The following is a 115,343-nucleotide window of genomic DNA, read 5'->3' as shown; positions in this document are numbered from 1 at the left end:
CAAGAAGTTCCCGACCTACGACACCGGCTACCAGGCGCCGGTCGCGAAGGTCGGCCGGCTGGAGTCCCGCCGGTACCCGTCGCCGCTGTCGACCAACCCGGCGGGGGTCCACGACATCGTCGTCTACCTGCCGCACGGCTACGACCCCAACCGGGCCACGCCGTACCCGACGCTCTACCTGAGCCACGGCAGCGGCGACCACTCGACCGCCTGGACGATGCAGGGGGTCGCCCACCTCATCCTGGAGAACGCGATCAAGGACCGCGCGGCCCAGCCCATGGTGATCGTGTCCACCGACTTCAACGGCCTTCCCGGTGGCAACGAGGGCTACGTCAACGAGCTGCGCAACAACATCTTCCCGTTCGTCGAGCAGAACTACCACGTCTCGACCCGGGCGCAGGACCGCGCGTTCGCCGGCTTCTCCGCCGGCGGCAGCCGGGCGTACACCATCATGTACAACCACACCGACCTGTTCGGCTACCACGCGGCCTGGAGCGCGGGCGGCCCGGCGGCCACCCAGCCGCAGATCGACAGCATGAAGGCGGTGGCCGGCGGCATCATGATCGGTACCGGGCTCCAGGATCGGCTGGGCAACATCGCCGAGAACTCGCAGCGCAACGCCGCCGCCCTGCGGGCCGCCGGCGTCGAGCTGGACGAGTACAACGTGCCGGGCGTGCACACCTGGCACGTCTGGCGCCCGCTGCTGGACCACTACCTGCGCACCCTGACCTTCCGTGCCACCACCACCGATCTCGACGTCACCACGTCGCCGGCCGGCGGCTCGCACCACCTGAAGGTCACCGCCACCGCGACGGTTGGCGCGGTCAGCACCAGCACGTCGACCCCCTCCGGCACTGTCGACTTCTACGCCGGCGACACGCACCTCGGGTCGGCCCCGGTGCGCCACGGCGTCGCCCGGCTCACGAAGACCGTCCACGGTGAGCTGAACGCGCCGGTGGTCGCCCGCTACCAGGGCGACAAGCTCTTCAACGACTCCCAGAGCGACCCGGTCGACGCCCGGTAACCCCGGGCTCGACGCCGTACTCCCTGTGGTGGGGAAGCCCCGGCCGCGCACCCCTGGTGAAGCCAGGATGTGCGCGGCCGGGGCGCGTCCGGGGCCGGCGGTCGGTCAGCCGATCAGCGGGTCTCCTCGGCGGCGCGCAGTCGCAGCATGGTCCACGACGCGGGCGGCAGCGTGAGCTGGACGCTGGCGTCGCCGCCGCGCGCCGAGCCGTTCGGGCGCGGCGCGGCGTGGTCCGGACCGTCGAGCGTGTTCTTGGCGTGCAGGTCGGTGCCGCCGACGGTGACGCACTCGATGATGTCGCTCACCTGGGCGCCGGCGACGTCGATGGTCACCTCGGCCGGGGTGTCCAGGACCCGGTTGACGAGGAAGACGGTCATCTCCCCGCTGCTGTCGTCCCAGGTGGAGACCGCGTCGACCGCGTCGATCTCACCGTAGCGATCAGTGGTCGTCGTGCTGCCGTCACGCAGCACGTCCAGCACCGCGCCCTGGGCGTGCCGGGCGGTACGGGCGAAGGGGTGGAAGATGGTCTGGCGCCAGGCCGAGCCTCCCGGCTCGGTCATGATCGGTGCGATGACGTTGACCAACTGGGCCTGGCAGGCGGCGGTCACCCGGTCGCTGTGCCGGAGCAGGCTGATGAGCAGGCCACCGACGACGACCGCGTCGGCCACGCTGTAGTGGTCCTCCAGCAGCGGCGGGGCGACCGGCCAGTCCTCGCCGCTGGGCGGGGTGGACGGGGCGGCGGACTGGTACCAGACGTTCCACTCGTCGAACGCGATCATGATCTTCTTGGTCGACCGACGGATCGCTCCGACCGAGTCGGCGATGGCGGTGACCGCGTCGATGTACCTGTCCATGTCCTCCGCCGAGGCGAGGAAGCTGGCCAGGTCGTCGTCGACCGGCTGGTAGTAGGCGTGCAGCGAGATCAGGTCGACGTCGTCGTACGCCTCGGTCAGCACGTCGCGCTCCCAGCTGCCGAAGGTCGGCATTCCGAGGTGTGACGAGCCGCAGGCGACGAGTTCGAGATCGGGGTCGAAGCGGCGCATGGCCTTCGCGGTCTGTGCCGCGAGACGCCCGTACTCGGTCGCGCTGCGCTGACCCACCTGCCACGGGCCGTCCATCTCGTTGCCCAGGCACCACAGCTTGATCCCGTACGGGTCGACCGCGCCGTTGTCGCGGCGCTGATCGGCGAGGTGACTTCCACCGCGGTGGTTGGCGTACTCGAGCAGGTCGACGGCCTCGGCGGTCCCGCGGGTGCCGAGGTTGACCGCCATGATCGGGTCCACGCCGGCCTTGCCGACCCAGCGCATGAACTCGTCGAGCCCGAACGCGTTGGTCTCCAGGCTGTGCCAGGCGAGGTCGAGCCGCGCCGGTCGTTTGTCGACCGGGCCGACGCCGTCCTCCCAGCGGTACGAGGAGACGAAGTTGCCGCCCGGGTAGCGCACCGTGGTGACGCCCAACTCGCGCACCAGCGCGAGGACGTCGCCCCGGAAGCCGTCGGCGTCGGCCGTCGGGTGCTCCGGCTCGTAGATTCCGGTGTAGACGCAGCGGCCCAGGTGCTCGACGAACGAGCCGAAGAGCCGGCGCGGCACCGGTGCGACGCGTCGGCGGGGGTCCATGGTCAGGCGGGCCTTGAGGTGGGTGTTCAGGGCTGGCTCCTTCGTGCGAGGTCCGACGCGGATGGCGACCCGAGTGCCGGGACCGAGGGGTGGTGGAGGCAGTGTGAGCTCTGGACAACGTGATCGACTTCGATTACGTTGTCGATCTATGTAAACGTTACCGATTACGTTTACGTAAGGGAACACGGCACCTGGATCAATGTCTGGCTGGTCGGCGGGCGTCGTGCCGGACGAGGCCGGAGAACCAGCTTGTCGCGGTGATTGGGGTGACCGGGTGACCACTGTTGAGCCGACGATCAGGGCGACCTACACCGATGCGACCGCGCCCGTCGACGACCGGGTGTCGGACCTGCTGGCCCGGATGACCCGCGATGAGAAGCTCGCGCAACTGGGCAGCACGTGGGCGTTCGCCCTGCTGGAGGGCGGACGGTTCGCGCCGGAGCGGGCCCGTCCGATCCTGCGGCACGGCCTGGGACAGGTGACCCGGATCGCGGGGGCGACCAGCCTGAAGGCGGCGCAGGTGGCGCAGGCCGCCAACGCGATCCAGCGCTTCCTGGTGACCGAGACCCGGCTGGGCATCCCGGCGATCGTGCACGAGGAGGTCTGCTCGGGGGTGATGGCCCGACAGGCGACCATCTTCCCGCAGGCGATCGGTGTCGCCAGCACCTGGGCGCCGGAACTCAACCGGCAGTTGGCGGACGCCGTGCGCGCGCAGATGCGGGCCATGGGAAGCCACCAGGGGCTCTCGCCGGTACTGGACGTGGTGCGCGACCCGCGGTGGGGCCGCACCGAGGAGACCTACGGCGAGGATCCCTACCTCGTCTCCCGAATGGGAGTGGCGTTCGTCCGGGGCCTCCAGGGCACCGACCTGACCGACGGAGTCCTCGCCACCGCCAAACACTTCGTCGGCTACGGGGCGTCCGAGGGTGGGCTGAACTGGGCGCCGGCCCACCTGCCGCCCCGCCTGCTGCGCGAGGTCTACCTGTATCCGTTCGAGGCGGCGGTCCGCGAGGGCGGCCTCCAGTCGGTGATGGCCGGCTACCACGAGCTCGACGGTATCCCGTGCCACGCCAATCAGGAACTCCTCGCCGACGTCCTGCGGGGGCAGTGGGGCTTCACGGGGAGCGTGGTGTCCGACTACTTCGCCGTCAACGACCTCCACTCGTACCACCACTTCGCGCCGGACCAGCAGCAGGCCGCGACGGTGGGCCTCGGCGCGGGCGTGGACGTGGAGCTTCCGGCGACGGACGCCTACGCGGACGCCCTCGCCCGCGCCCTGGACGCGGGCGAGGTCAGCGAGGCCCGGCTCGACGAAGCGGTCGCACGGGTCCTTCGGCACAAGGTCGAACTCGGGCTCTTCGAGAACCCGTACGTCGACGAGGACGCGGCCGCGACGACGGCGAACGCAGAGCGGCACCGGACGGTGGCGCTGGAAATCGCCCGCCGCAGCCTCGTCCTGCTCAAGAACGACGACGTCCTGCCGCTGCTCGCGGGATCCGGCACTGTCGCTCTCATCGGTCCGAACGCCGACGACGCCCGGCACCTGCTCGGTGACTACTCGTTCGCGGCCCACATCGAGTCGTTGCGGGAGGCGCGCAAGCGGCGCGGCCTGCTCGGCGAGATGATGACGATCCCGGACGATCTGGAGATCGACGAGAGCACCGACGGTGTGCCCACGGTGCGTGGCGAACTCGCGGCACGACTGGGCGACCGGCTGCGCTTCGCACCGGGCTGCGACGTGCTCGATCCGTCGACGGAGGGGTTCGCCGAGGCGGTCGCGGTCGCTGCGGCGGCCGACGTCGCGGTGCTGGTGCTGGGGGACCGCTCGGGGCTGACGCCCGGGGCCACCACGGGCGAGTCGCGGGACCGGTCCAGTCTGGACCTGCCGGGCGTACAGGAAGACCTGGTCCGTGCCGTCGTCGCCACCGGCACACCCGTCGTGGCGGTGCTCGTCGCCGGACGACCCGTCGGCAGCGACTTTCTGCACGAGACGTGCGCCGCGGTGCTGATGGCCTGGTTGCCGGGGGAGACCGGGGCGCAGGCGATCGCCGAGGTGCTCCTCGGCGAGATCAACCCGAGCGGAAAGCTGCCTATCTCGTACCCCCGTGGCGTGGGCCAGATCCCCGTCTTCTACGGCCACAAGGTGTCCGGCGGGCGATCACACTGGCACGGCGACTACGTGGATTCGCCGGTCACCCCGCGGTACGTCTTCGGCCACGGTCTCGGGTACACCTCGTTCGTGATCGACAACGCCGCGTTGGGCAGCGCCGAGGTCCGCGCCGGGGACAGCGTCGGTGTCGACGTCACCGTCACCAACACCGGGGACCGGGCGGGGGAGCAGGTCGTGCAGCTCTATGTCCGCGACCCGCAGGCCACGATCACCCGCCCGGTGCTGGAGCTGAAGGCCTTCGCCCGCGTCGCGGCGGCCCCCGGCCAGCGGGTGGCGGTGCGGTTCGAGCTCCCCACCGGCCAGCTCGGTTTCTACGACCGGAGCATGACCTACGCGGTGGAGCCCGGGCAGATCGAGGTGTACGTCGGTTTCTCGGCTACCGACCGCACCCACGCCGGCACTTTTGTCATCGGCGCGGACGAGGACCGACCGATGTCGAAGGTCTTTACGGGGACGGTCGAAGTTCGGCAGCTGTGATCGTTCACCCGGAACGGAAAATGGTTCTGCGCCACGCGCAAAGTGACGGTCGACCGCGCCCTTGCGCACATCCGGTTAGGACCCTCTTCCCGGCAGTCCAGTAAGGAGAAGAGGTCTTGTGTTCGTTATCGATCTCGGTTACGTTGGCAACATCCTGGAAACGTAACCGATAACGATTGCAGTCCAGAGAGAGCGGCATGATTGAAGTCAATGCGCCGGTAACAATGAGTGATGTCGCCCGAGCCGCTGGTGTTTCCACCGCCACCGTCTCGCGCGTCGTCAACGGGCATTACGGCGTCAGTGCTCGCACGCTCGCTCAGGTGCGCTCCGCGATCGAACAACTCGGCTACGAGTCGAGCCTGGTGGCCACGAGCCTGCGGCGCAGCCGCACCAACGTGCTGGGCCTCGTGGCGCACAGTTTCCAGTCGTATACCGCCGAGGTGCTCAAGGGCGTGATGAAGGCGCTGAGCCGCTCGGGCTTCGACCTGATCATCTACGCCAACAGCGACCTTTACGGGTCATATTCGGAAGGCTGGGAGCAGCGGCACCTGACCCGACTGTCGGGCACCCTGACCGACGGGTGCATCGTCGTCACGCCCTGGGGTGACATCCGGAGCCGGACGCCGGTCGTGGCCATCGACCCGGTGCGGGGCTCGACGGCGCCCTCGGTGATGGCCGACAACCTCGCGGGCGCCACCACCGCGGTCGAGCACCTGCTCGGGCTGGGCCATCGGCGCATCGGCTTCATCGCCGGTCGCGACAGCCTGGCCTCGGCCTGGTCCCGGGAGGAGGGATACCGGGCCGCGCTGGCCAACGCCGGCGTCCCGGTCGACCCGACGCTGATCGGTCGCGGGGACTTCAACCCCGAGTCGGCAACGCCCCTGGCGCGTCTCCTGCTGCAACGACCGGACCCGCCGTCGGCGATCTTCGCGGCGAGCGACGGGATGGCCCTCAAGGTTCTGGAGGTCGCCCGGCAGTTGGGGTTCTCCGTGCCGGGCGACCTGTCCGTCGTCGGGTTCGACAACATTCCCGAGTCGGCGTCGACCGAGCCGGGTCTGACCACCGTGGACCAGTCGATGTATCAGCTCGGGTACGAAGCCGCGCGGATGCTGAAGTCACTGGTGACCGGCGAGTGGGACGAGCCGACCCAGATAGTGCTCCCGACCAGCCTCGTCGTGCGCAGCTCGACCGCACCACCGAAGAGCGCGGCACGACCATGACATCCGTCCATGGGCGCACACGCCTGACCGTTTCCGAGGAAGCGATCAGGCCAGGTGCGCCCGTGGCAGCAGCAGCCTGAAGGAGGTGCACGCAGGACACACGGCCAGATCCACCGTTGAGTTGGCCGGTCAGTCGGGTCGCATCCGCTGCCGGCACAGGAAAGGAGTGGAGTGTGACTACCGGACAGTATCACGGGCGCTTACGCCGTCTGGGCGTACGCCGGCGACTCTCGGCGGCGTTCACCGCCGGCGTCATCGCCACGGCGGCGGTGCTCCTCGCGCCGCAACCCGCAGCGGCGGAGACGCCGTGGCTGAACGTCTCCCCGGACCGCTACGCCTCGTTCGCCGTCCCGGCGGCGTACGTCCAGGAGCAGCTCGGCACCGTCTCGCAGGTCGTTGTCGAGGGCAACTTCGGACCGTCCGCCAGCTGGGCGGAGTTCGGTCTGACCCGCCGGGGGGACGTGTGGTCGGGCGTTCTCGGCGCGTTGGAGCCGGGGCTGTACACCTACCAGCTCACCGCCGACGACACCTTGACCATCAAGGACCCGACGAACAGCACCAGTGTCGCGTCGAACCCGCTCCTGAGCACGTTCCTCGTCGCGGGTGACTCGGCACGGTGGCTGGTCGACGTGCCGTCGGGCACCGGCGGCACGGTCGAGACGCTGACCTACCGGGCCAGGAACGCGCAGCGCTCGGCGTTGGTCTGGACGCCACCGGGTTACTCGGCCAAGGGTCCGAAGGGGTACCCGACGCTCCTCCTGCAGTCAGGCGCCGGTGACGCCGCCACCGACTGGCTCGATCTCGGTCGCGCCAAGCAGATCCTCGACAACCTCTCGGCCGCGGGCGCGATGAGCCCGATGGTGGTGGTGATCACCAACGCCGACGCCGCCGACGACAGGGAGTTGAAGGACCTCCGGAAGGCGGTCACCGACAACTACCGGGTCCTTCGCGACCCGGCGCACCAGGCGATCGCGGGTGTGGCCGACGGCGGTGCGCAGGCGCTGCGGGCCGCGCTCACCAGGGCGGGTCAGTTCGGTTACGTCGGCTGGTTCTCGGGCACGTCGGCACCGGAGATCGACCGGAAGGACGCCAAGGCGATCAACCGCGGCGTCAAGCTGCTGCGCCTGTACACGGGTAACGTCACCGACCCCGCGCACAACACCACCTACCGACTGACGAAGGCGCTGGACCGCGCCGATGTCCGGTTCGAGTTCGACGGGGTCAACCCGGACGGTGGCGCGACCTGGACCACCTGGCAGGAGAACCTCGTCGACTTCCTGCCGCGGTTGTTCCGGCCCGTGCAGGATCACGGGCCGAGCCCCGGTCACCAGCCGCTGAAGCGGGAGTTCACCCCGCCGCCGGCCGGCACCACCCCGACGCCCTTCGTCACCGAGGACGGGTTCGTCACGTTCGAGACGACCACCGACTTCGCGGACGCTCAGCACGTCACGGTCTGGGCGAACGTCGCGCCGGGCGGCAGTTGGCTGCGACTGCCGCTGACCCGCGACGGTGACCGGTGGCGGGCGACAGTGGGTCCGCTCAAGCCGTGGTTCTACTACTACCGGTTGATTGTGGACCGGGTCGCGGTCAAGGACACCTCCAACCCGACGAAGGTGACCACCGAACCGATGTGGAGCACCTTCTTCATCCCCGGCCCGGGCGCCCGACTGCTGTCGGACGTGCCCGCCGGGCAGGGCGGGAAGGTCGAGAGCATGACCTATACCAGCACGGTGGCCGGCCAGGACCGCACCGCGCTGGTGTGGACCCCACCGGGGTACGACCCGGGCCGGGCGCAGCCGTACCCCGTCCTCTACCTGCAGCACGGTGGCGGCCAGAACTACACGGACTGGGTCGAGATGGGCCGCGCCAAGCAGATCCTCGACCACCAGTTCCTCGACGGCGACCTCACGCCGATGGTGGTGGTGATGGGCAACGGCAACTCCTCGAACTTCAACCGGGAGTTGCGGGAGAACATCGTTCCGACCGCCCGTGCCCGCTACCACGTCTCCAGCGATCCGTCGCAGCAGGCCCTCGCCGGCCTGTCGATGGGCGGCGGGCAGGCGTTCGGGGTGCTGCGGGCCTACCCGGGTGAGTTCGCCTACGTCGCGGCGTTCTCGGCCGGCTTCGGTAGCGGCACCGGCGTCGACGTGGAGGCGATCAACAACGGCACCACGATGCTGCGCCTGTACGTCGGTGACCAGACCGACTTCGTGTACCCGAGCTTCATGGCATCGCTGACCACGTTGAACGACCTCGGTATCCGCTACGAGTTCGACGGGGTCACCCCCGGGCCGCACGGTTGGGACGTGTGGCAGAAGAACCTCATCGACCTGGCGCCCCGTCTGTTCAAGCGCTAGGAGCCGTCGTCGGCGACGCCACCGGGAGCAGGGTTTCCTGCCCCGGTGGCGCCCGCCAGCGTACGGATGCTGTGTACCGCCATCCCGAAGGGAAGAGTCTCAATGAAGAGAAGACGAATACTCGCCACGGTAGCCATGCTCGTGGCGGGCAGCGGCCTCGTCGCCTGCTCCTCCGATGAGGGTGGCAGCGACGCGAGCAACTGCACGAACACCATCACCAAGAAGGACCTGCCGGTCGTGACGATGTGGGGCTGGTACCCCAACACCCAGCTCGTCGTCGACAACTTCAACAAGCAGAACAACGAGGTGCAGGTCTGCTGGACCAACGTCGGGCAGGGCGGTGACGAGTACGACAAGTTCCAGACGGCCATCTCGGCGGGCACCGGCGCACCCGACGTGATCATGGTCGAGGCGGACCGGATCCCGACCTTCCAGATCCAGGGCGCGCTCGTCGACATCAAGCAGTACGGCTACGACGCGGTCAAGGCTAACTACAGCGAGGGCGCCTGGAAGGACGTGTCGGTCGGCGACGCGGTCTACGGCGTCCCGGTCGACGGTGGCCCGATGGGCATGATCTACCGCAAGGACATCTTCGACAAGTACAAGATCACGCCGCCGAAGACCTGGGCCGAGTACGAGCAGGCCGCGCAGAAGGTGAAGGACGCCGGCGGCCCGCTCTTCGGCGACTTCGGCGCGAACGTCCCGGCGGTGCTGATGGCGCTCCAGATCCAGAAGGGCGCCACACCCTTCAGCTTCGATCCGGCGCAGCCGACGTCGATCGGCGTCAAGCTCAACGACCAGGCGTCCAAGGACGTGCTGGACTACTGGGGTGGCCTGGCCAGGAAGGGCCTGGTCGGCACGGAGAACCAGTTCACCCCGGAGTACATCTCCGGCGTGATCAACGGCAACTACGCGACGTACATCTCGGCGGCGTGGGCACCCGGCTACCTCACCGGCGCGGGTGTCGGCAAGGGCCAGGACACCGGCAAGTTCGCGGTGGCGCCGCTGCCGCAGTGGGACCCGGCGAACCCGGTGCAGGTGAACTGGGGCGGGTCGGCGTTCTCGGTGACCAAGCAGTCGAAGAAGCCGGAGTTGGCGGCGAAGGTCGCCTACGGGCTCTACGCCGACAAGGAGTCGCTCACCGACGGCTGGACCAACCAGGTCATCTTCCCGCTGAACCTCACGGCCCTCAAGGACCCGGCGTTCATCGACCTGAAGGTGGCGTTCTTCGACGGCCAGCAGGCGAACAAGGAGGTCTACGTCCCCGCCGCCGACGCCTACAAGGGCGTCCAGTACGCCCCCTTCGGCCAGTACTACCTCGACGCCATGGAGAAGCAGGTCAGCGAGGTCATCAAGGGGTCCGTCACCGGAGCGCAGGCTGCCGACCGGCTCCAGGAGGACGTGGCGAAGTACGCCAAGGAACAAGGCTTCACCGTTCAGTGACCGGCTGGGTGGGCCGCGTCGGCACTGGGCGGCCGGCCCACCCTCCCCCCTCAGCGTCCACGTCCCGGAGACCAAGATGACATCCCTGACCGAGAAGCGCGCAGCGCGTACACAGCCTGAGACGCGCAAGATCCGTGGCAAGGTACACCTTCGCGAGCACCTGATGGGATGGCTCTTCGTCGGGCCGTTCGGGGTCGTGTTCCTGGCGTTCCTCATCGCCCCGCTGCTGTACGCGCTGTACCTCAGTCTCTTTCAGAAGAAGCTGATCGGCGGCACCAGCTTCGTCCTCTTCGACAACTACGTGAAGGCGTTCACCGACCCGAGCTTCCTGTCCGGGGCGTGGTTCGTCATCCGCTTCTCGCTCGTCTCGATCCCGGTGCAGATCATCATCGCGCTCGCGATGGCGCTCATCCTGGACTCGGTGACCACCCTGTTCGCCCGCTTCTCCCGCCTCATGATCTTCCTGCCGTACGCGATCCCGACGGTCATCGGCGCGGTGATGTGGGGGTTCCTCTACAGCAAGGGCTTCGGCCCACTCACCGACATCTTCGGGCTCTTCGGCGCCACCGCACCTGACTTCCTGAGCAGCGACCTGATCTTCTACGGGTTGCTCAACGTGGTGACCTGGCAGTGGGCCGGCTACTACATGATCATCCTGTACGCGGCGTTGCAGGGCGTCGACCCGACGCTCTACGAGGCGGCCCGGATGGACGGCGCCGGGCGGTGGCAGATCGCCACGCGGATCAAGATCCCGCTGATCGCGCCAGCGCTGATCCTGATCCTGGTCTTCTCGCTCATCGGCACCCTGCAGTTCTTCAACGAGCCGCAGATCCTGCGGTACCTCGCCGCGGGCGCGATCGGCTCGGACTTCACCCCCAACATGTACGCCTACCAGCAGGCGTTCTCGCTCGCCAACTTCAACTACGGGTCCGCGATCTCCTTCGCTCTCGGCGGGATCGTGTTCATCTGCGTGTACGCCTTCCTGTTCTTCACCCGCAAGCGGAGGAGCTTCCTCTGATGACCGACCACACCAGCGTCCGCGCAGGCGCCCGCCGACCGCAGCGCTACCTCCCTCTGCAGATCCTCCTCGGCTTCCTGGTGATCTACTTCCTCGTACCGTTCTGGTGGGTCATCGTCAACAGTTCCAAGGACGCGCCCGGCCTGTTCGGCGGCGGTAACACCCTCTGGTTCACCGACCAGATCGACTACCTCGGGAACCTCCGGCAACTCTTCACCTACGACGGTGGCATCTACCTGCGGTGGATTCTCAATTCCACGCTGTACGCCATCGCCGGCGGCATCGGCGCCACGGTCCTGGCGGTCATGGCCGGTTACGGGTTCGCCAAGTACCGCTTCGCCGCCCGACGTTTCAGCTTCGCCGTGGTGCTCGGCGCGCTGATGGTGCCCGCCACCGCGCTGGTCATCCCGACCTTCATCATGTTCTCCCGGCTCGGCCTGACGAACACGGTGTGGGCGGTGATCCTCCCGTCGCTGCTCAACCCGTTCGGCGTCTACCTGATGCACGTGTACGCGCGCGACGCGGTGCCCGACGAACTCCTGGACGCGGCGCGGGTCGACGGCGCGGGAGAAATGCGGACGTTCCTCCAGATCGCTGTTCCGCTGATGCGTCCCGCGGTGGTCACGGTGCTGCTCCTGTCGGCTGTGGCGTCCTGGAACAACTACTTCCTGCCCCTGGCCATGCTCTCCGACAACCGGCTCTTCCCGGTCACCGTCGGTCTCGGTCTCTGGCAGGGAATCGCGTCCGCGAACAACGCGGGGACCACCTCGCTGTGGAGCCTCATCATCCTGGGCTCCCTGGTGTCCGTGATCCCGCTGATCATCGCGTTCTTCAGCCTCCAACGACACTGGCGCGGCGGGCTCTCCGTCGGAGGTCTCCGGTAGCCGCCGGCGCCACCGGCCAATCCACCACCCACGTACTGATCGCCGCAGAGGACGCGGCCGGACGGATGACAGAGAGGTGTGCTGATGTCGACGACGAATCGACCGCTGCGCAGCGCGCAGTGGTTCGGTGCGGAAGGCCGCAACGGGTTCATCCATCGGTCCTGGATGCGCAACCAGGGGTTCGCGGACGACGTCTTCGACGGTCGTCCGGTGATCGGCATCGCCACCACCTGGTCGGAGCTGACACCCTGCAACGCCCACCTGCGCGACCTGGCCGAATCGGTGAAGCGGGGTGTGTGGGAGAGCGGGGGTCTGCCGCTGGAGTTTCCGGCGATGAGCCTGGGCGAGCCCCTGATGCGACCCACGACCATGCTCTACCGCAACCTGCTGGCGATGGAGTTGGAGGAGTCGGTCCGCGCCAACCCGCTCGACGGGGTGGTCCTCCTCTCCGGCTGCGACAAGACCACCCCCGGCCTGCTGATGGGGGCGGCGAGCGTCGACCTGCCCACCCTGATGATGACCGGCGGCCCGATGCTCAACGGCAAGTTCCGCGGCCAGGACATCGGCTCCGGCACGGTCGTCTGGCGTTTCACCGAGGAGATGCGGGCCGGTCGGATGACCGCGGCTGACTGCTCCGAGGCGGAGGTCGGCATGTCCCGCAGCCGGGGTCACTGCATGACCATGGGCACCGCCTCCACGATGGCCTGTGTGACCGAGGCGCTTGGTGTGCAGCTGCCGGGGGCGGCCGCCGTGCCGGCGGTCGACTCCCGGCGGTATGCGCTCGCCCACGCCGCCGGACGCCGGATCGTCGCCATGGTCGAACAGGACCAACGGTTGTCCTCGGTGCTCACCAGGCAGGCGTTCGAGAACGCCGTCCGGGTCAACGCCGCGATCGGTGGCTCCACCAACGCGGTCGTGCACCTGCTGGCGATCGCCGGCCGTCTCGGCGTTCCCCTGTCCCTGGAGGACTTCGACACCCTCACCGCCGATGTGCCGATGCTCGTCAACCTGATGCCGTCCGGCACGTACCTGATGGAGGACTTCGCCTACGCGGGCGGCCTTCCGGCGGTGATGAAGGAGCTCGCCCCGCTGCTGCACATGGACCACGTCACCGTCAGCGGCAGGAGCGTGGCGGAGAACGTCGACGGCGCCCAGTGCTGGAACCGGGACGTCATCGGCACGATGGAAGAGCCGTTCCAGCCCGCCGGCTCGGGCACCGTGGTGCTGCGCGGGTCCCTCGCACCGTCCGGAGCGGTGCTCAAGGTCTCCGCCGCCTCCACCCATCTGCTCACCCACACCGGCCCGGCGCTCGTCTTCGACCGGATCGAGGACTACGTCGTCGCCGCCGACGACCCGGACCTCGCCGTCACCCCCGACACGGTGATCGTCGTCCGCAACGCCGGGCCACGGGGCTACCCCGGCTTCCCGGAGGTGGGCAACGTCCCCATGCCACGACGGCTGCTCGCCGACGGCATCACGGACATGGTGCGGATCTCCGACGCCCGGATGAGCGGCACCGGTTACGGCACCTGCGTCCTGCACGTGGCGCCGGAGGCGTCCGTGGGCGGCCCGCTCGCCCTGGTGCGCACCGGCGACCTGATCTCCGTCGATGTCGCGACGCGCCGCCTGGACCTCCTGGTCGACGATGCGGAACTCGCGGTACGCCGCGCCGCCTGGCAGCCGCCGAAGCCGGTGGCCGACCGGGGTTGGGTACGGCTGTACAGCGAACACGTCCTACAGGCCGACAGCGGCGCGGATCTGGACTTTCTGGTGGGTGGCAGCGGCAGCGCGGTGCCGCGTCACTCACACTGACGGCCACGAACGGACAAGGTCCACGAGGAACTGATCCCATGGAAGAACGGACGGCCCGCCAGTGCGAGTCCACGCAAAGGTCGCCGTGACGGCGGCCGACCGGCCAGCGGTGATGGCCGACGTCGCTCGCCTGGCGGGCGTGTCACACCAGACGGTGTCCCGGGTCATCAACGGGGCACCCAGCATCAGGCGCGAGACCCGGGAGCGGGTCCTCGAAGCCATTCGACGGCTCGACTACCGTCCCAACACCGCCGCCCGCGCGTTGGTCCGCGGTCGGTCCGGAATGATCGGCATCATCGGCACGGCCAGGACGCTGTTCGGTCCGACGAGCATCCACCGCAGCGTCGAGGACGCGGCCCGTGCCGCCGGCTATTTCGCCACCTCGGTGAGCCTGTCGGAGGTGACGGTACGGGCGCTCAGCGACGCCACCGAACACCTCATGCGCGTCGGCGTGGAGGGCGTCGTGATGATCGCCGGCAACGACGAGGCGCTCGAGGTGGTGCGGATGACCCGCTCGAGTGTCCCCTTCGTCGTGGTGGAGGGCGACCTGTCCCGGGCCAGCGTGACCGTCGGCGTCGACCAGGTGCTCGGCGCCCGGATGGCCACCGAACACCTGCTCGACCTCGGACATCGGGAGATCGTGCACGTGAGCGGCCCGCCCAACTGGGCGGAGGCCCGTGCTCGCCTCGACGGGTGGCGTCAGGCGATGAGTGCGGCGGGCCTGCGCCCGCCGGAGCCGGTCGAGGGCGACTGGAGAGCGCACAGCGGGTACGTCGCCGGGTTGCGGATCGGCGCGATGCGCCGGACCACGGCGGTGTTCGCCGCCAACGACCAGATGGCCATCGGTGTGCTGCGCGCACTGCACGAGCGCGGGCGGCGGGTGCCGCAGGACGTCTCCGTCGTCGGATTCGACGACGTCCCCGAGGCGCCCTACCTCATTCCGCCATTGACGACGATCCAGCAGGATTTCGGCGCGGTCGGCCGACGGGCCATCACGGCCGTCACCCAGGCCATCGACGACACGGTGCCGCAGCGCCTGCCGCTGGTCGTCCCCACGCTCGTGGTGCGGCAGAGCACGGCGCCGCCGACCCGGACCGACAGGTGAGCGGGGCCGGGCTGCGCGACCGGGCGGGAGCCCCGCGTGTGGCCGGGGCTCCCGCGCCGGTCGCTCAGGTGCTCAGAGGGTGAAGACGAGGGTGGAGATGCTGCGTGCGCCGACGTTGATGGTGGCCTGAGCGCCGTTGACGCTGGTCGGTTGGCTGGCGGCGTTGGCGTTCTGCGAGGTGAGGTAGTGCTCGGCCCGGCTGACGGTGCGCGGGGCCTGGATCACGGCGTTGTTGACCGCGCTGTTCGAGCGGTTGAGGATCACCAGGGTGATCTTTCCGTCTCCCTGATAGGCCGTCACCTCCAGCGGGGAGGCCTTGGAGCTCTTCGTCAGGGCGACCCGCTGGTAGCCGGGGCGGACGTACTTGGCGTACTGGGAGAAGGCGTATCCGCGCTTGAGCGGAGCGCCCGCGACGGTGCCGTACGCCGACTCGCCGTCGCCGATGAAGGAGTAGTAGCGCTTGCCGTACCACCAGATGTAGGCGCTCCAGTTGGCCTCCATCGACTTGTGCACGGTGCGCATGATGTCGTCGAGGGTTTCGTTCCAGACCGCCGTGTTTGCGGGGTTGCCCCAGATGTTGGAGCCGCCGCCGTCGGCGGCGTGCAGGTTCCACTCGGTCATCCACACCGGCTTGTTGTGCTGCTCCGCCAGGGAGTACGGCCGTAGCCGGCCCGACTCCTCGGTGCCGTAGAGGTGCCCACCGATGTATCCGATGTTGTTGCGGGCGGTCGAGTCGTTGAGGGTCGGATCGGTGAAGTTGTAGTTGAGGTTCACCGCCTCGGCGACCATCAGCTTGGTGTTCTGCACCCGGGCGCCCTGGTCGCGGACGAAGGTGCGTAGCTCGGTGCCGCTCCAGTCCATCGAGTCGTAGTCGGGGTGCCAGTCGGGCTCGTTCTGCACCGAGGTGACGTCGATGGTCACGCCCTGACCCCGCATGTACTGGACGTAGCTGTTCAGATGGTTGGCGTAGTCGTCGTAGTAGTCGGTCCTCAGCTTGCCGCCGTTGACCCGGCTGTTGTTGGTCTTCCACGCCGCCGGCGCGGTCCACGGAGAAGCGAGGATCTTGACGTTCGACCCGTACGACTTCGCCGTCTTCAACGAGTTCACATGTGTCGCCCACTCGCTGGAGACCGGCGACAGGCCGGTCCGCACGATGGACAACCCCAACTGGTTGGCGCCCATCCCGACCAGCGTCTGCGTGTCCGTCGTCGACCAGGCGCTACCCCAGATCGACTGCGCGGCTCCGAAACCGTCGACTGTCTGGTACGTCGTCGCGCTGTTGACCGTGACGTCCGCCGGCCCGTTCGGTGGCGGGGTGGTCGTGGGAGGGGTGGTCGGCGTCGTGCCGCCGGTGCAGTCCACACCGTTGAGCGCGAAGGTGAGCGGATCGGGGTTGCTGCCGGCCCACGAGCCGTTGAACCCGAACGAGACCGTCCCGTTGGTCGGGATGCTCCCGTTGTAGCTGACGTTCCTGGCGGTGACGGCGGTGCCGCTCTGGGTCAGCGTGGTGTTCCAGGCCTGCGTGACGGTCTGTCCGGCGTTGTAGTTCCAGGTCAGCGTCCAACTCGTCACCGCGTCACCGTGATTGGTGATGCTGACGTTGGCGCCGAAGCCGCCCTGCCACTGCGACGACACGCTGTAGTCCACCGAACAGCCGATGGCCGCGGCTCCCGCCGGTACCGACATGGCGACCCCCGCCGATGCCAGCAGGACGGCGCTGGCCGACACCAGGGCGGCGGTGGTCACTCTTGGTCTTCTCACGAGTCTCCTCCAGGAATGGTGGTGGTATCCACGCCTCGGGAGGGCTCTGTGCGGGCGAGATTCAGGAAGAGTTGGGCGGCGAAGGGTTGGGAGCGCTCCCAGGTGCTGGTCTCCAGAAAGCTAATTCGTCCAACGATTCCTGTCAATGTGATGGGTCCGGGTCCCACAGGTGCTGTCACCGGTCACAGGTGCCGCACTGTCCGCGAGTGCGCAGGTGGTAATCGGTGGACGCGACGACCAGCCCCAGCCCCATGACGAGGTACGCCGACATCGCCACCCACAGGAACGCGTCGGAGAACTCGCTGTCCGATCCCGACATCACCTGGACCATCCCCATGCCGAAGTAGGCCACGATGCCCGCCCCGAGCCCGAAGCCGGGCACCAGCAGCACCAGGCGGGGAATCGTGCGGCCGGCGAGCAGCGGCACCCACCCGGGCCAGACCTCACCCCAGTGGTGCGCCAACGCCAACGGCAACAGCACACCGGCCAGCACCAGGCCGATCTCCAACCCGAACACGGAGGCGTCCTGGTCGACGCCGTCGAAACCCACCGCGAACTGGGCCGCGAAGCGGGTCACCAGACCACCCACCGCGGCGTACGCGGCCCAGCGCGCCCACCGCGCGGGCGTCGAGCGTCGCGTACCCGGTCGGACCGTGCGACAGCAATCTGGGCAGTCCCCCCGGGTCCGCCGCTGATAGCGCGCGGTGGCCAGACCGAGCAGGACCGCTCCGGCGACACAACCGAGCCGGCTGGCGAATGCCGTCGGGTCGAAGTACGGGCCGACGGTGAACAGCAGGAAACCCACCAACTCCGGCAGCAGGATCGCCGCCGCCGCGACGAGCGCTCCAGCGACCGCCCAGGCGAGCCCGGCGAGGAGCGGCCGCCAGGTTGTCACCCGGTCCAGGGCGACCGCCAGCGCGCCCGCGGCCGCACACAACGCCACCGACCACCAACCGGTGAAGCCGAGCAGGTCCAGCCCGAGCCGCCCGAACTCGGGAGCCTCGCCCACCGTCCACGCCAGACGCACGCCCCCGTATGCCACGGCCCAGCCGAGCACTGCGTACGTCAGGCCGTGGACGGTCCGCCCGACGATCGATGCCGATGTCGTCATACGTCCGATCCTGCCGGCGTTCCCCAGGGGACGGGCCCCGCTGGCAGGGGACCTCACTCCCTCGCGGGAGGGAGGGCCGGGGTGCCGCCGACCGCCGTCCGTGCCCGGATGATCAGCTGGTCTGGTCGGCCGGCGGGAGGACGCTCTGCACCGCCGCGCAGGGGTCCGTGGCGGGGGCGGCGGCGTGGATCGCCTCGGCGGCACGGGCGGCGAGGTCGCGAAAGACCCCGCGCTGCTCCTCGGGCAGCCCGCCCAGCACGTGGTCCTCGATGTGGGCGACCCGCAGCTCGGCCTCGGCGAGCGTCCGACGGCCGCGTTCGGTGGCCACGATCCGCCGGGCGCGTCGGTCCTGGGGGTCGCGTCGACGCTCGATGAGCCCGGCGTTCTCCAGGTCGTCGATGACGTACGTCAGGACGCTGCGGTCGATGGCCAGGCGGGCGGCGAGGGCGCCCTGCGTGGGCACCTCCTCGTGCACGACGACGGCGAGGATGTGGTAGCCCCGACTGCCGTGCGGCAGGTCCCGCAGCAGCTCCTCGACGTGCTCCTGCCAGCGACGCAGCACCATGCCCAGCGACCACCCGAAGTTCGAGCCGCGCTTGCGGTCGGCCGGCAGCTCGCAGGGATCGGTCACGGGCATGTCCCGATGCTAGTGGTCGGCGTGGTGATCATCGACCAGCATCGCGGCAGCCCAGGAATGATGGGCTGGACAGATATGTTGTCAAACAAACGATAGGGCTAGAACATGATGGGCTGATCAAACGATTGCGTGGATGGTGAAGCAATGTCGGACTACGGACATGAACTCCGGTTTGGGTCGTTCCTGACGCCGAGCGTGCACGACCCGGACCAGGTGGTGGCGCTGGCCGAGCTGACCGAGGCGGCCGGGCTGGACCTGGTCACCTTCCAGGACCACCCGTACAACGCGGAGTTCCTCGACACCTGGACCCTGCTGAGCTGGGTGGCGGCCCGCACGCAACGGCTCCGGATCTCGGGAAACGTCCTCAGCCTGCCGCTGCGCCCGCCGGCCGTGTTGGCCAGGGCGGCGGCGAGCCTGGACCGGCTGTCGCACGGCCGTTTCGAACTGGGCCTCGGTGCCGGCGCGTTCTGGGACGGGATCGAGGGCATGGGCGCCCGTCGGCTGACCGCTGGCCAGGGAGTCGCGGCCCTGCGGGAGGCGATCGATGTCCTGCGCGGCGTCTGGGACGACACCGCGGAGGGGCCGCTGCGGAGCGACGGGGAGTACTACCCCGTACCCGGCATGCAGCGCGGCCCGAAGCCGGCACATGACATCGACATCTGGCTCGGCGCGTACCAACCGAAAATGCTGGCCCTGACCGGCCAGAAGGCCAACGGGTGGCTCCCGACGCTGGAGTACCTGCGATCCCCGGACCGGGTGACCGCCAACCGGCTCATCGACGAGGCGGCCATCGCCGCCGGCCGCGAGCCGCGCGAGATCCGGCGGCTGCTCAACCTGTTCACCGTCGACCTCTCGACGCGCAACCGCGGTTTCCTCCAGGGCCCGGCCGAGCAGTGGGTCGACCAACTCCTACCGCTGGTCCTGGAGGAGGGGTTCAGCACCTTCCTGATCGGCCGCGACGACCCACGCCTCATCCAGGCCCTCGGGCAGGAGATCGCCCCCGCGCTGCGCGAGGCGGTCGCCAAGGAGCGCGCCGGTGGTGCGGTCGACGCCGGACCGGTCCGCAGCACCGTCGCGCTGGCCCAGCGGCACCCGGGCCTCGACTACGACGCGCTGCCGGCGTCGCTGACCACCAGATCCGTCGAGCCCGGTGATCCGGAGTACGAGCGCGTACGCCACAGCTACAGCTGGCACGGGTCGCCGGCCCTGGTGATCCGCCCGCGCAACGCCGCCGAGGTGGTCGACGCCGTGTCGTACGCCCGGACGCAGAACGTCCCGCTGTCGGTGCGCAGCGGCGGGCACGGCATCAGCGGCCGGTCGACGAACGACGGGGGAGTCGTCATCGACATGTCGAGGATGAACAGGGTGAAGGTGCTCGACCGGGCGACCCGTCGGGTTCGACTGGAGCCGGGTGCCCGGTGGGGCGAGGTGGCTCAGGCGCTCGCCCCGTACGGCCTGGCGATGAGCTCCGGTGACTACGGTGACGTGGGCGTCGGTGGTCTCGCCACCACGGCCGGCGTCGGATACCTGGCGCGCAAGCACGGCCTGACCATCGACCACGTCGTCGCCGCCGAGATCGTCACCGTGGATGGTCGTCTGCTCCGCGTCGACGACGCACACCACCCCGACCTGTTCTGGGCCGTCCGAGGCGCCGGCGGGAACTTCGGTGTCGTCACCGCGCTCGAGTTGCAGGCGTACGAGGTCGACAACGTCGTCTACGCCCAGCTGGTCGCGGACGCGACCGACACCGCCGCGCTGCTGCGCCGTTGGGGCCAGCTCGTCGAGGACGCGCCCCGGGAGCTGACGAGTTTCCTGTCCCTCTTTCCGGGCCGGCGCGGCAATCCGCCGGCTGCCCAGGTCACGCTCGTCTACGCCGGTGACGACGTCGAGGCGGCGCAGACCGCGTTGAGCCCGTTCCTGGAGATCGGGCCGATCCTCGACCAGCAGGCGCAACTCGTGCCGTACCCGGCGATCGTCGCGCCGCCCGGCGACCAGCACCGGGGGCAGGGGCTGCACGACACCCGCAGCGGTCTGCTGCACCACGTCACTCCGCAGGCGGCCGACCTCATGGAAAACATGATCCATTCCGGTGACGTGATGATCATGCAGCTCCGGTCCGTCGGCGGGGCGGTCAACGACGTCGCCCGCGACGCGACCGCCTACCCGCACCGGGAGCAGAACTTCTCGGTGCTCGCCGCCACGGTCCCGGACCGCCGGCCCCACCTCGACAAGCTCTGGGCCGAGCTGTACGCGCATCTGGACGGCTTGTATCTGAGCTTCGAGAGCGACACCGATCCGGCGCGACTGCTGGACGCCTGGCCCGAACCCACCCTCGGCCGGCTGCGCGCCATCAAGGCCACCTACGACCCGGACAACGTCTTCAACCGGAACTTCCCGATCCCGCCGGCCGGGCCGGTCGCCTAGCGGGTGCCGGACAGGTACTCGCGGCGACGCTGCGGTTCGAACTTCTCGATCGCGTACCGCAGCATGACCCGTGGCATGACCCGGTAGCGGCGGGCGAGGAACTCCTCCTCCGCCGCTCGGTCCCGGTTGCCCACCTCGCGCAGCATCCAGCCCACCGCCTTGCGGACCAGGTCGTGTGGGTCGTGCAGGAGCCGGTCGCTGAGTCGGAAGGTCCACTCGAAGTCACCGGCCTTGATGAAGGCGAAGGTCGCCATGACGGCGATGCGCCGGTCCCACACGAGGCTCGACCCGGCCAACCGGTCCAGGACGCTGCGGTCCCTGTCGATCAGCCACGGGCCGACGATGTACGGCGCGGACGAGTCCACCAGGTCCCAGTTGTTGATGCGGCCGGTGTTGGCCAGGACGGTGCCGAAGATCTGACCCCGTTCCCGCTCGTCGCCCGTGCCGAACTTCCGGACCAGGATGAGCAGTGCGGTCAACCGCTCCTCGTGCGCGCCGTCGATGAGCAGCCCCGTCGTCTCGGCCAGCGACAGGTCACGCCAGAACCGAGCGGCCACCCTGCGTTGGTCGGGCACGGAGACACCGAGGGCCCGGTCGCCCTCGCCATAGCCGCCGGGGACCATCTGGAGAAACCGGCTCGACGCCTCGGCGCGACGTGGGTCGGCGAGGCGGGCGAGTTCCTGACGCACATCGACGCTGGTGACCACGGCCGTCCACGCTACCGGCCCTAACGCTGAACTGGGCGATCCCGGCCCGCCCAGCCCGCTGCGGGGTGTAAACCACGTCCACCGTCCAGGACGGGGCGGTGGAGTGCTTAGCTGAACGGATGATCACACCCGTTCCCCTCGGTACGTGGCCGACGCCGCTGGAGGCCGCGCCCCGGCTCGCCGCCCGGCTGGGGTTGGCCGAGCTCTGGTTCAAACGCGACGACCTCTGCGGCCTGGGCGGGGGCGGCAACAAGATCCGCAAGCTGCGGTACACCTGCGCCCAGGCGATCGCCGTCGGCGCCACCACGGTCATCACCTCGGGGGCGCCGCAGAGCAACCATGCCCGGCTCACCGCGGCCGCCGCCGCGCGGCTCGGCCTCTCCTGCGTGCTGGTGCTCGCCGGTGCGCCCCCGGCGGGTAGGCGCGGCAACCTGCTGCTGGACGAGATCGCCGGTGCGGAGATCGTGTGGAGCGGCGACCGTCCACCCGCCGAGGTGGTGGCGGTGGAGGCGGAGCGGCGGTCGGCGTACCTCATCCCGTTCGGCGGCACGTCACCGGCGTCGATCCAGGGCTATGTGGATTGCGGTCGGGAGCTGCGGGCCCAACTGCCGACCATCGACGGGGTCGAGGTCGTGGCGGCGCTCGGCTCCGGCGGGACGATGGCCGGCCTGGTACGGGAGTTGGGCGCGCAGCGGGTGATCGGCGTGAACGTCGGCGCTCTGCCGGATCCTCGGGCGACCGTCGCCGAGCTGCTCGGCGGCGAGGTGACGCCGGAGGCGCTGCGCATCGACGACACCCAGGTGGGTGCCGGGTACGGCACGCTCACCGACGCCGCCCGGGCGGCGTTGGAGGTGACCGCGCGTACGGAGGGGGTTTTCCTGGACCCCACGTACACCGGTCGGGCGATGGCGGCGCTGCTGGCAGGCAGTTTCCCGCACGGCGACCGGGTCGTCTTTCTGCACAGCGGTGGGTTGCCGGGCCTCTTCGGCCACCCCGAGCTGTAGGAGTGTCGGCGGTGGCCCGGACACCGAGGGCTGACCTGGCATGTGTCAGCGCCAACCGGGTACGCCGCGGTGGCCCTGGGGGCCGGCGGAACGCCCAGGCTGACCGCTCTCACAGCCGAGGAGCACCGACATGCCTATCGCGGGGCGGGCCCGACTCTCACCGACGGTCTCCCTGGTGCTGTTGGCGTCGATCCTCGTGTCGTTCCTGGCGGCCTCGGCGGCCCCGACCCCGCTCTACGGTGTCTACCAGGAACGCTGGCACTTCTCGCCGGTCACGACCACGGTGATCTTCGCCGTCTACGCGCTCGCGGTGCTGGCGTCGCTGCTCACGTTCGGCAAGTTGTCCGACCACGTCGGTCGGCGGCCGGTGCTGGCCGTCGCGATCGCGGTGCAGATACTGGCGCTGGTCGTCTTCATCTTCGCCAACGGCGTTGCGTCCCTGCTGGTCGCCCGCCTCGTGCAGGGGTTGGCGGCCGGCGCCGCCACCGGCGCGGTGGGTGCCGCCATGCTCGACATCGACCGTGCCCGGGGCACGCTGGCCAACTCCCTCGCCCCCGGTATCGGCACCGGAAGCGGTGCCCTGCTCTCGGCCCTGCTCATCCAGTACCTGCCCGCCCCGACGCGGCTGGTGTACGTCGTGCTGCTCGTGATCCTGCTGATCCAGCTCGTCGGCGTCGCGCTGATGCCGGAGACGGTCACACCGATGGCCGGCGCCCGAGGCAGCCTGCGGCCGGACATCGCGCTGCCCCGCGAGGTGCGTCGGCCGGTCCTGGTCGTCGTCCCGGTGCTCTTCGCGGTCTGGGCACTGGCCGGGTTCTTCGGTGCGCTCGGCCCGGCGCTCGTCCGCAGTCTGATGAACACGTCGATCGTGATCGGCGGACTGGTCCTCTTCGTCTTCGCCGTCTTCGGCTCGATCGCCGTCGTGGTACAGCGCAACACCGCCGCGCGGACCGTCATCCTGACCGGGATCATCGCGCTCATCCTGGGCATGATCATCACGTTGGTGTCGGTCATGGCGGAGTCCGTCCCGGGCATCTTCGTCGGCCTCGCCTTCGGGGGCGTCGGTTTCGGCAGCGGCTTTCAGGGCAGCCTCAAGACGGTCATGCCACTGGTCGAGGCGCACCAACGCTCCAGCGTGCTGTCCGTGCTCTACGTCGTGTGCTACATCGGCTTCGGTCTGCCGACGGTGATCGCCGGCTTCCTCGTGGTCTACGCCGGCGGCCTGCCGCAGACCGCCGACGAGTACTCCGTCGCCGTCATCCTCCTCGCCCTGGTCGCCCTGTTGGGGCTGCGCAGGGCCACCAGGATGACCTCGGGCTGATGCCGGAAAGCCGGCGTCGAACACTGACGCAGGCAGTAGCGTGATGATCGGGAAGGGGGCGGCGATGAGTCCGAAGGCTGACCAGGGCGACGCGAGTGCGACGTCGCGCATCGAGGGCCTCGACGTCAAGCTTGAGGTGATCGTCATCCCGGTGTCGGATACCGACCGGGCGAAGGCGTTCTACCAGCGGCTCGGGTGGCGGCTCGACCAGACCCCGCCCGGCATCGTCCAGCTGACGCCACACGGCTCGGGGTGCTCCGTACAGTTCGGTCCCGGGCTCACCTCGGCGGCCCCCGGCTCGGCCACCGCGTACCTGATCGTGTCCGACGTCGAGGCGGCCCACGACACCCTCGTCGACGCCGGTGTCGAGGTCGGCGACGTCTTCCACGTCAGCCCGGACGGCCCGGTCGCCGGCCCTGATCCGCAGCGGCGCAGCTACTTCTCCCGCGCCACGCTGCGCGACCCGGACGGCAACACCTGGTTGGTGCAGGAGATCACGACCAGGCTTCCCGGGCGCATCGAAGGCGGCCTCACATCGTTCGGTTCCGCGACCGACCTGGCGAGCGCGCTGCGGCGCGCCGCCGCCGCGCACGGCGAGCACGAGAAACGCACCGGCGAGCGGGACGACAACTGGCCCGACTGGTACGCGGCGTACATGGTGAGCGAGCAGTCGGGGGCCACGCCGCCCGAGTGATCCTCGCGCGGCATCGTGCGCTGACCGCTGCGGTCAGCGCAGTCCGCGGATGAGGTTGTCGACCAGGGTGCGGGCGAAGTCCTCGGTGAGCGGCAGGTCGGCGATGAGCAGCCGGTGGTAGCAGGCGCCCCAGAGTTGGTCGACAACGGATTCCGGGTCGATGTCGGCGCGTAGCTGTCCCCGGGCCATGGCCCTGGTGATGGTGTCGACGGCGAGGGCGCGCCGGGGTGCGGAGTAGCGCTCGCGGTACGCGGCGGCCAATTCCGGGTCGGTCTGTGCCTGTCCGATGAGTTGGCTGATGACCCGTCCGGCGGTGGTGTCCCGCACGAGGTGGACGAAGGCGACGAGCTGGTTGGTCAGGTCGGCGACGATGTCGCCGGTGTCGGCGAAGGCCAGGGTGGGCGCGACGACGGTGAAGTAGCCGTCCAGGGCGAGCGCACCTTTGGAGGGCCACCATTTGTAGATCGTCATCCGGCTGGCACCGGCGTGTGCCGCCACCTTCTCGATGGTGAAGCCAGCCATGCCCTCGGCCAGCAGGAGTTCGCCGGCGGCCGTGAGGATCTCCGCACGGACCTGATCGGTGGGGCGTCGGCCACGACCGCGGCGCGTTGGCGGCTGGTCCGGCGTGAGCTCGACCACTGGGCCTCCCGGTTATATGGACACGCTGTCTACTGAATGGTTATATGGACACAGCGTACACAGCGGTGCCCCGACACCACGACGCACCGCGACGACCGAAGGAGACGAGGACATGACGGGTCTACGACGGCGACGGTTGGGTGTCTCCGGTCCGGAGGTGTCGATCATCGGGCTCGGCGCGATGGGCATGTCCGACCTGTACGGGCCGGCCGACGAGGCGGAGAGCAGAGCGACGCTGCACGCGGCGATCGACGCCGGGGTGAACCTGATCGACACCGCGGACTTCTACGGGTCGGGCCACAACGAGCTGCTGATCGGCCAGGTGCTGCGGGAGCGTCGCCGGGACGAGGTGGTGCTCAGCGTGAAGTTCGGTGCACGCCGCACACCCGACGGCGGCTTCCAGGCCGCACCGTACGACGTGTCGGCGGCGGCGGTGAAGGATCGACTGGCCTACTCGCTGCGACGGCTGGGCACCGACCACATCGACATCTACCGGCCGTCGCGGCTGAACCCGCAGGTGCCGATCGAGGAGACCGTGGGCGCGCTGCTCGACATGCAGCAGGCCGGCTACATCCGGCACATCGGGCTGTCCGAGGTGAGCGCGGACAGCATCCGCCGGGCGGCGGCGGTGGCGCCGATCAGCGACGTCCAGATCGAATACTCGCTGCTCTCCCGCGGCCCGGAGGCCACCATCCTGCCGGCGCTACGGGAGCTGGGCATCGGGTTGACCGCCTACGGGGTGCTGTCCCGAGGACTGCTGAGCGGCCACTGGTCGGCCGACCGCGAGCTGACCGGCACGGACTTCCGGGCGAACAGCCCACGGTTCCAGGGCGAGCACCTGGCCGCCAACCTGCGCCTGGTGGACGCGCTCGGCCGGGTCGCCCAGCGGCTCGGGGCGACCACGAGCCAGGTGGCGACCGCCTGGGTCGCGGCGCAGGGCGAACAGATCGTGCCGTTGGTCGGGGCGCGGCGACGGGACCGGCTGACCGAGTCGCTCGCCGCTGTCGACCTGATGCTCGACCAGGACGCGTTGGACGAGATCGAGCGTGCCGTGCCGGCCGGTGCCGCCTCCGGCCAGCGGTACGCGACCGCGATGATGGCCGCCCTCGACAGCGAGAAGTGACCCCGACCGGTACGGCTATCGCCTGGTCCGCTCCCAGGCCCGTACCAGCTGCATCCGATTGTTGATGCCCAGCTTGTGGTAGATGGATCGCAGCTGGCTGTCCACGGTGTGGAAGGAGACGAAGAGGCTCCTGGCCGCCTCCCTCTTCGTGGCGCCGGCGGCGAGCATCTCGGCCACCCGCTCCTCGGCGGGGGTGAGCGCGTCGATGCCAATGCGGGGCGGCTCGTCCATCGACGGTCGGTGGCGCGGGGTGGCAGTGAGGGCAGCGCAGCGCCGGTCGGCGATCGCCTGGTCGCCAGGGGCGCCGATCCGGGCGTAGAGAGCAGCCGCCTCGTACGCGGCATCGCGTGCCTCCGCGGATCGCACCCGGGCGCAGTTCGCGAGGTCGAGCAACGCGTCGGCCAGCGCCGGCCGCGCGGCGGTCGTCCGCAGTTGGTCGACCGCCGACCGGAGCGCGTCCGGGTCGCCATCGCGCAACCCTCGGCTCTGGTCGGCCAACGCGTGCCACAACGGCACCGGCGTACGGGTGGACACCAGCTCGACCAGTTCGGTCACCCGCCGGGCGGCCTGGGTGTCGCCAGCGGCCACCGCCGCGCGTACCAGTCGGGGACCGAAGTGCGGCACGGGCAGGAGGGGCCGGACCGACCGGTGCACGTCGGCGACGACCCGGGTGAGCAGGCCCGCAGGCGCGCTGAGGGTGGGGTCGCGGACCGCCACACAGAACGCAAACGTCCACATCGTACGGTCCGGCCAGCGCTCCTCGGCCAGGCAGGCGCGGAGGATGGCGCGCGCGTCGTCGTGTTCGCCACGGCGGTAGCGGACCTCGCCGATCACCGCGACCAGGAGGGCACGAACCTCCCTGCTGAGCTCTGCCGCGCCGGAGCTGAGCGTCGTGACGGCCAACGCAGCCGCCTCGGGCAGCTCTCCCACGGCCACCATGCGTAGGCAGTCCAGCGCGGTCAGCCCGGTCAGCGAAACGGCCCTGTCCGGCACGTGGGGGGTCGCGGCCCGCGCGTCCTGGTGCCCGCCCAGGCCGAGCTGCACCAGGATCCGTTCGGCCCGGATGGACGGGGCGTCGGCTCGCGCCGCCCAGGAATCCGGGTCCAGGACCGCCAGCACGGCCTGGGCGCCCGGCAGGTCGCCGTGCGCGAGCGAGCGGGCGGCCCGGCCGAGGGCGAGGTGGCGAGCGGACGTCTGATCACCCGACGCGGCGTGCGCGGTACCCGCGTCACGCAGCAGGGCATCGGTGTCCGGGTGGCCGGTGCGGGCCGCGATCGTGGCGATCAGAGCGAGCAGGGTGCTGCGGGTGGGGGCGTCCAGTCGGAGGTTCAGCGCCTCCCGTAGACCGGCGAGGGCGATGGTCGGCTGCTCCAGTGCCACGCTCTGCGCCAGGCGACCGAGCAGGTGCGTGCGGTGGCGTTCGCCGCCGCGACCGTTGGCGATCTCCGCGGCCAGGGCGTGGAGCGCCTCCATCCCGCGCCCGGCGAGTCGGAGCTGATCCGCGGTGGCGAACAGCCGGTGCCGTCGTTGCTCGGCGTCGATGTCGTCTGCCGGGGGCATTCCGGCGTGGAAGGATGATTCGGACAATGGCGTTCTCCCCGGTGGTTACCAGGCGCGTCGAAATGCCGTCCTGAGACCGAGCCTAGCCATGGCGGCAGGTGTGGGCGACCAGATCGACGAACCGGCGGGAGTGCGCAGATTCGCGCCCGCCGTCCGGGTTTTCGGTTCCGGTAATGGCGCGATCACGTGATGCGACGGTCGGTCTGCCGCGTCGATCATCGAATCATGGCCCAGCTCACTGAACTTCCCGGTCGGTACCGGCTCCGGGGCGTACTGCTGATGGTGATCCTCTTCGCCAGCACCGGGGCGGGTGGTGACGCTCCGGCGTGGACCCGCCTGGTGCTGATGGCGACCGCGGTGGCGATCCCGGTCGCGGTCGCGGTCCAGTACGGCTGGCCCGGAGTGCGTGCCCTGCTGGGGATCTCGCCCCGGCTACGGCTGCGGGACGGATCCGTTCCCGCACCCCATCCGATCCGACCCGAGTGAGGAGACAGCGTCCATGCCGAACAGCGATCCCGAGCCGCGGCGCGGCGACCAGGGCGGCGCGCCCTTCGCGGGCCGTAACGTCGAGCTTGAACGGCAGAACCCGGACCTCCTGGTTCCGCCGACCACCGACAGCAGGCTGGTACCCAACCTCAAGTTCTCCTTCTCGCAGGCGCACACCCGGGTGGAGAAGGGCGGCTGGACCCGCGAGGTCACCAGCCGCGACCTCCCGATCGCCAGTCAGTTGTCCGGCGTCCAGTTCGGTCTCGAACCGGGCGCGTACCGGGAGATCCACTGGCACCAGCAGTCGGAGTGGGCGTACATGCTCAGCGGCAGTTGCCGGATCAGCGCCGTCGACCACGAGGGACGCAACTTCATCGAGGACGTGAAGGCGGGCGATCTGTGGTTCTTTCCGCAGGGCGTGCCGCACAACATCCAGGCGTTGGAGGACGGCGCGCAGTTCCTGCTGGTCTTCGACGACGGCGCGTTCTCGGAGAACAACACGTTCCTGCTCAGCGACTTCTTCGCGCACACCCCGAGGCATGTCCTGGCAAAGAACTTCGGCTGGACCCTGGAACAGATGGAGAACCTGCCCGAACGGGAGAAGTACATCTTCCAGGGCGACGTCCCACCGCCGCTGCACCAGGACCGGGTGGTCAGCCCGACCGGCGACATCCCCCGAAGCTTCAAGCACCGGATGCTCGCGCAGACCCCGCAGCGCTTCCGGGGCGGAACGGTCCGGATCACCGACTCGACCAACTTTGCGGCCTCGGTGACCACCTCCGCAGCCTTGGTGGAGGTCGAGCCGGGCGGGATGCGCGAACTGCACTGGCATCCCACCACCGACGAGTGGCAGTACTACATCTCCGGCACCGGGCGGATGGGAGTCTTCGCGGCGCAGGCCGCCGCCCGGACGTTCGACTTCCAGGCCGGCGACGTGGGTTACGTCCCCTTCGCGTACGGCCACTACATCGAGAACACCGGCGACGTGCCGTTGGTGTTCCTGGAGATGTTCCGCCATCCCCGGTTCGAGGACATCTCGGTGATGCAGTGGATGGCCAACACGCCCCACGAGATCATCGCCGACACGATCAACGTGCCGAAGTCGATCGTCGACAGCCTGCCGAACACCAAGCAGGTCGTGCTCTGAGCGAGGGCGGGTTCTTCCGGTGCGCGTCCGGCCGTCCGTCACGGGACGGACGGCCGGACCGATGGCTCAGTTCCGCCCGGGTGCGGGAGAGGTGGGAGTCGCGGCAGGCCGTGGGCGTCGAGCCACCGCCCCCACCACGACGTCGATGACGAGAAAGCCGAGCAGGGTGAGCCCGAACAGCGGCAGCGCCCAGCCGATCACCACGGTCACCGGTACGCCGATCAACAGCGCCCAGACCGGCAGGCCGCGTACGCCGCCGGGGGCTGGCGGGGTGCCGGCGATCGCCCGGCGGTCGGCGCGGGTGGGTCGGCGTTGCCACCACATCCGGTAGCCCCAGAGGATGACGCAGAGCAGGCCGAGGGCGAGCGCGGCGAGCAGGATTTGGTTGACCAGGCCGAAGAGAATCCCCATGTGGGCCTGGATGCCGAGGCCGCTCAGTTGAGCCAGTAGGGGCCAGTCGGCGAAGTCGCTGCGGGCGGTGACCGTGCCGGAGGCCGGGTCGACAGCGATGCGGTCCTTCTTGACCGGCCAGGTGTTGTCGACCTGCGTGACGGTCCAGGCGGAGCCTGGACCCGGCGCGGGGGTGATCTCGACCGGACCGGAGAGGCCCGCGCCGCGAGCCACCGCCAGGACCCGGTCGAAGGCCGCCATCTCGACGACCCCGCCGGCCCCAGCGGCACCGTGCTCGTGACCCCCGCCGGTCTCGGCTGGGGTGGTGGGGTCGACGGTGAGGCTGGTGGAGATCTCCGGAGTGCGGGCACTCAGCGCGTCCAAACCGGTGGCGAAGTTCGCACCGGCATAGCGGGACCAGGTCAGACCGGTTACCGACAGGAAGAGGAGCCCGACGGTGAGCCAGATACCGGTGGTGGCGTGCCACCCCCTGGTACGGCGCACACCCTTACCTGTGGACAGGTCCGGCACGAGCAGATGCCGGGCGGCGGATCGGGCGGCGCCGCGTCGCCGCCACCAGAGGACGACCCCGCCAAGCGCCATCACCCACAGCCAGCTCGCGGCGAGTTCGGAGTAGTGCTCGCCCACCGTGCCCAGGTGCAGGTGACGGTGCAGGTCGTCCAGCCAGGTGGTGATCGGAGTGGACCCGAACCAGGTGGTGAGCTGCCCCTGGGACTCGCCGGTGTACGGATTGATGTAGACGGTGTGCTGGTTCTCGCCAAGCTCGGGCAGGGAGAACACCACCTTGGTGGTCTGGTCGCCGTCGCCGGGCTGCACGGTGGTGATGCTGCCGTCGGGGTGTGCGTTGCGCGCGGCCCCGATCTGCTCGGCCAGCGGCAGCTGACGCTCACCCACCTGGGCGACGGTCAGCTGGTCGCCGTAGAGGACGGCGTCGAGCTGTGGGGTGGTGGTGTAGGCCAGGCCGGTCAGCGCGGCGACCACCAGGAACGGGGCGACGAGAATGCCGGCGTAGAAGTGCAGCCGTAGCAACAACGCACCGAACGGTGACGTGCGCCGGCCCGGTCGGGTCGGCATCGCGGTGGTCGTGGCGCGCTCCGGCGTCGGCGTGCCGGACAACTCGGTGAGAGACATGGTGATCCGATCGGAAGAGTCGGGAAGCGCGAAGGTGCTTCCCGTACTGGTCTGGTCGCCCGGTGAGGTGTCGCTTCGGCCCTGACTGGTAGTCGGGGGAGAGACGCCTGCGGTTCCCAGGGTTGGGGGAGTGGGAACCGGGCGTCACGACCGGTCGGGTCGGGCCGCCCGTCGCCAGCGCAGCCCAGCCGTCGCCAGGACGAGGAGGGCCAGCGCGGCACCGGCGATGAGTACGCCGACGCTCGGACCACGGTCAGCCTGCACTGCGGGCGCTGACGCGCCGACGGCGGCAACCGGCGCGGCGCTGGACGTGGGATCGGCCACCGTGAACGGATACGACCCCTGAACCGGGTGCCCGTCGACGGAGACGACCCGGTACGCGACCGTGTAGGTCCCGTTCGGTAGCGCCTCGGTCACCTGCACCGTGCTCGTCGCGCCGGTGACCACCGGTTCGCCGGTTGGAAGCTTCCGCTTGGCGGCGTCGGTGAGCACGATCGTGCTGAAGGTCGGGTCGAGCCGCTGCCTGAATTCGAGCGTGACCTCGGTCGGTGCGCTCGGCAGGGTCGCGCCCTGGGCGGGCGTGGCGGTCCGGAGCGAGTTGTGCGCCCAGGCCGGGTTGGCCGGAACGAGCACCGCCACGAGGACGGCGAGCACCGCCGCGCCGAGCCGCACGGCGATGGGGAGCGACGGCGGCACGGTCATCCGAGCACCTGCTCGCCGATCCAACCGCCAGGTGGACAGCCGGGCGGGATGGCGAAGACAGCGGACCCGATCGGTGTGGTCCACTCGTTGAGCAGGTCGCGGTCGGCCAGCCGGCGCTGGATGGGCAGGAACTGTCGGGCGATGTCGGCCTGGTACGAGGTGAAGATCAGGCCGCTGTCGGCGCTGCCGTCGGCTGTCGGCACGCCGTCGTAGTTGTAGGGCCGGCGCAGGATCTTCAGCCGGTCGTCGGTGACGTGGGCGCGGGTCAGATGCGAGAAGTCGGGGATGACGGTGAGGCCGTCGGCGTCGGTGGCGGCGAAGTCGGGTTCGTCGTGTTCGGTGGTGCCGGTGAGCGGGGCGCCGGTGTCGAGCCGGCGCCCGACGGCGAGCTCGCGATCAGCGCGGCCGAGCAGGTCCCAGGTCTCCATGTTCATGCTGATGCGCCGGACCACCAGCGTGGTGCTGTCGCGCAGCCACGCTGGGCCGTCCGGCACCCAGAGCGCGGTGTCCATGGGCGAGCCGGGTCGGGGGTTGGCGGTGCCGTCGAGCTGACCGAACAGGTTGCGTTGGGTGTGGCCGCCCGGCTCGACGCCGGGGCTGCGCCGGAAGCCCTGTTGGACCCACCGAACGGTGGCGAACGGTCGGCTGTCCTTGATCAGCACGCGCTGGGCGTGGGCGACGGTGATCGCGTCGTCGGCGCAGATCTGCAGCAGCAGGTCACCGCCGGACCAGGCCGGTTGAAGCCGGTCGATGCGGAACGCCGGCAGGTCGGTCACCGATGCCGGCCGGCGGTCGTCGACGCCGGCCGCCCGGTAGAGGCCGGGCCCGAAGCCGAAGGTGACGGTCAACCGTGCGGGCAGCAGCCCGAGCTCGGCCTCGGTGTCGGCCAGGGCCGGCTGCCCCTGGGTGAGCCGGGCGGCGTCGTCGGTGAGCAGCCGCAGCATCCGCCCCAGCGCGGCCCGGTCGACGCCGGCCCGCAGGGTCAGCGCCACGAAGGACGCGTGCGCCTGCGGCTCGGTGGCCACGCCGGCCTGCCGTACGCCGTGGAACGGCTCGACCAGGTTGCCGACGCTCGCCACCGGCGTGGTGCCGGCAGCCGGCTGCGGTTGGCCGCTGCCGGTGCGGGTCGTGGCGATGGCGGCACCGCCGGCGAGGGCTCCGCCGGCGGCCAGGGCCCCGCCGGTGAGCAGGCCCCGCCTGCTCACCGGCCGGACAGGTGGTGTCCGCGTCACGATGCCGGGCTCATGCTCGTCTCCGGCGTGGCGCTCATGTCGGGCATGGGCTGGCCGTGCCCGGGGGCGTAGCTCTCCTGTGCGCCGGTGAACGGCTTGGCCACGGCCCGGAACTGCTGGGTCCTGCCGTCGGCGAAGGTCAAGGTGAAGGTCAACTCGTCGCCGGCCTGGACGGGCTTGGTGAGGTTCATCAGCATGAGGTGGTCGCCACCGGGCGCCAAGGCGTGCGTGCTCCTGGCCTTGATCACGATGCCACCCTGCTTGGCCTGCATGACCATCGTGCCGTCCTTCATGGTCATCTCGTGCAGCTCCATCGGCGACAGCGAGGTCGTGGCACCGGTCACCGTGACATCGCTGTCGCCGTCGTTGACCAGGGTCCCGAAAGCCGCCGTCATCCCCTTGTCGGCGGCCTTCACCCACGGGTCACGAATGCTGAGCACCCCAGCGTCCGGGTTGGCCGAGGCCGACGCGGACGGGCCCGCCTGCGCGGTCGACGGAGAGTCGGACGAGCCGCAACCGGCTGCGCCCACCGTCAGGATCGCGGCGGCGAGGATCGCGGCCGAGCTGCGGCGTGAAACGTTTGGGCTGGTGGTGCGCATTGTTCTTCCTCCGATGGTTGCTGCTGGGAGGTTGGTCGGACCCGCCACGGGGAAAGTTCCGGGCGGTCATGAGGCGGAACCCTGCACGGACGCGGGGCAGCCCACCAGGGAAGCCGCCCGGTCGGCGATTCGGTCGGATAGCGTCACAGTGACACCACGATCACGGAGAGTGCGGACGGTTATGCGTGCTGCGGTGCTGCGGGAGTTCGACGCTCCGCTGACGATCGAGGAGATCGACGACCCCGCCCCGGGGCCCGGCCAGGTGCTGGTGCGGGTCGTCGCCAGCGGGGTCAACCCACTCGACACGAAGATCCAGGCCGGAAAGGCCGCGCACGCACGTGTCCAACTGCCCGCGGTGCTCGGCCTGGACCTTGCCGGGGTCGTCGCGGCGGTCGGCGCTGAGGTGACCGGCTTCCAGCCGGGAGACGAGGTGTACGGGCTGTGCGGCGGCGTCGGCGACCTACCGGGCTCGCTGGCCGAGTACGCCGCCGTGGACGCCCGGTTGCTGGCCCACAAGCCGGGAAGCCTCTCGATGCGGGAGGCCGCCGCCCTGCCGCTGGCGGCGGTCACCTCCTGGGAAGGGCTGGTCGACCGGGCCGGGGTCCACGCCGGGCAGAAGGTGCTGGTGCACGGCGGTGCCGGCGGTGTCGGTCACGTGGGCGTGCAGCTTGCCCGGGCGCGCGGCGCCGAGGTGTACGCCACGGGCGGGCCGGCGAGCCTGCGGGTGATCGAGAGCCTGGGCGCCGTGCCGATCGACTACACCGCGAGCACGGTCGAGGAGTACGTCGAGAGGTACACCGGCGGTGCGGGGTTCGACATCGTCATGGACACCGTCGGCGGCGCGACGCTCGACGCGTCGTTCGCGGCGGTACGCACCTACCACGGGCACGTCGTCAGCGCGCTGGGCTGGGGCTCCCACTCGCTCGCCCCACTGTCGTTCCGGGGCGCGACCTACTCCGGCGTGTTCACCCTGCTGCCGATGCTCACCGGGCGCGGCCGCGAACACCACGGTGTCATCCTGCGCGAGATCGCGACGATGGCCGACGCCGGTGCGCTGCGCCCCCGACTGGACGCGCGCCGGTTCACGCTCGACACGGTCATGGACGCCCACCGCCTGGTCGCCGACGGTGCCGCCGAGGGCAAGGTCGTCGTGGACGTCGCCGACTGAGCAGCGGATTCCTCATGTCAGGGTCGTGAGGGACCGCCCCGCAGACCGGCTATGCTCGCCGACGGCGCTGGTTCGCCCGGTCATGAGCTGGCCGGGCGTCGTAAGAGGGAACCCGGTGGGAATCCGGGGCTGCCCCGCAGCGGTGAGTGGGAACGACCGCCGTCATCAGCACTGGGCCAGTGGCCTGGGAAGCGACGGCCAGTAGGGGACCGGCGCAGCCGGTCGGGCCCGCGAGTCCGAAGACCTGCCCGCGCTGCGTACACGACCGTGTGCGCTGCCGTCGGCCTCGCGGGTGGGCTGAGCGGGTGACCTGCCGCGCGTCGTGCGCCGGTGTGTCCTCGTCAGCGTGTGCCCGTGATCCGGCGGTGTGGTTTCCCGAGGGACGGACTACCGCTGTGCACGACACGACCACGACCGCCGGCCGAGCGCCATCGGCGTCGCACCTGACCCTGTCGCAGATCATGGACCAGCACCACACCAACCTGATGGGTACGGTCCACGGCGGCCGGATCCTCAACCTCATCGACTCGGTGGCCGGGGTGGTCGCCGCCCGGCACTCCGACGGGCCGGCGGTGACCGCCGCGATCGACGAGACGGCGTTCCTGCGTGCGGTGCGGGTCGGCGACGTCGTGCACGTCGACGCCCGGATCACCTGGGCCGGTCGTAGCTCCATGGAGGTGGCCGTCAAGGTGACCGCCGACCGGTGGGACCGGGCGGTGCCGCCCACCGACGTGGCCACCGCGCACCTGGTCATGGTCGCCATCGACGACGACGGCCAGCCGCGCCCGGTGCCACCGCTGCTACCCGAGACCGACGGGGACCGGCGGCGGTACCGCGAGGCGGAGATCCGCCGGGAGCACCGGTTGGCGCTGCGGCGGGCGCTGCTCGAGGGCGCCGAGGAGGGCTGAAACGTGCTTGGACGAGGGCGTCGAACGCGCGTTGTCGCACGCCACGGTGGGGCGGCGGCGTGCCGCCACCCCACCGTGCGCTCAGGTGAGCGTGCTGCGGATCTCGGCGGCGCCGCTGACGAGGCGGGTCAGGGCCTGCTCGACCTCCGGGTAGCCGCGGGTCTTGAGGCCGCAGTCGGGGTTGACCCAGAGTCGGTCGGCGGGCACCGCCGCGACGGCGCGGCGTAGCGCGTCGGTGATCTCCGTCTGTTCCGGCACGCGGGGGGAGTGGATGTCGTACACGCCAGGGCCGACACCCCGTTCGTAGCCGGTGGTGCGCAGATCGTCGAGAATCTCCATCTTCGACCGGGACGCTTCGATGCTGGTGACGTCGGCGTCGAGGGCGTCGATCGCGGGCAGGACCTCGCCGAACTCGGAGTAGCACAGATGGGTGTGGATCTGGGTGGAGTCGGCGACCCCGCTGGTGGCGAGCCGGAACGCGCCGACCGCCCAGTCCAGGTAGGCGCGTTGCTCGGCCCGACGCAGCGGCAGAGTCTCCCGTAGGGCGGGTTCGTCGACCTGGATGATGCGGATGCCGGCGGCTTCCAGGTCGCGGGCCTCGTCGCGCAGTGCGAGGGCGACCTGGTTGGCGGTGTCGGCGAGGGGTTGGTCGGTGCGGACGAACGACCAGGCCAGGATCGTCACCGGCCCGGTGAGCATGCCCTTCACCGGTCGGTTCGTCAGTGACTGCGCATAGGTGGACCAGGCGACGGTCATCGGCCCGGTCCGGGTGACGTCGCCGTAGATGATGGGTGGGCGGACGCACCGGGAGCCGTACGACTGCACCCAGCCGTTGGCTGTGGCGGCGAATCCGTCGAGCTGTTCGCCGAAGTACTGCACCATGTCGTTGCGTTCCGGCTCGCCGTGCACCAGCACGTCCAGCCCGAGTCGTTCCTGCACGGCGATGACGTGGGCGACCTCGGCGCGCATCCGCTCGGCGTAGCCGGTGTCGTCGAGCCGACCGGCCCGGTGCGCCGCGCGAGCCTGCCGCAGCTCCGGGGTCTGCGGGAAGGATCCGATGGTGGTGGTGGGCAGCGGTGGGAGGTTCAGTCGGGCCTGCTGGGTGGCGGCCCGTTGGGCGTACGGGCCCCGTCGTACGTGTTCGGGCCGCAGCGCGTCCAGCCGGGCTCGGACTGCGTCGTTGCGCCAGGCTGCCGGGGTCGCGGGCGGGGCAGGGGGCAGGACGCCGACACCGTCGCGCAGGGCGCGACCCAGGGCGACGACCTCGTCGACCTTCTGCCGGGCGAACGCGAGCCGCACACGCAGGTCCTCATCGAGTTCGGGTTCGGCGGCGAGGTCCACCGGCACGTGCAGCAGGGAACACGAGGTCGACACCGTGACGTGGTCGGCCAGGCCGGTCAGCGCGGCGCCGGCTGCGGCGGCGGCGCGCAGGTCGGTGCGCCAGATGTTGCGTCCGTCGACCAGCCCGGCGACGATCGTCCTGCCGTGCAGCGGGCCGGCGGCGGCGAGCCGGTTCAGGTTACCCGGCCCGGCGACGAGGTCGATGCCGACTGCCTCGACCGGCGTGCCCAGCAGTGCCGGCAACGCGTCGCCGAGGTCACCGAAGTACGTCGCGACGAACAACCGTGGCCGGTGCTTCAGGAGGCCGAGCCGACGGTACGCGGCGCGCAGCGCGGCGATCTCGTCCGAGGTGCGGTCGGCGGCGTACGCGGGTTCGTCGAGCTGAACCCATTCGACGCCGTCATCGGCCAGGGCACCGAGGATGTCCTCGTAGACAGCGATGAGGTCGTCGAGCCGGTCGAAGGGCCGGAACCCTTCCGGCGCGTCCTCGGTGGCCTTGGACAGCAGGAGGTAGGTCGCCGGACCGACCAGCACCGGCCTGGTGGTGACGCCGAGCGCCTTCGCCTCGCCGTACTCCCGCACCGCCTTGTCCGGGCGTGCGGTGAACGCTGTGCCTGGGCTGATCTCCGGCACCAGGTAGTGGTAGTTGGTGTCGAACCACTTCGTCAGCTCCAGTGCCGGCTCGCGCTCCGTGCCGCGTGCCATGGCGAAGTAGGTGTCCAGGTCTCCGAGACCGAGGCGGCGGAAGCGGTCCGGGACCGCGTCGACCAGGACGGTGGTGTCGAGCACCTGGTCGTAGAACGAGAACGTGTTCGACGGAACCGCGTCCAGGCCGGCGTCACGCAGTGTGCGCCACACCTCGGCACGGAGGCTGGCCGCGGTGTCCTGGAGGGTGGTCGCGTCGATCCGGCCCGCCCAGTAGGACTCGACGGCGTGCTTGAGTTCGCGGTGCGGACCGATGCGGGGATAGCCGAGCACGGTGCTCAGACCGAACGGTGTGGTCACGGAACAGGTGTCCTTCCCTCGAGGTCGACCACCGACCACAGGGGAAGGAAACGGCAGGGCGCCGGCCGACGACCGGGCCTCGCCCAGGCCCTCCCGAGAGGCCGGTGGCGGCGTACGCGGACGCGTACGCGGTGCGGGCAGGTCTTCGGACTCGCGGGCGTGACCGGCGTGAACCGATCTCCTACTGGCCGTCGCTTCCCAGACGCTCACGCGTCCAGTGCGTTTGACGGTGGTCGTTCCCACTCACCGCTGCGGGGCAGTCCCGGTTTCCCACCGGGTTCCCTCTTACGACGCCGCGCCTTGACGGTGCGGCGAACCAGCACTGCCGACCATCGTAGATCCTTCTGGTCGATCCCCGCTTGCGGCAACCGACCGGCATCAGTCAGCGGGGGTTGGCAGGTCCTCTGACGACATCCCGAGCCTTGTTGCAAAATGATGGCAACAGCCATACTGAGGCAGTATTGAGAGGACATACCCCATGGCCGTGTACAATCTGCCCGACCGCGGTGACCGCCCCGACGGTGAGTTGGCGGCCGCGATCGACGAGCACTTCGGCTCCTTCGACGGCTTCGCCGGGCAACTGTCGGCGGCGACCAAGGGTGTGCAGGGTTCCGGCTGGGGTGTCCTGGCCTGGGAGCCGCTGAGCCAGCGGCTGATCGTGGAGCAGGTCTACGACCACCACGGCAACGTCGGGCAGGGCTCCACTCCGATCCTGGTGTTCGACGCCTGGGAGCACGCCTACTACCTGCAGTACCGCAACGTCCGCCCGGACTACGTGGACCGGCTGTGGAATCTGGTCAACTGGTCCGACGTCATCTCGCGTTTCGACGCCGCCCGCGCCGCTACCCCGAAGATCTGATTCCGGCGTGAGCGGATACACCCCCGAAGCGGCCGAGATTGTCCAACGCGCGGCCGGGGTCATCGCGGCCAAACACCGTGGTGACCTCGTCGGCGCTGAAGCGCTGATGTCGGCGTTCAGCTCTGAGCAGGCCCGTACTCTCGGCTTCTACCTTCTGGCCGATCTCGCACTCGGCCTGGTCAAGGCGCAGAGCGGCCAGTCGATGGATGACCTGGTCCGGGAGCTGTCCCTGCTCCTGGCCGAGACCGCGCAGTCCCCGCCAGCATGACTGTCCGCCGGGTTCCGCCTCGAGCGGAACCCGGCGGACACATCAGCGACGCCCGCCGTCGGCTCGCCCGGTTGGAGGGACGTGGCGGCACCGGTGTGTCAGCGGGCACGTCAGGTCAGTGTGGCTGCCGTATTGCCCAGGTCGACGATTCGGTCGCTCCAGCGATCCAGCAGGGACTGGTCGTGGCTGATGACCAGGACCCCGGCCTGCTGGGTCCGTTGGTAGTCGCGGATGACGGCGGCGACGTGCGCCTGAGTGGAGGCGTCCAGCATCGCGGTGGCCTCGTCGCAGAGCAGGTAGTCGGGACGGTGAGCCAGGGCCCGGGCGAGGCAGGCGCGTTGTAGTTGCCCGTCGGAGACGGCGTGTGGCCGTCGGCTGCGCAGGTCGGCGGTGAGGCTGACGAGGTCGGCGAGTTCGGCCACCCGTTCGCGGACCGTCGGTTCGGGCGTCCGGGTGGCGCGTAGCGGTTCGGCGATCAGGTCGGCGAGGCTCAGTCGGGGGTCGGCGGCGGCACGTGGGCTCTGGAAGAGAGCGGCGACGCGGGTCCGCAGGGCGACCGGTACGGCGTACCGGGTGCCGTCGACCGGGGTGCCGTCGATGCTGACCCGACCCTGATCGGGGCGCTGCAGCAGGGCCAGGACCCGAACCAGCGTCGACTTTCCGCAGCCGGAGGGCCCGCGCAGTCCGACCGTCTCTCCGCGGCCGATCCGCACTGTGACTCCGTCGAGGACGACCTGGTGGCCGTACCCGACGGTCACTTCGTCGGCGAGCAGGTGCTGCGGGCTGGTCACGGGGTGGCTCCCGTGGGGATCGGGTGGTGGCAGGCCACCGTGCCGCCGCCGGCGACCGGTGTCGGCTCAGGTCGGTCGGCGCAGGTGTCGGTGCGGCGCGGGCAGCGGGGCGCGAACGCGCACCCCGGAGGCAGCGCGGTGAGCATCGGCGGGTCGCCCGGCACCGCCCGGAAGGCCCGGTCCGGCAGGGCGTCGAGCAGCGCCGAGGCGTACGGGTGGGCCGGTGCGGCGAAGAGCTGGTCGGTGTCGCGGTGTTCCACGATGCGGCTGGCGTACATCACGGCGACGGTCTCGGCGACCCGTTGCGCGGCAGCCAGGTCGTGCGTGATGAGCACGACCGCCGAGCCGTTGTCGCAGCGACGTCTCAGCAGGTCGAGGGTGTGGTCGACGAGGGGTCGGTCCAGGCCGGTGGTCGGCTCGTCGGCGATGAGCAGTGACGGGTCGGGTGCCAGCGCGAGCGCGGTGACCAGACGTTGTGCCATGCCACCGGAGAGTTCGTGGGGGTAGCGGTCCAGATCCGCCGGGTCGAGCCCGACATCGACCGCGAGTTGCTCGGTGTCCGCGCGGTCGCGGCCGTGCGCCCGCAGCGTCTCGCTGAGCAGTCGGCGTCCGGTGCGCACCGGGTTCAGGGCGGTGGCCGGGCTCTGCGGCACCAGCCCGACCCGGCGCCCACGCACCCTGCGGGCCAGGTGGCGTTGACCGCAGGTGATCAGGTCGACCGGTTCGCTGTCCGGCTCGTGCAGGACGGCGTGGCCGGTGGTCGTGGCGTTGGCCGGCAGCAGGCCGAGCAGGGCGTGGGCCAGGACGGACTTGCCGCAGCCGGACTCGCCGACGATGGCCAACAGTTCGCCGGCCCGGACGGTGAGGCTGAGGTCGCCGACGGCACGCACTGTGGTGTCGCGGAGTCGGAACTCGACGCCGAGGCCGTCCACGGTGAGCAGCGGCTGACCCGCGGCGGCGCGGGGCGACGCCGGGGCGGGAACGGACTCGGTGGTGGTCACAGGTGCAGCTCCGCTCGGACCCGGGGATCGAGGCGGTCGCGCCAGCGGGCGGCGAGGACCGCGATGGCGAGGGTGACGACGACGATGACCGCGCCCGGTGCCAGGCTGGCCCACCAGGCGCCGGTCAGCAGCGACCCCTGACCGTCATTGATCATGTTGCCCAGTGAGGCGAGGTGCGGCGGTAGGCCCAGGCCGAGGAACGACAGGGCGGTCTCGTGCCACACCGCGTGCGGAATCATCAGGGTGGTGGCCAACGCCAGCCGGGGCAGGACGTGCGGCAGCAGGTGCCGGGTGAGGACCCGGAGTCGGCCGGCCCCACCGCTGATCGCGGCATCGATGAACGGTCGGGTCCGCAGGCTCAACAACTCGGATCGGACGATGCGGGCGGTGGAGAGCCAGTGGGTGAGCCCGACGGAGGCGATCACGGCACCGAGGCTGGGCCGCAGCATGGCGACGATGAAGACGCCCAGCAGCAGGTGCGGCATCGCGGCGATGGTGTCCACGATCCGCATCAGGATCCGGTCGACCCGGCCGCCGAGCGTGCCGGCGATTCCGCCGACCACGCCCCCGAGAACCGTGGCCACGAGCGCGGCGACCGCGCCGACGAGCAACGAGACCCGCAGCCCGTAGACGGCCCGGTGCGCCACGTCCCGGCCCAGGTCGTCGGTGCCGGCGAGGTGGGCCCAGGACGGTGCCAACCGGGTCTGGTCCAGCGCGACCGCGCTCTGGTCGAGCGGCCAGAGGAGCGGAGCGAGCAGCGAACCGGCGACGGCCACCAGCAGGATCAGACCGGCGATGACGACGCCGGTCTGGCCAGGTCGCAGCCGCAGCCGGGATCGGGCCACGTGGAGCAGCGGCGGTCGGGCAGCGAGGTCAGCCATCGAGTCGTACCCTCGGGTCGGCGGCGGCATAGGCGAGGTCGGTCACGAGGTTCGCGGCCAGCACCACCGCGGTGGTGACCAGCGTGATCGCCGCCAGCAGCGGGAAGTCGCTGCCCAGCGCGGCGGCGACCGTGACGGCGCCCAGGCCCGGCAGCGAGAAGACCGTCTCGACCAGCACCGCCCCGCCGACCAGCTCAGGCAGGTGGGTGCCGATCAGGGTGAGGAACGGCAGCAGCGCGGTCCGCAGCGCGTGCCCGAACAGCACCGTCCGCCCGGGCAACCCGCGGGCCCGCGCCGCGACCACGTGGTCGTCGCGCATGCTCTCCGCGACCGCGTCCCTGACGAACAGCACGAACCACGGTGCCTGGGACACGGCCAGCACGCCGACCGGCAGGATCAGGTGGTGCGCCACGTCGGCCCAGGAGGTGCTGGTCGCGGTGACGTCGGTGAGCCCGCCCGCCGGGAACCAGCCCAGGGCCAGCGCGAACACGGCGATCGCGGCCAGGCCCAGCCAGAAGACCGGCATCGACTCGACCGCGTAGGCGGCCGTCCGCAACGCGCGATCGAAGAACCCACCCCTGCGGTACGCGGCCAGCGCGCCCAGCAGCAGGCTCGCGACCAGGACCAGGGCGAGGGTGACCCCGATCAGCAGCAACGTCCAGCCGGCCCGGGCGGCGAGCACCGAGGCGACCGGTTCGTGCCGGCTCGTCGACCAGCCCAGGTCGCCCTGGAGCAGGTTGCCGATCCAGCGCAGGTACTGCACCGGCAGGGGGTCGTCGACACCCCAGTTGGCGCGAATCTGCGCCAGGTTCTCCTCGGTGGCGGTGAAGGCGGCCGCGCCCGCGTACTGCTTGGCCGGGTCGACAGGTGAGGCGGCACCCAGGGCGAACATCCCGACGCTTGTCGCGGCGAGCACCGGCACGGCGACCAGGAGTCGACGTCGGACCACTGCCCCGGCCCCGGCCAGTCGGCCGGAGCGGGTCACGAGCGCGTCCAGGTGTCGATGTTCCACCAGATGCTGTTCGCCACCCCGTGCTCGTGCGCCTCGACCCGGGGGGTCGCGCCCTGGACGGAGGACTTCAGCACGTAGGTGTGCCGTAGGTAGGTGAGGAACAGCCACGGCACGTCGGCGGCCAACTGCTTCTGGAATTGCGCGTACGCGACCTTGCGAAGGGCCGGGTCGATCTGGTCGCGGCCCTGCTGGAGGGCCCGGTCCGTCACCTCGGAGCGGTACGAGCCAGGGTTGAAGTAGCCCTGCCCCGCGAACTGGGAGCTGAACAGCTTGTACGAGACGAAGTCCGGGTCGTACGGCGTGCCGTAGCCCATCAGCAGGGCGTCGGACTTCATCCGCGGATCGATGGCGTCCCAGGTGAGGCCGGCCGGGGTGACCTCGATGCCGATCTTCTTCGCGTCGGCGGTGACGGCCAGGGCCAGGTCCTTGCGCAGGGTGTCGGTCGCCGGGTACATCAGCGTGAACCGGGCCGGCCGGCCGTCCTTGGCCCGCACCCCACCCGAACCGGGCCTCCATCCGGCCGCGTCGAGCAGCGCGCCCGCCGCCGTCGCGTCGGCGGTCGGCGTGCCGACGGTCGAAGGGTCGGCGAACTCGGAGGTCGGGGGGACCGGTCCGAACGCCGGCTCGCCGGCGCCACCGAGGATTCCGGACACCATCGCGGCCCGGTCGACGGCGAGGTTGAGCGCCCGGCGGACCGCCGGGTCGGCGAGGACCGGGTTGCCCATCGGCAGCATAACGCCCCGGTAGTCGGCGGTCGGCACCCGCTGCACCCGGTACGTGGTGTCCGCGTCGAACCCGGAGGCGAGCTTCGGCGGCAGCTCGGCGGCGTCGAACTCGCCGGCCCGCATCCGCTGGGCGCGGACGTTGTCGTCGGCCACGAACGCCACCACGACCCGGTTGTTCGCCGGCCGGCCACCGAAGTAGCGTTCGTTCGCGGTGAGCACCAGCCGGTCACCTGGCGTCCAGGACTCGACCTTGTACGGCCCGGTCCCGATCGGCTTCCGGTTGAACCCGGTGGTGTTGATGTCCTGTCCGCTGAGCAGCTTCGACGGCACGATGCCGAGGGTGAGTCGCTGCAGGAACGGCGCGTACGGGTAGCGCAGCCGGAACACGACGGTTGCCGCGTCGGGTGCGGTCACCGACTCCACCATGTCCAGGTCGGAGCGGAGAGTGGAGTCCACCTTCGGGTCCAGCACCGCCTGGTAGGTGAAGGCGACGTCCGCCGCGCTCAGCGTGGTGCCGTCGTGGAACTGCACCCCGTCACGCAGTTTGGCGGTCACGGTGCGCCCGTCCGGCGACACCGTCGGCAGGGCCGTGGCCAGCCCGGGGACGAGGCGGTTGTCACCGTCGCGGGCAACGAGCCCGTCGAAGATCAGCGCGGCGCCGTCGACGCCGAAGTTGAGCACCGGGTTCAGTGCGTCGGGCTCGTCGGAGGTGGCCACGACAAGTGTCGCGCCGCCGGCTGGGCTGTCCGGAGTGGTCGGGGCCGAGCAGGCGGCGAGGACGAGCATCCCGGCCGCTGCTGTCGACGCCACGAGCCGTCGGAAGGTCGGACGGATCCGGGTCACGGAACGCTCCTGTGGTGTGGTGAACGGGGCGTGGGCGTGCAGGTGCAGCCGCAACAGTTGATGATCACGGTGGCACAGTTGCAACTTATTGGCAATTGCGAGTTGTCTGCATCATGAACGGGAGTGTGGTCGTCGGAACCCACGGCCGAGCGCGTGTCCGCCGCCCGCGCACCTGCACCCACCAATGAGTTGATCAACGAACTGTTCATGTTGTTGTTTTGCGCCCTACACCGGCCCGGACCTGCGCGTTTGCCGACAGTCGCCAGGGTTGCCGCGAATCGTGCAATCGCAATCCTGGAGCCCTCTTGTCCCAGCATCGACGTCGGCGACGACGACACGCGGCGACGCTGATCCCGCTGGGGGCCCTCGCCGTCGCCGCAGCCGTCCTCGCCCTACCGTCCCCGGCGGCGGCGCACCCGTTCGGTGATCCGCAGACCGTGTCCATCACGCCCGACGAGCAGCGGCCCGACGTCGTGCGGGTGCGGTGGCGGGTCGGCGGCCCCGACGACCTGACACTGCTCGGCGTCTCGCTCGGCCTGCTGCCGGCCGACCGCATCCTGCTCGACGGTGCGGTCGACTACCGGACGACCGACCCCGCCGTGATCGCGTCCTCCGAGCAGTTCCCCGCGTACCTGCTCAAGCAGATCACCGTGACCGACGGGGCGCGGCCCTGCCTCGGCGCTGTCGCACCGCTCAAGGCCCTGGCGAGGACCGGCGCGACTGTCGACTACACCTGCCCGGGGTCGGTCGACACGGTCACGGTCGCGGTGCGGATGCTCACCGACCTCAACCCCGCCTACCGGGCGATGGCGACCGGCCCCGGCGGGCAACGCGCGGTGTACGGCTCCGGCGAGGACTCCCACGACTGGACCCTCACCGGTGGTACGCCGGCCGTCGGTACCACGACCCGCGGCCGTAGTGCCGCCGTCCAACTCGCCGCCGTCGCCGCTGGTGCGCTGCTGGTCACGATCGGGGCGCTGCTCGTCCTGCGGCGGCTGCGACGACGGCGGGCGGTGACATGACCGCGACCGCAGTCCTCTCCGCGTCCCTGTCGGACCAGATGCAGGACCTCATCAACTCGCCGGGCGTACCCCCACTCGCGTTCGTGCTCGCCTTCGCCGCCGGTGCGGGCCACGCGGTGGCCCCCGGGCACGGCAAGAGCCTGGCCGCCGCCTACCTCGCCGGCTCGCGCGGCCGGATCCGGGACGCCGCCTGGCTGGGTGGATCGGTGGCCGTCATGCACACGCTGTCGGTCCTGGTGATCGGCGTGGCGTGGACGTTCCTGTCCCTCTCCGAGGTGATCCGGATGCAGGAACTCACGAGTTGGCTGCAACTCGGTGCCGGTCTGATCGTCCTGGCCACCGGTCTGTGGATGGTGCGCCGGCACCTGCACGCCGCCGGCCACGGCCACGGCCACAGCCACAGCCACGGTCACGGCCACAGTCATGACCACACCCACAGTCATGGGCACGGCAAACGCCCCGGACTGTTCCTGCTCGGCATCTCCGGCGGGCTGACCCCGTCCCCGGCCGCGTTCCTGGTACTGGCGACCGGGTTGTTCATCGGTCGCGCCGGCTTCGCCCTGCTGCTGGTCCTGACGTTCGGCCTGGGCATGGCCGTGGTGCTCTTCGGCGTCGGGGTCCTCGCGGTCGCCGGTAGCTCACTGGTCACCCGGGGCGCACAGTCCCGCCCCATTCTCGGTCTGGCCACCCGGGTGGCGCCCGTCCTTGCCGCCAGCGGCATCACGCTGTTCGGCGCGGGTCTCGTCACCGTCGCCGCGATCCACCTCGTCACCCTCGCCTGAGCAACCGGCGAGAGCGTGGTCAGCGGCGGCTCGGCCGCCACTGACCACGCCACTGCCCGACGGTCAGACGCCGTAGCGAAGGTAGATGGTGTCGCCGACGGTCACTGTCGTGCCGCGGGTCGCGGTGGTCAGGGTGCTGCCGTCGCGGGACACCTTCCAGGTGGAGGAGCCGCTATTGGCTAGGCCATTGATCGAGGTGATGGTGCCGGTGCCGCTGGTCGGGTTGAGGGCGGTGACGCAGCCGCTGGGGGCGGACGCGCCGACGGCGGCGTCCAGCACGGCGCCGAGGGTGGTGGTGGCGGCGGTCGGCGTCAGCGTGACCGCGCACGGCGTGATGCTGCCGCTGCCGTTGTCGATGATCACGGCGAGCCGGGAGGCGGTGCCGGCGGTGAACCCACTCGCCGCGACCCAGGTGGGCGCGCCGGCGGTGACCGGGGTCGGGGGAGCGGCGGTGTAGCCCGCGCCGGCCAGGGCCCGCACCGCGTCGATCGAGGCGTACGTCGATGGGGTGGTGTTGGTGGTGAGGTACTTGAACCCACCGCCGCTCAGCTGCTGCGCGCGGAGGAAGTCGATCGGCGTCTTTCCGGCCGTGGTGGTGAAGTCGGTGCCCTGGCTCGGGATGCCGCAGGCGTTCAGCCCGGAGACGGCCCACGCGTTCGAGTCGGTGTTCACACCGAACATCGAGGTGAACGCGCCCGACGCGTTGACGAGCTTGCCCTTGAGGAAGTTCTTCGCCTGGACGACGTCGGTGTCGGTGTTGGGCACTCCGGCGGCACAAAGGGCGGCCATGGCTGCGCCGGTCATGTCGATGTCGCTGGCGGCGGCGAGTTGGGTGGGGTTGCCCTCGGCCTGGCTGAAGGTCCAGCCGCCATCGTTGTGCTGGTTGTTGCGGATCCGGGTAACCGACAGGTTGAGCAGCGCCTGCGGCACGCGGGCGGCACCGGTCTGGGTCTTCGCGCCGGCCAGGGCCAGGGTGGCGAAGATGGTGCCGTTAAAGTTCGCCGGCGGTCCGTAGTAGCCGGCCGATCCGGTCTGCCAGTACGCGATGGTGTCGGCGATCAGGTTACGGGCGGAGGAGACCCGGGCAGGGTCGATGCCGGCGGCGTAGGCGTTCAGAACGCCACGCTCGTAGTCGGTGACGACGGGCGCGGTGCTCGGCCAGGACGCGGCGGAGAGTTGGTTGCGGTAGACGGTGCGGGCGTTCTTGGTCGTGTCGCCGGAGGGGTAGACGTCCACCGCCGCGACGCCGGCGGGGGCGAACGCGCTGAACGCCCACTCGTTCGACAGTCCGCCGCTGGCGTAGCTGCCGTCGGCGGCCTGCAGGGTACGCAGGTAGGCGACGCCGTTGGTCTTGGCGGTGGCGATCTGCGCGGCGGTCGAGGTTGCGGCGGCCGGTGCGGCGCCGCCCGCGACCGCCACGACCGTGGCGATCAGCGCGGCGGCGGGAACGGCCGCGAGGCGTCTGCGGCGACGACCGGAGGAAAGACGCGAGGACATCAGGGCTCCTTGGGGGTACGGGGCACGGCTGCCTCGACCCGGAGCCCGGCGCGCGCCGGCGGGAGCGGGGCGGGCCGGCCGCAGGACGCGTGGGACGGATACCGCAGGTGCTGCGTCACCACGTGGGTAGTCGGGCTCGGGACGGGCGGACCGTCCTCACCGTTGCGCGTCAGCCCCGGATTCCCACCGGGTTCCCCCACGCGATGACGCGGTCACCGTATGGGAGGAGAGCCCTACCGCGCGCTGTTAGGTACATGACACGGTCTTGCGTTGACGCGGTGGTCGCGGTTGTGGTCCGATGGCCGCGATCCAGCAGTCAGGGGAAGCCGGTCAAAGTCCGGCGCTGGCCCGCAGCCGTAGGTCCCGTTACCGGGACGAGTCGGATTACCTGGCTGGATAGTGCACCGCAGCGCCGTCGAGGTACACGGCGCGGAGCCAGGTTTCCGGGGGTTGTCCTCGGGGTCCGCGTCCGCGCCTGCGCCGCTAGCCCCCGAGAGAGTCGCCATGTCCCCACTGGTCAGTCGAACGTCGCGTGTGCCCACGGGATGGATGGCGGCCGTCGCCGCTGCGGTGATGCTGGGCGCGTTGACGCTCGTGGTGCCGACTCGTGCGGCGATCGCCGACCCGCTGGAGTCCTGCACCCCGACCCACGGCGCGATCGTCGCGGTCGACTTCGGCGCGTGGGGTGGGCCGCTGTTGCGCGGCTGCGACGCCACCCCGACCACCGGCCTGGACCTGCTGCACGAGGCGGGCTTCACCACCACGGGTACCGCCCACGACGGCCCCGGGTTCATCTGCCGGATCGGGTCGCCCGCCTTCGACACCGGTGCCGAGCACCCGACGCCGGCCGACGAGGCGTGCCAGTTGACCCCGCCGGCGTCGGCCTACTGGTCCTACTGGATCGCCCCGGCCGGGCAGGACCACTGGACCTACAGTCCACTCGGCGCGATGGCCCAGCGGCCCGGCCCGGGTGAGGTCGAGGCGTGGGTCTTCGGCGGCACCGACATCGGCGGCACCACCGGGGCGCCGAGCTTCACCCCCGCGTCGGTACGCGCGAGCGGCCCGACGCCGACCGCCACCCCGACGCCGACGGCGACCCCGACCTCGACGCCCGTGCCGACGCGACCGACGGAAGCGCAGGTCAAGGCGGTGGCGAGCTACCTGGTGGGGCAGCTCGTCGACGGCGACCACGTGGACAACGGTTTCGTCGACTACTACCGGACCATCGCTGTCGCCACCGCCCTGGCCGGGACCGGTGGGCAGGACCAGACCATCACCAAGATCGTCGATCACCTGCGGGCGCACGTCGATGCCGTCATCTTCCCGAACGGTGCCACCGCCGCACCCCACATCGCCAACGTCGCCAACCTCGCGCTCCTGCTGACCATCACCGGCGGCGATCCGCGCGCGTTCGGTGACCGGGATCTGATCGCCACGCTCATCGACCGCGTGTGTACCGCGATCGACGTCGACGCCGGCTGCGCCACCGCCGGCGACTTCGCCGGATCGAGTGATCCCCTGACCCACGCGACCGCTCTGCTCGCGCTCAAGCGGGCCGGCGTCACCCCGCCGGCCGCGACCGTCACCCGACTGACCGAGCAGCAGTGCGCGACCGGTGCCTTCGCCGGTGTGTGGCGCAGCCCCACCGACGCCTGTGACCCGGACCTCGCGGCCACGACGCTGGCGGTCCTGGCGATGCACACGCTCGGCGGGCACGACGCGGCGTTGAGTTCGGCCAAGGCGTTCCTGGCCGCGGCGCAGGAGCCGGACGGTGGGTACCAGCCATGGACCGGAGCGGGCTTCAGCGAGACCTATCCCACCGGGCACGCCGCGCAGGCGCTCGCCGTACTCGGTCTCGCCGACCGGGCCGCCGCCGCCACCGGCCTGCTGGTCAGCCGGATCGTCACCGGCGGTGGGCTCAGCCCCGACCCGAGCAACCCGGACGCGGACCTGGCCGCCACCGCCGCTGCGGCGCTCGCCCTGGCCGGTAAGAATCTCGCCACCCTGGGTGCGCCGCCGCCGGTCGGGCCGCGACCCGATCTGGTCAAGGGGGTGGCCTACCTCGTCGCGCCGGGCAACCTGATCGACGGCAGGTACTACGAGTCGTTCCCGGGCTTCCCCGACTTCGGGTTGAGTATCGATGGTGCCTACGCCCTGGCCGCCACCGGCGGGGACGACACCAAGCTGCGGGCGATCGTCGAGTTCCTGCGTGGCGGCGGCGCGGTTGGCGACAACGGCTTCACCGTCGACATGTGGTTGGGCGTCGGCACCGACTACGCCGTCGGCGGCGCGATCGGGAAGATGGCGTTGCTGGCCCAGGTCACCGGCTACGACCCACGGTCGTTCGGTGGACACGACCTGATCGCCGCGTTGGGTGACGTGACCTGCACCAGGGGCGACGCGCCGACCGGCTGCGCCGGGGCCGGCAACTATCGGTACGCCACGTCGGTGTTCGGGCAGTCGCTCGGCATCATGGCGCAGCTGCGCGCCGGCCAGGGCGAGGCCGCCACCAGGCCGGTCGAGTTCCTCAAGGGACTCCAGCGCACCGACGGATCGTTCCCCAGCCTCATCCCGGCGGCAGACGCCGACAAGGACGTCGACAGCACCGCGATGGCCGCGATGGCCCTCGCGCCGTTGACCGACGACCCGGCCGCGGTCAGCGCCGTCGACAAGGCGCTGACCTGGATCGCCTCGACCCAGAAGGCGCACGGCGGGTTCCCCGGCGCAGCCGGCGACTCCACCAACTCCACGGCGCTCGCGATCCAGGGCCTCACCCTGCGCGGCACCACGTACGCGGCTCAGCTCGACAAGGCCCTGTCCTTCCTCGCTGGCAAGCAGAATGACGATGGCGGGTTCAGGGTCGCGGTCGAGGGCGAGCCGGAATCGAACGTGCGCGCGTCCACGCAGGTCGTCGGCGGTGCCACCGGCATCTCGTTCGCCACCCTGACCCGCGACGTGCACGAACTGCCCGGCACGGACCCGACCGGCTCACCGACGCCAACGCCGACCGCGACACCCACCGCGACTGCGACACCGACCGCGAGTCAGTCGCCGCTCCCGTCGACGAGCCTGACCCCGCCATCGCCGAGCAACGTGGGGCAGCCGTCGGGCAACCTGCCCCGCACCGGCGCGTCCATCGCGACAGTCATCCTGCTGGCGCTGGTGCTTGTCGTCGCCGGCGTCCTGCTGCGGATCTCCGCCCGTCGGCGCTCGGTGGCCGGCGATGGCGGTGCCTCGTGACGGCCCGCAGGTGGCTCCCGTCGGTGGTGGCCCTGTCGATCGTCGCGGTGGTGGCGGGGACACCCGCGCCCGCGTTGGCCGACCCGCTGCCGATCGGCCAGTGCACCACGTCGTCCGGGGTGATCCTCGCGGTCGACTTCAGCAAGTGGGGCGGACCACTCCTGCGGTCCTGCGGCACCACCCCGACCACCGGTTACCAACTGCTCAACCAGGGTGGCTGGCGCACCACCGGGACGCAGCACGATGGGCCCGCGTTCATCTGCCGGATCGGCTACGCGGGTCACCAGGGCGGTACGCAGTACCCCACCCCGGCCACCGAGAGATGTGGTCTCACCCCGCCGGCCAGCGCGTACTGGTCGTACTGGCACGCCGACCCGGGGCAGAACACCTGGGTCTACAGCCAACTCGGCGCGATGAGCTACAAGCCCAAGCCCGGCAGCGTCGACCTGTGGATCTTCGGGGCGACCGACATCGGCGGCACCGAGGGGCGGCCCCGGTTCAGTCCGGACAGCGTCCGAGCCCGCAACGGCAAACCGACAGGCACCGCCACCACGGCTCCGCCCCCCGCCGCGCCCACCCCGGCTCAGCCGGGCAGCGGAAATCCACCGGGCGCTGGCAACCTTCCGGGGGCTGGCAACCCGCCGCCCGTCGATCCCGGCGTCGGCAACCCTCCGCCCGGCCTCCCGCCGGCGGGAGCACCGACGCTGGGCCCGATCAGTGGTACGCCGACGCCCTCGGTCGGCGAGACCACGCCGGCAGCGGGAGGGCCGCCCCTGCCGCCGAGCGCCACCGCCGACGGACCACGCGTGCTCGACGCCGAACCGACCGCGACGGCAGCTCGTCAGGACACCGGTTCGGCGCGGCCGGCACTGATCACGGTCGGACTGCTGGCCCTGCTCGCGCTCGCTGGCGGTGTCGTCGGCTGGCGCCGCCGCCGCGCCTGACCCGATGCGCCCTATCGGTAGCGGCCTCGTGCACCGGCTCGCGGTAGCCCGGCTGCCGCGCCCCCTGCACCCGGTGGCCTGGTGGCTGTGGGCGCTCGCGCTCGCCACCGCCGCGAGCCGCACCAGCAATCCGCTCCTCCTGCTGCTCATCTTCGCGGTGCTCGGGTTCGTCGTCAGCGCCCGTCGCACGGACGCGCCCTGGGCACGGGCGTTCCGCTACTACCTCTACCTCGCCCTGATCATCATCGTGATCCGGGTGGTGTTCCGGACGGTTTTCGCCTCTGGCATCACCCCCGACGACCACATCCTCTTCCGGCTCCCGCACCTGCCCACCCCCGACTGGTACGCCGGCATCCAGATCGGCGGACCGGTCTCCCTGGAGGCGACCCTGTCCGCCGCTGTCGACGGGCTCCGGCTGGCCTGCCTGCTGTGCTGCATCGGCGCGGCCAACAGCCTCGCCAACCCCAAGAGGGCCCTGCGGGTCCTCCCGGGCGCGCTGTACGAGTTGGGTGTCGCCGTCACCGTCTCGCTGAGCGTCGCACCGCAACTCGTGGAGAGCGTCCAACGAGTCGCCCGGGCCCGCCGACTGCGCGCCGGGCGAGCCAGGGGCCTCGGTGCCGTGCGAGCCATTGTGATGCCGGTCCTGCACGACGCGCTGGACCGGTCGCTGCGGTTGGCCGCCGCCATGGATTCCCGCGGCTACGGCCGGGTCGGCACCGCTACACCAGGCTCGCGAAGGCTCACCGGTGTCCTCATGCTCACCGGCATGGCCGGCCTCTGCGTCGGCGTGTACGGCCTGCTCGACCCGCGGGTGCCGCGCCCGGTCGGGCTCGGTGCCCTCGGCGGTGGTGTGCTGCTCTGCGTCGCCGGACTGGCGCTCGGCGGGCGTCGGGTCTCCCGCAGCCGCTACCGACCCGACCCGTGGCAGTGGCCGGAATGGACCGTCGCCGGCTGCGGCGTCATCACTGCGATCGTGCTCGGTGCCGGTACCGGCTACGACCCCGCCGCGCTCAACCCGAGCCTCTATCCGCTGCACTGGCCCGACCTGCCCGCACTACCGGCCGCGGCGATCCTTGTCGCCTCCCTCGCGGCGATCGCCGCACCGACACCGTCGCGCCCGCATCGACCGCAGCAGCCCGCCGCCGTGCGGCGCCGGGCCGCCGATACCGCAGGAGCACCGTCATGATCCGCTTCGAGCGCGTCAGTATCACGTACGACGGCGCGCCCCGCGCCACTCTCCGCGACGTCGACATCCACGTCGACGAGGGGGAGCTGTGCCTGGTCGTCGGGCACACCGGCACGGGGAAGTCGACCCTGCTCGGCGCGATCAACGGCCTCGTCCCGCACTTCAGTGGCGGCACCCTGCAGGGCAGCGTGCGCGTCGCTGGTCGGGACACCGCCGACCACCCGCCCCGCGAGTTCGCCGATCTGGTCGGCGTGGTCGGGCAGGACCCGGTCGCCGGGTTCGTCACCGACACCGTCGAGGAGGAGTTGGCGTACGGGATGGAGCAGCTCGCGCTCGATCCGGCGGTGATGCGGACCCGGGTGGAGGAGACCCTGGACCTGCTCGGCCTCGTCGACCTGCGCCACCGGGGCCTGCACGAACTGTCCGGCGGCCAGCAGCAACGCGTGGCGATCGGCGCGGCGCTTACCGCTCACCCACGGGTGCTCGTCCTCGACGAGCCCACCTCGGCGCTCGACCCGACCGGCGCCGACGACGTCCTCGCCACCATCACCCGACTGGTCCACGACCTCGGCGTCACCGTCGTGCTGGCCGAGCACCGCCTGGAACGCGTCCTGCCGTACGCCGACCGGCTCATCCACGTCGCCCGCGACGGCACCGTCCGGCACGGCGACCCGGCCGGTCTCATCGCTGATGCCACGGTCGCGCCGCCCGTTGTCGACCTCGGACGTCTGGCCGAGTGGTCGCCGCTGCCACTGTCGGTACGCGACGCCCGCCGGCACGCGACGGCACTGCGGGACCGGTTGCCGGCCACTCCGCCGCAACCACACCGCCAATCCCACGCCGGCGCGCGGAAAGCGCTCACCGCAACCGGCGTGGTCGTCCGCCACGGACCGGTCGTCGCTGTGCGTGGGGTCGACCTCAGCCTGATACGCGGTGAGATCACCGCGTTGATGGGGCGTAACGGATCCGGCAAGTCGTCGCTGCTCTGGGCTCTGCAGGGCTCGGGTCACCGAGGCGGCGGCAGCATCGCCGTACCCGATCCGTCGGCTCGGGACGTCGACCCGGGGCGGGTCGGTGCGAGCGAGGCTCGCCGACTCGTCGGCCTCGTTCCGCAGACCGCCACCGACCTGTTGTACCTGGACACCGTCGACGCCGAACTCGACCAGGCCGACCGTGACGGTGCCGAGCCGGGTACGGCGCGGCGCCTCCTCGACGGCATCGCCGCAGGCATCGACGGCGGCAGCCACCCCCGGGATCTGTCCGCCGGGCAGCAGTTGGCCCTGGTTCTGGCGATCCAGCTCGCCGTGACGCCGGGTGTGCTGCTGCTCGACGAGCCCACCCGTGGGCTCGACTACCAGGCCAAGGCCGCGCTGACCCGTAGTCTCGACGGCCTCGCCGGGCAGGGCCGTGCCGTCGTCGTGGCCACCCACGACGTCGAGTTCGCCACCGCCGCCGCCGACCGGGTCGTTGTCATGGCAGACGGGGAGATCGTCGCTGACGGCCCTGTCCCGACCGTGCTCACCGCGTCGCCGACGTTCGCCCCACAGGTCGCGAAGATCCTCGCGCCGCTGCCGTACCTGACCGTCGGGCAGGTCGCCGCAGCCCTCGACGAGCCCACGGTGCCGGCATGAGGACGCTGAACGTCGCCGTCCGCGTGCCTGCGCGGGCCGTCCTCGCCATCACCATGGCGTCGTTCCTGGGCTTTGTCGCGTTCCTCTGGCCGTTCGCCGTGGCACCGGGCACCTTCGGCTCCACCCAGACCCCGCCGTTGATGTTCGGCGTGCTGCTGCTCCTCGTCCTCGGGGTGATATTCGCCGAGATCGCCGACGGCAGGATCGACGCGAAGGCCCTGGCCATGTTGGGTGTGCTGTCCGCGATCAACGCGGCCCTGCGACCGCTCGGCGCGGGCACGGCGGGCATCGAGACGGTTTTCTTCATCCTCGTGCTCGCCGGTCGGGTCTTCGGACCCGGTTTCGGCTTCGCACTCGGTTGCACCTCGCTGTTCGCCTCCGCCCTGCTGACCGGGGGAGTGGGGCCATGGATGCCGTACCAGATGTTCGGCTGTGCCTGGGTCGGCATGTTCGCCGGTCTGCTGCCCCGGGTTCGGGGACGGGCCGAGATCGTCGTGCTCGCCGCCTACGCCGCGGTCAGCGGGTACTTCTTCGGCTTCATGCTCAATCTGTCGTTCTGGCCGTTCTCGCTCGACCCGACGAGTTCGATCGCCTACCAGCCGGGCCTGCCTGCCCTGGAACAGCTCCAGCGGTATCTGACGTTCTTCACCGTCACCTCGCTGGGCTGGGACACCGGACGGGCGGTCACCACGGCCGTCCTCGTCACCGTCGCCGGCCCGGCGGTGCTCGGCGCGTTCCGACGGGCGGCGCGGCGAGCACAATTCCGGGCTGCCCCGACGTTCACCGCCGGTGATGACGGGCACCGGTGACCGGCTAGGGTTTCCGGATGTTTCGCGCCGTCGTTCTGATCGCTGCCGTGGTGCTCGCTGCCGATCAGGCCACCAAGTACTGGGCCGAGTCCGCGCTCTCCGACGGGCAGACCATCACCGTTCTCGGCGAGCTGCTGCAACTACACCTCGTCTACAACCCGGGCGCGGCCTTCTCGATCGGTACCGCGTACACCTGGATCTTCGCGGTGTTCGCGGCGGCGGCGGTGGTCGCGGTGACGGTGGTGGCCCGGCGGGTCACGTCCCGCGCCTGGGCGGTGGCGTTGGGCCTGGTGCTCGGCGGTGCGGCGACGCATCTGCTGGACCGTCTCTTCCGGGAGCCGGGGTTCGCGCGCGGGCACGTGGTGGACTTCATCGACTACGCCGGTTTCTTCGTCGGCAACGTCGCCGACATCGCCCTGGTGGTCGGCGTGGGCATCGTCATGCTGCTCAATGTGCGCGGCGTACCGCTGCGGGATACGGCGAGCGAGACCCGTGAGCAGGCGTCGTCGTCAGGCTCCTGAACTGATCAGGACGACCTCCAGCCGGCGCGGGCCGTGCACTCCCTCGACCCGGTTCAGCTCGATGTCGCTGGTCGCGGAGGGGCCGGAGATCCAGGTCAGCGGCGCGCGCGGGTCCAGCCGGGTGAGTGCCTCCGGCAGCAGGCCGACGACCTGTTCGGTGCGGACCACACAGATGTGCCGGTCGGGCACCAGGGTGAGTGCGCGTCGGCCCTGGGAGGGGCCGGCGTCGAGGATGATGGTGCCGGTGTCGGCGACCGCCACGGCGCAGCCGGTCAGGACCGCGTCCATGCCGTCGAGCGCGGCCGGTGACAGTGGGGGCGCGTCGCGGTGCAGCTGCCCGCCGTAGCCGGCCAGCCAGTCGGCCGGGACATCGGTGGGGACGGCGAGTCGGTCGACGCCGCTGAGCAGCCGAGGTAGGGCGTCGAGGCCACGGTGGACAACCGCGCGGTAGTCCTCCAGCCGGTCGATCAGGGTGTCGACCAGGTCGGCGCGGTCGTCGACCCGGCGGTACCGGCGGGGCACCTGCACCGGCGGTGGGCCGTCGGCCAGGGCCGTCCGCAGGCGCGCCAGGATCTCGTCACGTGCGCTCACTGCTTCCCCCACCATTCCCGGAAGGTCTGCGGCGCGGGCAGCGGCAGGTCGCGCGACCGGGTCCATGCCGACGCGGGCCAGGGCAGTCGTCGCAGTGTCCGAGCGCCGGTGCGCCGCTCACGGTACGCCCCGAGCGGCCCCGCGCCGACCCGGCCCAGTCGCAGGGCGGCGGCCCAGCGTCGGGGGTTGCGCATCACCCAGGACAGGAGCCGCATGGTGGCCCGTTCGGCCGGCGGGTGCGGTGCCTGCTGCCGGAGGTGCACCAGGATCTCCGGAATGTTGATCTTCACGGGGCACACGTCGTAGCACGCGCCGCAGAGCGTCGACGCGTACGGCAGCGAGGCGTTGTCGGCCACGCCGGTCAGCTGTGGCGACAGGATCGCGCCGATCGGCCCCGGATACACCGAGCCGTACGCGTGTCCGCCGGCCCGTTCGTACACGGGGCAGGCGTTGAGGCACGCCGAGCAGCGGATGCAGGACAGCGCCGGCCGCCCGACCGGGTCGGCGAGCACCGCAGACCGGCCATTGTCGACCAGGACGATGTGCACGGTCTGCGGGCCGTCGCCGGGGGTGACGCCGGTCCACATCGAGGTGTACGGGTTCATCCGCTCACCGGTCGAGGAGCGCGGCAGCAGTTGCAGGAAGACCTCCAGGTCGGTGAAGGTCGGCAGCAGCTTCTCGACGCCGACGACGCTGATCAGCGTCTCGGGGAGGGTGAGGCACATGCGCCCGTTGCCCTCGGACTCGACCACCACGAGGGTGCCGGTGTCGGCGACGGCGAAGTTGGCGCCGGAGACGGCGACCCGGGCCGAGAGGAAACGTCGTCGCAGGTGGGCGCGGGCGGCCTCGGCCAGCGCGGCCGGTTCGTCGGTCAGGTCGGCCGGCGCGTCGGACATGCGGCGCTGGAAGATCTCCCGGATCTGGGCCCGGTTGTAGTGGATCGCCGGCACCAGGATGTGCGAGGGGGTGTCCTCACCGAACTGCACGATGAGTTCCGCGAGGTCGGTCTCGTACGCGGCGATCCCGGCGGCCTCCAGCGCCTCGTTGAGCTCGATTTCCTGGGTCGCCATCGACTTGACCTTCACGACCTCGTCGGCCCCGGCGGCCCGGGTCAACGCGACCACGATCTGGCACGCCTCGGCCGCGTCGCGGGCCCAGTGCACGGTGGCGCCGGCAGCGGTGGCGGACGCCTCGAACTGCTCCAGCAGCTCCGGCAACCGACGTTGGACGTCTGCCTTGATCGCGGACCCGGCGTCGCGGAGCGCCTCCCAGTCGGGTACCTCGTCGACGACCCGGGCGCGTTTGGCGCGGATGGTGCGGGTGGCCCGGTGCAGGTTGGCCCGCAGTTGCGGGTCGGCGACGGCCGCCCTGGCGGCGGTGGGGAACGGCAGCGGCGTGCGGATCCGCCCGTCCCCGGTGGCGGGTGCGACCGGATGGCTCATGAGCTGGCCCCGGCGAGAATATCGGCGTAGTGCATGGCCCGTACGCCCGAGCGGTGGCGGTCCAGGCCGCCGCCGATGTGCGCTAGGCAGGAGTTGTCGGCCGCGGCGAGCACCCGCGCTCCGGTGTCGCGGACCCGGGCGCACTTGTCGGTGAGCATGGCGGTGGAGACGTCCGGGTTCTTCAGGGCGAACGTGCCGCCGAAACCGCAGCACTCCTCGGCGTCGCCCAGCTCGACCAGCTGGATGCCGCGCACCTGACGCAGCAGGGTCAGCGGCCGGTCGCCGAGGCGCAGCATCCGCAGGCCGTGGCAGGTGGGGTGGTAGGTGACCGTCTCCGGGAACTCGGCGCCGACGTCGGTGACGCCGAGCACGTCGACGAGCAGTTCGGACAGCTCGTAGGTGCGGGCGGCCACCGAGGTGGCGGGCGGGTGCAGGCGCGGGTACTGGTCGCGGATCATCGCGGTGCACGACCCGGACGGCACGACGACGGCGTCGTAGGAGTCGAAGACGTCGACGTAGTTGCGCACCATCGGCATGGCCTCGGCCCGGTAACCCGTGTTGGCGTGCATCTGCCCGCAGCAGGTCTGGTCGGCGGGGAAGTCGACGGTGTGGCCGAGTCGCCGCAGGATGCGGGTGACCGCGATGCCGGTGGCCGGGAACGCGAGGTCGTTGACGCAGGTGATGAAGAGGGCGATCCGCATGGCGGCTCCTCGGATCTGTCGGGGTGGGTCACGCCGCGTCGCGCGGTGTCCCGGGGGCGGGGAGCTGGTCGAAGGCGGGCAGGTGGCGCTCCCGGGCGGCGCTGAGGTGGGCGCGCATCGCCTCGGTGGCGGCGGCCGCGTCGCCGGCGACGATGGCGGCGGCGATGCGCTGGTGCTCGGTTCTGGTGTCCGACGCGCCGGCGACCGGGAAGTACAGCCGATGCAGGTGCAGGTGTGAGTGCAGCCGCGTGATGGTGTCGCGCAGCAGTGGGCTGCCGGCGGCCTCGGCGATCAGGTCGTGGAACTTCGTGTCCAGCGCGGTGAAGGCGGCGTGTCGGCGGTACCCGTCGCCGGCCTCGACGTCGATGGTCGCTGCCGCCTCGACGCTGATCCGGTGACGTGCTTCGGGGGAGGCGTGCGTGGCGGCCCGCCCGGCCGTGGCGCCCTCCAGCAGGTGGCGGACGTCGAACAGGTCGTCGAACTCGGCGCCGCTCAGCAGCGGCGTGGTGGTGTAACCGGAGAGCGGGCGTTTGCGGACCAGGCCGTCGGCCTCCAGCCGGGCGAGGGCCTCGCGGACCGGGGTGGGGGAGACATCCAGCTCCCGGGCGAGCGCGTCGATGTTGACCCGCTCGCCGGGGGGAAGGATGTGGTCCATGACGAGGGCCTTTATCGACTCGTAGACGTCCTCGGCGAGGGTGAGTCGACGGGCGGGACGGAGTCGACCATCGCGAGGTTCCTGCTGGGTCATCTCGTCTCCTCAGCAACCCCTTGACGGTGCCGGTGTGAGCGAGTACACACTAGCAAGGCAACATCCTATAGGAAATAGGTAGGGCGCTGTCGCTGCCTACGCACTGGAGGTTGGTTCGTGAGATTCATGCGCGTCGGGCCCTTGGGGCGGGAACGCCCCGTGCTGTACGTCGACGGGCGGCACTTCGACCTCTCGTCGATCACCGCCGACATCGACGGCGGGTTCCTGGCCGGCGACGGCGTCCGGCTGGTCCGCGAGGCCACCGACCTGCCCGAGATCGACGTCACCGGTCAGCGGGTCGGCGCACCGATCGCCCGGCCCGGGGTGGTGCTCTGTGTAGGGCAGAACTACGCCGCGCACGCCGCCGAGTCGGGGGCCGCGCCACCGACCGACCCGATCATCTTCTACAAGGCGCCCAACACCGTCGTCGGCCCGTACGACGAGGTCCTGATCCCGCGCGGATCCACGAAGACCGACTGGGAGGTGGAGTTGGCGGTGGTGATCGGCCGACCGGCCCGCTACCTGGCCGCACCGGCCGACGCCCTCGGGCACATCGCCGGGTACGTGCTCTCCAACGACGTCTCCGAGCGGGACTTCCAACTCGCCGTCTCCGGCGGCCAGTGGTCCAAGGGCAAGTCCTGCGAGACGTTCCAACCGCTCGGCCCGTGGCTGGTCACCGCCGACGAGGTCGCTGACCCGCAGGCGCTACGGCTGCGGTCCTGGGTCAACGGCGAGCCCCGCCAGGACTCCAGCACCAAAGACATGATCTTCGACGTGGCGTACCTGATCTGGCACCTGTCCCAGTACACCGTCCTGGAACCAGGCGACGTCATCAACACCGGCACCCCACAGGGAGTGGGGCTCTCCGGCCGGTTCCCGTACCTCGCCGCCGACGACGTGATGGAGGTCGAGATCGACGGCCTCGGCCGGCAACGCAACCCACTGCGGAACGCCTGATGGCGGTCCGGGCCTGAGGAGCTGCGACACGCACGAGCGCACCGCCGCGTCGGTGGCGGTGCGACACCTACTCGAAAGGGGAGAGCAGCATGCGGTGTGACGGCCTCGTGGCGGTGGTGACCGGAGGCGGATCGGGGATCGGGCTCGCCTGTGTGCGGGCCTTCCGTGCCGCCGGCGCCCGGGTGGGAGTGCTGGACCTGGATCTGTCCGGTCTGCCCGAGGACGCCGGCGTCCTCGGCGTCCGGGCGGACGTGGCCGACCGGTCCTCGCTCAGCGCGGCCGTCGCCTCGGTCGCCGAGGCGTTCGGCGGCGTCGACATCCTGGTGAACAACGCCGCCATCTCGGCCGTGGGCACGGTGGAGGAGAACGACGACGAGCAGTGGAGCAGGGTACTCGACGTCAACGTCTCCGGCGTGGCCCGCACCAGCGCCGTCGCCCTGCCGTACCTGCGCCGGTCGTCGTCCGCAGCGATCGTCAACATCTCCTCCATCGCGGCGACCACCGGTATACCCAGACGCGCCCTGTACTCGGCGTCGAAGGGTGCCGTGCACGCCCTCACCCTCGCCATGGCCGCCGACCTGGTCACGGAGGGCGTCCGGGTCAACTGTGTCGCCCCCGGCACCGTCGACACGCCCTGGGTGTCCCGCCTGCTCGCCGGTGCCGCGGACCCGACGGCGGAGAAGCGGTACCTGGCGTCCCGACAGCCGACCGGCCGCCTGGTGACCGCCGACGAGGTGGCCGCCGCCGTCGTCTATCTCGCGTCGCCCGCGACCGGGTCGGTGACCGGGTCGTCGTTGCCGGTGGACGGTGGCATGTCCGGCCTGCGGTTGCCGGCCCAGCGCTGATCGTGCCGATGCGCGTCAGGCAGCGCGGCGGGCGCGGCGGCGTGCTCGGATGAAGGCCGCGTCGCCGCGCACACGGTCACCCCACCAGGACCACGGAACGGTTGTCATGTACCGGCCGATCGACGCGAAGACCGGCGCGGCGTCCGCGTCGCGGCCGGTGCGCGCCAGCCCGTACGCCAAGAAGTTCGCGTCGTTGAGCCAGTCGGCGTGCCGGTTGGCTGGCTGGTGAAACCACAGAGACAACGCGTTGTCGAGATCGGATTGCATGATCGGGTCCTGCCGCCATCGCTGGCCGATCTCGTCGGCGGTGCTATCCGGCGACTCGCGATCGTGCTCCCACAACGCCCATTCGGCGGCGGCGCACACGGGCAGCACGTGCAACGGCGAGCCTGCGGGCGCCGCGGCGGCGACCGACCTGGCGAAGTCGAACATCGCCTCGTGCGACCCGCCCCACTTCTTGCAGTGGTAGGTCAGCTTGAGGGCGTGCCCTTGCCGATGCCAGGGGTCCAGCCGGGTCAACTCACGCCACGTCTCCTCGATCTCCTCGGTCGACGCGCCCTGGTCGATCATGAGCTCCAACTGGTTTGCCCACGGCGTCGGGTCCTCGGGTGCCAGGTGCCGGGCCAGGTCGTTCACCTGTCCGGCCAGTTCCAGGAGGCGGTGGAACTCCGCCCACTGCTCTGGCCGGACGGCGGAGGCCCAGTCCCCGCCGCGTACCTCCCAGGCTCGTGACATCAGAGAATGGGCACGGACGAGCTGCGCGTCCGGATTGTTGGGCGCGCGTGCCGCCCACTGGTCGGTCCACGCGGCGTCCGTGTCGACCCGGCCGGTCGTCCGGTCGACTCGGGATCCCAGCCCACCAGCTGTCGATTCGGCCAGCACGCGGACGTACCGCGCCCGACGGTCGTAATCCCCCCGGGTGGCAGCCATGGCCTTGCGGGCCGGCTCGCGGTCAGAGCCGTACCGCGCCTGCGTGCACGCCTCGCGCAGCACGGTGTCGTCCTGAGCCTGGTTGGTATCGATCTGGCGGGTGAGGATCCGCCACACAGTCGAGATCACGATCGAAGAGGGTAAGCGCTGTCGGCTGCCGAATGCCAGATCGGTGCGTGACATGATTGCGCCATGGGGAAACAGCAGGATGTCGGCGCGGCCGACCGTCACAGCGAGTCCGGCACCACCGCCCACCGTCCGATCGGTGGCAGCGCTGACGCCCGGCTCGCCCTCGCCCAGGACCCCACGACGCCGCACATGACCCTCATCGACCTGGCGTCCGACCCGTCGCCCGTGGTCCGCAAGGCCGTCGCCGCCCGGCCCGACGCGCCCGCGCAGGCCCTGCGACCGCTCACCCGCGACCACGATCGTCAGGTCCGGGAGGCCGTGGCGAGAAACCCCTCCGCTTCGATCGCCAACCTCATGCGCCTGGTGAAGGACGCCGACCGGTGGGTCCGCTGGGCGGTCGCCGGCAACCCGGCCTGCGACGAGTCGATCCGCCGGGTCATGGCGGAAACCTCGGACAAGGAGCTGCGCGGTCTCCTCGCGGAGAGTCGGGACCTGGAGCCGGAGCTGGCCGCCCGGCTGATCGACGATGTCTCACCCGAGGTACGGGAACGGCTCGCCACCCACACCCACGACCCCGAGGTGATCACCGCCCTGCTGGCCGATCGCACCGCACGCGTACGCAAGGGGGTGGCCCGCAACCCGCGGACCACCGCCGAGCAGCGCAGCGCGCTCGCCGCGGACCCGGTGGTCGACGTCCGTGCCGCGCTGGTGCGGGCCGTCGAGCTGAGCGAGGCGGATCTGGCCCGCCTGGTCGACGACCGCGCGGTGCAGGTCCGACTGGCGATGGCGACGTCCGACGTCGTTCCGCCGCACATCCGGCAGGCGCTCGCCCGCGATGCCGACGAGATGGTGGCCAGCGCGGCCCGGGACTACCGCCCCGGCGCCGGCAACGCCTCCGCCGTGCGGGCGCCGCGCATCGCGCACCGGCCCTCCGCCGGTGCGGGCCGATCGGGTGGCGGCACCGCACGGTAGGACCGCGCCGCGTCCCCCAGGCCGTGCGGAAACGAAACGTACAGCTCGGGCACGTCGACGAGACCTCCCAGTTCACAGTCGTGGGCGGGGCGATCCGTACGGCGACCGGCGAGGGTGGTTCCGCCCGGGTGCTCCGTCGAGCGGCGGATGCGCCCGCGAGCGTGATGACTCACCGGCATCGTGATGCCGGTGAGTCATCAGGCTGGTCGGGGCGTCTGCCCCACGACGACCGTGCGGGTTGGTGCGACCAGCTGCCGTCGGTCGCTGTCGGATCAGCGTTCTCGGGGCTGGCACAGCGGCACCGGCGGGAGCTGCACGTGCACTGCTACCGGATGCTCGGCTCGTTCGAGGACGCCGAGGACACGGTGCAGGAGACGTCCCTGTCCTGACGCGCAGCCTCCGTACCGACTGACGCACGCGCTGGTCGCTACCCGGTGCCGTGCTCGGGCCTGCCGGTCTGCTCCCACAGCGACTTCATCTCGTCGAAAGCCTGCTCCATCAGCTGCACCATCGCCTGCCGGGCGCGCTCGCCGTCGCGTCGCTGGATCGCCTGGGCGACATCGGCGTGCATCTGGAGGGCCTGTTCGTGCGGGTGGTGTGGCATGAGGTGGTGCTTGTGCCGGCCGGTGAGCACCTCGGCGACCAGATCCTGGAGCCGGACGAACATCTCGTTGCCGGAGGCGAGCAGGACGCGCCGATGAAATTCGATGTCGAGGTGCAGGAAGCGCTCCTCGTCGCCGGCCTCGCCGGCCGCCCACATCTTCGCGGCCAGCCCGACGAGGTCGCTCGCCTCGTCGCGGCCGATGCGGCTGGCGGCCAGGAACGCCGCGTGCGGTTCGACGGCGGTGCGTAGTTCGGTGATCGACCGGAGCTGGGCCATCCGGCCGGCCGAGGCGAGACGCCAGCGGATCACCTGCGGGTCGAAGACGTTCCACGCGCTCGCCGGTCGGATCATCACGCCCACCCGTCGGCGTGCCTCGATGAATCCGATCGAGGCGAGCACCCGCAGCACCTCGCGGACGACCGAGCGGGAGACGGCGTACCGGTCGACCAGCTCGTCGATGTTGAGGACCGCCCCGGGTGCGAGCTCGCCGCCGCAGATGGCGGTGCCGAGGTGGTCGAGGACACGGGCGTGCAGCCCCGTCTCGGCAGGGACGGTCTGAGCGGCCGCAGCGTCTAGTGAGGACGGTTCCACAGAAAGATCGTATCAGTTAGATCTCTCTCTTGAAATGATCCGCTTTTTCGGCCTAGCATCCCGATGTTAAGCGGATGTAACACCGAGGTAGCGGCTCCCACAGGGGCGGCGGCCACGACAGAAGGAGAGACAAGCGTGCGACGTCGATCGGCAATCGGCACTTCTCTGGCCGTGGTAGCCGCCATGAGCCTGACCGCCTGCGGCGGCGGCGACGGAGGCGGGGACTCGAAGACCGTTCGCGTGACACTGGTCAACCACGTGTGGACCGAGAACATCAAGAAGGCCCTGCCGGAGTTCGAGAAGCAGTCCGGCCTCAAGGTGGACGTCACCCAGCTCGGTGAGGACCAGCTGTCCGACCAGTACAACGTCAAGCTGAACGCCGGCGCCGACGACCTGGACGTGATGATGTACCGCCCCCTGCAGGAGGGGAAGCTGTTCGGCAAGAACAAGTACCTCGCCGACCTGAGCGAGAAGGCCAAGGCCGACAGCGCGTTCGAGGTCGGCGACTTCCAGGCCGGGCCGATGCAGGCGACAACCTACGAGGACAAGATCGTCGGTCTGCCGATCATCACCGAGCAGGAGGTCCTCTACTACCGCAAGGACCTGCTGACCAAGTCGGGCTTCACCGCGCCGCCGAAGACCCTCGACGAGCTCAAGGCGCAGGCCGCGAAGGTCGAGGCCGACAACCCCGGCGTCGCCGGCTTCGTCGCGCGCACCGGCAAGGCTGCCGCCGTCACGCAGTTCTCCAGCTTCCTCTTCAGCTTCGGCGGCGACTTCGTGGACTCCAGCGGAAAGGCCACGGTCAACACCGAGCAGGCCAAGCAGGCGTACGCCTACTACGGCGGGCTGCTCCGCGACCACGGCCCGGAGAACATCAGCACCGACATGAGCTGGTCCGAGGCGATGGCCATCTTCACGCAGGGCAAGGCGGCCTTCTACACCGAGGCCAACTCGCTCTACAAGAACGCCACCGACCCGACCAAGTCCAAGGTCGTCGACACCGTCGGCTTCGCGCCCTTCCCGGCCGGTCCGGCCGGCTCGAAGCCGTACAACATCCCGTCCTGGGCGCTCGGCGTGAACGACAGCTCGGAGAACAAGGACAACGCCTGGAAGTTCATCCAGTGGGCGGCCGGCAAGGAGCAGTCGCTGGCGCAGCAGACCGCCGGCGTCCCCGGCGCCCGCACCTCGGTCTGGGCGAACCCGGCGAGCACCGCGACCCTGCCGAAGGACCTGGCCGAGGCCAACGCGGCCAGCACCGCCAACGGCGTCGGACACGACCGCCCGCTGGTGGTCAAGGTCGCGCAGGCGCGGGAGATCGTCGGCCAGCCGATCGTCGACGCGATCACCGGCAAGGACGCCGCCGCCTCGGCGGACACCGCGAACGCGGCGTTCCAGAAGTTCCTCGACGACGAGGCGAAGTAACCCACGTGTTGGGCGGCGGGGCCGACCGGCTCCGCCGCCTCGCCGGGACCTGACCCCTCCAACCCGGAGATCTCAATGTCAGCCGTTCGCACCCCCCGTACCGATTCGCCCGAGGCCCCCGCGGCGCCCCTGGATACGACGTCGGCCTGGTCGCGATGGGCCAACCACCACCGCAAGTGGCTCTTCGCGGCACCCGCCATGGCGTTCGTCGCCGTGCTGATCATCTTTCCGGTGGCGTGGACCGGGTACCTGAGCCTGACCGACGCCGAGGGTTCGGTGCGTGCCGAATCCGAGTTCATCGGCGTCCAGAACTACCTCGACGTGCTCACCGACACCGACCGGTTCTGGCCGGCGGTCTGGCGTACGGTGCTGTTCACCGGCGTCGTGCTGTTCTTCGAGGTCGTCCTCGGTATGGCGATCGCCCTGCTGCTGTGGCGGCCGTTCCGCGGTGAGAAGTGGGTCCGCGTCGCGATCCTCCTGCCGCTGGTGGCCACCCCGGTGGCGGTCGGCATGATGTGGCGCCTGATCTTCGATCCCAACATCGGGATGGCGAACCAACTGCTCGGCTGGATCGGGATCGGCCCCCAGCCCTGGCTGGCCGGTCAGCACTCGGCCCTGCCGACGACGATGTTCATCGACATCTGGCAGTGGACACCGATGGTCGTGTTGATCCTGCTGGCCGGGCTCACCTCGCTCTCCGACGAGCCCCAGGAGGCGGCCCGGATTGACGGTGCCAGCAGCTGGCAGCGGTTCCGGCACGTCACCCTCCCGCTGCTGATGCCCACGGTGATCGTCGCCATCCTGCTGCGCGGCATCGACGCGCTGAAGACGTTCGACATCCTCTACGCCACCAAGGGGCGCGGCGGCGGGTCCTTCCATGAGGTCGAGACCCTCAACGTGTACGCGTACGGCCTCAGCTTCGACTACAACGACTACGGCGTCTCGTCGACCGTCCTCATCATCTTCTTCCTGATCATCATCGGGGTGATGTGGGCCCTCACGTACCGCAAGAAGGGGCTGGGCCGATGAAGCCGAGCAAGCCGTTCCGGGTGTTCCGCACGTCGGCTCTCGTCGTCGTGGTGTTCGCGCTGATGGCACCACTGCTCTGGATGATCACCGCGTCGTTCAAGACCAACGTGGACATCTACGACACCGCCAAGGCGTTCACCTTCACGCCCAGTCTGAAGAACTACGAGACCGTCCTGCAGCAGGCGAACTACCTCGAGTTCATCGGCAACAGCCTCTGGGTGGCGTTCGCGGCCACCACGCTCTCGCTCCTGCTCGGCGTCCCCGCCGCGTACTCGATGAGCCGGTTCAGCATGAAGAAGTCCGCGCTCGTCGTGCTCATGGCCCGGGTGATCCCCGGCGTCTCGCTCCTCGTGCCCTGGTACTACGTCTTCTCGAACCTGAAGATGGTCGGCGGCTTCACCGTGCTGATCCTGAGCCACATGTTCGTGTCGCTGCCGCTGATCGTCTACATCATGATGGGCTACTTCGACGGCCTGCCGGCCGAGTTGGAAGAGGCGGCACTCGTCGACGGGCTGACCCACATCGGCGCGTTCCGGCGGATCACCCTCCCACTGTCGGTGCCCGGCGTCGCGACGGCCGGCATCCTCTCCTTCATCTTCTCCTGGAACAACTTCATGTTCGCCCTGGTGCTCTCCGGTTCCGACACGAAGACGCTCCCCGTCGCGATCTTCGACTTCGTCGGCTACGCCAGCATCGACTGGGGCGGCCTGATGGCCGCCGCGACCGTGGTCACCCTGCCGATCATGCTGATCGCCCTGTTCGTGCAGAAGTACGTCGTCTCCGGCCTTACCGCCGGTGCCACGAAGGGCTGACCGCGTCATGACGACCATCGCCAAGGTGGAGACCTTCCTGGTCGCGCCCCGCTGGCTCTTCGTCCGGATCGAGACGGAGTCCGGCATCGTCGGCTGGGGCGAGGCTACCTGCGAGGGGCAGTCCGAGACCGTACGCACCGCCGTCCACCAGCTCAGCGAGCTGCTCACGGGTCGCGACGCGCTGCGCATCGAGGACCACTGGCAGGTGCTGACCAAGGGGTCCTTCTACCGGGGCGGCCCGATCCTGGCCAGCGCGGTGTCCGGCCTGGACCAGGCGCTCTGGGACATCGCCGGCAAGCACTACGGCGCCCCCGTGCACCAACTGCTCGGCGGGCCGGTCCGCGACCGGATCCGGGTCTACGGCTGGGTCGGCGGCGACGAACCCGCCGAGATCCGCGATCAGATCGCCGCCCGGGTCGAGGCGGGCCTGACGGCGGTGAAGATGAACGCCTCCGGACGGATGGGCGCGCTCGCCTCGGTCGCCGACCTCGACGCGGTGGTGCAGCGGGTGGCCGCCGCCCGGGAGGTCCTCGGCGACGACCGTGACGTCGCGGTCGACTTCCACGGTCGGTTCACCCTCGCCAACGTCCGGCGGGTCGCCCCGCTGCTGGAGCCGTACCGGCCGTTCTTCCTGGAAGAACCGGTCGTGCCGGAGAACTCGCACCTGATCGGTGACGTCGTGCGCTGCACCACCACTCCCATCTCGACCGGGGAGCGGCTCTACAACCGGCAGGAGTTCCTACCCGTGTTGCAGGCCGGCATCGCGGTGGCCCAACCGGACCTCGCGCACGCCGGCGGCATCACCGAGGTCCGCAAGATAGCCACGCTGGCCGAGGTGTACGACGTGCAGCTCGCTCCGCACTGCCCGCTCGGGCCGATCGCCCTCGCCGCCTGCCTCCAGGTCGGCTTCGCCACACCCAACTTCCTGATCCAGGAACAGAGCATCGGCATCCACTACAACCAGGGGGCCGAGGTGCTCGACTACTGCCTCGACCAGATGCCGCTGACCTTCGTCGACGGGTATGTGCCCCGGCTGACCGCGCCCGGGCTCGGCATCGAGATCGACGAACACGCGGTGCGGACCGCGGACAAGCGCGGACACGCCTGGCGCAGCCCGACCTGGCGGCACCCCGACGGCTCCTACGCGGAGTGGTGAGACCCCGACCGGTAAGAACGAAAGGCACCCCGTGAAGATCGTCGCAGCAGACATCATCGTGTCCAGCCCCGACCGGAACTTCGTCACCCTGAAGATCACCACCGACGACGGCATCACCGGCCTGGGCGACGCCACGCTCAACGGCCGCGAACTCTCCGTCGCCTCGTACCTGCGCGACCACGTCGCCCCGCTGCTGATGGGGCGCGACGCGCACCGGATCGAGGACACCTGGCAGTTCCTGTACCGCTCGGCGTACTGGCGGCGCGGCCCGGTCACCATGGCGGCCATCGCCGCGGTGGACGTCGCGCTCTGGGACATCAAGGCCAAGGCCGCCGGCATGCCGCTGTACCAACTGCTGGGCGGCGCGTCCCGCACCGGCATCATGGCGTACGGGCACGCGTCCGGGCGCGACCTCCCCGAGCTGTTCGACTCGATCCGCCGCCACCTCGACGAGGGCTTCCGGTCGATCCGGGTGCAGACCTCGGTGCCGGGCATCAACGCGGTCTACGGCGTGGCCGCACAGCCCAGCGCCACCGGCCAGCGCTACGACTACGAACCCGCCCAGCGCACCCCGCTGCCCGCCGAGGAGGACTGGGACACCCGCGCGTACCTGCGCCACCTGCCGTCGGTCTTCGAGGCGGTACGCAACGAGTTCGGCCCGGAGTTGCCGCTGCTGCACGACGGTCACCACCGGATGACGCCGATCCAGGCCGCCAAGCTCGGCAAGGCCCTCGAACCGTACGACCTGTTCTGGCTGGAGGACTGCACCCCGGCGGAGAACCAGGAGGCGCTGCGGCTGGTCCGCCAGCACACCACCACCCCGCTGGCCATCGGCGAGGTATTCAACACGGTGTGGGACTACCAGACCCTGATCCGGGAGCAGCTGATCGACTACGTCCGGTCGGCGGTCACCCACACCGGCGGCATCACCGCCATGCGCAAACTGCTCGACTTCGCCGCCCAGTACCAGATCAAGTCCGGCATCCACGGCCCCACCGACATCTCCCCGGTGGGGATGGCCGCGGCGCTGCACCTGGACCTGGCCATCCACAACTTCGGCATCCAGGAGTACATGAAGCACACCCCGCTGGCCAACGAGGTGTTCCGGCAGTCGTTCACCTTCACCGACGGCTACCTGCACCCGGGCGACCAGCCGGGGCTCGGGGTGGAGCTCGACGAGGAGGCGGCGGCGCGGTTCCCGTACGAGCCGGCGTACCTGCCGTTCAACCGGCTCAAGGACGGCACGGTTCATGACTGGTGAGCGCAGCGCCGCCGGGCCCACCCGGCACGTCGTGGTGATGGGCGTCTCCGGGGCCGGCAAGACCACGGTGGCGCGCGGGATCAGCGCGGCGACCGGGCTGACGTTCGCCGAGGCGGACGAGTTCCACTCCCCGGCGAACGTGGCGCGGATGCGCTCCGGCGTACCGCTGGACGACACCACCCGCTGGCCCTGGTTGCGGGACATCGCCGCGTGGATCGCCGATCGCGGCGCGGAGGGCCGGTCGACGGTGCTGGCCTGCTCCGCGTTGCGGCGGTCGTACCGGGACGTGCTCCGCCAGGGCGCGCCGCAGGTGGACTTCGTGCACCTGGACGGGCCGGCGGAGGTCATCCGAGCCCGGTTGGCCCGACGCGAGGGGCACTACATGCCGGCGAGTCTGTTGGAGTCCCAGCTCGCCACGCTGGAACCGGCCGGGCCGGACGAGTCGGTGCTCGTCCTCGATGTCTCGTTGGCCCCGGAAGCCCTGGTCGCGGCGGCCGTCAAGGGGCTCGGCCTGCCCTGATCCGAGATCACCACCGCGCTCGACCTCGTCGGCGCGACCGAGTGGGTGCGGACCCTGCCGGAGGCGGAAGGGGCCCGGTTCCCGTCACCTCGGACATACCCGAGATCAGTCGAACGTGGGAACCTCGGGAACTTTTCCGGACTGTCAGGCGACCACCAGAGTGCGCGGCCGACCGGCGGCGTTCCGACGACGGCATCTCGGCATGAAGGAGCGCCCGTGGCACGCAGGACGGTGGTCGGTGCGGACCGGCGTCGCTGACGACGATCAGGTGACCCGGTGGGCGCGGGAGGCGGGCCAGGGCGACCGGCAGGCCGCCACGGCGTTCATCCGGGCACTCCAGGACCAGGTCTGGCGGTTCCTGTCCCACCTGGCCGGGCCCGGCGAGGCCGACGACCTGACCCAGGAGACGTTCCTGCGGGCAGTTCGCAACCTGCCCGGCTTCGCCGGCCGCTCGTCGGCGCGTACCTGGGTGTTCACGATCGCCCGGCGCGTTGCCGTGGACCACGTCCGGGCGGCGGTGGCCCGGCCGAGGACGGCGTCGGTATCGGACTGGCAGACGGCGGCCGAGGCCGCCGGCGCGATCACCGCCGGTGCCGACGAGGGCGTGACCCTGCACCAGTTGATCGCCGGCCTGAGCCCGGAGCGCCGCGAGGCGTTCGTCGCCACCCAGGTGCTCGGCCTCTCCTACGCCGAGGCCGCCGACGTCTGCCAGTGCCCCGTCGGCACGATCCGTTCCCGGGTCGCCCGCGCCCGCGAGGATCTCGTCGCCGCCTGGCAGGCCGACAGCGACCTGAGCCACGAGCGACGAACCGGCTGACCAAACGGTCAGCACCACCGATCGACGACCGGTGGTGCTGACCGTTGGACGGGCGTACCGCGTCGTTCTAGGCCAGGCGGGCCTCGATGGCCTCGATGATGCGCGGACGCAGCTCGGAGGCGCGGATGACGGCGTCCACCGAACCGACCTCGACGGCGCGGTGGATGTTGTGCACCCGGTCGAACTCCGCGGCCACCTCGCTGAGCTTCTCCGCCCGTACCGAGGAGCGCTGCTCGTCGAGCTCCGCCGTCAGCGCGGCGCGCTCGGTGCCGGTCGCGGCGGCGGCGCGGGCCTCCAGGTCCCGCACCCGCGGGTCGGCGGCCGTACGGGCGTTGACGTCGGCGGTGAACACCACCGCGGCGGCGGGCGCGCCACCGAGCACCGAGGCGAACGAGCCCTCCAGCGCCAGCACCGTCATGTTCGGGTTCAGCGCCTTCGAGAACACCACGAACGCCCCGCCGTGGTAGCGCGAGATCACGCAGAAGACGATGGGCCCACGGAAGTTCACGATCGCCCGGCCGATCTCGGCGCCGTACTCCAGTTGCAGCTTGCGCATCGACTCCGGTGAGCCGTCGAAGCCGGACAGGTTTGCCAGCACGACGAGCGGCCGGTTGCCGCTGGCCGCGTTGATCGCCCGCGCGGCCTTCTTCGACGAGCGCGGGAACAGCGTGCCCGCGGTGTAGGTGTCCGGACCGTCGGTGGGCGGGAAGCCGTGGCGCGGCACCGACCGGGACTCGATGCCGAGCAGGCAGATCGGGATGCCACCGAGGTGGACGTCCTGCACGACCGCGGTGTCCGCGTCCGCCATACCGGCCCAGCGCTCCAGCACCGGGTGGTCCTGGTCGGACAGGGCCCGCATCACCGTACGGATGTCGAACGGCTTCTTGCGGTCCGGGTTGGCCTCGGTGGAGAAGATCTCCCCGACGGTGGCGAAGGCGCTGCCCGCCACGTCGTGCGGGAAGTCGGAGATGTCGCGGTCGGCCGGGTCGGTGGTGACCGCCCGTCGCGGCGCGTCCTCGCCGGGTGCGACGTACGTGTGGTCGTAGTGCGCCATCACCACGTCCCGTGCGGCCGTCAGGTTCGGCGCCCAGTACTGCGCCTGCCCGTTCGGCCCCATCACCCGGTCGTAGCCGCCGATGCCGAAGTTGTCCTCAGCCGACACACCACCGGAGAAGTCGAGCGACTGCTTACCGGTGAGCACCATCGCCGAGTCCGGCGTCATCACCAGGATGCCCTTGGTGTGCATGAGCATCGTCGCCTCGGCGTTCCAGTACGGCTGCGCGCCCACGTTGATGCCCGCGACGACGATGTTGATCTCACCGCCGGCCTGGGTGAACTCGACGATCCGCTTGAGCGCCGCGGCCACCCAGTCCATGTTCTCCGTACCGGAGGTCATCGAGATCCGGGCGCCGGCGGACAGCGCCCACCACTCCAGCGGCACCTGCATCCGCTCGGCCAGGTCCAGCGCGGCGATCACCCGCCGGCACTCCGGCTCCGACAGGGCGCCCAGCGACTTGGTCGGGTCGCCGAGCAGCACCACCCGGGTGACACCCTGCGGGTAGCGCTCGGTCGGGGTGCTGACCACCCCGGCCACGATGGCGGCGCTGTTGCGCCCCTTGGGCCGGTCCACCGGCACCAGCACGTGGTGGTCGTCGAGGTCGTGCTCGACGAAGTCACCGAGCCGGCCGGTCAGCTCGTACGGGTAGACGGTGTTGCGGCTGCTTGCCCGCAGCACCTTGAGCCGGTACTCGTCGAGCGGCTCGATCGGCTCGACCGGCGGCTCCCCGACGGCCAGCTCGGCACCACCCGCAGCGTCGAACGAGATCCGTACGGCGATCCTGGTCAGCTCGCCGGTCCGGCGGTCGCGCTGCCGCGCGATGAAGAGGATCTCCTCCAGGCCGGCGCCCGCGGTCGTCGGACGGACCCGCCCGGCGATCATCTCCATCTCCTCGCGGGTCAGCTCGCTCGGCGGCCACACGTAGACCACGATCCGGTTGGTGTTGAAGCGCGTCTTGGACGGCCGCAGCGACTGGGCGCGGCGGATCGAGTCGAGGCAGGCGGCGATGACGCCCTCGGTCGTCGGCAGCGCGACCAGACGGCCGTCCTGCTCCCGAAGCTCGGTCAGGTCCCGCACCTGCGCGAACGCCACGAGGCGCTCGTCGGACCGGTTCTCCCGCGCCACACACTGGAAGAGGTAGACCTCCTCGTCCGACGACGGCAGCCGGGTCAGGTCGAACTTGTGCAGTCGCTCCAGCTGCATCCGCTGCGCGATGTACGGGTGCAGCCCGCGGATCAGCCGGTCCTCGGTCAACTGCGCGCCCGACGGGCGGAAGGTGAAGTGGTGGTGCATCACCGCCCCGCCGCGACCCGCGACGGTGGTGGTCACCCGGCGGACCTGGGGCGGCAGCGGGTGCGCGGCGATGACCTCGGCCAGCGCGGCCGCCATCGCGTCGAAGTCCTCCGGCTGGTTCTCCCAGCCGAGGTAGATGTCGGCGTCCACGGCGTCCTCGCCGGTGGCCAGCTCGGCCAACCCCGACAGGGCGTTGCCCAGCGCGTCGAAGCTCACCGCGGCGGAGACCACGCTCGAGTCGGCGCGTTCGGCGACCACGAACGTGCAGCCCGCGACGTCGCGGGTACGCACGCTGGTGAGCGCCCGGTTGCCGTAGTACCGCCGGGTCAGCACCTCCAACATGACCGCGTTGTCGAGGTGGTCGCGGACGAGCCGTTGGCCGAGCAGCCGGACCAACGGTTCGGTGCTGCGCACCATCTCGGCGATGCGCTCGGCGCGGTCCGGCGAGTCCGGGTGCGCGTCCAGGTGCCGCAGGTGACCCCGGACCTCCGCGTAGACCCGGGCGCGGTTGCGACGCAGCAGCGGCTGGGCGAACCAGGCGAACACCACGCCGCGGGCGAGATCCGCGACGACGGGGAAGCGGACCTGCGTCGCGGCGATCAGCCGCTCCAGGGCGAGACCGGCCGGCTCGCGCAGCGTCTCGTCCGGCGGGGTCTCCCGCAGCCAGGCGCGCAGCAGCGTCGCGACGACGGTGGCGTCGGCGGACGCGCGCTGCTGGGCCAGGAAGATCCGGAACACAGCGGCTTCGAGGCCGGGGCTGCGGTCGAGGTCGGTGACACCGTAGTGGCCGAGCGCCTTGGCGAGCCGCGCCTGGAAAGCGTCCGGCAGGCCGGCGCGTTCGACGTCGAGGCTCTGCAGGTAGGTGTGGAAGTACTCGCGGGCGCTGTGCACGTGCGCGCCGCCGTCCTCACCGGTGGGCCGGTTGCGGCTCAGCTCGCTCAGGTCGGCGAACACGGTGAGGAGGTCGAGTTCGGCGGCGAGCGGGCGGTGCCCGGCGTCGGTGGCCGCGCGGCGGGCGGTGAGGTAGCCGTCGAGCACCCGACGGTCGTCGTGCGGGTCGACGTCGAAGCCGAGCAGCAGACCGCGCAGGTCCTCCTGACCGCGTCGGCTGCGCTCGTCGGCGGACAGCTCGTCGGCGGAGGTGGGCAGGTCCAGTTCGACCGCCGCGGTGGCCGTGACGTCCTCGGCGGCGTCACTGTCGTCGGCCAGGGGTTCCAGGCGCAGCAACGGCGCACCCGCCTCCACCTGGCTGCCCACCGAGACGGCGCACTCCTTCAGCCGCGCCTTGAACGGCGCCCGCAGCACCGTCTCCATCTTCATCGCTTCCAGCACCAGCACCGGCGCGCCCGCCTCGACCTCGGCGCCGACCTCCAGCGGCGTGGCGACGACCAGCGCGGGCATCGGGGAGCGCAGCACACCACCCTCGTCCCGGCTGACCCGGTGGGTGACGCCGTCCACCTCGACCAGGTGGGTCGGCCCGTACGTGCCGGTGAGCAGGCGGTAGCGGATGCCGTTGACCACGATCTGACCGGTGTGCCGGTCGAAGCGGTCGAGCTCGACGTCGGCGGTGCGGACGACCGGACCGGTCTCGATACCGACCCGGAAGCGGTGCGCGCCGACGCGCGCCACCCGGGTGCGGTAACCGACGCCGCGCAGCTTGAGGTCCAACGGTCGGCCGCTGGCGTGCTGCACCTGCGGGCGTCCGCCGGCCGCCGTCGACAGCAGGCGTTGCCGCTCGACGCGCTCCTCCTCCTCGTACGCCTCGATGGCGGCGGCCGCCAGGGCGACCGCGGAGTGGCGGTGTGTGACGAGCCGGCCCTCGGCGCGGACGCGGTCGATCCAGCCGGTGTCGGCGCTGGCGTCGATCACCTCGGGCTGGTCGAGCAGGTCGAGCACGAAGCTCTTGTTCGTCGCCCCACCTTCGATGATCACCGTGGTGTTCGCCATCGCCCGGCGCAGCTTGCCGAGCGCCTCGTCGCGGTCACGGCCGTACGCGATGATCTTCGCGATCATCGAGTCGAAGTCGGCCGGAATGGTGTCACCCTCGCTGACGCCGGTGTCCACCCGGATGCCGGGGCCACTGGGCAGGTCCAGCCGGGCGATCCGTCCGGGCGACGGCGCGAAGTCGCGGTCGGGGTCCTCGGCGTTGAGCCGCGCCTCGATGGCGTGCCCGCGCTCGGCGGGTGGCGCACCCTCCAGCCGCCCACCGGAGGCGACGTGCAGCTGGGCCTTGACCAGGTCAAACCCGGTGGTCAGCTCGGTGATCGGGTGCTCCACCTGGAGGCGGGTGTTGACCTCCAGGAACGCGAACAACCGGTCACCGGGGTGGTAGAGGAACTCGACGGTCGCCGCGCCGCGGTAACCGACCGCCACCGCCAGCCGCTCGGCCGACGCCTTCAACTCGGCGGCCTGGGCCGGGTCGAGCACCGGCGACGCCGACTCCTCGATGACCTTCTGGTTGCGTCGCTGCACCGAGCAGTCGCGGACGCCGAGCGCCCACGCGGTGCCCTGCCCGTCGGCGATCACCTGGACCTCGACGTGTCGCGCCCCGGTGACCAGGCGCTCCAGGAACACGATGCCGCTGCCGAACGCCCGTGCCGCCTCCTGGCTGGTGCGCTCGTACGCGTCGACCAGCTCGGCTTCGTTCCTGATCACGCGGATGCCGCGCCCGCCGCCGCCGGCGGTCGCCTTCAGCATCAGCGGGTAGCCGATCTCGGCCGCCGCCGACTGGGCGGCGGCGAGGGTCTCGACGGCACCGCGGCTCCACGGCGCGACGGGCACGCCGACCTTCTCGGCGATCAGCTTCGAGCCGATCTTGTCGCCGAGCTGGCGCATGGCGTCCGCGCTCGGCCCGACGAAGGTGACGCCGATCTTCTCGCACAGCTCGGCGAACGCCGGGTCCTCGGCGACGAAGCCCCAGCCGACCCACGCGGCGTCGGCCCCGGTCTCGGTCAGGGCGCGTTCCAGCACCGCCAGATTGAGGTACGGACGCGCTGACGCAGGGCCGAGATCGTAGGCGATGTCCGCTTCGCGGACGAATGTGGCGTTGCGGTCGACGTCGGTGTAGAGAGCCACCGTTTCGAGCTGGATGCCGGTCTCCGCGGCCAACTCGCGGACCGCGTGGATGAGCCGCATGGCGGCTTCACCACGGTTGACGATGGCGACACGGTTGAACACCCGAAAGACCCCTTAGCTAGACGTCGACCTGCATGCCGTGAGACGACGGCTCCCAGCAGTGATCACCTTTCCGCGTGGCGGCTGCCGGCGCTATGGCGCAACCACCGAACCAACCGTCCCTCAGTTGTAGGAAGTGCACAAAACTTTTTGGCACCCCCGCGAACCCGCCGACCCGCACTCGCCGCTCCGGTAGTTGATCAATACGGTGCGGGCGGTTCACGTTCCCCGCCTCCCGCGTTCACTCCCGGATGATCGGCTGGCCAGGAAGATCATCGTCGGGCCGGTCGACCGCCGGCCCGGCTCCACCATCCCGGCCCAGGCCAGGAACAGGAAAGGAGCGGCAATGAGGTCACTGCACCTCGGACGCCCATGTCTGGCGCTGCTGCTCGCGGCGGGACTCACCACGCTCGTGACGCCGGCCGGCGTCGCCCACGCCGCCACGGTACCCGCAACGGGCACCCCGATCACCGTCACCTCGACCCAGCAGCTCGCCCCGGGCGTCACGTACGGCTCGTTCGAGGTGACCACGCCCCGAGGCGTCACCGTCGGCTACCTCCTCACCGCTGACCTCAGGAAGAACCAGGTCTCCCTGGACCTGCTGCACCCCGACGCGGTGGCGCAACGCAAGGTCGTCTCGGCGATGACGAACGAGCAGGGTGCCATCGCCGGCGTCAACGGCGACTTCTTCAACAACAGCGAGACGCACGCCGGCGTCACCCCGACCTACTCGTCGTCCGGCCCCGAGATCGCCGACGGCGAGGAGTTGAAGTTCGCGGTGCCGACGGCACAGCGGTTCGGCCCCGCTCTCGCCCCCGGCACCTCGACCCGCGACGTGTTCGGCGTCGGCGTGAACGGCAAGGCGCGCGTCGACACCCTGAGCCTGGACGGCGAGGTGCGCAGCGGGAAGGACACCATCGCCCTGAGCGGCCTCAACCAGTACGCCCTGCCGGTCGACGGTGTCGGCCTGTTCACCGCCGGGTGGGGCACCGCCTCCCGGACCCGGTCCACCTGCGGCACCGACACCAGTCGCAGCGACCCGTGCAGCACCCACACCTACGAGGTGACCGTCCGCGACGGCGTGGTGACCGCGGTGAGCCAGACGCCCGGCGCGGGCGCGATCCCGGCCGGCACCCAGGTGCTGGTCGGCCGGGAGGGCGGCGCGGACGCGCTCGACGACCTCGCCGTCGGCGACCGGGTGCAGGTGCACGAGAAGCTCACCTCCGCCGGCAACCCGAAGCTGACCTTCGCGGTCGGTGGCGCGCCGATCCTGCGCGACGGTGCGCCGCTGGCCGGGCTGGACACCAAGACCGCCGCCGTGCGCAGCGCGGCCGGCGTCAGCCCTGACGGCCGGACCGTGTACCTGGTCGCCCTGGCTGGTCGCGCCCCGGCCAGCACCGGGTTCACGATCGCCGAACTGGCCGACCTGATGCGCTCGCTCGGCGCGGACGCCGCGGTGAACCTCGACGGCGGCGGTTCGAGCACGGTCGCCGTCCGCGAGCCGGGCCAGGCCGTGGCCACCGCCCGCAACAGCCCGTCCGACGGTACGGAGCGAATGGTCGCCAACGGCATCGGGATCTTCGTGGGCAGGCACTGATCAGTCCACCCGCTCGACGTCGCCCCGCCCGGTCTCGCCGGACGGGGCGACGTCGCGTACCCCGGACTGTCGGCCCGGGTCGGACAATGAGGTCGACCGAGAGGACCCGATGACCATTCTCGACAGCCGTGTGCTCAACCGCGCGATGCTCGCCCGACAGTTGCTGCTCGACCGCGCCGACCTGCCGGCCCTCGACGCCGTCGCCCACCTCGGTGGCCTCCAGGCCCAGGAGCCGCAGGAACCGTTCGTCGGGCTGTGGTCGCGGCTGCGCGCGTTCGACCCGGCGGTGCTCTCGACGCTGCTGACCCAGCGACAGGTGGTGCGTACCCCCCTCATGCGCCGCACCGTCCACCTGCTCGTCGCCGACGACGCCGTGGCCTGGCGCAGCCGTCACGATGCCATGCTGCGCCAACGCGTGTTCGGGGTCTACCGCAGCGAGCTCGACGGGGTCGACCTCGACGATCTCGCCGCCGCCACCCGGGCAGTGCTGGCCGACGGTGAGCCCCGGTCGATGCCCGAGATCGGGCGGGCGCTCAGCGAGCGGTGGCCGACGCCGGGGCCACGGGCGTTGGGCGAGATGGCGGTGGCGCTGCTCCCGATGACTCAGCTGCCACCGCGCGGGGTGTGGCGGGCGAAGGCGGGCGCACGGTACGTTCCGCTCTCCGCGTGGCTGGGCCGGGAGGTCGCCCCGCCCACCGCGGTGGGTGCCGATCCGGTCGGCCAACTGCTCGTCCGCCGCTACCTGGCCGCGTTCGGCCCGGCGACCACGGCCGACCTGCGCGCCTGGTGCGGTCTCGCCGGACTGCCAGCCGCGGTGACCGCGCTCCGCGAAGAGTTGGTGACCTTCCGCGACGAGCGGGGTCGGAAGCTGATCGACCTCCCCGACGCGCCCCGCCCCGACGCGGACACCCCCGCCCCGGTGCGGTTCCTGCCGGCGTTCGACAACGCGATCCTCGGCTACCACGACCGCAGCCGGATCATCGACGACGCGCACCGTCTCCTCTCGGTGGCCGGCGAGCGCGTGGTGCTCGTCGACGGCCGGGTCGCGGCGACCTGGCGCGTCGAGTCGGGTGCGGTGACCGTCAGCCCACTGGGCGGTCTCTCCCGAACGGAGCGGGATGCCGTGGCCGAGGAGGGGCAGGCGTTGGCCGCCTTCCTCTCCGACAACGAGAGCGATCGGGTGCGGATCGATCCGTCTCCCCGGTGACCAGCCAGCGCATTCGGGACCAGCTTGTATCGATGGTCGTCGACTGCCATGCTGTGGTTCGGTCGTGCTCGGGGAGCCAGCGCGCACCAGAACTCCTCCGGTCCGCGGGGCGCACGGGGTGGCCATGCCGCCCGTGCCGGGCAGCCCTCGTCGGCGGCCGGACACCCGAGCGCGGCACCGGCTACCACCTCGGTCATCGGTGCCCCGGCAACCACGGAGGTACCGATGCTTCGCACGTTCCTCGCTGTCACCACCATGGCGCTGACCGTCTGGACCGCAACGACCAACGGCACCGAGGCGACCCCCACCCCGTCGGCCACACCGACCCCGTCGCCGACCATCGCCTGCCCACCGGCTCTGCCGATCACCGGGGGCGTCGCCGGAGTCACCACCACGAGCGTGACCATCTCGTACTCGATCTTCTTCCGCCCGCCCTGCGGCTACGACCCGCCGATGACCGTCAGCCTCTTCGCCAGCCGCGAGGACGCCCAACAGTGGCGCGAGCCGGTCGCCGAGGCCGTCTCCGGGCCGGAGCGCACGGGTACGGTGACCATCGAAGGGCTGATGCCCGACACGGAGTACTGGTACCGGTTCAGCGATCCCGACGGCAAGCGGGATCCGTACCTGATCGGGTCGGCCCGGACCGCCCCGCTGGCCTCGTGCCGGGCGACCGCCACGATCGACGCCCGCTGGGGCAACGGTTTCGTCGCCACGGTCACGGTCCGCAACACCGGCAGGGAACCGCTGGACCAGTGGCGCGTCTCCTGGCGGTGGTCCGGTGACGAGCGGGTCCAGTCGGTCTGGGGTGGCGTGGTCGAGACGGTCGGCGCCGACATCACGGTCCGCAACGCCCCCTACAACGGGACGCTGGCGCTGGACGGGTCGACGACGTTCGGTCTGCTGGTGAGCACCGGCGCGGTCCCCGACGGGTTGACCATGAGCTGCGCCCGGTGACCGACGTCCGCCCCGCTGCCCGCGCGACGGCGGGAGCGGGGCGGACGTCAGGCTCGGTCAGGGCTTGCGGGCCACGGCCCCGTAGGCGTCGATCCCGACGGCGTCCGCCGCGTCCGGTCGCCACAGCGGGATCGGCACCAGGCCCGGATCCACCATGGTCAGGCCGTCGAAGCAACTCTCCAGCTCCTGCGGGCTGCGCAGGATGTACGGGACCCCGCCGCTCTGCGCCAGCCGTTCGGCACCCGCGACCACCGCCGGGCTGGTGTTGGTGCCGTCCCAGAACACGAGGTGGCTACCCGACGGCATCGCGTCCATCGTGCGACCGACGATCGAGCGCACCACGTCCAGGTCGGGCTCGTAGCCCATCACGCCCATGTACATCACGGCGATGGGCTGATCGAAGTCGAGCGTCTGCGCCGCCTCGGCCAGGATCTTCTCCGGGTCGTGGTAGTCGGCCGGAACGTAGGTGGTGACCCCCTCCGACGTCGTGCTGGCCAGCAGCGCCCGAGCGTGCACCAGCACCATCGGGTCGTTGTCCACGTAGACGATCCGCGAGTCGGGCGCGATGCCCTGGGCGACCGCGTGCGTGTTCTGCATGCTGGGCAGGCCGGTGCCGATGTCCAGGAACTGCCGGATGCCCGCCTCGGCCGCCAGGTACCGTACCGTCCGCTCCAGGAACACCCGCGACTGCTGCGCCATCACGACGATCTCCGGGTAGACCTCCGCGACGGCGTCGCCGGCAGCCCGGTCGGACTGGAAGTTGTCCTTGCCACCCATCCAGTAGTTCCAGATTCGTGCCGCGTGCGGCACGTCGGGTTGAAGTTTCGCGGCGAGTTCGGGGTCCGGGCCGGCCATGCCTGGCTCCTATCGAGGGGTCGTCAGCTGGAGGTCACCACAGCGGTACGAGCGGGATGCTACCCCGGCAATGTCCACTCTCGACGTCGGGTCAACGGCGGAAAGGCGCGGCTCACCGGTGGACCACACCGTTCTGGTACGCCCACACGACGGTCTGTAGCCGATCCCGCGCGCCGATCTTCGCCATGGCACGCCCGAGGTGCGACTTGACAGTGCTGGTCTCGATGAAGAGCCGCTCGGCGATCTCGACGTTCGACAGGCCCTGCGCGAGCAACTCCACGATCTCGGTCTCCCGCGCGGTCAGCTGGTGCGCCGCCGCCGCGTCGGAGCGGGGAGCGGGCGTACGCCTGGCGAACTCCGAGATCACCCGACGGGTGACGGCCTGGTCGACGAGCCCGTACCCACTGGCGAGGCGACGGATCGCCTCGATCAGGTCCTCGGGCTCGCAGTCCTTGAGGATGAACCCGCTGGCACCGGACTCCAACGCGCCGAAGACGTACTCGTCGAGGTCGAAGGTCGTCACCACCAGCACCGCCGGTGGCGTACCGGACGATTCGGCGACGATCTGGCGGGTCGCGGTGAGGCCGTCGCCGTGCGGCATCCGGACGTCCATGCAGATCACGTCCGGTTGCAGCCGGCGGGCCAGCTCGACCGCGGCGGACCCGCTCGACGCCTCCGCCACGACCTCGATCTCACCGTCCTGCTCCAGGATCACGCGGAAGCCGGCGCGGACGACCGCCTGGTCGTCGACGAGCATCACCCTGATCATGCTGGAGCCTCTTCCTTCGCCCGCGTGGTGGCGGGACCGTTCGTCGGGAGGGTCGCGGTGACCGACCAGCCACCGGCGGCCGTCGGCCCGGCCGTGAACGTCGCACCGATCAGTTGGGCGCGCTCACGCATGCCCACCAGGCCGACGCCTCCGGTCCGCGCCGCCGGTACGCCCCGTGCCGTGGCGGGTTCGTTCACCACCTCCAGCGACACCGAGCGGGGCTCGAAGCGGAGTATCACCCGCGCCGGAGCGCCCGGGGCGTGCTGGCGGGCGTTGCTGAGCGACTCCTGCGCGATCCGGTAGAGCGCGACGTCGGCGATCGGCGACACGTCGCGTTGCTCGCCCTCCCGGACGAACTCCACCGGCCCGGTGAGGTCACCCGCGGTGCGGACGAGGTCGTCGAGCATGCCCAGCCCCGGCACCGGGGCGGCACCGTCGCCACCCTCGTGCCCCGGCCGGCCGCGCAGCACACCGACGACCAGCCGCAGGTTGTCCAGGGTTTCCTTGCCCTGGCTCCGGATCCACGCCACGCCGGCCTTCGCGGCCTCCGGGTCCCGGTCGATCAGCCGCTCGACCGCCGCCGCCTGCACGACCATCCCGGAGAGGTGGTGGGCCGCCACGTCGTGCAGCTCCCGGGCCATCCGGGAGCGTTCCGCGCCGATCGCCGCCTGGACCTTCGTCCGCTGCTCCTGGATCGCCTCGTCCGCCCGCACCCGGACCAGCTCCACGTAACGCCGGTAGGTGGCCACGTAGCCGCCGACGAAGGCCGCGCTGGCGTACGTCAGGGCGCTCGCCGAGACGTACGCGACGGCCGTCAACAGGTCCGGCGTCACCACCACGGCCGCCCCGATCGACTCCGCCACCACGGCCGCGCCGACGGCCAGCAGCGCCCGCCGACCCGGCAGCGACAACCCGACGGTGTACGCCACCACGAACGGGGCGACGCCCCGAATTGTCGCCTCGGGTAGGGAGATGCCGATGATGGGCAGTTGGAGGCCGACGATGAGCGCGAGGCAGAGCAGTGGTCGGACCCGACGCAGGCACAGCAGCATCGCCTGCGCGCAGCAGATGGCCACGAGCAGCCAGGCCCGCGCCGGGTCGAACGACACCCCGTCCTCCGGTGCCACGAACCAGAACAGCGCCGTGAGCAGGACGAAAGTCAGGACGGTCAGCGCCGTGGCCAGCAGGCAGTCCCGTGCGAACACCCCGGTCACCCCGAGCCGGGTGAGCCGACCGTCGAGCCACTTCGTCAGTCGCGGTGTGCCGGGTTCGGTGTCGGTGTGGTCCCTCATGGGGTGCGCATCCTTGCTCCGGATCGTCCCGGGTCGGGCGGGTCAGTAGGAGATGCTAGGCGCGAGCAGATGGAACTCCACGGCGAACCAACCCGCGCCGGTGAGAGCGACCAGGATCAGGCCGCTGGCGGTGATCCGCCGCCAGCCGACGTGGCGTCGCACGTCGTCGACCAGCCGGACCGCGGCCGGCAGCACGCCGAGCAGACCGACCAGTTGCAGCACCTGAATGGTGCGCAGGACGGCGCCGGGAACGTCCTGGAGGCTCACGATGCTGCCGATGCTCAGCACCCAACCGGCGAACGCGAGCAGTGTGCCGGCGACGGCGACGCGGCTCAGGATCCGCGCGGTCCGCCCCGCCCGCTCCCGGGGAGCGCGGCCGAGCCGACGGCGGACGATCGCGCCGACCGGCCACGACAGGACCGTGAGGAGCAGCACGACGGTCGACAGGACCAGCACCGGGACGGCCACCGAGGAGGCGCGGGCGGGTTCGACGGGCAGCAACGCGAACGCGGAGTCGAAACTGATCGCCTCCACCCGGTCGTCGGTCGCCCGCATGGCGATCGTGCGCTGCCCGCCGACCTCACGCCAGACCCAGGGCGCCACCTCCTCGTACCGGGCGGGGGAGTCGGAGAGCGGACCCGGCTCGATCAGCAACCGGTCGTCGTCGGTGACGCTGACCGTGGTCCGACCGACCAGGCCGATCGCCGTCAGGAAGTTGCTCCGTACCGCCCGCGAGGACTCGTACGTGCCGGCCGCCAGCGCGGCGTGCCTGGCGGTGGTCGCCGGGTCCACGCCGGTGGTCGACTGGTCGTCGCGGGCGGGGAAGTAGCGGTCGGCGAAGCCGTTGACGACCGACTGGCGAAGCTCGTGGCTGTCGAGGGCGCCGGAGCCGTTGCTGTTGAGGGACAGGAAGATGCCGGCCCGGTCGTCGGGGTAGATCTGCAGGTGGGAGTGGAAGTACTTGGTGTCCCCGCCGTGGCCGAGGATCCGGTGACCGTTGCGGTCCTCCGTGAAGAAGCCGAGGGTCATCCGGGGTCCGTCGGCCAGCGTGCCCAGCGACGTCGAGTCCAGTGCCGGCCGCTGCATCAGCTCGCGGGTCGGTTGGTCCAGCAGAGGCGTGAAGCCCACCGGCTCGCCGAGCTGGGCGATCATGAATCGCGCCATGTCCGTCGCCGGGGCGCTCAGGGCACCGGGTGGGGGCGTGCCCACGATCTCGAAGGGCGCGGCCGGCCCGGCGGAGGTGTCGTACCCGTTGGACATCCGGTCGCGCAGCGCCGCCGGGAGCGGCTGTTCGAACGTCGACGACGGCATGCCCGCGCGGTCCAGGATGTTGCGGTGGACGTACTCCTCGAAGCGCGTGCCGCTGACCCGTTCCACGATGTAGCCGGCGAGCGCGTTGCTGTAGTTGGAGTACGCGGGGACGGTGCCGGGCTCGTAGATCTGCTCCGGTGGGTCGGTCACCAGGGCCTTGCGCAGGTCGATGTTGCCGCCGTCGGTGCCGATGAGGCCGGCGATCCGCTCCTCGAAGCCGGCGGTGTGCGTCAGCAGGTGCCGCAGGGTGACGGCCCGCTCGTAGCGGCGCGGCAGATCAAAATCGAGGTACGTCTCGACGTCGGCGTCGAGGTCGAGCTTCCCGCTCTGCACGAGTTGCAGCACGGCCGTGGCGGTGACGAGCTTCGACACCGATCCCATCCGGAACAGGTGCCGGTCCGGGTCGACCGGCACCGCCCCCTTGCCGCCGGCACCGGTGTCGGCGTACCCGTACCCCCGGGTTGTGACGATCTTGCCGTCCTTGACGACGGCGACGGTGGCCCCCGCGATGCCGGTACGGTCGAGCGCGGCCGGCAGCAGGCCGTCGAGCCAGGCGTTGACGTCGGTGCCGGTCAGGGCGGAACCCACCCCGCTCACGGGTGCCGCCGGAGCGCCGATGTGCGGTGCGGGGTTGTGCTGGGGCGCGCCGCAGCCGGCGGCGCCCACGGCGACGACGACAGCTGTCGCCAGCACCGCGCCGAGCCGGACGAAAGGTCGCCCCGACCGGGCTGAGCCGGGGGCGGGAAGAGAAAGTGATCGCATCGTCTGCCAGTGCCTTTCCTGGCAACGGGTGTCCGGAGCAGGTCCGTGCGGCGTCACCCGATGCCTTGGGACAAGCCTCGTGGAGCGATCGCATCCGATCGTCTGGCTCAGGACGGCAATGCACTTGCGACTTGAGGTGGAGGGGGGTGGGCACCAACGGTGGGCAGATTGCGCCAACCGCCCGGCGTCCTCGTCCCGGCGGACGCGTCGACAAACAGCCCCGCAACCGATCTTCAAGCTATGCCACGACGCGTGGGGCGCCAGGAGTGAGCCTCCCGGCGTCATAGCTCCAGACCGTCACCGCCTTTCCGCTCGGACAACATGTGCTGTCACTGGGGCGGTACCAGGATTCGTGGACGGCAACTTCTCCCTTCTTGAACTCCACCTCTCCCAGCAGGGGTATGTGCGACTGGGAATCCGGGGTGTACTGCGGCGTGATCGTCCCCAACGTCGTCAACTGGCCCCGGACTGCTCCCACCACAACCATGGCGAAACCGAGTTGGCCGCTCGCTGTGCCGCCACCGTTGGTGCATCCCAGACCGACGACGGCCTCTGGGCGTTTGTCGCCGTCGATATCGCCGTACTCGACCTCTCCTGAGCGTCCGATCGAAACCACGCCCATGGTGCGTGACTCAGCCTCGATTCCGCTGTCGCCGAGTCGGAGGAGCTGTGGTACCCCGCAGAAATCGCCCGGCAACGGCACGCGGGCCCAATCGACAGTCCGTAGGTCAGCGGGTGCCGGGCCGAGCGCATAACTCGACTCCGTGGGCGCCGAGGTCGGCGTGCGGTGGCTCAGGTCCTCGGCGGGTCGCGTGGCGGGCACGATCTTCTCACCGGTGCGGGGACCGCCGCATCCGGCAAGGATCATGGCTATGCCCAGCGCGATCGAGGACAGAAGTCGCCGGGGCATGGTCACGTCCTGCACGGCGGGTCGTACGGCTCGTCCGCCAGGTATTGAGACCATTGGTCGGCCGTGATCGGTTGCGACTGGGCGCAGAGCCGTCGCAGTAGGGTGTCGCTGTCAACGTCCCAGAGCGAGAGACCCCCGCTGCCGGTGACGGCGAGGAGCCTGCCGTCGGGACTGAAGGCGAGGTCGGCGGAGCTGAACGTTCGTCCATCGGCCAAGGCGGCGACCTCGACCGGTCGGGTCACATCGCTGACGTCGAAAAGGCGGGCCCCGTCGTCGCTCGCGCTGGCCACCATCGCGCGACTCGGGTGATGGACGAGACCATCGACGGCGCCGTTGTGACGCGCGATCTCCCCGCGCCGATCGGGTCGATCAGGGTCTTGGACGCTCCAGCTGGTCACCGCACCAGCAGAGGTTCCGACGTAGAGCACTTGGTCGCGCGTCGCGAAGTCTATGGCCGTCGTTCGGGCGTCCACGATCTCAATCGTGCCCCGCTGGGTCGGCTGCCCCGGCCGGGAGATGTCCCACACAACGACCGATCCTTCGGTGTCGACCGTCGCGAGGAGCCGACCGTCGTTGTTGAAGGCTATTGCTGCGGCGGTTGATCCGGGCAGTCCGGCGAGGTGGCGTGGGGCAGCCACGTCGGTCATGCTCCACAGCTGTACCTCGCTCCCGACGCTGCTGGTCGCGAGCAGTTCGCCGTTCGGACTGAACCTCAGGACCGACACGCCGTCGCTCTCCGACGAGCGCGGCGAGAGTTCACGTGGCTTACGCGGATCGCTGAGGTCCCAGGCCCGAGGTGGCATGCCCGCTACCAGTACGCTCCGATTCGGAGCGAACCTGACGGCGTACTGGCCCTGATTGAAGGTCGGCACGGTCCCGAGGTCACGCGGTAGACCAGATTCGCTGAGCTCCCAGATCGTGCTCGGAAATCCACCCGCGAGGAGCTTGCCGTCGGCGCTGAACGCTGGTGTCGATCCGTCGTGGGAGTCGATGGCCGCCGCCTCGGACGCGCGGCGTGTCCCGGCGACGTTCCAGAGCCGCACTGTGCCGTTGAGCTGGTCCGATCCGTTCGGTGACTCAGGCGGGCCGTCTGCGCCTGCGGACGCGACGATCCGATCGTCCGGGCTCAGTGCCACTGCTCGGATGCTGCCGGTGTGTCCCTTGAGTACCGTGCCAAGCGCGGGCCGCAGCCGGTCCGTCACGTCCCACAGCGCCACGGTGGCGTCGCCAGCGCCGGTCGCGAGAGTTTCTCCGTCGGACGAGAAGGCCACCGCTCCGATGCCAAGCCGTTGACCGCTGACGGTCGCGATCGTGAACGGGGCGCGGGGATCGGATACGTCGATCAGTCGCGTCGTGTCGTCTTCGCCGCCGACAGCGAGGACGTTGCCACCGGGATGGAACATGGCGGCGCTTCCTGGGATGGCAAGAGTCGCGGTTCGTCTCGGTCTGGTGGGCGTCGAGATGTCCCAGAGGACGAGCGTGTCCTCGTTCTGCGCCGCCACCAACCGGCCGTTGGGGCTGATGGCGACGGCGCTGTTGAGCCCACCTCCGGTGGATGATCCGGGCAGCGTCGACATCGTCCGGGCCTCTGACGGCTTCGTGATGTCGATGACGCTCACCTGCTCGGCCCCGTCCATCGCGACCAGCAGTGGGGCTTGCGCGCTGAAGGCTATCTCTTCGGCATCGAGAACGCCGAGGGTATCGACCTGCGTGGGGTGGCGCACGTCAGTCACGTCGTAGATCCGCAGGGGGCCATCGGCGTCGGCGATGGCCAGGAGACGGTCGTCGGGACTGAACGCGACAGCGGCCGGTGACGCGGAGCCGCCCGTGATCGTCGACAGCTTCTCCGGGGCAAGACCCCCGGCCGTGCTGTACAGATTCACCTCGGCTCGTGACGCGCTCGCGAAGACGGGTCGTCCGGCGCTGAAAGCCACGTCGTCCGAGTAATCGGCCGTGTGTACGACGCGGGGAATGCTTGGGCTCATGACCAGTGCGCCGATCGCCTGGCTGGTGGGCGACATCCGGTAGGCCTGAACCAGCAGTTGGCGAGCAAGATCTGGCTGAGTGTCGCGGATGGCGGTGCTCTCCGCGACGAGTTGGCGTGACGTGGCGACGAGCGTTTGAGCGACAGCCGAGTTTCGTTGCTGCGCGGCGATGACGGCGCCGCTCCCAGCGGCGACGGCAAGGAGGGTGAGCGCCGCGAGCACCGCCTGCGTTATCCGTCTCGTGCGACTCTGCTCCCGGAGGTGGGCACCGAACAGTTGATCCTTGGATAGACCACGGATGGTGGCGCCGATGGTGGCTGCGGCCTCGTCGACGCGTTCAGCCCGAAGCGCCGGGTCATGGGGCAGGTCTCGAAGGGTGACGTGCAGGGGCTCTTTCCCGGTTTTCCCTTCCATTTCTGCGCGAGGCAGCGCATCGGTGACCGCCCAGTTGAAGTCGTCGACATCCCAGACCACTTCGCCGGCAGTGATGACGATGAAGAGGCTCGTGGCGTCGCGATTCGTCAGCCACCAGTCCACCTCGCGGCGCACCCAACGAGACTCTGCCGACTCGGGACGCGCGAGCAGGATCAACCAGGCCGATCGCTCCAGCTCGGTGCGGATCCGCTCCCAGGCATCAGCGCCCGCCGCCAGGTTGCTCTGGTCGCGAAACACCCGCACCGACCTCGCCTGGTACCACGCGCGGACCTGCCGCTCCAGCACGTGCTGCAACTCGCGGGCCAATTCATGATCATGCTGAGTTCGGTACGAGATAAAGGCCGCGAACTTGTCGAGGTTGGGATTGTGCCTCCACGCTGTGCCGATCGTAGCCCTCCCGAATGAGGTGCAGCGTTGGTGAGAGCGCAAGCCTACTGTCGACAGAGGACTTTGAGAGTGGTCGGTTGGCCCATCTGTCCAGCACACGACAGTTCGGCTGGAAAGGCGAGTGTGGCCAGTTGTGGCTGATAGGTTCGGCACCTCATTCAGGGATCTCGGATGCCGCTGATTTGGAGGATGCCTCGTGCGTCCCAGGAATGCCCGAGCGTTGGTAACGGTAGCGACCACATTGGCGCTGCTGCCTGGCGTAGCGGGTTGCTCCAGGAGCCCAGAGGGTGCTTCCCCGGGCGTAGCGACGGCGCCGAACGCGACCCAGGGAGGGGCCCGCGATCCTTGGTTCGCGGTGTTGCGCCCCGACGAGCTGCAGATCTTCAACGGTAAGAGAGCGGTCGTCAGCGTTGCCGGCGAGTTCGACGGTGGCGAGGCGAATTGGACGACGGACGGCCGGTATGTGGTGACCACGCCGCCACTCGACTCCGCCCGGCAACAGCTCACCGCCGTTGAGGCCGCTACCGGGCGGAAGATCGAGGTGCCATGTCAAGGGTGTTTTGACGTTGCGCCGGTCGGAGGCAGTCGGCTCATCGTCACGAACTATGACTCGGTGATACAACGGATCGACCTCTCGGCCGACACCAGTATGGTGCGGATGGACACGGACCTGCCGTCCTTCGAGGAACCGCCTCGCATTGTCGGGGGGATAGCAGGAGAGGCTGTCATCTTCGCCCCGAACTCGGGCCCTACCTCCAAGTCAAGTACGTTGACGCTCTTCTACGTCGATTGGGCCGGTAAGAGCCGATCGACCACGATTGGCAACGGCAAGCTTCTTGGCTGGGTGACGTCCGCGACCCGCACCGTCTACTCGTCTCCTCGGCTCGCGCTGAGCCTGAGCCCTTCCGATGCAGCCTGCGACGGGAGTAGCGAGGTGGTGCTCGTCGACCCAACGAACGGTCGCCTCATCACCACTGACGCGTCGGCTGTCCAGTCGCAGTCTGAGCTCGAGGTGAGCGGGGGAGGCTTTGGAGTGCAGGGTCTGTGGTGGAGCAGTGATGGCCGCCTCAATGCGGTCATCCAGTCCTGGCGATGCGACCCGGGCCTGTCGCCCGGGGAGGTGCCGGTGGGGAAGCAGGGTGTCTGGCGCCTCGACGACAACAAGTGGAGCAAGACGGGCGAGTTCGATGGACTCCACATCCGTTCCATAGACGCCGACACACAGATCGTGGTCGAGAACGACGACCGGGTTTACCTCATCGAGAAGGGGATGCGCACGATGGTGTCGGAAGGGGGCGGCACCATCGCGATTCCGGAGCCACAGTGACCCGACGACTGCCGCTGCGCATCACGGAGGACGTCAACATCGCCCCCGCACCTCTGGCGTGGAGGTGCTCGTCAACAGCACGAGTTGTTGGGTGGCCCGGGTCATCGCGACGTAACGGTCGACCGCACCCTCGATGCCGGTGCCGAACGTCTCCGGGTCGATGAGCACGACCAGGTCGAATTCGAGGCCCTTCGCCTGCTCTGGGCTCAGTGACCGGACCCGGTCCGTGGCCGGGAAGTTCGGGTCGCCGATCACGCAGGCGATCCCGTCGTTGTGTGCGGCGAGCCAGGTGTCGAGGATCGAGTCCAGGTCGGCGACCAATCCGTGCACGACGGGGAGCCCGTTGCTGCGGATGGAGGTCGGCACGTTGGCGTCGGGGAGCACGGCCCGGATGATCGGCTCGGCCGCCGCCATGACCTCCTCGGGCGTCCGGTAGTTGATGTTCAGTGCGGCCAGGGTGACCCGGTCGAGCCCGACCCGCTTGAGGCGTTCCTGCCACGACTCGGTGAACCCGTGCCGGGCCTGGGCGCGGTCGCCCACGATGGTGAAGCTGCGCGACGGGCAGCGCGCCAACAGCATCTGCCACTGGGCGTCGGTCAGCTCCTGCGCCTCGTCCACGACGATGTGCGCGAACGGGCCGGCGAGCAGGTCCGGATCGGCGTCCGGCAGGGCGGAATCGTCGGCCAGGACGTCACGCAGGTCGGGTTGGCGCAGCATCGTCAGCAGGCCCTCGCCGTCGTCGTAGGCGTCGGCCGCGAGCAGTTCGTCGACCACCCGGGCCATGTGCTCGCGCTCCATGGCGGCGGTGGGGTCGTGCCGACGGCTGCGCCGCGACCTCTCCGGGTCGCCGAGCCGCTGCCGGGCGGCATCCAGCAGCGGCAGGTCGGACACCGTCCAGGCCCGGGGCTCGTCGCGTTGCAGCGTGCGGACCTCCGCCGGGGTGAGCCACGGCGCGCAGCGGCGCAGGTACGCCGGCACCGACCACAGGTCACCGACGATGTCTGCCGGGTCGAGCAGGGGCCAGGCACGGTTGACCGTCGCCCGCAGCTCCCGGTTACGCAGCAGCGAGGCACGGAGCACGTCGTCCGGTTCGTCACCGTCGTACCTGCCGGTGAGGATCGTGATCAGCTCTTCCCAGATCTCCTCGCGTGCCTCGTTGTGGGGGGTGCCGGGGCCCGGCGCCTGGAACGCGTCGGCCCAGTCGTCGGCGCTCAGCCGGACGTCGGAGTCGCCGACCGTGACCGTCATCGGGGCGACCGGCGGGTCCTCGTAGAACCGGACGGCCGCGTCGATCGCCCGGACCAGGTCGGCCGAGGACTTCAGCCGGGCCACCTCCGGGTCGCTGTCGACGAGTGCCGCTGCCCCCTCGGGGACCAGGTCGCGCACTGTGCAGGTCTGTACGTCCTCCTCGCCGAGGCTGGGCAGAACGTCGGCGACGTAGGCCAGGTAGGGCTGGTGCGGCCCGACGAAGAGCACCCCACCCCGGCGCTGGTTGAGGCGCGGGTCGGAGTAGAGCAGGTACGCGGTGCGGTGCAGGGCGACGACGGTCTTCCCGGTGCCCGGACCGCCGTCGACGACGAGGGCGCCGGCCGATCCGGCCCGGATGATGGCGTCCTGGTCGGCCTGGATGGTGCTGAGCACGTCGCGCATCCGGGTCGACCGGGCGCTGCCCAGGCTGGCGATGAACGCGGACTGGTCGTCGAGCGCGGCGGCGTGCCCCACGAGCCCGTCCGGGGTGAACACCTCGTCCCAGTAGTCGCTGATCTTGCCGCGGGTCCACCGGTACCGGCGGCGGCTCGTCAGGCCCATCGGGTTGGCGTGGGTCGCGCCGAAGAACGGCTCGGCAGCGGGTGAGCGCCAGTCGAGCAGCAGCCGCCGACCCGTGGTGTCGGTGAGGCCGCGACGTCCCACGTAGATCGGCTCGGGGTTGCCCGCCTCGACCATGTGGCCCAGGCACAGGTCCAGCCCGTAGCGGCTCAGCGAGCGCAGGCGGGCCGTCAACCGGCGTACCTCCTCGTCCCGGTCGACGGCCTGCCGGCCCTTGCCGCCGGGTGCCCGGCGTGCGGTGTCGAGGCGTTCGGACAGGTCGGTGCTCAGGTGCGCGAGGCTCTGCCCCAGGGCCGCGAAGTGCCGCTCGTCGTGGGCGATGAGCGCCGGGTCGGCCTTGGGGGAGAGGTGATCGGGGAGTTCGAACACGGAGATAGGCAGAGAATCCAATTCATGACTTCCATTTCGACCGAATCTGGCTTCGGCCGACGATTCTGCGTCATAAACCGGGTCTTGCGGCAAGCCCCCCAGTGCGCTATAAGTTAGAAGTGGCGGGAGACCAGGGGTCTCCCGTTTTTCGTTGCCGACCGCCGCGCAGTGCCGTCACGGTGCGTCGACGACCTCGCGGCCGAGCGGCCAGAACGCGGCCGGGACGAGCTTGAAGTTGGCGATGCCGAACGGGATCCCGATGATCGTGACGCAGAGGGCGATGCCGGCGAGGATGTGGGAGAGCGCGAGCCACCATCCGGCCAGCACCACCCAGAGAATGTTCGCCAGCCCGGAGCCGACGCCCGCGCCTGGCTTGGGCACCAGGGTGCGACCGAAGGGCCACAGCGAGTAGACCGCGAGGCGCAGCGACGCGACGCCGAACGGGATGGTGACGACCAGTAGGAAGCAGATCAGCGCGGCGATGCCGTAGCCGGCGGCCAGGACGATGCCACCGCCGAAGACGAGCCACAACACATTCAGTACGAAGCGAATCACCGCTCCAGCATGGAACATGCTCGCCACTGGATGGCCTGTAGGGTACGCGAAAACCCTTCCACGTCGTGCTCCGAGGCCCGGTAGCCCGTTCTCGGAAGCTCAGGAGGATCGTGTGTCGTCCGAGGACCATTGGCTGCTCGACACCCCGATCGCGCACCGCGGGCTGACCGGCCACAATCGACCCGCCAACTCGCTCGCGGCGTTCGAGGCGGCCGCCGCCGCGGGCTACGCCTGCGAACTGGACGTGCAGCTCACCCGCTCCGGCGAACTCGTCGTCGTCCACGACTACGAGTTGACAGCGCTCACCGGTGCGGCGATCGCCACCGCGGAGCTGACCCCGACCGATCGGGAACGGCTCCGCTTGGAGGGCACCGACCAGCAGATTCCCACGCTGTCGCAGGTGCTGGACCTGGTCGCCGGACGGGTGCCCCTGCTGATCGAGCTGAAACGGCCGACGCTCAACCTCAACTTCGACCTCGTCGACGAGGTGCTGCGGCTGACGGCCGACTACCCGGGGCGGTACGCCGTCGAATCCTTCGACCCGTTACTGGTGGCGGCGCTGCGGATCGCGGTGCGCAAGCTGCCGTCGCAGCGCCGCGTGCCGGTGGGGCGCATCTGCGGGCTGCTGCGCACCGCCGGGCCGCTGACCCGGGTGGTGGGCCGCAGTATGGTCAGCAACCTGGTCACCAGGCCCGATTTTCTGGCCTACGAGGTGGACGGATTTCCGTCCGGGCTGACGGCGTGGTGGCGTCGACGGGGTGTTCCGGTGATTGCCTGGCCGGTCGCCTCACCGGAGCGGGAGATGTTCGCCCGTCAATACTCGGACAACATCGTATTCTCCGGCTATAGACCGTCGCATGGGCAGCATCTAGCATCGTGACGTGTCTGTTGACCAAGGACAGAGCGGGTTGCTCGCCGAGTCGCAGAACGGGGCTCCCGGCGATCCGTTGCAGGTCTACCGTGCGTTGGCCGAAGACAGCGTCAAGAAGCTCAGAGACCATTACGACTGGCGGGCGAAATGGCACCGTCGACTGTTCCGGTTCACCGGCATCCTGGTCATCGTGGTCAGTGCGTCGCTGCCACTGCTCGCCGGTTTCAGCTACCCGGGCAAGAATCTGGTAATCGCGGTGTCGGGCGTGGTCATCGCCACGGCCACCGCGCTGCGCACCTTTTATCAGTGGGATCAGATGTGGGCGCTGTTGCGGCGTACCCATTTCGGGCTCATCGAGGCGAGTAACCAGTGGAGACTCGCTTTCGGTCGCGCCGAGGCGACCGCTGATCCGGCCGAACGGGAGCAGCGCGCCTACGCGGCGACAGAGGCGCTGTTGGCGAAAATCGAAGGCATCCGCAGTGCCGAGACGGAGAAGTTCTTCAGCTCGTTGGCCTTCCCGGAGGAATCCGCGCTGACGGGTCAGCCGTTCCGCCCCTGACCGGCGGTGGTGGGGCTGGCCGGGGTCTCAGGGTTGCTCGGTGGCAGACCTGAGACGAAACCCAGGGGGGCCCGAGGGAGACTCCCGGAGCCCGGCCGGCGTCGGCGGTCACATGATGGCTGGCATGAAACGCGCTGCGCTCTACGTGATCGCCGGACCGGTCGGCATCGGGGCCTACGGCCTGATCCGCCTGTGGGGGAAGTCCGACGGGGTGTACGGCCCCGGGTTCGACTGGCAGGCCGCGCACCTGGTCGCCCTCGCCGGCATGGTGTGCTTCGTCCCGGGGGTGCTCGCGCTGTCCCGCCTGCTGCCGCGCAGTCCGTGGCGCACCGGGGTGGTGGCCGCCACGTTGGTCGGCCTCGCCGCGACGATGGTGCAGTTCGGCGCGGACATCGTGGAGGGGCTGCTGGCCGACGACCGGGCGGAGATGTCGAGGCTCGGCGCGGACTTCAAGGACATCCCCGGCGTGGCGGTGGCCTTCTACGACGTCGTACCCCAGCTCTTCTTTGTCGGCCTGCTCGTTCTCGCGGGCATGCTCGCCGCTCGACGGCGGCTGCCGTGGTGGAGTGTGCCGCTGCTCCTCGTCGGCATCGTGCTGCCGGCGGTCACCCTCGACCTGCTCCCCGTCGGCGGGTTGTGCATGGCGCTGGCGCTGGCCCCGGCGCTGCCCCTGCTGCGGCAGCAGACCGACGCACCGATCGCCGTCCACTGAGAACGGACGCGGCGCTGGCCTCCGACGACCTCGGAGGCCAGCGCCGCGATCGGAGGTTCCTACTTCAAGGCGAGGGTACGGGCGTCGGCGGCGATGACGCTGGCGACCTCGGCCGGCACCAGCTTGCCGGCCTCCCGGTCGACGTAGGACGCCAGCTGGGGGTACTGGGCGTGGGCCAGCTTGGTGGTCATCGCGGTGACGGCGGCCGGATCGGCGCCCGAGGTGAGGATCAGGTAGCCGAGGCCGGCCTGGCTCACCGTCACGGTGAAGGTGCTGCTCGCGGTGGCGGTGCCCTCCGGCCCGGTCACCGACGCGGAGATGGTGTGCTGGCCGGCGGTCAGCTTGGCCAGGTCGAGCTTGCGCCCGGCGGCTGACTTCTTACCGTCCAGCGTGACCGTGACGGTGTCCGCGTTGGTCGCGGCGACGGCGATCACCGGGGACTGCGCCCGGTCCAGCCGAGCCCCGTTGACCGGCGAGGTGATCTGCACGGTCGGGTCGGCCGGGGCCCGCTGCACGAATGCCGAGTTCCAGCCGACCAGCTCGGCGGCGCGGTTGGTGATGATCGCGTCGGTGCCGATGCGCTCCAACCGCTGCCACAGCCCGGCGGAGTCCATCGTCCAGGCCATCACGGCGACCCCGGCGGCGTGCAGCGGGGCGATGACCTCCGGCTTGGCCAGCAGCGCGTTGCCGTCCGGGTTGTACGCCGTCAGGTGCAGCTCCTTCGCGATCGCCACCGGGTCGGCGTCGAGGGTGCTGCGGAGCAGGCCGAGCGGCAGCTCGGGGGCGATCTCGTAGGTGTACTTCAGGGCGTCGACCTCGAAGCTCTGGATGAAGACCCGGCCCATCATCTGCTCGTCGCGGATCACCTGGATGATCGTGGCGACCTCGTCCCGGGTGTGCTTGCCCTTGATCTCCACGAGCAGGTTGCCGCCTCGGGTGCGCAGGTCGGCGAGCTGCTCGGCGAGGGTGGGCACCCGCAAGCCCACGTACTGTGGGCCGAACCAGGAGCCGGCGTCGAGTGCCTTGATCTGCGCGGCGGTCAGGTCCCGGATGTTGCCGGTGCCGTCGGTGGTCCGGTCCACGGTGCCGTCGTGCAGGATGAACGGGATGCCGTCCTTGCTCGGCTGCACATCGTTCTCGATCCAGTCGGCACCGCCCTTACGGGCGATCTCCTGGGCGACGAGGGTGTTCTCCGGTGCCGCGGCGGACGCGCCCCGGTGGGCGATCACGGTGAACGGGCTGCCCTCGGGGCGGAGGTAGCCGTTCGGTGCCAGCTCGGTGACGGTGACGTCGTCGTACGACACGGTCGCGCCGTTGACGAACAGCCCCTGGACGCCGTCGGCGGAGCGTTGCAGGCTGCTCGTCCGCATCGCCTCCCGGCCGTCGAAGATCCAGCGAGCCTGGTTGCCGTGCACCTCGACCGCGATGCGAACGTCCCGGCCGGTGCCGGCGGCGGACGGGGCGGAGGCGGTGTTGGTCACGACCCAGGCGTCGGTCGTGGTCCGCTGGGCGAATTCGAGCCCGTTGGCGGCGGTGGTGCCACTGCGCATGGTGGCGATCCACCAGGGGGTCGCGCCGTTGGCGGGGACGTCGATGCCGAGCGAGGTCCACCGGGTGGCGGCCGAGACCGACTCGAAGCGCATGGTCGCCTCAAGGCGGAAGTCGTTCAGGTGCCGACCGAAGGTGATCTTGTTGTTCTCGCTGGAGCTGGCGGAGGTTCCGTACAGTCGGCCGTTCTCGACCTTCCAGGTGCCGTCGACCGCGTTCCAACCGGCGGGCAGCGACCCGGCCGAGAAGTTCTCCGAGACCACGACGCGGCCCGGCTCGGCGGTGGCGGGCGACGAGGTCGCCACGGCGACCGCGACGGCAGCGCCGGTGACGGCGAGGGCGGCGACGGAGGCGGCGGCCCGGGTACGCAGGCCACCGAGGCGCGAGCCGGCGCGGCGACGCGACGGTGGTACGGGTAGGACAGTCATGGTCGGAAACGGTAGGAAGCGCGCCCGAACTCATGATCAATCAAGCATGGCTGCCGCCGGAACGCCGGGTGTACCGTGCGCGTCCCCCCGACGGATCAGTTCGCCAGGCCGGAGCAGGCTGCCCCGTCGATCGTGCACGCCCTGGGCGCGGAACCGGTCAACGAGCCATTGACCCGGAACGTCACCCGGACCGCGGCGTTGCCGGGGACCTCAGCGGTGGTCCCGTCCGGCACGAACGTCCACACCGCACCGTCGCGGCTGGCCTTCGCCCCCTCGACCCCGATGACCCCCAGGGACTCCCGGGGCAGGGTGACGACCAGCGTCCACCGCGCCGCCGGTACCGCACCGGGATTGCTGATCGTCACCGTCGCGCCATAGCTGAGCAGGGCGTTGTCCGTGATGGCGAAGTCGGCGCCCAGGGCCGCCGGGGTGGGGTCGGCGCTCGCCCCGGTCGGCGTGGGCCTGGTCGACGACCCGTCAGCCGACGGGACCGAGGAGGCCGAGGCGGGTGGGGGAGCGGGCACCGCCGCGCTGGTGGACACCGGTCGTGCCTGCGCCCGGGGCGTATCGGGCGGCGACGTGCCGACCTCCACGGAGGGCGGCGGGTCGAGAGTCACCGGGGTCAGCTTCTCCGGTGTCCGCAGCACCCCGACGACGGACACAGCCGTCGCCACCAGCACGCCGAGCGCCGCGATGACGGCCACCCAGGTGGCCCGCGAGACGTCCTCCCGACCGGTGAGCACCCGCCGGGTGGCCGTGACGAGGGCCACGACCCGATCCAGCAGGATGATCGCCACGGTACGGCGTGGCTGGGGTGGTGTTGCCGGCACTGCGTGTCTCTCCTTCAGTTCGTCGCCGGGCGCGCGCCCGCGATCCGTCCGGGTCGCGGGTGGCAGCAGCCCGGTCACAGCGCGCGAAGCCCGACGAGTATCGCCTTAAGCAGATCCTCGGTCGGCAGTTCCGACAGCATCGGCGGCTCGTGCGTCTCGATCAGGCCCACCGCGAGCAGGTCACCGAGCAGCACCCGGACCGTCCCCAGTGGAAGATCCAACTCGGCACCGACCTCAGCCACCGACACTGGATGGTGACACAGCTCGACGATCCGTGCCTGTTCGGGGAAGAGCGGTGTGGGAGGCGTGACTCCCCGCCGGGCGACGACCAGCGAGATCAGGTCGAACTGGCCGCGTACGGGCGCGGTGCGCCCCCCGGTCATCGTGTAGGGCCGGGCGACCGGGCCCGCGTCGTCGTCGTACCACGCCTCGTCAGTGGTGCCGCTGGTGTGCACCAGTGTCCCCGATCGTCACCGAGGAGGCCGGTCCCAGAGTGATCGGCAGGTGTTGCTCGGCCTGCCCCACGAAGAGCGCCACCTCGTACGCCATGTCCCCGACCTCGACGTCGTCACCGGCGATCCGCACGGTGAGGATGGTCCCGTTCGGGATGGTGGCGATGAACAGGAACGCCCGTGACATCTGCACCACGACCTGGCGCAGCTGACCCGCGTCGCAGGTCCGGGTGGCGGCCAGCCCCAACGCGATCAGGCCGGCGACCACGCCGGAGATCTGCTCGGCCAGCTTCTCGCCGACCCGCCGGGAGCCGCCCAGCGGCAGCCCGTCCGGCGAGAGCACCACGGCGAACTCCGCGCCGTGCACCCGGTCGACCAGGCTGTTCAGGGCGTCGGTCAGGCCGTCCTTGGTGACCACTGCAGACGTCATTGATGTCTCCTTGCTGTTTTCGCGACGGGCAACTCGACCGTGTCGAGGCTGGTCCTGCGGGGCTCCGGGCCGGTCGGCCCGGTGTGCCGGACCCGCGTCGGCAGCGCGCCGTCGCCGCTGAGGTCGGGCAGGTCGGTGCCGGTGCCAGGTGGTGGGTACGAGGTGTCGGGTGGTGCGCTGGCCGGGGTGGGGTCGGTCTCGGTGACCGTGACCAGCCGGGCGGGAAGGAGCACGATGGCGGCCGTCCCACCGCGCTGGCTGGGGCGCAGCGAGACGTGGGCGCCGCAGCGGCCGGCCAGGACGGCGGCGGCGTACCACCCGGCGGCGCCTGCGGGCGGACCGTCCGGTGGTGGGTTGCCGAGCAGGTGGTTCGCCTCGGCCAGCGTGACGGCGTCCAGGCCGGGCCCGTCGTCGACGACGAGGACGGCGCACCCCTGCGGTCGCTGTTCGCCGCTGACCCGGACGGTGGTGTCCGCACCGGAGAAGGTCAGCGCGTTCTCGATCAGCTCCGCGAGCAGGTGGATGACGTCCGTGACGGCCGGCCCCGCGAGCGACCACGGCCAGTGCGGCGCGATCAGGACACGGTGGTAGTCCGGCACCTCGGCGGCGGCGCCGCGCGCGACGTCGAGCAGTGGCACCGGGCGTCGCCAGCGCCGGGCCGGCGTCGCGCCGGCCAGGGAGATCAGTTTTTCCACGTTGCGGCGGACCCGGGTGGTGAGGTGGTCGAGCTGAAACAGCTCGCCGGTCTCCTCGGTGGACCGCTCCCGACGTTGCATCCCGTCGAGCAGGCTGAGTTGGTCGCGCAGCAGGACCTGGTTGCGTCGGGTCAACTCCAGGAACAGGCCCGGCCCGGCGTTACCCGCGGGCGTCGGAGCGTCCGGCGTGGCCGCCGAAGAGTCTTGCGCCGGAACCGGAGGGTTGGCGGCTGGCCTGGTCAGCTCGTCGGTCAGGCGGCGGACCGTGCCCGCCCAGCTCAGCAGGAGCACGAGCACGACGATGAGACCGAGCCCCACCACGGCCCCGGTGCGCACGATGAGCACCGCGGCACCGGGTGTGGCCCGCTCGACGCTGCTGCGGGCCGTTGCCGTCACCAGTGTCTGTAGCGCCCCGAGGGCGGCGTCCGCCGCGGTCCGCCAGGCCTGGACGGTGAGACCGGCCTCGGCGTTGGCAGCGCCCGCCTCGACCAGCAACCGGTCCTCCAGGGCGAGCAGCGCCGCGAACTCCGGGCCGGTCGCCACGCGCTGGTGCTGGTCCTGGTCGGCAGCGGGAAGCCCGGCCGCCGCCTCGGCGCGCGTATACCGCTGGATGCTGACGAGTGTGCTCAGCTGACGGCGCTCGTCGACGCCGAACTGCGCGCCGGTCAGGGCCGCGCTGACCAGGGTGTCCTCCTGGGCCAGCACCTCCCGGGCGCGGGCCAGCGCGATCACCGCACGGGTGTCGGCGGCCAACCCGCTCTCGTACGCGCCCCACTCCGGGCCGTACACCCGGAACGCCACGTCGATGACCTCGTCGTACCCGTTGATCGCCCCGGCCTGGTCCAGCCGCCCGGTGTCCACCTGGGACCGGATCGTGCCCAGGCCGTCGAGGCGTCGGACCAGCTCGCCGGCGCGGTCACGGACGGTGCCGGCGCTGAGTAGCCGCAGGTCGCGGCCCTTCGTGAACGCGCGGATCTCGGCGGCGGCCCGGTCGGTGCCGTGCCGGGCGTCGACCAGCTCGGGGGTCGTTCGGCCCGCCCCGGCGATCGTCTCGGCGGCGATCCGGCGTTCGGTCTGCAGGCTCAGGATCAGGCGGTCGATGGGCTGGCCCAGCGTGTCCGCCAGCGTCCGGACCCGCAGCAGGTCGACGGCGTCCTGACTGGACAGGTAGGCCGCGTACGACCAGAGCGTGATCAGCACGGCGGACAGCACGACCAGTCTGGTCCGGATCAGCCGGACGTCGTTGCGGGTCATCGGCTCGCCCGCTGCGGCCACGGTTGCCCGGCGGTGTCGTTGGCGCGGTCGGCGACGAGGGTGCGCAGCAGGGCCAGCAGCTCGGCGCGGTTGGCGCAGTTCAGCCGGTTGCGCATCCGTGCCACGTGGTGTTCGACGGTCTTGGCCGAGATGAAGAGCCGGTCGCCGATCTCCCGGTAGGTCAACCCGGCCAGCACCAGCTCGGCAACCTCGTACTCACGGTCGCTGAGCCCGTGCTGAGCGGGGCCGGCCGCCCGTGTGGTGCCCGCCCCGGCTGTCGGTGTCTGCCCACCGTTTCCGCCGGAGGGCCGCCCCTGCAACGCCCGGGCGCACTCCAGCAGGGTGGTCATCGCCCGCCGGTCCGCGGTGCGGATGGCGGCCTGACCGGCGAGGCGGGCTCCGTCCCAGCACAGCCCGGTGTCGTGCAGCCCGCGCGCGGCCGCCTCCACCCGGGTCGGGTCGACGACTCCCCGGAGCACCTCGACCCAGCTCTCGGCGGCGGCGGCGACCACGGCCGCGTACCGGCTGTGGCCTGCGGCGGCGAGCAACGCCGTGACGTGCTCGTCGGCGACCGTCGGCTCGCCGGTCAGGATGGCCGCGTGCAGGCCGCTCCAGTGCAGCGGCACGCTCCACAGTGGTGGGTTGCCGAGACGATCGAGCAGCGCACGACCCTGGTGCAGGTACGGCTCCAACCGGGCCAGGTCACCCAGCCGGGCGCCCGCGATGGCCAGTTCACCCAGCGGCAGCAGGGTGAACAGGTCGACAGGGTGGCGTACCACGGCCTCCAGCGCCTGCCCCCACCCCCGCTTGAGCGCCCCGAGGTCACTGTTGCGCCGACCGATGCCCATCCGGATCGCGGCGGCGAAGAGTTGGTCGCGTGACTCCAGTTGCCGTCCGTCGAGGGTCACGGTGGCGAGGCGTTCGGCGGCGGCGTGGATCTCGCCCCGGACCATCAGGATCCAGGCCTGCAACAGTCGGTGACGGCGGGCCATCAGCGGGCCGCCGACACCGGCGCCCAGGGCGCGGTGCAGCACCCGCTCGGCGATCTCCAGCTCACCGCAGTGCACCGCGGTCAGCGCGGCGAGGGCCGCCGGGCTGTCCGGCAGCAGCACCGCCCGTCCGTCCGGCTCCAGCAGCGCGGCGGCCTGCACGAGCGCGGAGAGCGCGGCGGTCGGCGGGCCGGTCACGCTCTCCCGGACGCCGCTGGCCATCAGCCGGGCGGCGCTGGCATGCAGGGTGGGCGGGTCGCCCGTCGGGTCGCCCGCCGGTGACTCCGTGCCGGCGGCCAGGTCGCCGGTGGCGAGCCCGCCGACGACGGCGAACGCCGCCGCCGACGCGGTGCCCGACCACCGGAACAGCTCGACGCTGCGACCGACGTGGCCACGGTGGGCCAGGGCGGTGGCGGCGACCACCGCCGCCGCGCAGCGGTCCGCGGGAGCGGCCGTGCCCAGCAGCCGGTCCGCCAGCCGAAGCGCGTCGTCGAGGTCACCGGCGAGCGCGGCGGCGAGCGCCTGCTGGGCGTTGGGCGGACGTCCAGCGGCCGTGGCCGCAGCGAACAGTTCGGCGGCGAAGGCCGGCTCGTCGGGCAGCGCCTCGTCCGCCGCGGCGGCCAGCGTCGCGGCGGGGCAGTCGCCGAGCGCGCCGACCGCGAGCAGGGAGCGGACCAGCGGCAGCACCGCGCCACCCCGGGCGAGCTGCAACTCGGTGAGCTGGCGCCAGACCGCCGTCCGTTCGGTGGTGGGGCTGAGCATGACGACGGCCCGCCGGACGATCGGCGCGAGCCGGCCGTCGGCGCCGAGCAGCCCGGCCGCCCTGGTCACGGCGATCAGCTCGTCCACCTCGGCCGGGTCCCGGCCCAGCAGCGTGCCCAGCATGCTGACCGGCAGCGCCCCGCCGGCGGCGACAGCGAGCAGCAGGCGTCGTGCCGCGGTGGGTTGAACGTCCAGGTCCGGGCCGAAGTCGAGGAGGACGGACCGGGGTGGGTCGACCAGCGCACCGGGCCAGGCCTCCGCGCCGGCCAGGCCACGGGCCAGCCGTTCGACATCACGGGGCACACCGGCGGTCTGGGTGTGGACGAAGTCGACCAGGTCGGCGGGGCGGCCCAGCGCGGGTGTGGCGGCGAGGTAGGCGGCGGTCTGCTCCCGCGTGAACGGCGTGAGCGCCACGGCCTGCCCGTCGCGTCGCAGGGTGTCGACCAGCTCGCTGAACGCCGCCGACCGTGGCCACGGGCGGTGGGCGACCACCACCCGGTGTCGACGGTTGGCAACCAGACGCAGCAGCGCCCCGATCCGCGCGTCGTCGAGCAGGTGCGCGTCGTCGACCAGCACCGCCGTGTCGGGGTCGACCGGCTCACCGGGCTCCGGGGCGGCCGTGCGGACGGCGACCCCGGCGCGCTGGTGAATGCGCTCCAGTTCGGCGAGGAGCGCGGTCTTTCCGTGACCGGCCGGGCCGCTGATGCCGACGGTCAGTGGGCCGCTCGGATCCTGCGCGACCGAGTCCAGTAACGCCCGCGACCCCTTGCCCAGGGTCAGCGCCGGCGCGGCGAGGTCATTCATGATCATTTGGGGTTATCCTTCGCGTCCGCGGCCACGGGCCAGCGCCAGGCGGGACGGCTTCGGCAGTTCCAGTGGGAGGACCCGGACCGGGGGCCGGGGCGGCGGGTCGCCCGCAACCGTGTGCTGGGGGCGGCGTGGTGCCGGGATGGTGGCCCGCCCGGCGCCGCTGACCGGGGCGGGAACGGGGGCCGACGCCGGCTGGCGAGGGCGTGGTGACACCACCTGGCAGGCGGCCATCGCCGCCCCGGTGGCGGCGGTCAACTGTGCGTCCGGCTCCACCTCGACGGGCACCGGGAGGGCCGCGCTGATCAGCTCGGTCACCAGCGGGACCCGGGTGGAGCCGCCGGCCAGCAGGACGCCGTCGAGTTGTGCCGGAGCCAGGTCGGCACTGCGCACGGCCCGGAGCAGCAGGTCGACGGTGGCCTGCACCGTCGGGCGGATCATGGCCTCGAACTGTGCCCGGGTCACCGGCACCCGGGCCGGGCCGCTCGGCAGGGTCAGCACCACGTCGGCGGTGAGGTCGACGGTCAGCACCCGCTTGACCCGGTCACACTCCGCGCGCAGCCCGCGCAGCGCCGCCTGGGCCCCGCGACGTCCGGTCGCGGCCAACTCCCGGGCCAGCACGGTACGCGAATGCTCGGCCAGCGCCTCGTCGAAGTCGGCGCCGCCGATCGAGTCGAGACCCTGCGGGGTGCCGAACGTCTCGTAGGTGCCGCGCGGGGTGCGACGCACCAGAGCCGCCTCGAAACTGTTGCCCCCCAGGGCGTACACCACGGCCGTGCTGCCCGCGAACCCGCGGGCGGCGTGGCTCTCGGCGACCGTGACCGTGCGGGGCAGCAATGTCACGTGCCGTAGGCCGAGGTCCGACAGTGCCCGGTGCAGCACCTCCCGTCGGTAGGGGCGCCACCCCGCCGGGTGGCTGAGCACGATCGCCTCGGCCGCCTCGCCCTCCAGAGCGTGGACCCGTTCCACCACCCACGCCGCGAGTTCGGCGGTCAGTGTCTGCGGCGCGCACGGCTCGCCGCCGAGCAGCACCGGCACGTCGTCGCCGATCCGGTGGACGAAATCCCGGGTGGTGCGGCTGCCGTCGTCCGTTGCGGGGTCGCCGACATGCAGTGCGCCGTCCTCCGCCAGGGACAACACCGAGGGCAGCAGAGGTGAGCCGGCGCTCAGTGGGACGGCCTCGGGACGGGTCCAGGTGGTGCCGCGTCGTCGCGCGACGGCGGCGGCCGTGTTGCTGCTCCCGATGTCTATCCCCAGGACGTACGGCATCGTCTCTGTCTCTCCCCCGTGAGTCGGCCGGTCGATGGCGATGGCGTCGGCGGCCCGACGACCCACCCCCGGCGAACCCCGCGGGCTCCTACGTTCGTACCAGAGATCAGTCCCTGGTCGGGACCCTAATCTCGTCGGGACGGGTTCCCCCCATCCCCCTAACGTACGAGGCGGCGGAGCCCCTAGTTCAACCGGCCCGGATGCGGGCTCAGCCCCGATGCCCGGGGGTGGGCCCCGGCCATAGCGTCACTGTCGACGTACGACACCTGGCCATGCCACATCCGAGGAGAACCGGCACATGGACTCGCAGCAGACGCTCCACGACTTCGTGCTCGACCTACTGACGAACCCGGACGCGCGGTCGGCCTTCGACCTCGACCCCGAGGGCGCGTTGCGGGGTGCCGGGCTTACCGACATCACCGCCGCGGACGTGCAGGACGTCGTGCCGCTGGTCGTCGACTACGCGCCGGGGGCGGGCCTCGCGCCGCTGGCGTCGCCGGTCGGGCAGCTCGGGTTCGACCCGCTGCTCACCGACACCACCGACGTGGTGGGCCAGTTGCAGAGCGTGGCGCAGCAGATCAGCGTCACCAGCTCGCCCAGCGGCGTGGACGTCAAGGCCGGCGTGCTCGGCGCCATCGCGGTCGACCCGTCGGCCGCCGCCGCCGGAGTCACCGTGCTGCCGGGCATCGGCCTGAGCGTCGGCCCGTACGGCCTCGACACCGATCTGGCCGGTGTCTCCGACGTGGCGAACACTCTCGACGCCGACGTGGTGCAGCCGGTGGACGGGATCGCGGACCCGGTGCTCGGGGACGTCACCGGCACCGTCGGCGACCCCAACGGTGTGCTCGGGGATATCACCGACTCGAATCTGATCGGCGGCGACCTGACCGGCGGTGTCCTCTCCGGCACCCACGGTCAGCTCGGCGGGGTCGTCAGCTCGCTCGGTGTCGATGACACCCTCAGCGGGCTCGGCCTCGGGCACGGCGACGGTGTCGTCGGCGGCGTGGTCCCGCCGCTCGACGTGCCGTCGACGGTGGGCGGCGTGACGCACCAGGTGGACAGCCTCCTCCCCGGTGTCTCCGACACGGTCGGTGACGTGACCGGTGGGGTCACCGATGGTGTGCTCGGCGGCGACACGCAGGCCTCGTCCGATCACGGGCTGCTGGGTCTCACCGGCGGTCTGCTCTGACCCGGATCTCCGGTCGGAGCGGAGGGCCGGATCGTCTCGGGCGATCCGGCCCTTCCCGGTTCCACATCCGGTCCCTCTTGATAATTGATCCGAAATCCGCACACTTGGTGCGGTGATGGCCGGGATCTGGTTGGACGTGCTGGACGAGATCGCCCGCACGTGCGCTGCGCACGGTCGCGGTGACCTCCTCCAGACGGTGCGGCAGAAGCGTGCGCAACTGCTGGACCCGACGCTGCGTGTCCTGGTCATCGGTGAGCCGAACCAGGGCAAGAGTCAGTTGATCAACGCGATCATCAACGCTCCGGCCTGCCCGGTCGGCGACGGTCGTACGACCGTCCTGCCGACCGTGGTGCGGCACGCCGAGGCTCCCACCGCGGCGGTGGCGCAGACTGCGCCGCCGGCCCCGGGCCACCCCACCGGTACCGCCGCCGTGGCGACCGTCGAGCGCACCCCGGTGGCGCTCAACCAGGTCGCGGCCGGCGTGGCGGGCCTGGTCGGGCGCCGACCCGGCGGCGGCCCGGCGTACGTCGAGATCGGACTGCCCCGCGCCCTGCTCGGTTCCGGGGTGGTGCTGGTGGACACTCCCGGCACCGACGACGTCGCCGGGTTCGGCGCCGCCGCCGTGGCCGCACCCGCCCGCGCCGACACCGTGCTGCTGGTCTCCGACTCCACCCGGGAGTTGTCGGTCGCCGAGTTGAACATGCTGCTGCACATCACGCGTTCACATCCGAACGTGGTGGTGGTGCAGAGCAAGACGGACCTGGTGGCGGACTGGCGTACCGTCGCTGAGCGCAACCGCCAGCACCTTGCCGAGGCGGGCGTCCCGGCGACGCTGATCCCGGTCTCGGCGGCGCTGCGACTGCGCGCCGCCGCGGCCGACGACCGTGGTCTCAACGCCGAGTCCGGCTTCCCCGCGTTGATCGCCCGCCTGCAACGCGACCTGGCCGGCAAGGCCGACCACCTGGCCCGGGCGGCGGTGCAGACGGTCGCCCGGACGGTGGTGGAGCAGTTGGCCGCGCCGCTGCGCGCCGAGTTGGCGACCCAGGAGGCGGAGGAGCAGTCCGGGCCGATCTCGCGGCTGCACGCGGCACAGCGCGAGGTCGACGAGTTGCGCCGGTGCTCCACCCGATGGCAGAACACGCTGACCGACGAGATCACCGACCTGCTCGCCGACCTCGAGTACGACCTGCGCGACCGGACCCGCCAGATCCTGCGGGCGGTGGACGAGGCGTTCGACACCGCCGATCCGTTGGTCGCCTGGGACACCTTCGAGGAGTGGCTGGAGCGGAGCCTGGTGGAGGCGGCGGAGGCGAACCACGAGTGGCTGATCCAGCGCTGTGACTGGATCGCCCGGCGGGTGGCCGCCAACTTCGACCGGTACGGCTACGACGTGCTACCGCCCTGGTCGATGACGATGCCGGACGACATCGGTGAGCGACTGCCCGAGCTGCAACGCCCGACGATCGACCGGTTCACCACCGGCCAGAAGCTGTTCACCGGCATGAAGGGCTCGTACGGCGGCATGTTGATGTTCGGTCTGGCGACCACCCTGGCCGGGATGCCGATGATCAATCCGGTCTCGGTCGGCATCGGGGCGCTCTTCGGCGGCAAGAGCATCCGCGACGAGAGCAAGCAGTTGCTGCGTCGTCGGCAGGCGACCGTAAAGACGGCGATCCAGCGGCACGTCGACGACTTCTTCGTCCGGATCATTCGAGACTGCCGCGACGCCGCCCGGCAGGTGCAACGGATGTTGCGGGACCACTTCACCGGGCTGACGGAGGAGCTTCAGGAAGCCATCGTGCAGTCGTTCCGCAGCGCGAAGCAGGAGGCCGACACCGATGCCTCGCTGCGCGAGCAGCGGCAGCGCGAGATCCGGCTGAAGATGACCCGGTTGGCTGCGGTCTACGAGCAGGCGCAGCAGTTGACCGGTGCCCAGTCCGCACCGCTGCTGCTGGAGCCGCAGGCATGACGGTGGGGGTGCGCCTGGACGAGGCGGCGTGGGGGTTGCTGCACCAGGCCATCGAGCTCTATCAGGACAATCCCCGGGCGGTGGCGGAGCTTCGGCATCAGGTGGCCCGGTTGGAGCAGCCGCTGCGGATCGCCGTTGTCGGCCCGTGGCGTTCGGGCAAGTCGACGGTGCTCAACGCGTTGATGGGCGAGGAGGTCGCGCCGGTCGAGCGGGCGGACGGCGCGTTCACCTGGTACGAGGACGGGACCACGCCGCACGCCACCGCGTACCCGGTCGGGCAGCCGCCGCAGGAGTTGGCCGTGGTGAAGTCGGCGACCGGGCTGCGGGTGGATCTCGGCTGGGGCGCGGGAGACGTGCACGACATCGTGGTGCGGTGGCCGACCCGCGCGCTGCGGCAGATCACGCTGATCGACACCCCGGCGGTCACCGGCGGCGCCGAGCAGGGCCGGGTGCCGGTGTTGGAGCGGGTCCTGCGGGATGCCGACGCGATGGTGTACCTGACCCGCGATGGCCGCGACAGTGACCTGCGGGTGTTGGAGTCCGCCCGGGACAGCGCCGTCGGGCAGTCCGCGCCGGTCAACGTGATCATGGTGTTGTCCCGCGCCGACGAGACCGGTGGGGGGCGAATCGACGGCCTGCTCACGGCGCGTCAGCTTGCTCGGCGGCACTACCGCGACCCACGGGTGAACGCGCTCAGCGTCAACGTCGTGGCGTGCAGCGGAATGATCGGCCTGGCGGGCCGGATGCTCGGTGAGTCGGACTTCGCCGCGCTCGCGGCCCTGGCCCAGGTGCCCCGGGCGGAGTTGGACGCCCACCTCATCTCCGCCGACCGCTTCCTCCGTGGCGAGCTGCCGGTACCACTGGACACCGAGGTGCGCGCCGCGCTGCTGAGTCGGTTCGGGGTCTTCGGTGTCCGGCTGGCGGCCACGCTGGTGCGCAGCGGGTTCGACAGCCGGGTGAAGCTCTCCGCCGAACTGATTCGGCGCAGCGGTCTCACCGAGCTGCGCGAGTCGGTGACGCGCTGTTTCATCGATCGCCGGGATGCGTTGAAGGCCCGGTCCGCGTTGGCGGCGGTGGAGGCGCTGCTGCGGGCCGAGCCCACCCGGGGGTCCGCCGAACTGGTCGGCGCGGTGGAGCAGATCCTCGCCGGGGCGCACGAGTTCCGGGAGCTGCGCCTGCTGGTGGCGCTGCGCAACACCCGGCTGGGGTTCGACGCGGAGTTGGCCGCCGAGGCGCAGCGGCTGGTCGGCGGCGACGGGGTGGGCCTCGCGGCTCGGCTCGGCATCGAGCATGAGGCCGACGTGCGGCGGCTCTGGGAGGTCGCCGCCGACGCGCAGTGGCGGTGGCGGGACCGGGCGGAGGATCCGCTGCTGCCGCTGGCGCAGCGACGCGGCGCTCAGGTGGTGGTCCGCAGTTGCGAGGGGATGATCGCCGAGTTGGCCGCGGGCGGCCGCTGAGGGCACCTGTCCAGCTGTTTCCCGGCCGGAAAACCGTTATTCGATCTTACTCCGCACAGTCGCCCCTGACCTGCGGAGATAACGCTCTCACGGATGGCGGCGAAGTGCTTGACGCGGCTGTGATCCAGACGCAACGATGCATTCACATGTCCCGTTCCACCACCGTCAGGCGTGATCGGCGCACGCCGTCCCCCGCACCGCGAAAGGACCCCCACCGTGCGCAGATCCCTGAGATCGTGGCTCGGCGTCGCGCTGAGCGCGATCCTCGTGGCGGGCGGCATCGTCGCCGCACCACCCTCGGCCAGCGCCGCACCGTTCAGCGTGCTGGTCTTCAGCAAAACGGCCGGCTTCCGGCACGGCTCCATCACCCCGGGCATCGCCGCGATCCAGCAACTCGGTGCGGCCAACGGCTTCACCGTCGAGGCCACCGAGGACGCCACCCAGTTCACCGACGCCAACCTGGACCGGTTCGCCGCGGTGATCTGGCTCTCCACCACCGGCGACGTGCTCAACGCCGCCCAGCAGGCCGCGTTCGAGCGCTACATCACCGGCGGCGGTGGGTACGTGGGCGTGCACTCCGCCTCCGACACCGAGTACGACTGGCCCTGGTACGGCGGGCTGGTCGGGGCGTACTTCGCCTCGCACCCGGCCGAGCAGACCGTCACCGTGAAGGTCGCCGACCAGGTACACCCGTCCACCGCGACGCTGCCGCAGCGGTGGAGCCGGTTCGACGAGCTGTACAACTACCGCACCAATCCTCGGGGCAACGTGCACGTGCTGGCCACCCTGGACGAGAGCACCTACACCGGCGGCAGCATGGGCGCCGACCACCCGATCTCCTGGTGCCAGAACTACTCCGGCGGTCGCGCCTGGTACACCGGCCTGGGGCACACCGACGCGTCGTACGCCGAGGCGAACTTCCGTCAGCACCTGCTCGGCGGCATCCGGACCGCGGCGGGGGAGGTCGACGCCGACTGCGGTCCCACCGTCACCAGCAGCTTCCAGCAGGTGGAGCTGGCCAAGGGCGCGGCCGAGACCGGTGAGCCGATGAGCCTCACCGTCCTGCCGGACCGGGGCGTGCTGCACACCTCCCGCAACGGCGTGATCCGGCACACCGACGCCAACGGCAACACCAAGGTCGCCGCCACCCTGCCGGTCTACACCGGCGACGAGGAGGGTTTGCAGGGCATCAAGGCCGACCCGAACTTCGCCACCAACCGCTGGGTGTACGTCTACTTCGCCCCACCACTGAACACCCCCGGTGGTGGTGCCCCGGCCACCGGCACCCCGGCCGACTTCGCCGTCTGGGACGGCGTCAACCGGCTGGCCCGGTTCACCGTGAACGCGGACAACACCATCAACCTGGCCAGCGAGACGCTGATCCTGAACGTGCCGACCAGCCGGGGGATGTGCTGCCACGTCGGCGGTGACATGGACTTCGACGCGGCCGGCAACCTCTACCTGTCCACCGGCGACGACACCAACCCGTTCGACTCGGCCGGCTTCACCCCGATCGACGAGCGGTCCGGGCGTAACCCCGCCTTCGACGCCCAGCGCACCTCGGCGAACAGCAACGACCTGCGCGGCAAGGTCCTGCGGATCAAGCCGAGCGCGGCCGGCGGCTACACCATCCCGGCCGGCAACATGTTCGCCCCGGGCACCGCGCGGACCCGCCCGGAGGTCTACGCGATGGGCTTCCGCAACCCGTTCCGAATGAGCGTGGACAAGGCCACCGGCGTCGTCTACCTCGGTGACTACGGCCCCGACGCGGGCACCGCCGACCCGAACCGGGGCCCGGCGGGCAACGTCGAGTTCGCCCGGATCGACCGCCCCGGCTTCTACGGCTGGCCGTACTGCACCGCCCGCAACGACGCCTACAACGACTACACCTTCCCGTCCGGACCGTCCGGGCCGAAGTTCGACTGTGCCGGCGGGCCGGTGAACAACTCACCCAACAACACCGGCATCACCCAGCTGCCCCCGGCCATCCCGGCCTGGTTGCCGTACGGCGGCTCCGGCTCGCCGCCGGAGTTCACCGGCGGTGGCCTGTCGCCGATGGGCGGGCCGGTCTACCGGTACGACCCGACCAACACCTCGCCGGTGGCGTTCCCGGCGTACTACGACGGGACCTACTTCGCCGGTGAGTTCGGCCGCCGCTGGATCAAGAACATCAAGCTCGACTCCACCGGACAGCCACTGAAGATCAACCCGTTCCCGTGGACCGGCACCCAGGTCATGGACATGGAGTTCGGCCCGGACGGCGCGCTCTACGTGCTCGACTACGGCACCGGCTGGTTCAACGGTGACGCCAACTCGGCGCTCTACCGCATCGAGTACGCCCGCGAGGGCAGAGCGCCCATCGCGAAGGTGTCCGCCACCCCGACCAGCGGCACCGCGCCGCTGACCGTGGCGTTCTCCTCCGCCGGGACCCTCGACCCGGACGGTGATCCGTTCACCTACGCCTGGGACTTCGACAACAACGGCACCACCGACTCGACGGCTGCAAACCCGAGCTTCACGTACACCACCAACGGGACCCGCAGCCCGACGCTGACGGTCCGGGACACCACCGGCAAGACAGCCACCGCGAGCGTGGTCGTCACGGTCGGCAACAGCGCCCCGGTGGTCACCGTGAACACCCCGTTGAACGGGCAGACCTTCAATTTCGGGGACGCGGTGCCGTTCTCCGTCTCCGTCACCGACGCCCAGGACGGCGCGATCAACTGCGCCCGGGTGAAGGTGAACTACGTTCTCGGTCACGACTCGCACGGGCACCAACTCGGCAGCGTGCAGGGCTGCACCGGGGTCATCCAGACCTCGGCCGACGGCGAGCACGACACGGCGGCGAACATCTTCGGCATCATCGACGCCGAGTACACCGACCTGGGTGGCGGCGGCCAACCCGCGCTGACCACGCACACGCAGGCGGTGCTGCAACCACGGGTACGCCAGGCCGAGCACTTCGGTGACTCGTCCGGCATCCAGATCGTCGCCGGCGCGGCGGGCCACGGCGGCGCGGCGGTCGGCTACGTCGACAACAACGACTGGATCTCGTTCCGCCCGTACAACCTGACCGGTGTCCAGTCGTTCAGCGCCCGCGTCGGCGCACCGGCCGGCGGTGGCGGCACGCTGGAGTTGCGCGTCGACTCGCCCACCGGGCCACTGGTCGGTTCGGCCACCGTGGTACCCACCGGTGGCTACGCCACCTTCGCCACGGTCACCGGCGGGGTCACCGCCCCGACCGGCACTCGGACACTGTTCCTGGTCTTCAAGGGCACCGGCCCGTACTTCGACATCGACGAGTTCACCCTCTCCACCAGCCCCGGCGGACCCGGGCCGGATCCGGACCCGGATCCCGAACCGGGAACCAACCTGGCCCGGGGCAAGCCGGCACGCGCGTCCAGCTTCGAGGGCGCGTTCGTCGCGGCCAACGCCTTCGACGGCGCGGCCGGCACCCGGTGGGGCAGCGCCTTCGCGGACCCACAGTGGATCGACGTGGACCTCGGCGCGACGTACGCCATCAACCGGGTCAAGCTGACCTGGGAAGCGGCGTACGGGAGCGGATACCAGATCCAGACCTCGCCGGACGGGGTCACCTTCACCACCATCCGCACGGTCACCGGTGGCGACGGCGGGGTCGACGACCTGACCGGGCTCAGCGGGTCCGGCCGGTACGTCCGGCTTCTCGGCACCACGCGGGGGAGCCCGTGGGGCTACTCGCTGTTCGAGTTCGAGGTGTACGGCGGCACCGGCAGCCCGACCGGCGGCAACCTGCTGCTCAACAAGCCGACGACGACCTCCAGCAACGAGGGGGCGGACGTGACCGGCGCCCAGGCGGTCGACGGCAGCCTCACCACCCGCTGGTCGAGCACGTTCTCCGATCCGCAGTGGATCCGCGTCGACCTCGGCAGCGCCACCGCGATCGGCCGGGTCAAGCTGAGCTGGGAGACGGCGTACAGCAGCGCGTACCAGATCCAGACCTCGAACGACGGCAGCACCTGGACCACCGTGAAGACGGTGACCGGGGCCGACGGCGGGGTGGACGAGCACACCGGGCTCGGCGCCAACGGTCGCTACCTGCGCATCTACGGCACCGCTCGGGGCACCGGATATGGCCACTCGCTCTGGGAGGTGGAGGCGTACACGAGCTGACCCACCACCGGTGACGTGGCCGGCACGGTGATCCGTGCCGGCCACGCGCTTCCCCCTTGTATATGCCGACAACCTGTATATGCTCTCTGGCATGGCTGAGGCTCCACTTCGGGAACCGACGTTCCTGGTGCTCACCGCGTTGGCGGAGACACCCCTGCACGGGTACGCCGTCATCGAGGACGTGCTGCGCATCTCCGACGGCCGGGTGCGCCTGCGCGCCGGCACCCTCTACGCCGTCCTCGACCGACTCCGCGCCGACGGGCTCATCGAGGTCGAGCGCGAAGAGGTGGTGCAGTCCCGACTTCGCCGCTACTACCGCCTCACCGCCCTGGGCGCGCGGCGGCTCACCGAAGAGGCGGCCCGCCTGCGACACAACGCCGACGCCGCCCACGTGCGGCTGCGCCGCGGCGGCCTCCTGACCGATGGAGGTGCCGCGTGAGCAGCGACGATCTGGAGCGCCGTTACCGGCGGCTGCTGGCCGTCTATCCCTGGGAACACCGCCGGGTGTACGAGGACGAGATGCTGGCCGTGCTCCTCGCCGACGCGCGGCCGGGCCAGCGGCGACCGGCCGCGGCCGACGTGCGGAATCTCGTCGGCGCCGGGTTGCGGGCACGGCTGCGGGTGGGCGCACGGGGGTTCACCGAGCCAAGCTGGTCGGACGCGGCGACGGTGACCGGCCTGCTGGTCGGAGTCGTCCTGCTGGCGTTCGCCAGCAAGACGCTGCTCGACCAACTCGTCCGCGCGCCGGGCCTGCCGCCCGGGTTCGCACCGAGAGGTCCGGATCTCGTCGACTGGCTGCGCGTCGCCGGCTGGGCGGGCGTCTGTGCCGCGGTGCTTCTCGGGTGGCGGTGGCTCGCCGCCGGTCTGGCCTGGGTCGGCGTGCTCGGCTGGGGTGCGCTCGTCGCTCCGCAGGCCAGTGGCAACCCGACGTACGTGGTGGACATGCTGCCGCAGCTCGCCCTCGCCGTGGTGGCCGCCGCCGCGGTCACCGTGCCGGCGCCGCGCCGCCGGGCGACCGCACTGCTGGGCGTACGCCGAGTCCTGGCGCTGGTGCTCGCGCCGGCCGCGATGGTCGCGCTCCTGGTGGCGAACCGGGTGGGCAGTCCCACGTTCAACCCCGTCGACGCG

The 115,343-nt window shown here is 70.9% G+C and carries 91 protein-coding genes, 1 pseudogene and 4 riboswitches (2 of these 96 only partly in view); of the genes and pseudogenes, 52 read left to right on the top strand and 40 right to left on the bottom strand.

Translation table 11 applies throughout. The annotated features are described in order from the left end of the window. Positions 1-1,024 carry the 3' portion of an alpha/beta hydrolase-fold protein gene (locus EV382_RS12075; RefSeq protein ID WP_130401659.1) on the top strand. Its footprint begins 551 nt before the window's first position, so 1,024 of the gene's 1,575 nt are visible here — the last part of the coding sequence; the start codon falls outside the window, past its left edge; its stop codon occupies positions 1,022-1,024. Positions 1,025-1,137: 113 nt separating this feature from the next. On the opposite strand, the gene arfA is transcribed toward EV382_RS12075, so the two are convergent. Beyond that, positions 1,138-2,670, bottom strand: coding sequence for an arabinosylfuranosidase ArfA (gene arfA, locus EV382_RS12070; protein ID WP_130408720.1), 1,533 nt, complete (start codon positions 2,668-2,670; stop codon positions 1,138-1,140). 244 nt (positions 2,671-2,914) lie between these two features. On the opposite strand from arfA, the gene EV382_RS12065 reads away from it, so the two are divergent. From EV382_RS12065 to EV382_RS12030, 8 genes are all read left to right on the top strand, one after another. Beyond that, positions 2,915-5,287 carry a glycoside hydrolase family 3 N-terminal domain-containing protein gene (locus EV382_RS12065; RefSeq protein ID WP_208758384.1) on the top strand — a complete coding sequence of 791 codons (2,373 nt, stop codon included), beginning with the start codon at positions 2,915-2,917 and terminating at the stop codon, positions 5,285-5,287. 197 nt (positions 5,288-5,484) lie between these two features. Beyond that, complete coding sequence (locus tag EV382_RS12060; protein WP_130401657.1) at positions 5,485-6,507, top strand: LacI family DNA-binding transcriptional regulator; 1,023 nt, start codon at positions 5,485-5,487, stop codon at positions 6,505-6,507. A 173-nt stretch (positions 6,508-6,680) separates the two neighbouring features. After that, positions 6,681-8,864: an alpha/beta hydrolase gene (locus tag EV382_RS12055; protein WP_130401656.1), complete on the top strand. Its 2,184-nt coding sequence runs from the start codon at positions 6,681-6,683 to the stop codon at positions 8,862-8,864. Positions 8,865-8,966: 102 nt separating this feature from the next. Then, entirely contained in the window at positions 8,967-10,307 is a 1,341-nt protein-coding gene (locus tag EV382_RS12050; RefSeq protein WP_130401655.1) for an ABC transporter substrate-binding protein, read from the top strand. A gap of 76 nt (positions 10,308-10,383) precedes the next feature. After that, entirely contained in the window at positions 10,384-11,325 is a 942-nt protein-coding gene (locus tag EV382_RS12045; protein ID WP_130401654.1) for a carbohydrate ABC transporter permease, read from the top strand. Further along, a complete protein-coding gene (locus tag EV382_RS12040) occupies positions 11,325-12,209 on the top strand; it encodes a carbohydrate ABC transporter permease (RefSeq protein WP_130401653.1) in 885 nt (294 codons plus the stop codon). Before EV382_RS12045 ends, EV382_RS12040 begins: the two co-directional genes overlap by 1 nt. Before the next feature lie 84 nt (positions 12,210-12,293). After that, positions 12,294-14,021: an IlvD/Edd family dehydratase gene (locus tag EV382_RS12035; RefSeq protein WP_130401652.1), complete on the top strand. Its 1,728-nt coding sequence runs from the start codon at positions 12,294-12,296 to the stop codon at positions 14,019-14,021. 61 nt (positions 14,022-14,082) lie between these two features. Beyond that, entirely contained in the window at positions 14,083-15,126 is a 1,044-nt protein-coding gene (locus EV382_RS12030) for a LacI family DNA-binding transcriptional regulator (RefSeq protein ID WP_244236641.1), read from the top strand. Between the two features lie 72 nt (positions 15,127-15,198). Here EV382_RS12030 and EV382_RS12025 read toward each other — a convergent pair whose 3' ends face one another. From EV382_RS12025 to EV382_RS12015, 3 genes are all read right to left on the bottom strand, one after another. Next, the gene (locus tag EV382_RS12025) at positions 15,199-16,812 is read right to left on the bottom strand and encodes a cellulose binding domain-containing protein (protein ID WP_425271985.1); all 1,614 of its coding nucleotides are present in this window, start codon (positions 16,810-16,812) and stop codon (positions 15,199-15,201) included. A gap of 250 nt (positions 16,813-17,062) precedes the next feature. Then, on the bottom strand, positions 17,063-17,998 hold the full coding sequence (locus tag EV382_RS12020) for a hypothetical protein (protein WP_130401650.1): 936 nt from the start codon (positions 17,996-17,998) through the stop codon (positions 17,063-17,065). Between the two features lie 112 nt (positions 17,999-18,110). Beyond that, positions 18,111-18,635 carry a MarR family winged helix-turn-helix transcriptional regulator gene (locus EV382_RS12015; protein ID WP_130401649.1) on the bottom strand — a complete coding sequence of 175 codons (525 nt, stop codon included), beginning with the start codon at positions 18,633-18,635 and terminating at the stop codon, positions 18,111-18,113. A 144-nt stretch (positions 18,636-18,779) separates the two neighbouring features. On the opposite strand from EV382_RS12015, the gene EV382_RS12010 reads away from it, so the two are divergent. Next, positions 18,780-21,059, top strand: a complete 2,280-nt coding sequence (locus EV382_RS12010) for an LLM class flavin-dependent oxidoreductase (protein WP_130401648.1) — start codon at positions 18,780-18,782, stop codon at positions 21,057-21,059. Here the strand turns inward: EV382_RS12010 and EV382_RS12005 are convergent. Next, positions 21,056-21,766 (bottom strand): DNA alkylation repair protein, encoded by a 711-nt coding sequence (locus EV382_RS12005; protein WP_130401647.1) that lies wholly within the window; start codon positions 21,764-21,766, stop codon positions 21,056-21,058. The two genes, EV382_RS12010 and EV382_RS12005, sit on opposite strands and share 4 nt — an antisense overlap. 119 nt (positions 21,767-21,885) lie before the next feature. Here EV382_RS12005 and EV382_RS12000 point away from each other — a divergent pair, with 119 nt between their 5' ends. From EV382_RS12000 to EV382_RS11990, 3 genes are all read left to right on the top strand, one after another. Next, positions 21,886-22,770 carry a pyridoxal-phosphate dependent enzyme gene (locus EV382_RS12000; protein ID WP_130401646.1) on the top strand — a complete coding sequence of 295 codons (885 nt, stop codon included), beginning with the start codon at positions 21,886-21,888 and terminating at the stop codon, positions 22,768-22,770. A 130-nt stretch (positions 22,771-22,900) separates the two neighbouring features. After that, on the top strand, positions 22,901-24,091 hold the full coding sequence (locus EV382_RS11995; protein WP_130401645.1) for an MFS transporter: 1,191 nt from the start codon (positions 22,901-22,903) through the stop codon (positions 24,089-24,091). A gap of 64 nt (positions 24,092-24,155) precedes the next feature. Further along, positions 24,156-24,785: a VOC family protein gene (locus tag EV382_RS11990; RefSeq protein WP_130401644.1), complete on the top strand. Its 630-nt coding sequence runs from the start codon at positions 24,156-24,158 to the stop codon at positions 24,783-24,785. Between the two features lie 33 nt (positions 24,786-24,818). Here EV382_RS11990 and EV382_RS11985 read toward each other — a convergent pair whose 3' ends face one another. Beyond that, positions 24,819-25,424: a TetR/AcrR family transcriptional regulator gene (locus EV382_RS11985; protein WP_130401643.1), complete on the bottom strand. Its 606-nt coding sequence runs from the start codon at positions 25,422-25,424 to the stop codon at positions 24,819-24,821. Positions 25,425-25,536: 112 nt separating this feature from the next. Between EV382_RS11985 and EV382_RS11980 the strand changes: the two genes are divergently transcribed. Continuing rightward, on the top strand, positions 25,537-26,547 hold the full coding sequence (locus EV382_RS11980) for an aldo/keto reductase (protein WP_130401642.1): 1,011 nt from the start codon (positions 25,537-25,539) through the stop codon (positions 26,545-26,547). A gap of 15 nt (positions 26,548-26,562) precedes the next feature. Here EV382_RS11980 and EV382_RS11975 read toward each other — a convergent pair whose 3' ends face one another. Next, a complete protein-coding gene (locus EV382_RS11975) occupies positions 26,563-28,134 on the bottom strand; it encodes a helix-turn-helix domain-containing protein (protein ID WP_130401641.1) in 1,572 nt (523 codons plus the stop codon). Between the two features lie 198 nt (positions 28,135-28,332). Between EV382_RS11975 and EV382_RS11970 the strand changes: the two genes are divergently transcribed. Together EV382_RS11970 and EV382_RS11965 are read left to right on the top strand one after the other, a co-directional pair. Next, positions 28,333-28,593 carry a hypothetical protein gene (locus tag EV382_RS11970; protein WP_130401640.1) on the top strand — a complete coding sequence of 87 codons (261 nt, stop codon included), beginning with the start codon at positions 28,333-28,335 and terminating at the stop codon, positions 28,591-28,593. A gap of 13 nt (positions 28,594-28,606) precedes the next feature. Further along, positions 28,607-29,740 (top strand): cupin domain-containing protein, encoded by a 1,134-nt coding sequence (locus EV382_RS11965; RefSeq protein ID WP_130401639.1) that lies wholly within the window; start codon positions 28,607-28,609, stop codon positions 29,738-29,740. A gap of 66 nt (positions 29,741-29,806) precedes the next feature. On the opposite strand, the gene EV382_RS11960 is transcribed toward EV382_RS11965, so the two are convergent. The 4 genes from EV382_RS11960 to EV382_RS11945 all read right to left on the bottom strand — a co-directional run bounded on the left by EV382_RS11960 (position 29,807) and on the right by EV382_RS11945 (position 33,815). Beyond that, complete coding sequence (locus tag EV382_RS11960; protein WP_130401638.1) at positions 29,807-31,282, bottom strand: PepSY-associated TM helix domain-containing protein; 1,476 nt, start codon at positions 31,280-31,282, stop codon at positions 29,807-29,809. Positions 31,283-31,426: 144 nt separating this feature from the next. Beyond that, positions 31,427-31,984, bottom strand: coding sequence for a copper resistance CopC family protein (locus EV382_RS11955; protein ID WP_130401637.1), 558 nt, complete (start codon positions 31,982-31,984; stop codon positions 31,427-31,429). After that, a complete protein-coding gene (locus tag EV382_RS11950; RefSeq protein ID WP_208758383.1) occupies positions 31,981-33,189 on the bottom strand; it encodes a Dyp-type peroxidase in 1,209 nt (402 codons plus the stop codon). The genes EV382_RS11955 and EV382_RS11950 overlap by 4 nt, the downstream gene beginning before the upstream one ends. Before the next feature lie 23 nt (positions 33,190-33,212). Next, positions 33,213-33,815 carry a copper chaperone PCu(A)C gene (locus EV382_RS11945; RefSeq protein ID WP_130401635.1) on the bottom strand — a complete coding sequence of 201 codons (603 nt, stop codon included), beginning with the start codon at positions 33,813-33,815 and terminating at the stop codon, positions 33,213-33,215. A 169-nt stretch (positions 33,816-33,984) separates the two neighbouring features. Between EV382_RS11945 and EV382_RS11940 the strand changes: the two genes are divergently transcribed. Together EV382_RS11940 and EV382_RS11935 are read left to right on the top strand one after the other, a co-directional pair. After that, positions 33,985-34,983: a zinc-dependent alcohol dehydrogenase family protein gene (locus EV382_RS11940; RefSeq protein ID WP_208758382.1), complete on the top strand. Its 999-nt coding sequence runs from the start codon at positions 33,985-33,987 to the stop codon at positions 34,981-34,983. Between the two features lie 51 nt (positions 34,984-35,034). Beyond that, positions 35,035-35,249, top strand: a riboswitch (cobalamin riboswitch). Positions 35,250-35,378: 129 nt separating this feature from the next. Beyond that, a complete protein-coding gene (locus EV382_RS11935; RefSeq protein ID WP_130401634.1) occupies positions 35,379-35,891 on the top strand; it encodes an acyl-CoA thioesterase in 513 nt (170 codons plus the stop codon). A gap of 81 nt (positions 35,892-35,972) precedes the next feature. Here EV382_RS11935 and metE read toward each other — a convergent pair whose 3' ends face one another. Continuing rightward, positions 35,973-38,237, bottom strand: coding sequence for a 5-methyltetrahydropteroyltriglutamate--homocysteine S-methyltransferase (gene metE / locus EV382_RS11930; RefSeq protein WP_130401633.1), 2,265 nt, complete (start codon positions 38,235-38,237; stop codon positions 35,973-35,975). A 119-nt stretch (positions 38,238-38,356) separates the two neighbouring features. Next, positions 38,357-38,573, bottom strand: a riboswitch (cobalamin riboswitch). A gap of 142 nt (positions 38,574-38,715) precedes the next feature. Here metE and EV382_RS11925 point away from each other — a divergent pair. Both EV382_RS11925 and EV382_RS11920 read left to right on the top strand, forming a co-directional pair. Then, positions 38,716-39,096, top strand: coding sequence for a superoxide dismutase (locus EV382_RS11925; RefSeq protein WP_244236640.1), 381 nt, complete (start codon positions 38,716-38,718; stop codon positions 39,094-39,096). A gap of 7 nt (positions 39,097-39,103) precedes the next feature. After that, positions 39,104-39,364: a superoxide dismutase gene (locus EV382_RS11920; RefSeq protein ID WP_130401632.1), complete on the top strand. Its 261-nt coding sequence runs from the start codon at positions 39,104-39,106 to the stop codon at positions 39,362-39,364. Between the two features lie 110 nt (positions 39,365-39,474). On the opposite strand, the gene EV382_RS11915 is transcribed toward EV382_RS11920, so the two are convergent. From EV382_RS11915 to EV382_RS33390, 5 genes are read right to left on the bottom strand one after another with little or no spacing between them, the layout of a single operon-like run. Next, positions 39,475-40,155, bottom strand: coding sequence for an ABC transporter ATP-binding protein (locus EV382_RS11915; protein WP_244236639.1), 681 nt, complete (start codon positions 40,153-40,155; stop codon positions 39,475-39,477). Continuing rightward, complete coding sequence (locus tag EV382_RS11910; RefSeq protein WP_130401630.1) at positions 40,152-41,156, bottom strand: ABC transporter ATP-binding protein; 1,005 nt, start codon at positions 41,154-41,156, stop codon at positions 40,152-40,154. Before EV382_RS11910 ends, EV382_RS11915 begins: the two co-directional genes overlap by 4 nt. Then, complete coding sequence (locus EV382_RS11905; RefSeq protein WP_130401629.1) at positions 41,153-42,037, bottom strand: ABC transporter permease; 885 nt, start codon at positions 42,035-42,037, stop codon at positions 41,153-41,155. Before EV382_RS11905 ends, EV382_RS11910 begins: the two co-directional genes overlap by 4 nt. Then, positions 42,030-43,049, bottom strand: coding sequence for an ABC transporter permease (locus EV382_RS11900; protein ID WP_244236638.1), 1,020 nt, complete (start codon positions 43,047-43,049; stop codon positions 42,030-42,032). Before EV382_RS11900 ends, EV382_RS11905 begins: the two co-directional genes overlap by 8 nt. Beyond that, positions 43,019-44,617, bottom strand: coding sequence for an ABC transporter substrate-binding protein (locus tag EV382_RS33390; RefSeq protein ID WP_244236637.1), 1,599 nt, complete (start codon positions 44,615-44,617; stop codon positions 43,019-43,021). Before EV382_RS33390 ends, EV382_RS11900 begins: the two co-directional genes overlap by 31 nt. A 305-nt stretch (positions 44,618-44,922) precedes the next feature. Between EV382_RS33390 and EV382_RS11890 the strand changes: the two genes are divergently transcribed. Next, a complete protein-coding gene (locus tag EV382_RS11890) occupies positions 44,923-45,639 on the top strand; it encodes a hypothetical protein (protein WP_130401628.1) in 717 nt (238 codons plus the stop codon). Next, positions 45,636-46,421 (top strand): HoxN/HupN/NixA family nickel/cobalt transporter, encoded by a 786-nt coding sequence (locus EV382_RS11885; protein ID WP_130401627.1) that lies wholly within the window; start codon positions 45,636-45,638, stop codon positions 46,419-46,421. The genes EV382_RS11890 and EV382_RS11885 overlap by 4 nt, the downstream gene beginning before the upstream one ends. Before the next feature lie 63 nt (positions 46,422-46,484). Here EV382_RS11885 and EV382_RS33790 read toward each other — a convergent pair whose 3' ends face one another. After that, the gene (locus tag EV382_RS33790; RefSeq protein ID WP_130401626.1) at positions 46,485-47,918 is read right to left on the bottom strand and encodes a prenyltransferase/squalene oxidase repeat-containing protein; all 1,434 of its coding nucleotides are present in this window, start codon (positions 47,916-47,918) and stop codon (positions 46,485-46,487) included. Between the two features lie 104 nt (positions 47,919-48,022). Next, positions 48,023-48,145: riboswitch (cobalamin riboswitch) on the bottom strand. A 67-nt stretch (positions 48,146-48,212) separates the two neighbouring features. Beyond that, positions 48,213-48,328: riboswitch (cobalamin riboswitch) on the top strand. 139 nt (positions 48,329-48,467) lie between these two features. Between EV382_RS33790 and EV382_RS11875 the strand changes: the two genes are divergently transcribed. Genes EV382_RS11875 through EV382_RS11850 form a run of 6 tightly spaced genes read left to right on the top strand, consistent with a single transcriptional unit; the run spans position 48,468 to position 56,249 of the window. Further along, a complete protein-coding gene (locus tag EV382_RS11875) occupies positions 48,468-51,158 on the top strand; it encodes a prenyltransferase/squalene oxidase repeat-containing protein (protein ID WP_130401625.1) in 2,691 nt (896 codons plus the stop codon). After that, on the top strand, positions 51,155-52,102 hold the full coding sequence (locus EV382_RS11870; protein WP_130401624.1) for an LPXTG cell wall anchor domain-containing protein: 948 nt from the start codon (positions 51,155-51,157) through the stop codon (positions 52,100-52,102). The genes EV382_RS11875 and EV382_RS11870 overlap by 4 nt, the downstream gene beginning before the upstream one ends. A gap of 4 nt (positions 52,103-52,106) precedes the next feature. Then, positions 52,107-53,288 carry a CbiQ family ECF transporter T component gene (locus EV382_RS11865; RefSeq protein WP_130401623.1) on the top strand — a complete coding sequence of 394 codons (1,182 nt, stop codon included), beginning with the start codon at positions 52,107-52,109 and terminating at the stop codon, positions 53,286-53,288. Then, on the top strand, positions 53,285-54,919 hold the full coding sequence (locus EV382_RS11860) for an ABC transporter ATP-binding protein (RefSeq protein ID WP_130401622.1): 1,635 nt from the start codon (positions 53,285-53,287) through the stop codon (positions 54,917-54,919). The genes EV382_RS11865 and EV382_RS11860 overlap by 4 nt, the downstream gene beginning before the upstream one ends. Then, positions 54,916-55,728 (top strand): ECF transporter S component, encoded by an 813-nt coding sequence (locus tag EV382_RS11855; RefSeq protein WP_130401621.1) that lies wholly within the window; start codon positions 54,916-54,918, stop codon positions 55,726-55,728. Before EV382_RS11860 ends, EV382_RS11855 begins: the two co-directional genes overlap by 4 nt. 17 nt (positions 55,729-55,745) lie before the next feature. Further along, entirely contained in the window at positions 55,746-56,249 is a 504-nt protein-coding gene (locus EV382_RS11850) for a signal peptidase II (protein ID WP_130401620.1), read from the top strand. Here the strand turns inward: EV382_RS11850 and EV382_RS11845 are convergent. Genes EV382_RS11845 through EV382_RS11830 form a run of 4 tightly spaced genes read right to left on the bottom strand, consistent with a single transcriptional unit; the run spans position 56,238 to position 59,731 of the window. Continuing rightward, a complete protein-coding gene (locus EV382_RS11845) occupies positions 56,238-56,840 on the bottom strand; it encodes a LutC/YkgG family protein (RefSeq protein ID WP_244236636.1) in 603 nt (200 codons plus the stop codon). The genes EV382_RS11850 and EV382_RS11845 overlap by 12 nt on opposite strands. Continuing rightward, the gene (locus EV382_RS11840; protein WP_130401619.1) at positions 56,837-58,282 is read right to left on the bottom strand and encodes a lactate utilization protein B; all 1,446 of its coding nucleotides are present in this window, start codon (positions 58,280-58,282) and stop codon (positions 56,837-56,839) included. The genes EV382_RS11845 and EV382_RS11840 overlap by 4 nt, the downstream gene beginning before the upstream one ends. Further along, positions 58,279-58,983: a (Fe-S)-binding protein gene (locus EV382_RS11835; RefSeq protein WP_130401618.1), complete on the bottom strand. Its 705-nt coding sequence runs from the start codon at positions 58,981-58,983 to the stop codon at positions 58,279-58,281. Before EV382_RS11835 ends, EV382_RS11840 begins: the two co-directional genes overlap by 4 nt. Before the next feature lie 28 nt (positions 58,984-59,011). Further along, positions 59,012-59,731, bottom strand: a complete 720-nt coding sequence (locus tag EV382_RS11830) for a GntR family transcriptional regulator (RefSeq protein WP_130401617.1) — start codon at positions 59,729-59,731, stop codon at positions 59,012-59,014. Positions 59,732-59,857: 126 nt separating this feature from the next. Between EV382_RS11830 and EV382_RS11825 the strand changes: the two genes are divergently transcribed. Continuing rightward, complete coding sequence (locus EV382_RS11825) at positions 59,858-60,688, top strand: fumarylacetoacetate hydrolase family protein (RefSeq protein WP_425271984.1); 831 nt, start codon at positions 59,858-59,860, stop codon at positions 60,686-60,688. 89 nt (positions 60,689-60,777) lie between these two features. Beyond that, on the top strand, positions 60,778-61,533 hold the full coding sequence (locus tag EV382_RS11820) for an SDR family NAD(P)-dependent oxidoreductase (protein ID WP_130401615.1): 756 nt from the start codon (positions 60,778-60,780) through the stop codon (positions 61,531-61,533). Positions 61,534-61,548: 15 nt separating this feature from the next. Here the strand turns inward: EV382_RS11820 and EV382_RS11815 are convergent, their stop codons facing one another. Next, positions 61,549-62,592: a DUF4034 domain-containing protein gene (locus EV382_RS11815; RefSeq protein WP_130401614.1), complete on the bottom strand. Its 1,044-nt coding sequence runs from the start codon at positions 62,590-62,592 to the stop codon at positions 61,549-61,551. Between the two features lie 63 nt (positions 62,593-62,655). Here EV382_RS11815 and EV382_RS11810 point away from each other — a divergent pair, with 63 nt between their 5' ends. Both EV382_RS11810 and EV382_RS11805 read left to right on the top strand, forming a co-directional pair. Further along, positions 62,656-63,564, top strand: a complete 909-nt coding sequence (locus EV382_RS11810; protein ID WP_130401613.1) for a DUF2336 domain-containing protein — start codon at positions 62,656-62,658, stop codon at positions 63,562-63,564. 251 nt (positions 63,565-63,815) lie between these two features. Beyond that, positions 63,816-63,947 (top strand): annotated as a pseudogene (locus EV382_RS11805) (sigma factor); the annotation flags it as partial. Positions 63,948-63,991: 44 nt separating this feature from the next. Here the strand turns inward: EV382_RS11805 and EV382_RS11800 are convergent. Continuing rightward, a complete protein-coding gene (locus EV382_RS11800; protein ID WP_130401612.1) occupies positions 63,992-64,759 on the bottom strand; it encodes a FadR/GntR family transcriptional regulator in 768 nt (255 codons plus the stop codon). A gap of 183 nt (positions 64,760-64,942) precedes the next feature. On the opposite strand from EV382_RS11800, the gene EV382_RS11795 reads away from it, so the two are divergent. The 7 genes from EV382_RS11795 to EV382_RS11765 all read left to right on the top strand — a co-directional run bounded on the left by EV382_RS11795 (position 64,943) and on the right by EV382_RS11765 (position 71,776). After that, positions 64,943-66,181: an ABC transporter substrate-binding protein gene (locus tag EV382_RS11795; RefSeq protein WP_244236635.1), complete on the top strand. Its 1,239-nt coding sequence runs from the start codon at positions 64,943-64,945 to the stop codon at positions 66,179-66,181. Between the two features lie 75 nt (positions 66,182-66,256). Further along, positions 66,257-67,210: a carbohydrate ABC transporter permease gene (locus EV382_RS11790; protein WP_208758379.1), complete on the top strand. Its 954-nt coding sequence runs from the start codon at positions 66,257-66,259 to the stop codon at positions 67,208-67,210. Next, positions 67,207-68,022: a carbohydrate ABC transporter permease gene (locus EV382_RS11785; protein WP_130401610.1), complete on the top strand. Its 816-nt coding sequence runs from the start codon at positions 67,207-67,209 to the stop codon at positions 68,020-68,022. The genes EV382_RS11790 and EV382_RS11785 overlap by 4 nt, the downstream gene beginning before the upstream one ends. A 7-nt stretch (positions 68,023-68,029) precedes the next feature. Continuing rightward, positions 68,030-69,178 (top strand): galactonate dehydratase, encoded by a 1,149-nt coding sequence (gene dgoD, locus EV382_RS11780; protein WP_130401609.1) that lies wholly within the window; start codon positions 68,030-68,032, stop codon positions 69,176-69,178. 31 nt (positions 69,179-69,209) lie between these two features. Then, positions 69,210-70,439 (top strand): D-mannonate dehydratase ManD, encoded by a 1,230-nt coding sequence (gene manD, locus EV382_RS11775; protein WP_130401608.1) that lies wholly within the window; start codon positions 69,210-69,212, stop codon positions 70,437-70,439. Beyond that, positions 70,429-70,959, top strand: coding sequence for a gluconokinase (locus EV382_RS11770; protein WP_130401607.1), 531 nt, complete (start codon positions 70,429-70,431; stop codon positions 70,957-70,959). Before manD ends, EV382_RS11770 begins: the two co-directional genes overlap by 11 nt. A gap of 202 nt (positions 70,960-71,161) precedes the next feature. Further along, positions 71,162-71,776: a sigma-70 family RNA polymerase sigma factor gene (locus tag EV382_RS11765; protein ID WP_130401606.1), complete on the top strand. Its 615-nt coding sequence runs from the start codon at positions 71,162-71,164 to the stop codon at positions 71,774-71,776. A 67-nt stretch (positions 71,777-71,843) separates the two neighbouring features. Here the strand turns inward: EV382_RS11765 and EV382_RS11760 are convergent, their stop codons facing one another. Continuing rightward, positions 71,844-77,303 carry an ATP-binding protein gene (locus EV382_RS11760; RefSeq protein WP_130401605.1) on the bottom strand — a complete coding sequence of 1,820 codons (5,460 nt, stop codon included), beginning with the start codon at positions 77,301-77,303 and terminating at the stop codon, positions 71,844-71,846. Between the two features lie 343 nt (positions 77,304-77,646). Here EV382_RS11760 and EV382_RS11755 point away from each other — a divergent pair, with 343 nt between their 5' ends. The 3 genes from EV382_RS11755 to EV382_RS11745 all read left to right on the top strand — a co-directional run bounded on the left by EV382_RS11755 (position 77,647) and on the right by EV382_RS11745 (position 81,058). Further along, positions 77,647-78,897, top strand: a complete 1,251-nt coding sequence (locus EV382_RS11755) for a phosphodiester glycosidase family protein (protein WP_130401604.1) — start codon at positions 77,647-77,649, stop codon at positions 78,895-78,897. Between the two features lie 109 nt (positions 78,898-79,006). After that, positions 79,007-80,104 carry a winged helix DNA-binding domain-containing protein gene (locus EV382_RS11750; RefSeq protein WP_130401603.1) on the top strand — a complete coding sequence of 366 codons (1,098 nt, stop codon included), beginning with the start codon at positions 79,007-79,009 and terminating at the stop codon, positions 80,102-80,104. A 225-nt stretch (positions 80,105-80,329) separates the two neighbouring features. After that, on the top strand, positions 80,330-81,058 hold the full coding sequence (locus EV382_RS11745; RefSeq protein ID WP_130401602.1) for a cellulose binding domain-containing protein: 729 nt from the start codon (positions 80,330-80,332) through the stop codon (positions 81,056-81,058). A 57-nt stretch (positions 81,059-81,115) separates the two neighbouring features. Here EV382_RS11745 and EV382_RS11740 read toward each other — a convergent pair whose 3' ends face one another. The 6 genes from EV382_RS11740 to EV382_RS11715 all read right to left on the bottom strand — a co-directional run bounded on the left by EV382_RS11740 (position 81,116) and on the right by EV382_RS11715 (position 89,863). Next, the gene (locus EV382_RS11740; protein ID WP_130401601.1) at positions 81,116-81,913 is read right to left on the bottom strand and encodes an SAM-dependent methyltransferase; all 798 of its coding nucleotides are present in this window, start codon (positions 81,911-81,913) and stop codon (positions 81,116-81,118) included. Between the two features lie 112 nt (positions 81,914-82,025). Further along, positions 82,026-82,682 carry a response regulator gene (locus EV382_RS11735; protein ID WP_130401600.1) on the bottom strand — a complete coding sequence of 219 codons (657 nt, stop codon included), beginning with the start codon at positions 82,680-82,682 and terminating at the stop codon, positions 82,026-82,028. Next, a complete protein-coding gene (locus tag EV382_RS11730; protein WP_130401599.1) occupies positions 82,679-83,974 on the bottom strand; it encodes a sensor histidine kinase in 1,296 nt (431 codons plus the stop codon). Before EV382_RS11730 ends, EV382_RS11735 begins: the two co-directional genes overlap by 4 nt. 42 nt (positions 83,975-84,016) lie before the next feature. Further along, positions 84,017-85,978 carry a serine hydrolase domain-containing protein gene (locus tag EV382_RS11725; protein ID WP_208758378.1) on the bottom strand — a complete coding sequence of 654 codons (1,962 nt, stop codon included), beginning with the start codon at positions 85,976-85,978 and terminating at the stop codon, positions 84,017-84,019. 307 nt (positions 85,979-86,285) lie between these two features. Then, positions 86,286-86,972 (bottom strand): hypothetical protein, encoded by a 687-nt coding sequence (locus EV382_RS11720; RefSeq protein ID WP_130401597.1) that lies wholly within the window; start codon positions 86,970-86,972, stop codon positions 86,286-86,288. Then, positions 86,960-89,863: a TIR domain-containing protein gene (locus tag EV382_RS11715; protein ID WP_279636468.1), complete on the bottom strand. Its 2,904-nt coding sequence runs from the start codon at positions 89,861-89,863 to the stop codon at positions 86,960-86,962. The genes EV382_RS11720 and EV382_RS11715 overlap by 13 nt, the downstream gene beginning before the upstream one ends. 256 nt (positions 89,864-90,119) lie before the next feature. Here EV382_RS11715 and EV382_RS11710 point away from each other — a divergent pair, with 256 nt between their 5' ends. After that, positions 90,120-91,091 carry a hypothetical protein gene (locus EV382_RS11710; RefSeq protein ID WP_130401595.1) on the top strand — a complete coding sequence of 324 codons (972 nt, stop codon included), beginning with the start codon at positions 90,120-90,122 and terminating at the stop codon, positions 91,089-91,091. 33 nt (positions 91,092-91,124) lie between these two features. On the opposite strand, the gene helR is transcribed toward EV382_RS11710, so the two are convergent. Both helR and EV382_RS11700 read right to left on the bottom strand, forming a co-directional pair. Then, on the bottom strand, positions 91,125-93,293 hold the full coding sequence (gene helR, locus EV382_RS11705; RefSeq protein WP_244236937.1) for an RNA polymerase recycling motor ATPase HelR: 2,169 nt from the start codon (positions 93,291-93,293) through the stop codon (positions 91,125-91,127). Between the two features lie 168 nt (positions 93,294-93,461). Beyond that, entirely contained in the window at positions 93,462-93,842 is a 381-nt protein-coding gene (locus tag EV382_RS11700) for a YccF domain-containing protein (RefSeq protein ID WP_208758377.1), read from the bottom strand. A 112-nt stretch (positions 93,843-93,954) separates the two neighbouring features. On the opposite strand from EV382_RS11700, the gene EV382_RS11695 reads away from it, so the two are divergent. The 3 genes from EV382_RS11695 (at position 93,955) to EV382_RS11685 (ending at position 95,984) form a co-directional block, all read left to right on the top strand. Further along, positions 93,955-94,722 carry a glycerophosphodiester phosphodiesterase family protein gene (locus EV382_RS11695; protein WP_165435768.1) on the top strand — a complete coding sequence of 256 codons (768 nt, stop codon included), beginning with the start codon at positions 93,955-93,957 and terminating at the stop codon, positions 94,720-94,722. A 28-nt stretch (positions 94,723-94,750) separates the two neighbouring features. Beyond that, positions 94,751-95,272: an SLATT domain-containing protein gene (locus EV382_RS11690; RefSeq protein ID WP_165435767.1), complete on the top strand. Its 522-nt coding sequence runs from the start codon at positions 94,751-94,753 to the stop codon at positions 95,270-95,272. A 124-nt stretch (positions 95,273-95,396) separates the two neighbouring features. Next, positions 95,397-95,984: a hypothetical protein gene (locus EV382_RS11685; RefSeq protein ID WP_130401590.1), complete on the top strand. Its 588-nt coding sequence runs from the start codon at positions 95,397-95,399 to the stop codon at positions 95,982-95,984. A 59-nt stretch (positions 95,985-96,043) separates the two neighbouring features. On the opposite strand, the gene EV382_RS11680 is transcribed toward EV382_RS11685, so the two are convergent. The 7 genes from EV382_RS11680 to EV382_RS11650 form a co-directional block, all read right to left on the bottom strand. Next, positions 96,044-97,960: a glycerophosphodiester phosphodiesterase gene (locus tag EV382_RS11680; protein WP_130401589.1), complete on the bottom strand. Its 1,917-nt coding sequence runs from the start codon at positions 97,958-97,960 to the stop codon at positions 96,044-96,046. A 95-nt stretch (positions 97,961-98,055) separates the two neighbouring features. After that, positions 98,056-98,790: a cellulose binding domain-containing protein gene (locus EV382_RS11675; protein ID WP_165435766.1), complete on the bottom strand. Its 735-nt coding sequence runs from the start codon at positions 98,788-98,790 to the stop codon at positions 98,056-98,058. Between the two features lie 74 nt (positions 98,791-98,864). Continuing rightward, positions 98,865-99,245, bottom strand: coding sequence for a DUF742 domain-containing protein (locus EV382_RS11670; RefSeq protein ID WP_130401587.1), 381 nt, complete (start codon positions 99,243-99,245; stop codon positions 98,865-98,867). Continuing rightward, positions 99,223-99,672 carry a roadblock/LC7 domain-containing protein gene (locus EV382_RS11665; protein ID WP_130401586.1) on the bottom strand — a complete coding sequence of 150 codons (450 nt, stop codon included), beginning with the start codon at positions 99,670-99,672 and terminating at the stop codon, positions 99,223-99,225. Before EV382_RS11665 ends, EV382_RS11670 begins: the two co-directional genes overlap by 23 nt. Beyond that, entirely contained in the window at positions 99,669-101,621 is a 1,953-nt protein-coding gene (locus tag EV382_RS11660) for a nitrate- and nitrite sensing domain-containing protein (protein ID WP_130401585.1), read from the bottom strand. Before EV382_RS11660 ends, EV382_RS11665 begins: the two co-directional genes overlap by 4 nt. Next, entirely contained in the window at positions 101,618-104,182 is a 2,565-nt protein-coding gene (locus EV382_RS11655; protein ID WP_208758376.1) for a LuxR C-terminal-related transcriptional regulator, read from the bottom strand. The genes EV382_RS11660 and EV382_RS11655 overlap by 4 nt, the downstream gene beginning before the upstream one ends. Positions 104,183-104,188: 6 nt before the next feature. Continuing rightward, positions 104,189-105,448 (bottom strand): Hsp70 family protein, encoded by a 1,260-nt coding sequence (locus EV382_RS11650; protein ID WP_130401584.1) that lies wholly within the window; start codon positions 105,446-105,448, stop codon positions 104,189-104,191. A 298-nt stretch (positions 105,449-105,746) separates the two neighbouring features. On the opposite strand from EV382_RS11650, the gene EV382_RS11645 reads away from it, so the two are divergent. The 6 genes from EV382_RS11645 to EV382_RS11620 form a co-directional block, all read left to right on the top strand. Next, positions 105,747-106,637 (top strand): IniB N-terminal domain-containing protein, encoded by an 891-nt coding sequence (locus EV382_RS11645; RefSeq protein ID WP_130401583.1) that lies wholly within the window; start codon positions 105,747-105,749, stop codon positions 106,635-106,637. A gap of 115 nt (positions 106,638-106,752) precedes the next feature. Beyond that, positions 106,753-108,606, top strand: coding sequence for a dynamin family protein (locus EV382_RS11640; protein WP_130408704.1), 1,854 nt, complete (start codon positions 106,753-106,755; stop codon positions 108,604-108,606). Further along, a complete protein-coding gene (locus tag EV382_RS11635; RefSeq protein WP_130401582.1) occupies positions 108,603-110,063 on the top strand; it encodes a GTPase in 1,461 nt (486 codons plus the stop codon). The genes EV382_RS11640 and EV382_RS11635 overlap by 4 nt, the downstream gene beginning before the upstream one ends. A 216-nt stretch (positions 110,064-110,279) precedes the next feature. Next, the gene (locus EV382_RS11630) at positions 110,280-114,215 is read left to right on the top strand and encodes a ThuA domain-containing protein (RefSeq protein ID WP_208758375.1); all 3,936 of its coding nucleotides are present in this window, start codon (positions 110,280-110,282) and stop codon (positions 114,213-114,215) included. Positions 114,216-114,306: 91 nt separating this feature from the next. After that, positions 114,307-114,654: a PadR family transcriptional regulator gene (locus EV382_RS11625; RefSeq protein WP_130401581.1), complete on the top strand. Its 348-nt coding sequence runs from the start codon at positions 114,307-114,309 to the stop codon at positions 114,652-114,654. After that, on the top strand, positions 114,651-115,343 hold the 5' portion of the coding sequence (locus tag EV382_RS11620; RefSeq protein WP_130401580.1) for a hypothetical protein. The gene runs 378 nt beyond the window's last position; the window shows 693 of its 1,071 coding nt (coding positions 1-693); it begins with the start codon at positions 114,651-114,653; its stop codon lies off the right edge, out of view. Before EV382_RS11625 ends, EV382_RS11620 begins: the two co-directional genes overlap by 4 nt.

The sequence above is a fragment of the Micromonospora violae genome (genome assembly GCF_004217135.1).
GTDB lineage: Bacteria > Actinomycetota > Actinomycetes > Mycobacteriales > Micromonosporaceae > Micromonospora > Micromonospora violae.
Note: the sequence above shows the minus strand (reverse complement) of the source record. Positions and strands in the feature narration are given on the sequence as shown.

Bases quoted from the DNA above. Each gene is read 5' to 3' on its own strand.
- EV382_RS11925 (WP_244236640.1), top strand. From the start codon at position 38,716: ATGGCCGTGTACAATCTGCCCGACCGCGGTGACCGCCCCGACGGTGAG.
- EV382_RS11850 (WP_130401620.1), top strand. From the start codon at position 55,746: ATGTTTCGCGCCGTCGTTCTGATCGCTGCCGTGGTGCTCGCTGCCGAT.
- EV382_RS11730 (WP_130401599.1), bottom strand. From the start codon at position 83,974: ATGAGGGACCACACCGACACCGAACCCGGCACACCGCGACTGACGAAG.
- EV382_RS11685 (WP_130401590.1), top strand. From the start codon at position 95,397: ATGAAACGCGCTGCGCTCTACGTGATCGCCGGACCGGTCGGCATCGGG.
- EV382_RS12010 (WP_130401648.1), top strand. From the start codon at position 18,780: ATGTCGGACTACGGACATGAACTCCGGTTTGGGTCGTTCCTGACGCCG.
- EV382_RS11755 (WP_130401604.1), top strand. From the start codon at position 77,647: ATGAGGTCACTGCACCTCGGACGCCCATGTCTGGCGCTGCTGCTCGCG.
- EV382_RS11905 (WP_130401629.1), bottom strand. From the start codon at position 42,037: ATGGCTGACCTCGCTGCCCGACCGCCGCTGCTCCACGTGGCCCGATCC.
- EV382_RS11680 (WP_130401589.1), bottom strand. From the start codon at position 97,960: ATGACTGTCCTACCCGTACCACCGTCGCGTCGCCGCGCCGGCTCGCGC.
- EV382_RS33790 (WP_130401626.1), bottom strand. From the start codon at position 47,918: ATGTCCTCGCGTCTTTCCTCCGGTCGTCGCCGCAGACGCCTCGCGGCC.
- EV382_RS11820 (WP_130401615.1), top strand. From the start codon at position 60,778: ATGCGGTGTGACGGCCTCGTGGCGGTGGTGACCGGAGGCGGATCGGGG.
- EV382_RS12025 (WP_425271985.1), bottom strand. From the start codon at position 16,812: ATGTCGGTACCGGCGGGAGCCGCGGCCATCGGCTGTTCGGTGGACTAC.
- EV382_RS11785 (WP_130401610.1), top strand. From the start codon at position 67,207: ATGAAGCCGAGCAAGCCGTTCCGGGTGTTCCGCACGTCGGCTCTCGTC.
- EV382_RS11825 (WP_425271984.1), top strand. From the start codon at position 59,858: ATGCGCGTCGGGCCCTTGGGGCGGGAACGCCCCGTGCTGTACGTCGAC.
- EV382_RS11740 (WP_130401601.1), bottom strand. From the start codon at position 81,913: ATGGCCGGCCCGGACCCCGAACTCGCCGCGAAACTTCAACCCGACGTG.
- EV382_RS11810 (WP_130401613.1), top strand. From the start codon at position 62,656: ATGGGGAAACAGCAGGATGTCGGCGCGGCCGACCGTCACAGCGAGTCC.
- EV382_RS11860 (WP_130401622.1), top strand. From the start codon at position 53,285: ATGATCCGCTTCGAGCGCGTCAGTATCACGTACGACGGCGCGCCCCGC.
- EV382_RS11970 (WP_130401640.1), top strand. From the start codon at position 28,333: ATGGCCCAGCTCACTGAACTTCCCGGTCGGTACCGGCTCCGGGGCGTA.
- EV382_RS11655 (WP_208758376.1), bottom strand. From the start codon at position 104,182: ATGATCATGAATGACCTCGCCGCGCCGGCGCTGACCCTGGGCAAGGGG.
- EV382_RS12000 (WP_130401646.1), top strand. From the start codon at position 21,886: ATGATCACACCCGTTCCCCTCGGTACGTGGCCGACGCCGCTGGAGGCC.
- EV382_RS11765 (WP_130401606.1), top strand. From the start codon at position 71,162: ATGAAGGAGCGCCCGTGGCACGCAGGACGGTGGTCGGTGCGGACCGGC.
- dgoD (WP_130401609.1), top strand. From the start codon at position 68,030: ATGACGACCATCGCCAAGGTGGAGACCTTCCTGGTCGCGCCCCGCTGG.
- EV382_RS12035 (WP_130401652.1), top strand. From the start codon at position 12,294: ATGTCGACGACGAATCGACCGCTGCGCAGCGCGCAGTGGTTCGGTGCG.
- EV382_RS11795 (WP_244236635.1), top strand. From the start codon at position 64,943: ATGAGCCTGACCGCCTGCGGCGGCGGCGACGGAGGCGGGGACTCGAAG.
- EV382_RS11665 (WP_130401586.1), bottom strand. From the start codon at position 99,672: ATGACGTCTGCAGTGGTCACCAAGGACGGCCTGACCGACGCCCTGAAC.
- EV382_RS11750 (WP_130401603.1), top strand. From the start codon at position 79,007: ATGACCATTCTCGACAGCCGTGTGCTCAACCGCGCGATGCTCGCCCGA.
- EV382_RS11790 (WP_208758379.1), top strand. From the start codon at position 66,257: ATGTCAGCCGTTCGCACCCCCCGTACCGATTCGCCCGAGGCCCCCGCG.
- EV382_RS11745 (WP_130401602.1), top strand. From the start codon at position 80,330: ATGCTTCGCACGTTCCTCGCTGTCACCACCATGGCGCTGACCGTCTGG.
- EV382_RS12015 (WP_130401649.1), bottom strand. From the start codon at position 18,635: ATGCCCGTGACCGATCCCTGCGAGCTGCCGGCCGACCGCAAGCGCGGC.
- EV382_RS11885 (WP_130401627.1), top strand. From the start codon at position 45,636: ATGACCGCGACCGCAGTCCTCTCCGCGTCCCTGTCGGACCAGATGCAG.
- EV382_RS11955 (WP_130401637.1), bottom strand. From the start codon at position 31,984: ATGACCGTGCCGCCGTCGCTCCCCATCGCCGTGCGGCTCGGCGCGGCG.
- EV382_RS11865 (WP_130401623.1), top strand. From the start codon at position 52,107: ATGCGCCCTATCGGTAGCGGCCTCGTGCACCGGCTCGCGGTAGCCCGG.
- EV382_RS11640 (WP_130408704.1), top strand. From the start codon at position 106,753: ATGGCCGGGATCTGGTTGGACGTGCTGGACGAGATCGCCCGCACGTGC.
- EV382_RS11650 (WP_130401584.1), bottom strand. From the start codon at position 105,448: ATGCCGTACGTCCTGGGGATAGACATCGGGAGCAGCAACACGGCCGCC.
- EV382_RS11995 (WP_130401645.1), top strand. From the start codon at position 22,901: ATGCCTATCGCGGGGCGGGCCCGACTCTCACCGACGGTCTCCCTGGTG.
- EV382_RS12020 (WP_130401650.1), bottom strand. From the start codon at position 17,998: ATGACGACATCGGCATCGATCGTCGGGCGGACCGTCCACGGCCTGACG.
- EV382_RS11980 (WP_130401642.1), top strand. From the start codon at position 25,537: ATGACGGGTCTACGACGGCGACGGTTGGGTGTCTCCGGTCCGGAGGTG.
- EV382_RS12060 (WP_130401657.1), top strand. From the start codon at position 5,485: ATGATTGAAGTCAATGCGCCGGTAACAATGAGTGATGTCGCCCGAGCC.
- EV382_RS11660 (WP_130401585.1), bottom strand. From the start codon at position 101,621: ATGACCCGCAACGACGTCCGGCTGATCCGGACCAGACTGGTCGTGCTG.
- EV382_RS11835 (WP_130401618.1), bottom strand. From the start codon at position 58,983: ATGCGGATCGCCCTCTTCATCACCTGCGTCAACGACCTCGCGTTCCCG.
- EV382_RS11965 (WP_130401639.1), top strand. From the start codon at position 28,607: ATGCCGAACAGCGATCCCGAGCCGCGGCGCGGCGACCAGGGCGGCGCG.
- EV382_RS11840 (WP_130401619.1), bottom strand. From the start codon at position 58,282: ATGAGCCATCCGGTCGCACCCGCCACCGGGGACGGGCGGATCCGCACG.
- EV382_RS11770 (WP_130401607.1), top strand. From the start codon at position 70,429: ATGACTGGTGAGCGCAGCGCCGCCGGGCCCACCCGGCACGTCGTGGTG.
- EV382_RS11645 (WP_130401583.1), top strand. From the start codon at position 105,747: ATGGACTCGCAGCAGACGCTCCACGACTTCGTGCTCGACCTACTGACG.
- EV382_RS11990 (WP_130401644.1), top strand. From the start codon at position 24,156: ATGAGTCCGAAGGCTGACCAGGGCGACGCGAGTGCGACGTCGCGCATC.
- EV382_RS11960 (WP_130401638.1), bottom strand. From the start codon at position 31,282: ATGTCTCTCACCGAGTTGTCCGGCACGCCGACGCCGGAGCGCGCCACG.
- EV382_RS11875 (WP_130401625.1), top strand. From the start codon at position 48,468: ATGGCGGCCGTCGCCGCTGCGGTGATGCTGGGCGCGTTGACGCTCGTG.
- EV382_RS11625 (WP_130401581.1), top strand. From the start codon at position 114,307: ATGGCTGAGGCTCCACTTCGGGAACCGACGTTCCTGGTGCTCACCGCG.
- EV382_RS11855 (WP_130401621.1), top strand. From the start codon at position 54,916: ATGAGGACGCTGAACGTCGCCGTCCGCGTGCCTGCGCGGGCCGTCCTC.
- EV382_RS12045 (WP_130401654.1), top strand. From the start codon at position 10,384: ATGACATCCCTGACCGAGAAGCGCGCAGCGCGTACACAGCCTGAGACG.
- EV382_RS12040 (WP_130401653.1), top strand. From the start codon at position 11,325: ATGACCGACCACACCAGCGTCCGCGCAGGCGCCCGCCGACCGCAGCGC.
- EV382_RS11945 (WP_130401635.1), bottom strand. From the start codon at position 33,815: ATGCGCACCACCAGCCCAAACGTTTCACGCCGCAGCTCGGCCGCGATC.
- EV382_RS11635 (WP_130401582.1), top strand. From the start codon at position 108,603: ATGACGGTGGGGGTGCGCCTGGACGAGGCGGCGTGGGGGTTGCTGCAC.
- EV382_RS11830 (WP_130401617.1), bottom strand. From the start codon at position 59,731: ATGACCCAGCAGGAACCTCGCGATGGTCGACTCCGTCCCGCCCGTCGA.
- EV382_RS11735 (WP_130401600.1), bottom strand. From the start codon at position 82,682: ATGATCAGGGTGATGCTCGTCGACGACCAGGCGGTCGTCCGCGCCGGC.
- EV382_RS12050 (WP_130401655.1), top strand. From the start codon at position 8,967: ATGAAGAGAAGACGAATACTCGCCACGGTAGCCATGCTCGTGGCGGGC.